The sequence below is a fragment of the Micromonospora sp. NPDC005252 genome, from assembly GCF_042872475.1.
GTDB lineage: Bacteria > Actinomycetota > Actinomycetes > Mycobacteriales > Micromonosporaceae > Micromonospora.
In genome coordinates this window covers 345,904-459,814 of sequence record NZ_JBIAKN010000002.1, presented here as the reverse complement: position 1 = coordinate 459,814, position 113,911 = coordinate 345,904, and the positions used below count along the sequence as shown (strand labels likewise).

Genomic DNA, 113,911 nt, shown 5'->3' with positions numbered 1-113,911 from the left:
CGGGATCGGCGGCGGTGACGAGGACGAGTCGACCGCCAAGCCCGAGCGTGCCCCCGCCGAGGAGGCCGGCACCCGGTCCCGCGAGCGCGTGCAGGCGTACCTCGACGCGATGACCGCCAAGGACGTCGCCGCCGGCCGCAGCCAGCTCTGCGAGCTGCTGCACGAAGGGTTCGACCTGGCCGCCACCGGCCCCAACGGCGACTTCGCCGACCACTTCGAGGTGCCCGAGGCGGCCATCACCGACGTCCGGTCCGGCCCGCGCGGCCAGGAGGTCAGCGTCTCGGTCTCGGTCACCGCCGGAAAGAGCAAGGTCACCCGCCCGCTGGTGTTCACCGTCACCCGCGACGGCGGCGACTGGTGCATCGCCGGGGAGGCGCCGGGCGGTAACCCCGCCGCCAGCCCGTCGCCAAACGGGGTCGGCGCCTCACCGGTGTCCTGACCGACCGACATCGGTGGGATTGATCTCCCATCTGCCGGAACCGTCCCCCTCGCCGCTCGGGTACGCCCACGGTCGCCGTACGCTTTCTCTCATGCGCCATGAGTGGCATCAGCTGAGCCATCCCGCGGTAGGCAGCCCGGGCTTGCAGACCAGCCGTCCGACAGTCGACTCCGCCGAGGACGCCGCCCTCGGTCTGGACCGCTGGCGGGAGCTGCCCCGCGAGCAGACCCCACCGTGGTCCGATCCGGCCGCCGTCGCCGAGGTCTGCAAGGTGCTCGACACCGTGCCGTCGGTCGTCGCGCCCTACGAGGTGGACCAGCTCCGGCAGAAGCTGGCCCTGGTCTGCGAGGGCAAGGCGTTCCTGCTCCAGGGCGGTGACTGCGCCGAGACCTTCGTCGACAACACCGAGAGCCACCTGCTGGCCAACGCCCGCACCCTGCTCCAGATGGCGATCGTGCTCACCTACGGCGCGTCGCTGCCGGTGGTCAAGGTCGCCCGGGTCGCCGGCCAGTACACCAAGCCCCGCTCGCTGCCCACCGACGCGCGTGGCCTGCCCGCCTACCGCGGCGACATGATCAACTCGCTGGAGGCCGACCCGGCCGCCCGCGTCGCCGACCCGCAGCGCATGATCCGGGCGTACGCCAACTCGGCCGCCGCGATGAACATGCTGCGGGCGTACCTCGCCGGTGGGCTCGCCGACCTGCACGCGGTGCACGACTGGAACAAGGGCTTCGTGAAGACCTCCCCGGCGGGGGAGCGCTACGAGGCGATCGCCCGGGAGATCGACCGGGCGCTGGCCTTCATCCGGGCCTGCGGGATGACCGACGACGAGGCGCTGCGGACCGTCACCCTCTACTGCTCCCACGAGGCCCTCGCCCTGGAGTACGACCGGGCGCTCACCCGGGTCTCCGACCGCCGGGCGTACGGGCTGTCCGGGCACTTCCTCTGGGTCGGCGAGCGCACCCGGCAGATCACCGGCGCGCACATCGACTTCATCTCCCGGATCGCCAACCCGATCGGCGTCAAGCTCGGCCCGACCACGTCCCCGGACGAGGCGATCGAGCTGTGCGAGAAGCTCAACCCGGACAACATCCCCGGCCGGCTCACCCTGATCAGCCGGATGGGCAACCACCGGGTCCGCGACGCCCTGCCGCCGATCGTGGCCAAGGTCACGGCCTCCGGCGCCAAGGTGGTCTGGCAGTGCGACCCGATGCACGGCAACACCCACGAGTCGTCCAACGGCTACAAGACCCGGCACTTCGACCGGATCGTCGACGAGGTGCTCGGCTACTTCGAGGTGCACCGTGGCCTGGACACCCACCCCGGCGGCCTGCACGTCGAGTTGACCGGTGAGGACGTCACCGAGTGTCTCGGCGGCGCCCAGGGAATCGAGGACCTCGACCTGCCCGACCGGTACGAGACCGCCTGCGATCCTCGGCTGAACACCCAGCAGTCGCTGGAGCTGGCCTTCCTCGTGGCGGAGATGCTGCGTGGCTGACGCGGGCCCCGCAGTCGACGGACGAAGGGATGATCATGGCTGACGCGTTCGTGGACCTGCGTTCCGACACGGTGACCCGGCCGACCGCCGGGATGCGGGAGGCGATGGCCGCCGCCGAGGTCGGTGACGACGTCTACGGCGAGGATCCCACCGTGAACGCGCTGGAGGCGGAGGTCGCCGCGCTGTTCGGGCACGAGGCGGCGCTCTTCGCCCCGAGTGGGTCGATGGCCAACCAGATCGCCCTGCAACTGCTGGTGTCGCCCGGCGACGAGCTGCTCTGCGACGCCGACGCGCACGTCGTCACGTACGAGATCGGCGCCGCGGCCGCGTACGGCGGGATCTCCTCGCGGACCTGGCCCGCTGTCGGCGCGGACATCGACCCGGAGCTGGTCGCCCGGATGATCCGTCCGGACGGCTACTTCGCCGTGCCCACCCGCGCGATCGCCGTCGAGCAGACCCACAACCGGGGCGGTGGCGGGGTTATCCCGCTGGCCACCCTGCGGGAGCTGCGCGGTGTCGCCGACGACGCGGGGGTGGCGCTGCACTGCGACGGCGCCCGGATCTGGCACGCGCACGTCGCCGACAGGGTGCCCCTGACCGAGTACGGCCGGCTCTTCGACACGCTGTCCGTCTGCCTCTCCAAGGGGCTCGGCGCGCCGGTCGGCTCGCTGGTGGTGGGCAGCGCGGAGAAGATCGAACGGGCCCGGCTGATCCGCAAGCGGATGGGCGGCGGCATGCGCCAGGCCGGCATCCTCGCCGCCGCCGGCCGGTACGCCCTCGCGCACCACGTCGACCGGCTGGCCGAGGACCACGCGAGGGCGGCCCGGCTCGCCGAGGCGGTCGCGCCGTTCGGGGTGCTCGCCACAGCGGTCCGCACCAACCTCGTCCCGCTGGACCTGACCAAGCACGCGCTGGACGCCCGCGCTCTGGCCGCCGCCGCACGCGCGGAGGGCGTACTGGTCTCGGTGCTCGGCCCCCGTACCGCCCGCCTGGTCACCCACCTGGGCGTCGACGACACCGCGATCGACCGAGCGGCCACCGCCCTGACCAAGGTCCTGGCCGCCTGACCCACCCCTTGTTGATCAAGAGCTTTGCGTCATCCGGAGACCGGATTCTGACGCAAAGCTCTTGATCACCCCGGGGGCGGGCCCGGAGGGCCCGGGGCCGGGTGGGGTGCGGGTGGGGGGTTAGGGGTTCAGGCGGTTGAGGGTTGCTATGTCGGCGGTGTGGCCGAGCTGCTTCTCGCTGGGGGTTTCCACCACCACGGGGACACCGGCGGTGGCCGGATGGGCCATCAGCTCCGCGAAGGCCGGCTCGCCGATGGTGCCCTTGCCGATGTTCTCGTGCCGGTCCCGGGTCGAGCCGCACAGATCCTTCGAGTCGTTGGCGTGCACCAGCCGCAACCGGTCGGGCCCCACGGTGGCCACCAGCGTGTCCAGGGTCGCGGTCATCCCGCCCTCGGCGGCCAGGTCGTGACCGGCGGCCCAGGCGTGGCAGGTGTCGAAGCAGACCCCGAGCATGGGATGCCGGTCCACCGTGTCGAGGTAGGGCCCGAGCTGCTCCACGCGGGAGGCGAGCGAGCGGCCGCCACCGGCGCTCGGCTCGACCAGCAGCATCGGCCCACCGGCCTCGGCGGCCCAGTCGAGCAGGGGCAGCAGCTCCCGACGGACCTGCCGCATCGCCGCCTCGGCGTACCCCTCGTCGACCGCGCTGCCGGCGTGGAACACCACCGCCCGCGCGCCGATCGCCACACCCCGGCGCAGCGCGTGCGCCAGCGTCTGCGCCGACTTCTCGACCGTGGCCGGCGTGGGTGAGCCCAGGTTGACCAGCAGCGAGGCGTGGATGAACGCGGGGATGCCCCGCTCGGCGCAGCCCTCGCGGAACAGCGCGTCCTGCGCCGGGTCACCCGGGGGCAGCGCCCAGCCTCGCGAGTTGGAGACGTACACCTGCACGGCCTCGGCGCCGGTCGCGTCGACGTACGGCAGGGCGGCCTTCGCCAACCCCCCGGAGGTCGGAGTGTGCGCGCCCACCGGCCGCGAACGAAGCCTCGGCATCAGAAACACGTGATGGTGACCGGGGTGCCCGGGGGCACCTGTGAATTCTCGCCCGGGGCCTGGATCCGGACCGTGGCGTTCGGGTTGAACGCGACGGTCACCGGGTAGCCCTGGCTCTCCAGCAACTGCTTAGCCTGCGAGCAGGGCAGGTCGATCACCCGGGGCACGACGACCAGCGGCGGACCCTTGCTGATCTCCAGCTTGACCTGGGTGCCCTTCTCCACGCCCGCGCCGTCGGCCGGACTCTGGCTGAGAATCTCGTCCTTGGGTTTGTCGGAGTCCTTGAAGGTCTCCACCGGCACCAGGCCAAGCCCGCTCAGGGTGGCCCGCGCATCGGTGAGGCTCTTGCCGACCAGGTTCGGCACCGACACCGGCGCCCGGCCTCGGCTCAGGATGAGGGTGATCTTCGTGCCCGGCTTGACCTCGGCCCCCACCTTCGGGGAGCTGTCCAGGACGACGCCGGCCGGCAGGGTGTCGTCGTAACGGGGGGTGCCCTTGGCCACCACCAGTTTGACGTTGACCAGATCGGCCTCGGCCAGCTCGTACTCCTTGCCGATCACGTCCGGTACCGGGAAGCGCTCCGGACCCAGCGAGAGGGTCAGGGTGATCGTGCCACCCTTGACGATCTTGCTGGCCGAGGCCGGGTCCTGCCCGAGCACGCTGTCCTTCGGAGCCTTCTCGTCGTAGCGCGGCTCCCCGTACGCCAGGGTCAGGCCGGCGCGTTCGGCCTGGGCCTGCGCGTCGGTCTTGCTCAGGCTGACCAGCTGCGGGGCGGACGTGTAGCGGCCGACACCGAACCACCAGCCGCCCAGCGCGGCCACCAGGCCCAGCGTCACCACCACGGCGGCGACGGCCAGCCGGCCCTGCGGATTGCCCAGCACCGTGGTGCGCAGCGCCGCGAGCCGGGCTCCCAGACCCTCCGACGGCTCCGGTGCGGCCCGCCGCCGGCCCGGCCCCTGACTGGCGCCCTCCGGCAGCCGGGCCCAGGTCGGCCGTTCGGCCGGGCGGACCGTGGCGACCATCATGGTCGGCTGGGAGACCGGCGGCTCGTCCGTCACCCGACGCAGCACGGCGGTGCTGGTGCTGTTGACGTCACCCAGGCGGTCCCGGGCGACCTGAACCTCGGCCAGCAGCGCGCCGGCGTCGGCGGGCCGGGCGGCGGGATCACGCCGGGTGGCCCGCTGGACCAGAGCGTCGAGGGCCGACGGCAGGCCGGGCACCAGCGTCGAGGGCGCGGGCACATCCCGGTCGACGTGCTGCCAGGCCACGTCCACCGGACGGTCCCCGTCGTACGGCACCCGGCCGGTGAGCATCTCGAACAGCACGATGCCGGCGGAGTAGACGTCGGTGCGCGGGTCGGCCCGACCCTCGGTGACCAACTCCGGGGCGACGTACGCCACGGTGGCCATCAGTTGGTTGCCCTGCTCCTCGTCGGCGCTGGCCTCGACCGCGCGGGCCAACCCGAAGTCGGCCACCTTGACGACGCTGTCCACCAGGTTGGCGACGCCGCCGGTGGGCGCCTCGGCGACCAGCACGTTCTCCGGTTTGACATCGCGGTGCACGAGGCCGGCCCGGTGCGCGGCGGCGATCGCGGCGAGCATCTGCTCGGCGATGGCCAGCACCTCGTCCGGGTTGAGCCGGCGTCGCTCAGCCAGCACGTCGCGCAGCGTACGGCCGCGGACGTACTCCATCACCAGATACGGCAGACCGGCGTGGGTGCCCTGGTCGTAGACCGCGACGACGTTCGGGTGGGTCAGCCGGGCGATGGTCTTCGCCTCGTCGGTGAACCGGGCCACGAAGTTGGCGATCCGGGCCCGTGCCTCGGGCGCCTGGGTCGGGTGAATGATCTTGACTGCGACGGTGCGCTCGAGGCGTTCGTCGGTGGCGGTGTACACGGTCGCCATGCCGCCACGGGCCACGCGACCGCGAATGCGGTAGCGCCCGTCGATCAGCGAGCCCAGCAACGTGTCGGCGACCTGTGTGTCCATCGGCAGGGAGTCTATGTGTCCAGGGGGTGGGAGTTGAACAGGATGCTACAGCCCGGAGTCGTCCCTGGTCCGTCCCGTCGTGATCGCCACCTCGGTGGTGGCCCTGATCCGCTGCTCACCGACGGTGCCCGTCGGCGGGCGCGGACTGGCCGTGCGGGGTGCCGGTGGCCCTCGCCGGCCGCGGCGTGGCAGGGTGATCGGGTGACCGAATCCGTACCCGACCAGGCCGTACCCGGCCCCGAGCTCGCCGGCCCCACTGACCCGGCGGGCTGGCTCGCCCTGCCCGACGTCGCCGAGCGGCTCGACGTGTCGATCAGCAAGGTGCACCAGATGATCCGCGACCGGGAGCTGTTGGCGGTCCGCCGCGACGGCATCCGCCGGATACCCGCGGAGCTGGTGGCCAACGAGACAGTTCTCAAGCACCTGCCCGGCGTGCTCAACCTGCTCGCCGACAACGGCTACGACGACGAGGCGGCGCTGCGCTGGCTCTACGAGCCGGACGACACGCTTCCCGGCGACACCCCGGCCGCGGCCCTCTCCGGCGACCAGGCCCGCGAGGTCAAGCGCCGAGCCCAGGCCCTGGGCTTCTAGACGACTCCCGGGCCTCCAGATTCACCGTCGATCATGAAGTTGTTGCCACGACACGCCGCGCGCGTGGGCAACAACTTCATGATCGACGCGCTCCGGGAGGGGGTGGGGGAGGGGGGACGGGGTTAGTCGGCTCGGCGGGTTGCCGCTATGGCCAGGTCTACCAGGGCCTGGCGGGCCTCGGTGTCCAGGTCGACGGCCGTCAGCGCGGCGAGCGCGGAGTCGGTGAGTGTGACGATCCGCTGCTCGGTGCGGGCCAGCGCCCCGCTCGCGTCGATCAGCTCGCGTAGCCGGGCCACGCCCCGCTCGTCCAGGCCCGGGTCGCCGAGCTGGCTGAGCAGCAGCTCCCGGCCCGCGTCGTCGGTGGCCTCCACGGCCGCCGCCACCAGATAGGTGCGCTTGCCCTCGCGCAGGTCGTCCCCGGCCGGCTTGCCGGTCTGCGCCGGGTCACCGAAGACCCCCAGCACATCGTCGCGGAGCTGGAACGCCTCGCCCAACGGCAACCCGTACGCCGAGTAGGTCGTCCGGATGTCCTCGCCCGCGTCGGCCAGCGCGGCGCCGAGCAGCAGCGGACGCTCGACGGTGTACTTCGCCGACTTGTACCGGGCGACCTTGCTGGCCCGTTCCACCGACGTGTCCCCGGTGACCTGGGTCAGCACGTCGAGGTACTGCCCGACGGTGACCTCGGTGCGCATCTCGTCGAAGACCGGCCGGGCCCGGGCCACCGCCCGCAGGTCCAGGCCGGCGGAGTGCAGCAGCTCGTCGGACCACACCAGGCAGAGGTCACCGAGCAGGATCGCGGCGGAGTCGCCGAACCCGTCCGGGTCGCCGCCCCAGCCGGCCGCCCGGTGCCGGGTCGCGAACCGCCGGTGCACCGCCGGCTCGCCGCGCCGGGTGTCGGAACGGTCCATCAGGTCGTCGTGGATCAGGGCGCTGGCCTGCACGAACTCCAGCGCCGCGAGGGCCGTGAGGACCTGGTCGCCGTCCACCCCGCCGGCTCCCCGGAACCCCCAGTACGCGAAGGCCGGGCGCAGGCGCTTGCCGCCACCGAGCACGAAGGCTTCGATCGCCTCCGCCACCGGGACGAGGGCCTCGTCCACCCGGGTCAACCGGGCCCGCTGGCCGGCCAGAAACTCGGTGAGCGCCCGGTCGACCCGCTCCCGCAGGCCGGCACGGTCGACGGGGGACACGGGAGCAGCGTGGGTCACGCCACGACGCTAGCGGGTCGTCCCGGCTCGCGCTCCACCGCCACGCGTACTGCCGCCGGTACGGCCCGGACCGGTCCGCCCGGCCGGCCGCGCACCGTCCGCGCCGGGTCGGCCCGACCCGCCGGCCGTGGGCGGGCAGGTTCGCCGGGTGCGCACGGCCGCCTCGGTGAGCACCGCCGCCGGTATGTCCAGCACGACGGCGAGCCAGCCGAGCCAGAACCCGCCGGGTACGCGTCGCTGCCGTTCCCACCGGGACACCTCGTGGCGGCTCAACGTCGGCACGCCCGCGGCGGCGCACAACTCGGCGGCGGTGCGCCGCTGGCTCCAACCCCGGGCCAGCCGATGCCGGACCAGGAGCGGCCCGAGTTGGGTGCGGTGCGGCGGTGGGGACGAGGTCACGGGTCCTCCCGGCGGACGTCGACGCGGTGACACCCCGCCCGCGCCACGGGCCGGGCACACCTCGGCTGGGTGACCCCCACGCGGGAACCGGGCCACCCCCGCCGCCCCTCCCGCGCTCCCCCTTCCTACCCCGGGGGTACGACGGCTTCCTTCGCCGAACGTGCCGCGCGTCGCCGGGCCGCACCGCCCCCGCGTCGGGCACTACCGGCTGCGGGCCCGGTCTGTCGGCTTAGGTGAGGTCAACCCAGTAGTCCAACTCCACCAGATCGGCACGCCTGACGATTCGCGCCACCTCGACCACGCGCTCACCGACATACGTCTGTCGAGTGATCACCACGACGTGAACTCCGCCAGGGATTTGCAGAGCCTCCACCTCATCCGGCGTCGGCATCCTCCATCCCGGCCGCTCACGGATGCCAGTGACGGTGTGCCCGAGGCTATAGAGCTGTGACGTGTTGCCGCCTGGCCAGGGCTCGTTCTCCGGGTCGGCTACCGGGGTGCCGGCGACCATGTCGAGCAGCAGCGACGAGACGGACAGCTGTTGCGGCACGCCGTGAGTACGGAACAGGAAATGGCGCTCCAATAGCATCGTCCCCTGCTCCACCCCGAACAGCTCGGCCATGGACTCGGTAGCCGGCACCTCGAAGAAGCTCTTATCGAGGCTGTAGGCAGACCATTCGACCTGCTGGTCAGCAGTGAAGGACGTCCCGAGCTCGCCGCTGCGAACCTGCTCCAGCTCTTTGCGGTACCTCTCGGAAGCGAGTCGACGCACGGGCATGATCGGACGGGCGTAGGTGCCTCGTCCAACCTCTGTCATCACCAAGCCCTCTGCCCGCAGCAGCGCCAAGGCTTCACGAACGGTTCCGCGCGCGACTGCGAACTCGGCCATCAAGGTCGATTCACTGGGCAGCAAGGAGCCGGGGGCGATCACGCCGGCCTCGATCCGGTGGCGTAGCTCGTCGGCGACCTGCCGGTAGCGGCGCGGCTGTGGGTGCGGGGTAGGCACGCCCGTCACCGTACTCCCGATCTTCCCGACCGCCTGTTCGCCATGACACGACATTACCTGTCTGGACAGGGTGCCTAGACAGGATTAGGGTTGCAGTGTGGTCGGCACGCTGAGTGATCTAGGGGTAGGCACTGCGTGTCGGCCACCCAAGGGGTCTCGGGAGGCAGCTCATGCGTCGATGGAAGTGGTTCCAACGTCCTAACGAATCGATCGACGTCGTCGAGCGCTCGGCCTATCAGCCCGTGGCCTGTGACCCTCCTACGCCGCCACGGAAGCAGGGAGATACCACCAGCGCACGGCCAGCCGCGAAGCGGCACAGCCAGCGAGACGACCGCCCTAATGCTTGAGGAGATCAGGCCGGAGCCACCGTTTCTCGTGATCATGGCCGGTTTCATAGTGGATCTGCACATCCGCAAGACGTGCCCACGCTGCCGGCAGGATGGCTGTCCAAAGCTCAGAGCCTGGACTCATTCTGAAGCTCTGGCGAGCAAGGAAGCAGCCGTGAAGGCCGGTGACGTTCTGCGGCTTGATCGGAAGGTCAGCGTTCAGTTCATGAGCCCGATAACCGTTCGGGTCATCAGAAGGCTTGACTGGGTTACCTACGACGGTTGGTGCTGGATCGACTGTTACCAGCTCGACAGCAGAGGTGATGCCATCGCCAGACGTTCGTTGTTCATCCGACCTGAGTTTGTGGAGTCCGCCGCAGACGGCCTGGCCGCGCCGCAGGGCCGGGATCGACCGACTCGCGTACGGCGGTGGGAAGCTCCTGGGTCCCGATGGCGTCGCCCGCTAGAGTCGGGTCGTGGCGCTCGGTCTTCCCTCGGTACTCCCCAATCCGCAGCCGGCGATCGGGGAGCTCATCCGTGACCGCCAGCCGACCTTCTCGTTCGAGTTCTTCCCGCCCAAGACCGAGGCGGGGGAGCGGCTGCTCTGGCAGGCGATCCGCGAGCTGGAGTCGTTGCGTCCGTCGTTCGTGTCGATCACCTACGGCGCGGGCGGTTCGACCAGGGACACCACCGTGGCGGTGACCGAGCGGATCGCCACCGACACCACCCTGCTGCCGATGGCCCACCTGACCGCGGTCAACCACTCCGTGGCCGAGCTGCGGCACGTGATCGGCCGGCTCGCCGGGGTCGGGGTGCGCAACGTGCTGGCCGTGCGCGGTGACCCGCCGGGCAACCCGGGCGGCGAGTGGGTCCGCCACCCCGAGGGCGTCGACTACGCCGAGGACCTGGTCCGGCTGGTGCGCGACTCCGGTGACTTCAGCGTCGGTGTGGCGGCCTTCCCGTACAAGCACCCCCGCTCGCCCGACGTGGCCAGCGACACCGCGCAGTTCGTCCGCAAGTGCCGGGCCGGCGCGGAGTTCGCGATCACGCAGATGTTCTTCGAGGCCGACGACTACCTGCGCCTGCGCGACCGGGTGGCCGCCGCCGGCTGCGACACCCCGATCCTGGCCGGGGTGATGCCGGTGACCCAGATCGGCACCATCGAGCGGTCCGTGCAGCTGTCCGGGGCGCCCTTCCCGCCGGCGCTGGCGGCGCGCTTCGAGCGGGTGGCCGACGACCCGGAGGCGTTGCGCCGGCTCGGCATCGAGCAGGCCAGCGACATGTGCCGTCGACTGCTGGACGAGGGCGTTCCGGGTGTCCACTTCATCACCCTCAACCGGTCCACCGCCACCCGAGAGGTCTGGCAGAACCTCAAGGCCGGCGCGCGGGTGTGAACACGGAGTCTGCGACACCTGATGCCCGGCACGACGGTTGATCCTCAGGTGGGCACACAGCTGAACTGGGACCAGTACGCCACGGCGTGGGCGCGGTTGCACGGCGGGTTCGACCCGCGGGTCGCCGCGCCGGTGGTGCGTGCCTGGCTGCGGTTCGCCTACCACGTCGGGTATGTGCTGGGTCGGCTGCGGGTCGGCCCCACCCCGGTCACCGTGGCGGGGGTGCTGCTCTGCTTCTGCGTACCGTTGCTGGCGACCCGGCCGGGCGACGGCCCGTTCCTCGGCGCGCTGTTCGTGCTGCTCGCCGCGGTGGCCGACAGCGTGGACGGTGCGGTGGCCGTCGCCACCGGCCGCACCACCCGGCTCGGCTACGTCTACGACTCGCTGGCCGACCGGCTCGGCGAGGTGGCGTGGCTGCTGGCGTTCTGGCTGGTCGGCGCGCCGGGCGCGCTTGTCGTCGCAGCCGGGGCGCTGTCCTGGCTGCACGAGTACGTCCGGGCCCGCGCGGTCTCCGCCGGGATGCGCGACATCGGCGCGGTGACCGTCGGCGAACGACCCACCCGGGTCTCGGTCGCGCTGGCGGGCCTGGTGGTCGCTGGGCTGGCCGGCCTGATCGAGCCGGAGCTGGCCGCCGGCACCATCACCATGGCGACCGCGGTGTGGGTGCTGCTGGCCGGCTTCGGGCTGGGGCAGCTGCTGTCCACCGTCCGCCGCGCGCTGCTCGACGCCGGCTGAGCGCCCCGTCGGGTCTCACCAGGCGGGGCCGATCTCGTCGGCGACGATCTGCGCGGAGAGGGTCACCATCGGCAGGCCACCGCCGGGGTGGCTGGAGCCGCCCACCAGCCACAGCCCGTGCGCCGGGCCCCGGTTGGCCGGGCGGAGCAGGCCACCGGCGGTGCCGTAGATCGCGCCGCCCGGCGCCCCGGTCGCCGCGTCCAGGTCGGCCGGGGTGCGCACCTCGCGGAACAGCAGCCGGTCCCGCACGTCGACGCCGCGCTCGGCCAGGACATCCAGGATCCGATCGGCGTACGCGTCGGCCAGCCCCGGGCGTCGCCAGTCGACCGCGCCACCGGCGGTGCCCTGCCGGGCGGCGTTGACCAGCACGAACCACGCCTCGTGCCCGGCGGGGCGGACCATCGGGTCGTCGGCCACGGTGACGAACACCGTCGGGTCGGCCGCCGGTCGGGCCCGGACGCCCCGCCCCGGATCGCCGAAGACCGCGTCGAACTCCGCGTCGTAGTCGCGCGGGAAGAAGACGTTGTGGTGCGCCAGGCCGGTGCTGCCGGAGACGCCGAGCAGCAGCACGAAACCGGCGAGGCTGCGATCGGTCAGGCCGGCCAGCCGGCGCGCGTGTGGCAGCAGGTCGCGGTAGACGGTGAGCGCGTCGACGTTGGCCACCACCACGTCGGCGGGCACCGGCGCGGTGACGCCGGCGAGGCGTACCCCGTGCACCCGGCCGCCCGCCGCGTCGATCCGGGTGACCGTGGTGCCGGTCTGCACCACCACGCCGAGGTCCAGGCAGCGGGTCAGCAGCGCGTCGGCGAGCGTGCCCAGCCCGCCGCGCAGGTACCACCCGCCGTAGGTCAGCTCGGCGTAGGGGACCGCGACCAGCGCCGCCGGGGCCCGCCGCGGGTCGGCGCCGGTGTAGGTGGCGTACCGGTCCAGCAGCATCCGCAGCCGCGGGTCGGACAGGTGCCGGCGGCCCAGCCCGCGCAGGGTGCGGCCCGGGGCGATGGCAGCCAGGTCACCGACGCGCCAGGCCAGCGACGCGAGGTCGCGGGGGGAGTCGACGGTACGGCGCAGGATGTCCCGCGAGGAGGCCTCCCACACCCGTGCGGCCCGGCGCCACAGCCGCTGCCAGTCGGCCGCCGCCCGGTCGCCGAGGGCGGCCCCGATCCGCGCGGCGAACTCCACCGGGTCGGTGCACGAATCCAGGGTCGGGCCGCCACCTGCGAAGACGTGCCGGACGATCGGGTCCAGCGGCGTCAGGTCCAGGTACTCGTCGAGCTTCGCCCCGGTCGCCTCGAACAGGTCGTGGAAGACCTCGGGCAGGGTGAGCAGGCTCGGCCCGGTGTCGAAGTGGAACATCCCGGCCGGGGTGTCGTGCGCGTACCGGCCGAGCTTGCCGCCGACCGTGTCGGCGGCCTCGAAGACGGTCACCTGGTGCCCGGTTGCGGCCAGCCGGGCGGCGGTGGCCAGGCCACCCACCCCGGCGCCGACGACCACGATCCGCGCCATGCCGCGCCCTCCTAGCTGACCGGGCGGCCCCGCCAGGTCAGGCGGCGTCGCTTTCGCAGATGGTACGACCGCAGCGTCAACCAACCGAGGACCACGACCGACACGGGGTGTGCGAGCGCGTCGGGCCACCACCGGCCGCCGGTCGCCCGGGCAGTGAGCACCCGCCCGGCCACCCCGAGCAGGTATGCGATGAGCGCAACCATTGACATCCGGGGAGCTGTCGAGGCGACCGCCAGCGCGACCAGCGGCGGGGCGGTGTAGAGCAGGAGCAGCAGCGTCACCACGGCGGCCGCCGCGCCGGGGTGCCCGAACGACGCCCACAGCGACTTCGAGTACCCGTCGCGCAGCTGCGGCCAGTCGTCGTACATCCGGCAGGTGGCCAGCCGGGAGCCGTCGGCCAGGGCGATCCGCCTCCCGGCGCGCTTGACGGCCCGGGCCAGCTCGACGTCCTCCAGGATCTTGTCGGCGACGGACGCGTGCCCGCCGGCGGCGGTGTAGCCGGCCCGGTCCAGCACCAGGAACTGCCCGCCCGCCGCGGCCAGCGACGGCCGCCGCGAGCGCTCCATGGCCCGCAGCGGCAGGAAGGTCAGCCACAACCACTGCAACAGCGGCTGCACGAGCCGGTCGGCCGCCGTCGCCACCACGATCCGGGGGTACGGCGACAGCAGCGTCGCGCGGGCGGCGCGCAGCTCGGTGACCGCCGCGGCCACGGCGTGCGGGGCGAGCACCACGTCGGCGTCGACGAAGACCAGCGCGGTGGCCGCCGGGTCGGCCCGGGTGGCCAACTGCCAGCAGGCGTGCGGCTTGCCCAGCCAGCCCGGCGGCGGGGCGACCCCGCTGAGCAGGGTGACCCGCGGGTCGTCGCCGACGACCGCGCGGACCACGTCGGCGGTGCCGTCGGTGGACCCGTCGTCGAGGACCACGATGCGCAGCGCCGGCACACCACGCTGGGCGAGCAGGGCGCGCAGGCAGGGCGTGACCCGGGTGGCCTCGTCGCGCAGCGGCAGCAGCACGGCCACCGGCTCGTCGACGTCATCCGGCCGGTCGGTGGGTCGGCGCAGCCATCGGGCGGCGTTGACCCAGGTGTGCCCGGTCAGCGCGGCGACGGCGAGCAGCAGGGCGACGAGGACGGTCATCGGGTCGCGTCGACGCCCGGGCGGTGCGGTTGGTGGTCGTCCCGGCGCGCGTGGTGGGGCCGGCGGGCGCGCAGCAGGGTCACCGCCAACGGCACGGCGGTGACCGCCATGCCTGCCGCGCCCCAGAGCGCCGACGCGGGCAGGTCCAGGAAGACCGCGTGGGCCAGGATGCTGGAGAAGTACGTCCACAGGTACAGCGCGAGCATCGGGTGGTCCCGCCGGTCGGTGTGCTCGGCGGCCGGACCGGCCAGCGGGCGCAGCGCGCTCATCAGCAGCACCGCGAAGAGCAGCCAGCCCAGGTAGTTGCTGACCGGGATGCCGGCCAGGCCGGGCAGCGCCGGGGTGGCGTCCCGCCAGACCCAGTAGCCCTCGGCGACCATCTGCGGGTCGAGGAAGAGGTCCCAGGCGGCCAGCCCCACCGCGGCCAGCGCGATCCGGCCCACCCACCGGCCGAGCGGCGTGCCGCTGCCGCCGGTCAGGCGGACCGCGGCCAGCCAGGCCGGCCAGGCCATCCAGGTCCAGGCCAGCGGGATGATCAACGGCACCCCGGCCAGCTTGGGGCCCAGCTCACCGGAGTAGTCGTAGCTGCCGAACGGCACACCGGTGGCCACCCCGATCGCCTCGATCGCGAACCCGCCGCCGGTGGCCACCGCGACCAGCGCCGCCGCCACCCGAGGGCCCCGGCTGAGCAGCGCGTGGCCGACCGAGAGCAGCCAGCCGAGCACGACCGTGGCCACGGTCAGCCCGGCCCGGGTGGCGCCGGTGGTCAGCGGGTAGCAGATCTGGGCGAGCACCAGGACGGCGAGCAGCGTCCAGGAGATCCGCCGGGTCATGACGCGGCGGGCTCGAGCGGCAGGTCTCGACCGAGTACGCCGAAGGGCCGCTCGTCACCGGGGAAGTGGAAGTCGCGCAGCACGTCGACGAAGCCGAACCGCCGGTACAGCCGCCAGGCCCGCGAGGTCTGCTCCTCGGCCTCCGGGGTGGACAGCAGTGTGGTGTCGCCCTCGGCCATCGTGAGCAGCGCCCGCAACTGCCCGGCGCCCAGCCCGTGCCCCTGCGCCGGCGGACGGACGTGCAGCTCGACCACCTCGAAGCAGTGGGTGAGCCAGCGCTTGCGGGTCGGGGCGTCCAGCGCCCGGTGCACCTGGTCGTGCCACCACTGGCCCGGACCGCCCAGATAGCCGTACCCGAAGCCGGCGAGGTGACCCTCGCTGGTCAGGCTGGCCACGGCCCGGAACCCGGGCCGGCGGACGTGGGTGGCGATGTAGCCGCGCCGGGCCTCCAGCAGGTCGGTGCGGTACCCCATCGCCTCGCCGTAGACGGCCACCACGTCGTCCAGCCGTCGGACGAGATCGTCCGGCGTCCAGCGCACCAACCTCATGCCCGTCCACCCTTCACTGTCGCCTGGTCGCCGTCGGCGACCCACCCGAGGACCGTCCGGTCGCCGACCACGTCACGTACCTCGAACCGGGCGAACAGCTCCTCGGCGTACCAGCCCGCGGTGGGGGTTCGCATGATCGCCGCCCGATGCTCCGGGTGACGGTACGCGAACGCCACCAGGTCCGTCGGGTCGCGCCACACGCTCACCGTGCCCTGCCATCCCAGCGGGGCCTCACCGACGCCGAACCGGGCCAGCAACCCGGGCGCGTCGCGCAGCGCGGCGGCCACCGGCGGGATCGCCCGCCAGAAGGTGGCCGCCCGGCGGGCCCGTAACCGGGCCCGGGTCAGCGCCAGCACCGGGCCGGTGACCCGGCCGCCCGGCGGCTCGCCGAACGGTCGCTGGCCGGACCACTCGCCCCGGCTGCTCAGCGGGCGCAGGTCGACCCGGGCCTGGGCGTGGGCGATCCGCGCCCAGGCGCGTCCGACCGGCGAGTCGTCGAAGCCGGCCGCCGCGGCGGGGGAGTCCCAGACGGTCAGCGCCGCCCACCGGGTCAGGTCGGCGTCACCCGGCCCGAAGCCGGTGCCGGTCCCCGTGCCCAGCAGCTTGCCGAACCGGACACCCGGCAGGGCCCGCAGTCGACGTGGGTCCACCGCCATCCGGGTCAGCGCCCGGGGCAGCGCGCCGCGGGAGGTCCGCCACACGTGCAGGGTGACCAGCTCCGGTACGGCGCTGCTGTGCCGGCCGGTTCGCTCGCGCGGCTCGCTCACGCCACCTCGGCCGGGACGCCGGCGGTGACGCGCAGCAGCTCGGCGTAGGTGGTCGGGAAGACCGCCTGCGGTACGCCGCCCGCGGCCCAGATCTGCGGGTACGCCGCCAGCGCGGTGTCCACCAGGGTGCGCAGCGCCTGCGGGTGCCCGAGCGGGGCTACCCCGCCGATCGGCTGCCCGGTGTGCTTCCGGACGAACTCCGGGGTGGCCCGGCGCAGCCGGGTGACTCCGATGGACGCGGCGAGGCCGGCGGTGTCGACCCGGTGCGCGCCGGAGGTGAGCACGAGCAGCGGCGCGTCGTCCGCGTCGAAGATCAGCGAGTTGGCGATCTGGCCGACCTCGACGCCGAGCGCCTCGGCCGCGGCTGCCGCGGTGTGCACCGCGTCGGGCAGCAGGCGGACCGTGCTGGGCTGGCCGGCGCCGTCGCGCGCACCGGCGACGTCGAGTGCGTCCTGCACCGCCCGTACGTTCGGGTGTGGCTGCATGGGGACATTCTTCCCGGTCCGCCGGCGCCGGTTCACTCCGGTGCGTACGGACGGCGAGCCTCGGCGCGTCACACGTTGCATTTTCGTCGGAGGGGAGGTGTACTGTCAGGAGCAGTTAGAACGAGTGTTCGATTGCCTCGAACGCCCGTTCCAACCAGCCGGAGCGCGGTGTTTCGCGGCGCCAGCTCCGGGCGGTGTGGCTTCGCGGGCCGCACCTGGGTTTCCGGGCAGTCGCGAGCCCGGTCCCGTCAGGCAGGAGCGTCGCTCGCCGCCCACGACCCCCGGGCGGCGGGCGACGAACCCGCCGGTACGCCGGCCGGGTGTGGTGTGGGGAAGCATCCACACCCGGCCGGCCACCCCCGGTGCGTCTTCCTCCGCACCACCCGACCTCGGCGTCTCGTCGGCGGCACCACTGCCCCGGCCGACGCCCCGGCCATGTGGAGGAGACAGTCCATGCCGACCAACCCGGCTCAGGCACCGACGGTGCCGGCGCACGTGCTGCCGCACCGCACCCCTGCCCAGCTCCTCACCCTGGCCCGCCGTGGGCTGGTCGAGGCCGGCCAGACCCGACCTGACGGCCTGCGCTATGCGGCCGCCCACCTGGCGGCGCTGCGTGCGGCGGCCGCCCTGCTCGCCGCCCGGGCCCGGCCCGCCCCGAGCCGGCGCAACCGGATCACCAGCGTCTGGGTCCTGCTCTGCGCCGTCGCCCCCGAGCTCGACGAGTGGGCCCGGTTCTTCGCCGCCGGGGCCGGCAAACGAGCCGCCGCCGAAGCCGGCATCCCCCGGGTGGTCAGCGCCCGGGAGGCAGACGATCTGCTCCGCGCCGCCGAACAGTTCGTCACGGTGGTGGAGACCGCGCTCGGCGTGGCACACCAACCGGCCCTGGACGGCCTCGCCGCCTGAGCCCGCCGTGACGCCGGCCGCTTGGAAGGGAAGCCGGGCGGCCGGCGTCACGGTGCGTCGGTCCTGATCTGTTCCACAGCAACGACGGGGGAGTTGGTCCAATGGCGGGCCGCATGGTGGTCGGTTCCGCCGCACTGGCCGATCTGGTACGCCCGGCGAGCGCACCCGATCCGGTCGGCGGCCACCGGGTGCTACCGGTGGCGCCCGAGCTGACCGGCCTGCTGCCCAACCGGGGCCTGCGCCGCGGCAGCACGATCGCGGTCGTCGCTGGTCAGCCCCGACGCAGTGGCGGCACCTCGCTGGTGCTGGCCCTGCTGGCCGAGGCGTCCCGGGCCGGTTCGTGGTGTGCCGTGGTCGGAGTGCCGACGTTCGGCGCGGGTGCGGCAGCTGAGCTGGGCATCGCCCTGGACCGGCTGGCCCTGGTGCCGAATCCCGGCCCCGAGTGGGCCACAGTGGTCGCCGCGTTGATCGACGGGGTGGACGTCGTGGTCACCGCCGTACCCGCCGCGGTCTCCGCCTCGGTCGCCACCCGGCTGGCCGCGCGGGCCCGGCAGCGCGGCAGCGTGCTCGTTCCGTACGGCCGGTGGGACGGCGCGGACGTGACGTTGCAGGTGGTCCGTGGGGTCTGGGAAGGGCTCGGCCAGGGCCGGGGGCGGCTGCGTCGCCGGGAGGTCACCGTCTCGGCGCGCGGGCGCGGAGCGGCCGCCCGCCCCAAGGAGATCAAGGTCTGGCTTCCCGGTGCCGAGCTCACCCGGGTCATTCCCCGGGCGGTGCGGTCGACCGTGGGCCGTCCGTCCGTGCCGCTCGCCCTGGTCGGGTCGGGGTGACCGGCTCGCCGATCCGGACCCTGCTGCTGTGGTGCCCGGACTGGCCGGTGCTCGCCGCCGAGATCGTCGACGGGGTGCCGGCCACCGGTCCGGTCGCCGTGTTGCACGCCAACCGGGTGGTCGCCTGCTCCGAGCGGGCCCGCGCCGAGGGCGTGCGCCGAGGGCTGCGCAAGCGGGAGGCGCAGGGCCGTTGCCCGCAGCTCACCGTCGTGGAGTACGACCCCGGCCGGGACGCCCGGGCGTTCGAGCCGGTGGTCGCCGCGCTGGAGGAACTGGTCGCCGGCGTCGAGGTGGTCCGCCCGGGCGCCTGCGCGGTCGCCGCCCGGGGCCCGAGTCGTTACCTCGGCGGTGAGGAGGCGGCCGCCGAGCGGCTCATCGAGCATGTCGCCCAGTCCTGTCTGGTGGAGAGCCAGGTGGGCATCGCCGACGGGGTGTTCGCCGCGGGGTTGGCCGCCCGCGCCGGCCGGGTGGTGGCGCCGGGCGGAACACCGGCGTTCCTGGCCGGGATGCCGGTCGAGGCGCTCGGTCGGTCCGCACTGGCCGATCTGCTGCGCCGGCTGGGGGTGCGGACCCTCGGCGACTTCGCCGCGCTACCGGCCGGTGACGTGCTGGCCCGGTTCGGGTTCGACGGCGCGCTGGCCCACCGGCTGGCCGCCGGCCGGGATCACCGCCCGCTCGCCGTCCGGCAGCCGCCGACCGACCTGACGGTGACCTCCGCGTACGACGAGCCGATCGACCGGGTCGACGCGGCGGCGTTCGCCGCCCGCGCGCTGGCCGAGCAGTTGCACGACCGGCTCGCCGGGCACGGGCTGGCCTGCACCCGGCTCGGCATCGAGGCGGTCACCGAGCACGGGCAGGAGCTGCACCGGGTGTGGCGGCACGACGGCCTGCTCACCGCCGCCGCCATCGCCGACCGGGTGCGCTGGCAGCTCGATGGCTGGCTCTCCGGCAGCAACGGCCGCGCCGGTGCCCGACCGGCCCGGCCGACGGCCGGCATCATCCGGCTGCGGCTGATCCCGGACGGGGTGATCGCCCAGGCCGGCCTGCAGACCGGCCTCTGGGGGGAGACGGGCGAGGAGCGGGAGAGGGCGCACCGGGCATTGAGTCGGGTGCAGGGCATCCTCGGCCCGGAAGCGGTGGTCACGGCGGTGCTCGGCGGTGGGCGTTCCCCGGCCGACCAGGTGCGCCTGGTGCCGTGGGGCGACGAACGGCTCCCCGCCCGGCCCGGCCCGCCGGCCGTTGCCGGCGCCGACCCGGCCCCCGGCGGTGACCGTGCCGGCGGTGACCGTGCCGGTGGTGCCGGTCGGCCTGCTGACCGCGGCGGGGGCGTTCCGCCGTGGCCGGGCCGGCTGCCGCCGCCCGCGCCCGCCGTGGTGCTGCCCAGCCCGCTCGCCGCGACCGTGCACGACGCCACCGGCGAGCCGGTGGTGATCAGCGCGCGGTTGGCGGTGAGCGCTGTTCCCGCCCGGCTGGTGGTCGGCGACGGCCGACCGGCGGAGATCGTGGGCTGGGCCGGGCCGTGGCCGGTGGACGAGCGCTGGTGGGCGCCGGCCGAGGCTCGCCGTCGGGCACGGTTCCAGGTCAGCCTCGCCGACGGCACCGCTCTGCTGCTCGCTGTGGAGTCCGGGCAGTGGCTGGTGGAGGCGATCTATGACTGAGTCAGGTTGGCCCATGACCGGCGTTGGCCGGGAGGCAGATGTCCTGATGAGCGGTATGACTGTGAGTCATAAATATGACTCACAGTCATACCGCTCACGGTGGCTGTTGCCGCTGGCGGGGTCGCGCACCGCCGGGCGGCTGGTCGGTCATGCCACCGCCGTCGGGCCGGCAGAAGCGGCCGGCGCGGTCCGAGCGGGCGGCGCGGTCCGAGCCGGCGGAGGGGCCGGATGAGCTTTCACAACCCGAAGATGCCCTGGTCGGAGCTGGAGCGGGTGCTCTCCGGCCGGGCCAGCGGCGGCTCCGGCGGCGGGCGGTCGCGCGAGGAGCGGCACCTGCACGTGGTGGACCCGCTCGCCGTGGACGCCGACGGTGGGGACTCCCCGGCCTGGAGTCGCCGGCGCGAGCAGTACCAGCCGCCGGAGCTGCCCCGCCCCGACGGTGTGGTGCCCTACGCGGAGCTGCACGCGCACACCAACTTCAGCTTCCTCGACGGCGCCAGCCATCCCGAGGAGTTGGCCGAGGAGGCGGCCCGGTTGGGGCTCACCGCGCTCGCCGTCACCGACCACGACGGCTTCTACGGGGTGGTCCGCTTCGCCGAGGCGGCCCGCACGCTGGGCCTGCCGACCATCTTCGGCGCGGAGCTGTCCCTCGGGCTGCCCGGCCCGCAGAACGGCGAACCCGACCCGCACGGCGCGCACCTGCTGGTGCTCGCGCACGGCCACGAGGGGTACGCCCGGCTGGCCACCACCATCGCCCGTGCCCAACTGCGCGGCGGGGAGAAGGGCCGCCCGATCTACGGGGACCTGGAGGAGGTCGCCGCCGAGCTGCGCGACCACGTGCTGGTGCTGACCGGCTGCCGCAAGGGGCACGTGCCGGGCGCGCTGCTCACCGAGGGAGTGGACGCGGCGGCCCGCGAACTGGACCGGCTGACCGCGCTGTTCGGCGCGGAGACGGTGGCGGTGGAGCTGACCGACCACGGGCATCCCGTCGACGCCGACCGCAACGACGCGCTCGCCGAGCTGGCCGCCGCGGCCGGGCTGCCGACGGTGGCCAGCAACAACGTGCACTACGCCAGCCCCGGTCGGCGTCGGCTGGCCACCACTGTCGCCGCCGTCCGAGCCCGGCGCAGCCTCGACGAGATCGACGGCTGGCTGCCCGCGGCGGCCACCGCCCACCTGCGCAGCGGCGCGGAGATGGCGGCCCGGTTCGCCGCGTACCCGGGCGCGGTGGCGCGGGCCGCCGAGTTCGGCGCCGAGCTGGCCTTCGACCTGCAACTGGTCGCGCCGCAACTGCCGGCGTACCCGGTGCCGCCGGGGCACACCGAGATGAGCTGGCTGCGCAAGCTGACCGCCGACGGGGCACACGAGCGCTACGGGCCGCCGCAGGCGCACCCGACGGCGTACGCGCAGCTCGACCACGAGCTGAACATGATCGAGGAGCTGGGCTTCCCCGGCTACTTCCTGGTGGTCTACGACATCGTCACGTTCTGCCGCGAGCAGGACATCTACTGCCAAGGTCGGGGCTCGGCGGCCAACTCGGCGGTCTGCTACGCGCTGCGCATCACCAACGTGGACGCCGTCCGGCACCGGCTGCTCTTCGAGCGGTTCCTCGCCCCGGAGCGGGACGGTCCGCCGGACATCGACGTGGACATCGAGTCCGACCGCCGGGAGGAGGTGATCCAGCACGTCTACACCCGCTACGGCCGGGAGCACGCCGCCCAGGTCGCCAACGTCATCTCCTACCGGCCCCGGTCGGCGGTACGGGACGTGGCCAAGGCGTTCGGCTTCTCACCCGGTCAGCAGGACGCCTGGAGCAAGCAGATCGACAGGTGGGGCTCGGTCGCCACGGTCGACGTCGAGGGCATCCCGGAGCAGGTGGTGGAGTACGCCAACGAGCTGCAGACGTTCCCCCGGCACCTGGGCATCCACTCCGGCGGCATGGTGATCTGCGACCGTCCGGTGATCGAGGTCTGCCCGGTGGAGTGGGGGCGGATGCCCGGCCGCAGCGTGCTCCAGTGGGACAAGGACGACTGTGCCGCCGTCGGCCTGGTGAAGTTCGACCTGCTCGGCCTCGGCATGCTCTCCGCGCTGCACTACGGCTACGACATGATCGGGTCCCGGCTCGACCTCGGCGACATGACGCTGGACGACCCCGAGGTCTACGACATGCTCTGCCGTGCCGACTCGGTCGGGGTGTTCCAGGTGGAGAGTCGCGCCCAGATGGCCACCCTGCCCCGACTCAAGCCCCGCGAGTTCTACGACCTGGTGGTCGAGGTGGCGCTGATCCGACCGGGTCCGATCCAGGGCGGTTCGGTGCACCCGTTCATCCGGCGCAAGAACGGTCAGGAGCCGGTGACCTTCGCCCACCCGTTGATGCGCAACGCGCTGGAGAAGACCCTGGGTGTGCCGCTGTTCCAGGAGCAGTTGATGCAGCTCGCCATCGACCTGGCCGGTTTCGACGCGGCCGAGGCCGACCAGCTGCGCCGGGCGATGGGCGCGAAACGCTCGGTCGAGCGGATGACCCGCATCGCCGACCGGCTCTACGCCGGGATGGCTGAGCGGGGCATCACCGGCGAGCTGGCCGACGACGTCTACCGCAAGCTCACCGCGTTCGCCAGCTACGGCTTCCCGGAGAGCCACGCGATGAGCTTCGCCTACCTGGTGTACGCCAGCTCGTGGCTCAAGCGCTACCACCCGGCGCCGTTCCTGGCGGCGCTGCTCAACGCCCAGCCGATGGGCTTCTACTCCCCGCAGACCCTGGTCGACGACGCCCGCCGGCACGGGGTGGAGGTCCGCCGCCCGGACATCAACGCCAGCGGGGCGCTGGCGGTGTTGGAGTCCACCCCGGACACCCGGTGGGGCAGCGGGCCGGGGGAGCCGCCGCACGCCTGGGGACTGGGCGGCCCGGCCGTCCGGCTCGGACTGTCCAGCGTGCGTACCCTCGGCGCCGAGGTGGCCGAGCGGATCGAGGCCGAGCGGGCGGCCGGCGGGGCGTACCGCGACATGCCGGATCTGGCCCGGCGGGTCGGTCTCACCGCCGCGCAGCTGGAGGCGCTGGCCACCGCGGACGCCTTCGCCTGTTTCGGGCTGACCCGGCGGGAGGCGCTCTGGGCCGCCGGCGCGGCGGCCCAGGACCGACCGGGCCGGCTGCCCGGCACGGTGACCGGCGCGGCGGCGCCCACGCTGCCCGGCATGGAGGCGGTGGACCGGCTGGTCGCCGACGTGTGGGCCACCGGGTTGTCGCCGGAGAGCCACCCGGCCCGGTTCATCCGGGGGCAGCTCGACGTGCTCGGCGCGGTGCCGATCGCCCGGCTCGGTCGGGTGGAGCCGGGCCAGCGGATCCGGGTCGGCGGCATCGTCACCCACCGGCAGCGCCCGGCGACCGCCGGCGGGGTGACCTTCCTCAACCTGGAGGACGAGACCGGGATGCTGAATGTCACCTGCTCACCGGGGCTGTGGCAGCGTTACCGGCGGGTGGCCCGCACCAGCGCCGCACTGGTGGTCCGGGGGCGACTGCAACGGCACGAGGGAGTGACCAACCTGGTCGCCGACCGGCTGGACGCGATCGAGCCGCCGGTCAGCCCCGCGTCCCGTGACTTCCGCTGATCCAGTGATCCACATTACGGTTTTCGGCGTCGCCGGGCGGGAGACTCGTCCTGAGCGGGCAGAGCGGCCCGTGATCCGTGAGGGGGAATGACAAGTGATGGGGAACCACACGTACACCGGCGGCGGAATCGCCAACGCCCGGCGGACCCGGCTGGGCTCCGGCTGGATGCCGTCGCACCTCACCGACCCCCGCGAGTACGAGGTGACCAACGGTCCGGTGGCCAACGAGCGCCGGTCCCGGGCCGAGGACGCGGTCGAGGGCACCGAGTCCTGACCACTAGGCTCGACCGGGTGGAGCAGACCCGAGGCCGGTTCGCCGGGCCGCCGCTGACCCCCCGTACCGCCGTGATCTGGTCGGTGCTCCGCGCCGAGCTGGACCGGCGCGGCGCCGCCGAGCTGACCGTGCTGGACGTGGGCGGCGGCACCGGCGGGTTCGCCGTCCCGCTGGCCCGCGCCGGGCACCGGGTCACAGTCGTCGACGCGAGCCCGGACGCGCTGGCCGCGCTGACCCGTCGGGCCGCCGAGGCCGGGGTCGCCGACCGGATCGTGGCCGTGCAGGGCGACGGCGACGCCCTGGCCGGGCTGGTCGAGCCGGCCAGCGTCGACCTGGTGCTCTGCCACGCCGTCCTGGAGGTCGTCGACGACCCCACTCCGGTGGTCGCCGCGCTGGCCAGCGCGTTGCGCCCCGGTGGCGCGGCGAGCGTCCTGGTCGCGGGGCGGGCCGCCGCCGTGCTGGGCCGCGCCATGAACGGCCATCTGGAGGTCGCGGCGGCGCTGGCCGCCGACCCGGCCGGCACCGCCGGGCCGCGCGACACGCTGCGCCGCCGCTACGACGCCCCCGGCGCCGCCGCGCTGCTCACCGCCGCCGGGCTGGCGGTCGAGGAGATCCACGGGGTACGCGTACTGGCCGACCTGCTGCCGGCCGCGGTCGCCGACGGGCAGTCCGCGGCCCTGGTCGAGCTGGAACTGGCGCTGGCCGCGCAGTCTCCGTACCGGGACCTGGCCGCCCAGCTGCACCTGTTCGCCCGCCGGCCGGCATGACCGTCGCGCCGGGCGGTGGGCCGCCGCCGCTGGCCGTCCTCGGCCCGGCGCACAGCGGGGACCGGCTCGCCGACGTGCTGCCCAGCGCGCTCGCCGTGCTGGGCGTGCCCGGGTCGACCGACCCGCTCGGGCTGGCCCCCGCCCTGGCCGGGGTACGCCGGATCGCCGTGCTGCTGGTCGACGGGCTCGGCTGGTACCAGGTGCCGACCGCCGCGCCGCACGCGCCGACCCTCGCCGGGCTGGCCGCGACGGTGGGTCGGCCGCTCATCGCCGGTTTCCCGTCCACCACCCCGACGAGCCTGGTGACGCTGGGCACCGGCGTCGCGCCCGGAGCGCACGGGGTGCTCGGCTTCACCGTGCGGGTGCCCGGCACCGACCGGGTGCTCACCCACACCGACTGGACCGCCGACCCGTCGCCGCTGCGCTGGCAGCCGGTGCCCACGCAGCTCCAACGGGCCCGCGCGGCCGGGGTGGCGGTGAGCGTGGTGAGCCGGCCGGAGTTCGGCGGCAGCGGGTTGACCCTGGCCGCCAACCGGGGCGGCGACTTCCGGGGCGCCGCCGGCGTCGACGAGGTGGCTGCCACCATGCTGGCCGCGTTGTCCGCCGGCCCGGGGCCGACCCTGGTCTCCGGCTACCACGCCGACCTGGACCGGCACGGGCACCTCAGCGGACTCGACTCCGCGCCCTGGCGGGTCGCCGCCGCCGAGGTGGACAACCTGCTCGCCCGGCTGGTCGACGGGTTGCCACCGGACGCCGCGCTGCTGGTGACCGCCGACCACGGGCAGCTCGACGTGCCCCTGACGCACCGCTTCGACCTGGACACCGATCCACGGCTGCGCGACGGGGTCCGGGTGGTCGCCGGCGAGGCCCGGGTGCGCTACCTGCACGTCGAGCCGGGCGCGGTCGACGACGTGGTGGCCGCCTGGTCGGCGGTGCTCGGCGACGCGGCGCGGGTGCGTACCCGGGCGGAGATGGTGGCCACCGGCTGGTTCGGGCCGGTGCCGGAGGAGCACCTGGAACGGATCGGCGACGTGGTGGTGACCTGCAACGACACGTACGCCGTCATGGCCAGCCGCACCGAGCGGCCGATGGCGTCGAAGTTGGTGGCGTACCACGGGGCGGACACCGCCGCCGAGCTGACCGTGCCGCTGCTGGTCGTGCGGGGCTGAGCGGCGCGCGGTCCGGCCGGTCGGCCGGTGGTGCTGTCGTACCCCCGGGTTAGCCTGCCGGGATGGGTCGCAGCCAATCGTTGCCCCGGGGCGACGATCCGCGCTTCGGGCCGGACGCCGACGACTCCGCCAGCCCGATCCTGCACGTCGACATGGACGCCTTCTTCGCCGCCGTCGAGGTGCGCCGTCGGCCCGAGCTGCGCGGCCGGCCGGTCGTCGTCGGCGGGGTGGGGCCGCGCGGCGTGGTCAGCTCGGCCAGCTACGAGGCCCGCCGGTACGGGGTCCGCAGCGCGATGCCGACCAGCCAGGCCCGCGCCCGCTGCCCCCACGCGGTCTACCTGCCCCCGGACTTCACCGCGTACACGGCCGCGTCCCGGGCGGTCATGCAGATCTTCCGGGACGTCACCCCGCTGGTCGAGCCGCTCTCCCTCGACGAGGCGTTCCTCGACGTGACCGGTGCCCGCAGACTGTTCGGCTCCCCGGCGACGATCGCCCGGCTGATCCGGCGCCGGGTCGTCGACGAGCAGGGGCTGACCTGCTCGGTCGGGGTGGCGCCCAGCAAGTTCGTGGCCAAGCTGGGCTCCACCCGGGCCAAACCCGACGGTCTGTTGGTCGTGCCTCCGGGGCAGGTCCTCGACTTCCTGCACCCGCTACCGGTGGACGCGCTGTGGGGCGTGGGGGAGCGGGCTGCCGAGACACTGCGCCGGCTCGGCCTGGCCACCGTCGGCGACCTCGCCGCGGCACCGCTGGGCATGCTCCGCCGGGCGGTGGGTGCGGCGTCCGCGGCGCACCTGCACGAGCTGGCCGCAGGGCGTGACCCGCGGCGGGTCACCCCCGAGCACGTCGACAAGTCGATCGGCGCCGAGGTGACCTTCGACGCGGACGTGGCCGACCCGGTGGAGATCCGCCGCGCCCTGCTGGCGCTCAGCGCGAAGGTCGGCGTCCGGTTGCGCGGTTCCGGCCAGGTCGGGCGCACGGTCACCCTCAAGGTGCGGCTGGCCGACTTTCGCACCGTCAACCGCTCCCGCACCCTCGGCGTGCCCACCGACACCGCCCGCGAGATGTTCGACACGGTCTGGGCGCTCTACACCGCACTGGACCCGGGCGAGCGGATCCGGCTCGTCGGTGTCCGGGTGGAAGGGCTCGCCCCGGCGCAGAGCGCTCCCCGGCAGCTCACCCTCGGCGCGCCCGAGCGCGGTTGGCGGGAGGCGGAAGCTGCCGCGGACGCCGCTGCTGCCCGATTCGGGCGGTCCGTCATAGGTCCGGCCAGTCTGATGGGGGACCGTGACGCCCATCGAAAGGAAAATCCGCCCCACCCGTAGGTCGTCCCGCTTTCCGACGCGCGACCCCCCTCGTAGACTTGCGGGTAAGCAGCCGGTTGGCTGCCACGGTCTGTCGGCCCGAGTGGGCCCGACCAACGTGACCGGGGAGGAGTGCCGTGCCGCTCTCGGAGCACGAGCAGCGGCTGTTCGAGCAGATCGAGCGGTCGCTTGCCGAGGACCCCAAATTCGCCTCGGCCGTGCGCGCCAGCGATCCGCGCTTCCACGCGCGGCGTCGCCTGCTCGTCGCTGCCGGCGTGATCATCGCTGGCTTGGCTCTACTGGTCTATGGCGCGGTGATCAAGACTCCACCGCTGGCGGTGGCGGGCTTTGTCGTCATGCTGGCGTCGGCCGCGTTCGCGGTGCAGTCGCACCGGCGGGCGCAGTCACCTGACCTGCACGTGGTGGGTGGCACGACGAGTCGTCGTCCCCGCGGTGGCCGGTCCGGTCGCCGCCGGTCGATCCTGGACCGGATGGAAGACAGGTGGCGGCAGCGCCCGGAGGGGCACCGCTGAGCCCGTCCCGCCGCTGAGGCGGGCCGTACACCGCGACGAGCGGGTCGCCGGGAACGCCCCGGCGACCACTGTCGTATCCGTGCGCCCCGCCACCCTCCCCGACTGCCCGCCGCTTCCCGCGCGCGCCCGCCGCTTCCCGCGCGTGCACGCCGCTCTCCGCGCGCGTCTTCGGTGGGCGCGAAGATCCAGGCCAGGTCGCCGATGTGGGCGTTTCCAGAGGCTCGGATCCGCCCACATCGCCGACCCGGAGTCGATCAAACATTCGGGGCGACGGCCGCCGGCCGTCGCCCCGAACGTGACAGACGTCGGTCAGCGGGCCGCTCGGTCGGCCAGCACCCGCCGCGGATTCCAGCGCAGCAGCCGGTAGCGGATCCGCCCGGTCAGCGCCACCAGGCGGCCGGAGGCGTCCGCCAGGGCGATCCGCCAGCGCAGCAGCACCGAGGGCGGCAGCACGGTGGCGACCAGTCGGGTCCGTCGATCCGCCCGGGTGGCGAGCGCGCTGCGGATCGCGCGTAGCGCCGGCGGTAGCGGTTCGCCGGTCAGCGGGTTCCGCGCGTACCGGGCCCGCTCCTCCGCCCGGCCGAGCAGACGCGCCGCTCCGACCGCCGCCGTGTCGTCGGCGAGGGCATCGCGGACCAGCCGGTCCGCGGTCGCCCGGGGCGTCTCGGTCTGGTCCACCCGGACCTTGAAGTCGACCATCGTGTCCAGCAGCTCCGCCCAGGCGGCGTGCGCGTCCGCGCGAGCGCGACCGGCGTCCGCCTCGACCACCATCACCGGCTTGCCGTCGGCCGACGGGGTGTCGTCCCCGGCGGCGGCGGTGGCCACCATGGCGTCGGCCCGGCCGGCCCGCCGCCGACGCAGCGCCAGTCGACGAAGCGCCGGCACCGCCAGCAGCGCCAACAGGGCCAGCACGCCCGCCGTCCACCATGGCCAGACCGGCGGCTGCTCGGCCGGCGTCTCACCGCCGAGGGAGAGCCCGGAGTCGGTGTCGCGGTCGGCGTTGTCCGGGCCGGCCGGCCCCGCCGACGAGTCCGGGCCGGTCGGGCTGTCCGTGGCGCCCGTCTCCGGACTGGACGGCTCGGGCGCGTCAGTGTCCGGAGCCCAGGCCGACCGGGTGGAGCCGGGCACGCCGTACGCCGGGGTGGCGTCGAACGGCACCCAGCCGATCCCGTCGAAGAAGACCTCGGTCCAGGCGTGCAGGTTGAGGTTGGTCAGCGTGTACGTGTCGCCGTCGCGCTTGCTGCCATTGGTGAACCCGAACGCGACCCGGGCCGGGATGCCGGCCGAACGGACCAGCCAGGCCATGGCGGCGGCGTACTGCTGGCAGTAGCCGACCTTGTTGGTGAGGAAGTTGACGATGTCCTGGCCGCTGCTGCCGCTCTCGGTGCTGAGCCGGTAGCTGAACCCGTTGTCCGCCGAGAAGTGCTGGTAGATCGCGAGCACGCGGTCGTAGTCGGTGCGCTTGCCCTGGGTCAACCCCTTGACCAGCTCCTCCACCTCGGGCACCGGCCCGGGGGTGGCGGTGAGCTGGCGGCGGACCGGATGGTCGGCGGGCAGCGGCCGAGCGGCCCGCAGCGCCGCCGGCGTGTACGTCGAGCGGACGTAGTCGAAGGAGTACTTGCGACCCCGGGAGTTCTCCCGGTTGGAGAAGACGACCTGCTGGCTGGGGTCGTACAGCCAGTTGCTGTTGAGGTCCTCGGTGCGCACCGGCTCGGCGTACACCGGCATGAGGGACATGCTGAGGCTCTTGGTGACCTCGACGGTCGCCTGGTAGCGGACCTGCTGCACTCCCTGGCCGGCCCGCTCGGTCGGGTCCGGCAGATCCCGGTTGGCCGGCCGGCCACTCGGGTTGCGGGCCTGGAAACCACTCGGGCGCAGCTCGTCGGCCACCGCGTAGCGCAGGTAGAACGGGTTCGGCTCGGAGGTGGTCACCTTCACCAGGTCGGCCACCTCGGACTGGTTGAGCTGGCCGGCGAGCGACGCGAACAGGTCGATCCGGCCGGACGAACCGCCCGCGCCCCGGCCGGTGCCGCTGCCGTTGCCCGTGCCACCGGAGAGCGTGTCGAGCAGCCCACTGGTCATGCCGGGCACCGCCAGTGGCAGCGCCACGGCCACCACCACGCCGACCACGGCGAGCCGACGGCCGGCGGAGGCCAGCGGCGACGCCTCCCACACGTCGACGTCACGACCGTCTCCGGTGAACCGCCGGCCGAACCGACGGACCCGGTCGACGTTGTCGGTGACCAGCAGCCACAGGTAACCGGCCGCGCCCACCACGAACGGCGCCGGGGGGACGCTGTCCACGTAGACGGCGACCGGCACCGAGTAGATCGCGAGCATCGGCAGCCCGGCCAGCGCGGGCCGGCGCAGCCCCACCGCCAGCACGTCCACGAGCACGGCCACCCCACCGACGCCGAGCACGGTGATGAACAGCAGCGGGTCCGTGTCCGGAACCTCGACGCCGTACGAGCGCATGTCCTGCGCCGAGCCGGCGAGCAGGTCGGCGAAGTGCTCGATCGTGGCCGGCGTGGGCAGGAAGGTCAGCAGCTCGCTGCCGCTGGGGAACAGCCAGGTCAGCGCGAGCAACAGGGCGGCCAGCATGCCGAGCACCTGACCCCACAGCGGTGCGCGGACGAGCCGCGTCAGCGCGGCGACCCCGGCCACCACGGCTACCGCGATCGCGCACTGGATCAGCCACGTCCAGGTCTGGAAGATGGCCGACAGCGGCGCGGCGGCGAGCAGTGTCGCGGCGGCCGCCACCGCGCCGGTGTTCCGGCTGGCGATCATGAGGGGAACCTTCCGTTCATCGCACGCCGCCGGCGACCGTCTCGGCCAGCGCGGCGCGCAGGGCGAAGCCCTGAGATCCTCGGCCGGCCTGCGGCCACAGCGCCGGCAGTCGACTGCCGTGGTCGACGCCGATCACCCGCCAGCCACTGCGCACCATGGCCAGCACCGCCGCGCCGTGCGCGTGCTCCGCCTCGGCGCGGGCCTTCTCCGGGAGGCTCAGCCAGGTGGAGCTGTCCAACAGGAAACCGGCGCACGTCGCGCCGTTGCCCCGCAGCCCGGCCAGCAACTCGGCCTCGGCGACGCTCACCATGCCGAACAGCCCGATGATCAGACCACCGTCGGCGCGCTGCCGAACCCGCTGCACCAGCCCGGTCACGTCGGCCCGCTGGTCCAGACGGACCTCGGCCAGGTGGTCGAGCAGCACACCGTCGCCGCCGCCCTCCGAGGCGTCCACGTCGACCCCCGAGCCGGTGACCAGGCGCAGCTTGTAGCCGGCCTGCCGCAGGTGCACGGCGATGCTGGCGGCGGCGGAGACCGCCCACTCGAAACTCGCCGTCGGGCCGTCGCCCCGGTGGCCGTACGCGCGGGTGTCCAGGACGACCGTGGCCCGACTCTCCCAGGGCTGCTCCTCCCGGCGCACCATCAGCTCGCCGGTGCGGGCGGTGGACTTCCAGTGCACCCGGCGCAGGTCGTCGCCCCGGCGGTACTCCCGGGTCGCCGCGTCGTCCTCGCCGTGCACCGCCACCGAACGCGCCCGGCTGTCGCCGCTGCCCGCGTACTCTCCGGGGAGCCGGACCGACGGCAGAGGCGTGACCTGCGGGATGACCGTCAGGTGGTCGGTGCTGGGAAACGCCCGGGTGAGCTCGCAGAGACCGAACGGGTCGGTCATCCGAACCACCAGCGGGCCCACGTCGTAACGGCCCCGCACGTCGGCACGGACCGTGTACGCCACGGAGCTGGCCTGGTGCGCGCCGAGCCGCTCCAGCACGACCCGTGGCCGACTGCCCAGCGCGTAGGGCAGCCGGTCCTCCAGTAACAGGGTGCCGGTGGGCAGCCGGGAGAGGTTCTGCAGGCGCAGCACCACCCGCGAGTTGGCCCCGACCGGGACCCGGTGCGGGTCCAGCGAGCGGTTGCAGGCCAGCTTGTAGCGGCTGCGACCCACGTAGGCGGCGGCCAGTAGCGGCAGGATGGCCAGCAGTACGGCCACCCGGAGCAGGTCCTTCTCGCCCAGGATGACGGCCGAGATCGCCGCCGCGATCGCGGCCGCGAGGAACGAGCGCCCGCGGGTGGTCAACCCGCGCAGCCCGGCACGCACGTCACGGCCTCCGCGGCTCGTAGGGCGCGCGACCGTTGCCGGTGGCGGGCCGGGTGTCGTAGGGGCTGCGTTGCCGGTCGTGCGGCAACGGCAGTCGGTGCACCAGCTCGGAGACGATCGCGTCGGTGGTGCGTCGGGCGAGCTGCGCGTCGGCCGTCGGGATGATCCGGTGCGCGAGCACCGGCACCGCCAGGACCTGCAGGTCGTCGGGGAGGACGTAGTCGCGGCCCTCCAGCGCGGCGACCGCCCGGGCCGTGCGCAGCAGTTGCAGGGTCGCCCGGGGGGACGCGCCGAGGCGCAGGTCGGGGGCCTCGCGGGTGGCGGTGACCAGGTCGATGGCGTACTGCTTGACGGCGTCCGCGACGTGCACCTGTCGGACGGTGGCGATGAGCTGCCGGACGATGTCCGCGTCGGAGACCGGCCGCAGCTCGTTCAGCGGGTCGGTGCCGCCGTGCCCGTCCAGCATGGCCAGTTCGGCGCCGGCGTCGGGGTAACCCATCGCGATCCGGGCGGTGAACCGGTCGCGCTGCGCCTCGGGCAGCGGGTACGTCCCCTCCATCTCGATCGGGTTCTGGGTGGCGATGACCATGAACGGGGTCTGTAGCTGGTAGGTCACGCCGTCGACGGTGACCTGCCGTTCCTCCATGCACTCCAGCAACGCCGACTGGGTCTTCGGCGACGCCCGGTTGATCTCGTCGCCGACGACCAGGTTGGCGAAGACGGCCCCCGGACGGAACTCGAAGTCGTGGGTCTCCTGGTTGTAGACGCTCACGCCGGTGACATCGCTGGGCAGCAGGTCGGGGGTGAACTGGATCCGGCGCACCGTGCAGTCGATGGACCGCGCCAGGGCCTTGGCCAGCTTGGTCTTGCCGACGCCGGGAACGTCTTCGATGAGGAGGTGACCCTCGGCGAGCAGAACGGCCAGGGCCAGCCGCACGGTGGCGGTCTTACCCTCGATGACCTGCTCGATGTTGGCCACGATGGCCTCGCTGGCGGCGCGGAACTCGTCGTGCGGCAACAGGCCGCCCACCTCGTCCCAGGTCTGTTGTGTCACGGGCCTCCTCCTCGTCGCCGTCACGGCAGCTCTGTAGAGAGCACCTGGACCCGCCGTTGGGTTCGCGACGTCGAGCCTCGTTTGCCGCAGGATTCTCACTGGCCTCTCAGGCTAACCATGTTTGTCGTTATCGCCGACCCCCGCAGGTAGTCCGCCGCTTACGCACGGATATTCGCCGAGTTGGGGGATCGACCGGACCGCGCCCGGCGGTTCCTCCGGTCCCGTCGGCGACGGGGTACACTGCCGGACATGGCCGGAGTCTTCCTGCTTCTTACCGGGCCGTGCTGATGCGCTGAACGCGCGACAGCACGGCGGCCCCTCCTGCGCGAGGGGCTTTTTTGTGCCCGCCGCCGGTCCGGCCCGGCGGTGCCGAGACGAAGCGAAGCGAAGCGAGGAGAAACGATGAGTGAGGCAGCCGCACCGGCGGGCGACATCCCCCCGTTCCGGTACACCGCGGCCCTGGCCGACGAGATCGAGACCCGTTGGCAGGACACCTGGGCGCGCGAGGGCACCTTCCACGCACCGAACCCGACCGGTCCGCTGGCCGATCCGGGCCACCCCCGGGCCGGGGCGGAGAAGCTGTACGTGCTGGACATGTTCCCGTACCCGTCCGGCGCCGGCCTGCACGTCGGCCACCCGCTGGGCTACATCGGCACCGACTGCTTCGCCCGCTACCAGCGGATGGCCGGGCGCAACGTGCTGCACGCGATGGGGTTCGACGCGTTCGGCCTGCCCGCCGAGCAGTACGCCGTGCAGACCGGCACCCACCCCCGGACCACCACTGTCGCGAACATCGAGCGGTACAAGTCGCAGCTGCGCCGCCTGGGGCTGGCGCACGACGAGCGCCGGTCGGTGGCGACCATCGACACCGACTTCTACCGCTGGACGCAGTGGATCTTCCTGCAGATCTTCAACTCCTGGTACGACCGCGACGCCGGCAGGGCCCGGCCGATCGCGGAGCTGATCGCCGAGTTCGAGGGCGGCAACCGCTCCACCCCGGACGGCCGGCCCTGGGCCGAGCTGAGCGTCGCCGAGCGCCGCCAGGTCGTCGACGACCACCGGCTGGCGTACGTCTCGCAGGCCCCGGTCAACTGGTGCCCCGGTCTGGGCACCGTGCTGGCCAACGAGGAGGTCACCGCCGACGGTCGCTCCGACCGGGGCAACTTCCCGGTCTTCAAGCGCAACCTGAAGCAGTGGATGATGCGGATCACCGCGTACGGTGACCGGCTGCTGGACGACCTGGACAGCCTGGACTGGCCCGAGCCGATCAAGCTGATGCAGCGCAACTGGATCGGTCGCTCCACCGGCGCGCACATCGACTTCCCCACCGCGCTGGAGCCGATCCGGGTGTTCACGACCCGCCCGGACACCGTCTTCGGGGCCACCTACATGGTGCTGGCGCCCGAGCACGAGCTGGTCGACACGCTGGCGCCGGCCAGTTGGCCCGACGGCACGAGGGACGCCTGGACCGGCGGGCACGCCAGCCCCTCCGAGGCCGTCGAGGCGTACCGCAAGGCGGCGGCGGCCAAGACCGACGTCGAGCGGCAGTCCGACAGCAAGGAGAAGACCGGCGTCTTCATCGGCGCGTACGCCACCAACCCGGTCACCGGCGGGCAGATCCCGATCTTCATCGCCGACTACGTGCTGGCCGGCTACGGCACCGGCGCGATCATGGCGGTGCCCGCGCAGGACGAGCGGGACTGGGCGTTCGCCGAGGTCTTCGAGCTGCCCATCGTGCGTACCGTGCAGCCGGCGGAGGGCTTCGACGGCAAGGCGTACACCGGGGACGGCCCGGCCATCAACAGCGCCGCGCCCGAGCGCGGCCTGGACCTGAACGGCCTGGGAGTCGCCGACGCCAAGGCGGCGATCATCTCCTGGCTGGAGGCGAACGGGCATGGCACCGGCGCGGTGACCTACCGGCTGCGCGACTGGCTGTTCTCCCGCCAGCGCTACTGGGGTGAGCCGTTCCCGATCGTCTACGACGAGACCGGCGCGGCCATCGCCCTGCCGGAGGAGATGCTGCCCGTCGAGCTGCCCGAGGTGGACGACTTCTCCCCGAAGACGTTCGACCCGAACGACGCCGACTCCAACCCGGAGACCCCGCTGTCGCGGCGGCGGGACTGGGTCGAGGTCGAGCTGGACCTGGGTGACGGGCCGAAGCGCTACACCCGGGAGACCAACGTGATGCCGCAGTGGGCCGGCTCCTGCTGGTACGAGCTGCGCTACCTGGACCCGACCAACAGCGAGCGGTTCGTCGACGCGGAGAACGAGCGGTACTGGATGGGCCCGCGCGCCGAGGGCGACTGCGGGGGCACCGACCTGTACGTCGGCGGCGCCGAGCACGCCGTGCTGCACCTGCTGTACGCGCGGTTCTGGCACAAGGTGCTGTTCGACCTGGGGCACGTCTCGTCGTTCGAGCCGTTCCGCAAGCTGTTCAACCAGGGCATGATCCAGGCGTACGCGTACACCGACTCGCGCGGCAGCTACGTGCAGGCCGAGGAGGTCGTCGAGCGCGACGGCGCCTACTACCTGGGCGACCTGACGGTCAACCGCGAGTACGGCAAGATGGGCAAGTCGCTGAAGAACGTGGTGACCCCCGACGACATGTGCGCCGCCTACGGCGCGGACACCTTCCGGGTGTACGAGATGTCGATGGGCCCGCTGGAGGTGTCCCGACCCTGGGAGACCCGGGCGGTGGTCGGCTCGTACCGGTTCCTGCAGCGGGTCTGGCGGGCCATCGTCGACGAGCAGACCGGCGCGCTGCGGATCACCGAGGCCCCGGCCGACGAAGCGACCCGTCGGCTGCTGCACAAGGTGATCGACGGGGTCCGCGGCGACATGGACGGCATCCGGTTCAACACCGCGATCGCCAAGCTGATCGAGCTGACCAACGGGCTGACCCGACTGTCGGCCACGCCGCGGGAGGTGGCCGAGCCGCTGGTGCTGATGGTGGCGCCGTTCGCCCCGCACGTGGCCGAGGAGCTGTGGCGCAAGCTGGGCCACGACACCTCGCTGACGTACGCGGACTTCCCGACCGCCGACCCGGCGCTGCTGGTGGCGGAGACGCTGACCTATCCGGTGCAGGTCAACGGCAAGGTCCGTGGCCGCATCGAGGTCCCCGCCGACGCCTCCGAGGAGACCGTCCGCGCGACGGCCCTGGACGCGGTGGCCGCCGCGCTGGCGGGCAAGGAACCCCGCAAGGTCATCGTGGTGAAGGGCCGGATGGTCTCCGTCGTCATGTGATGGTGGTCGGTCGTCATTACGTCCCGTACCGGCCGGCCGCTTGTCCACCGTGCCGGTACGGGATGCACTCAGCGGACGACGGCCGCCACCTCCGGCCGGCGACGGGGATGGCCGTGGCCCGCCGAGAGCTTGTCGCGCAACTGCGCGGCAGCTGGGTGCCGCATGTCGCTATGGATCTCGAAGGCACGCAGCCAGCAGTCGTGTGCGGCAGCCAGGTCGCCGAGGGCCTCGTGGTTGTCGCCCAGGTGGTGCAGCGTCTCCGCCTCGTTGTAGCGGTGTCCCAATTCTCGACTGAGCGCCAGTGACCGTCGAAAGCAGCGGGCTGCCCGGCGGTAGCGGCTGAGATGGTGATGGGCGTAGCCCAACGTGTCCCAACTGTTCGCCTCCCCGACCCCGTCACCGAGCCGGCGCTGCAGGACCAGCGCCCGCTGGCAGTAGCCGACCGCCTCCCGGTACGCGCCGAGCACGGCATGATCCCAGCCGATCGCATTGAGCGCCCGGGCTTCCCCCGCCTGGTGCCCGTCGGCCCGGAAGAGGGCCAGCGCCCGCTCGTCGTGGTGCAGCGCGGTCATCTGGTCACCCTCCTTCTCGTTGATCCAGCTGAGGGTCAGCAACGTCTGCGCCTGCCCGGTCCGGTCGCCGAGTTCCCGCAGCAGCGCCAGAGCCGACTCCAGGTGCTGACGGGCCAACCGGAGGCGGCCGGTCTCGGAGAAGGCCGCGACGACGTCGCGATGTGCCTGCGCCGCTGCGGCCCTGTCGCCGCAGCGTTCAGCCGCGGCCAGCGCGCGGTGCTGTACGGCGATCAGGTCCTCCCAGCAGCCACGACGGGACAGGAAGGTGGTCACCGCCCACGCCAACTGCCACACGTGCCGGTCGAAGCCGTGCCGAGCAGCCAGCTCGACCACCCGGATGAGCACGCCGTGCTCCTCGGCGAGCCAGGCCAAGGCCGAGGCGCCGTCCGCAGGCTCCTCCGGAGTCACGCCCGTCGTCAACGACGGCGGCGTGATCGGCTGCCGTAGCGGGGACAGTCGCGCGTCGGCCGTGCGGGCGCTGAGCAGATAGTGGTCGACGATCCGGCGCCGCGCCGCGTGGCCTACCTCCGGGGGCTCCGACGCGACCAGCTCCGCCGCGTACGCCCGGAGCAGATCGTGGCAGGTGTACCTGCCCGGTGCCCGCTCCATGACGAGTTGCGCACGGGCCAGTTCGGCGAGGACGGGGCGGACCTGCCGCTCGGGCAGTGCGGCGAGGCTTGCGGCGGCCCGCACCGAGATGTCCTGCCCGGGGTGCAGCCCGAGTAGGCGGAACAACCGCGCTGCCGCACCGCCGAGAGCCCGGTACGACCAGGAGAAGACCGACCGGAGGTCGGTGGCCGGATCGCCGGCCGCGAAGCCGTCGAGGCTGCCGCGGGACTCGGTCAGTTCCCGGGCCAGCACGGCGAGCGGGAACCGGGGATGAGTCGCCGCGCGGGCCGCCACGATCGCCAGGGCCAGCGGCAGCCGGTCACACCGTTCGATGATCCCTGCCACGGGCCCCGGCTCCGTCGCCACCCGGTCGCCACCCAGTCGGCTCGTCAGCAGATCGCGGGCTTCGGCGGCAGTGAGCAGGTCGAGGGTGACCGGTTGGGCGCCCTCGACGGTCACCAGGCCGGGTAGTTGCTGTCGACTGGTCACCACCACCGCGCACCCGGCGGCACCGGGCAGGAGTGGGCGCACCTGACCGGCGTCCCGGGCGTTGTCGAGCACGATCAGCATGCGGCGCTCCGACAGCAGCCTCCGGTAGTGGCCGGCCCGACTCTCCTCGCGCGCCGGCGTCTGCTCCGGTGGCACCCGCAAGGCGTCCAGGAAGAGTCGCACCGCCTCGTCCCCGGCGATCGCCGTACCGCCCGGATCGAAGCCGCGCAGGTTGACGTATAGGCATCCGTCCGGGAAATCCTCGGCGAGCAGGTGCGCCAAGCGGACGGCGAAGCTGGTCTTGCCCACGCCGGCCGCACCGGTCACGAGCAGGATCTGCTGCCGTTTCAGCGCCAGGCAGTGCCGCCGAGCCGCATCGAGCTCGGCGGCCCGGCCGACGAAGTGCGGCGGGTCCGGTGGCAGCAGGCTCGCCGGCGCCACCGGCGCGAGTCCGCCGACCACCGCCGCGGGTGCCGGGATCGGCAGCTCGTCGCGCCGCAGGATAGCGGCGTACAGACGGTGGAGTTGCGGTGCGTCCATGCCTCGTTCCCGCAGCAGGGCGATGCCCCGTCGGCAGACCTCGGCGGCCTCGTCCACCCGCTGCTCGGCGTAGAGGGCGAGCGTGAGCAGGTGGCGGACGCCCTCGTCGTACGGGTCGTCCAGAACCGCGCCGGTGAGCACGCCGACGGCTGCGGCGGGTCGCCCGAGCGCGATCAGCGCCTCGGCGTGACCGCGTCGGGCGGTGCGGCGCAACGCGTCGAGGCGGGCCACCTCGGGCAGGGCGAACGGCCGGTCGGCGACGTCAGCGAAGGCCGGCCCCCGCCAGTGGGCCAGTGCGGCGCCGAAGAGCTCGGCGGCGCGTGGGATCACCGCCGGGTCGCTGGCGTCGAGCAGCCGCCGCCCCTGCGTGGCCTGCTGTTCGAAAAGGCAGGCGTCCACACAGTCGGGGGGCAGATCCAGCCGGTACGCCAGGCCGGGGCCGGTGCCGACGGTGGCGACGATCGAGGCCTCCGCGGGCGCGGACCGGCCGGGCCCCAGGGCACGCCGCAGGTGCGAGACATGGCTGCGGAGCGTCGGCGCCGCGCCGTCGCCGGCGGTGGTACCCCAGAGGAGATCCACCAGGCGGCGGGCCAACACCGGGCGGCCGAGTTCGATGACGAGCACGGAGAGCAGCTCCACCTGCCGCGGGCCGAGCCGGATCACGGCGCCAGCCCGTTCGGCCTCCAGCGGACCGAGCACGGTGAGCCGCAGTTGCTCCATCCGAGACCCCCCGTGCTCGTCGCGGCCACCCCGACGCATTGTATCGATCCTGGCGGATTGAGCGCTGCACCCGACTTCCACTCCGCTTCCACCACGCGCCGGGAGAGTGTGCGCAACGGGGGGCGGCAAAGCGCCTCGACCGGGCGTCGACGAAGCGGCGTCCGGGCACGATGAGGAGGGCACATGAAGCAAGCCTGGCAGCGTGGCCTGCGAACCGTCGTAGCCACCGGCCTTGTCGGGACCGCCGCAGTGGTCCTGTCACCAACGGCCGCGTCCGCGGCCGCATGCCGCAGCGGCACGGCCAGCATCTCCGGAGCCGATCTGACGTACCAGATCTGCCCCGAGGCCTTTACCACCGGCCTCAGCTACTTTCTCGAAGACACGGCCAAGGACGGTCGCCGCGCCGAGGTGTGGATCAGGACACCGAGCACGTCGACTGCCGGCGTGAAGCTCGACGAGGCGACCGGAGGCGTCGGCGACTGGGCCGAGGACGAGTGGTACGGCCTCTTCAGCTCGGGCGTCTACCTCAAGGTCTGCACCAGTGACGGCAACACCAACCGCCGCTGCGGCGGCTGGCTCTGATCGCCGGACAGGAGACAACCGTGAAAGCACTCCGCATGGCCGTGGTGGCCGTGGTCGCCGCCACCTCCAGCATCTTCGTCGTGCCAGGAATTGCGCACGCCGCCGACACCCAACTGGGCATCGACGTCGGTAACATCGCCTGGGAACAGTTCACTTCGGAGAACACCGATGTGCAGTACCGCCTGAAGGAGCGCAGCGGCCAGGACTGCAACTTCTACACCGGCTTCTGGGCCGACCCGAACAACGATCGCTACGACAGCTCGGGGACCGGCACCTGCGGTCCGGTGAGCCCCGGGTACATGTACCGGAACGGGTCAAAGACCTGGGACGACGTGAGGTGGCGGGCCCGGGCGTGGTGCGCCGACTTCGCGAAGTTCGCGTTCTACTGGGGTGGTGCGAAGTACACCGGGCTCAACGCCGCCGCGTCGAGCTTCCGGACCTACGGCATCAACAACGGCACCTGGCACGGCCGGGGCAGCGGCTACGTCCCGCGCAAGGGTGACGCCGCGTCCTACGACTGGGGTGGCGACGGAGTCATCGACCACGTGGCCATCGTGACTTCGTACTACGACACCAGCACGGACGGCAATCACTACGTGGTCGGCGGCAACCAGTCGAACACGGTCTCCCACGTGTTGCACTCCAACTGGGAGTCAGCCGTCGTCGGCTACACGTCGCCGGTGCCGAAGTAGGATCCCGGTTCGCAACCGGCCCTGCGTCTCTCGCCGGGTCGGTTGCGTTCCGATGTGGCTGAGCACCTGCCGGCCGAGGGCGTCGACCCCCAGGTACCGAGGCGGGAGGTCCGCGCCGACCACGGCCAGGTGGTCCAGGAGCCGCCGACGAAGTCCAGGTTGGCAGGTGGCGTCCGACGCACCGTGTCGCCGATCCGGACCACGTCGCTGACGAAGCCCTCAGCCAGTCGCTGCTCGCCCGTCGGATCCGTCGGGTTGGGCACGGTCAGACCGACATCGACCGGCGGCGTCGTTCGCCGCGCCACCACTGGTGGACGAGCACGACGCTGGCGATCAGGCCGAGGCTGGCCGGGGCGGCGGCGTACCAGTTGATCTGGCCGGGTGAGCTGACGGCCGCGCCGATCGCGGCGTAGCCGAACGCGGTCGGCGCGGCGGCGATCACGCTGCCGGCCAGGAACGGCAGCATCCGGGCGCCGGTCGTGCCGTAGCCGTAGCTGACCAGGCCGAAGCCGGCGATCGGCAGCAGCCGGACGGTGACCACGCCGACCACGCTCTGCCGGGCGAACCACCCGTCGAGGCGGGCCAGTCGGCCCCGGACCCGATCGGCGACGAACTCCCGGCCGAGCAGCCGGCCGACCGTGAACCCGATCGCCGCCGCCACCAGCGCGGCGCCCAGGGCGTACGCTGCGCCCTCCAGGGGGCCGAAGATCGCGCCCGCGGCGAGCGTGATGAAGGTACGGGGAACCAGGGCGACCAGCAGCAGCGCCCCGCCGAGGATCGCCGCCACCGGCGCGAGGCCGCCCAACCGGTCGGCCAGTTCCGGCAGGTGCGCCGGATCCGGCCGGGGCACCAGGAGCAGCAGCAGCCCGCAGCCGCCGATCAGCAGCACGAGCAGGGCGAACCGGGCGGCCGACGGCTGCCGGAGCAGCCGCCGGACGGCTCGGATCATGCCCGGGCGGGGGCCACTGCGGCGCGGCGCTCGTTGCGCAGCCGGTCGGACCAGGTGTCGTCCAGCGGCGGCAGCTGGTGTGCCCCGGTGGCCCAGCGCAGCAGCAGGTCGGCCAGGGCCGGGTTGCGGGCCAGGGCCGGGCCGTGCGAGTAGGTGCCCAGCAGCTTGCCACGCCACGCGCCCTCGGTGGCGCCGTCGTTGCCGACCCCGGTGGTGACCCGGGCCAGCGGGGCGACCTCCGGACCGAGATGGGTGCGACCGCCGTGGTTCTCGAAACCGGTCAGCGGGGGCAGGCCCAGTCGGGGGTCGATCTCACCGGCCAGCTCGCCGACGGCCCGGCTCTCGCCCCGGTCGGACTGCAGGTCCAGCAGCTCCAGCCCGCGACACTGCACACCCTTGGCGAAGAAGGAGGTGCCGAGCAGCTGGTAACCGGCACACACGCCGAACACCACAGACCCCTGGGCGACCGCCCGGTGCAGACCGCCGTCGGCGATCAGCCGCTGGGCGCCCAACGCCTGCGGGCCGTCCTCGCCACCGCCGACCAGGTAGATGTCGGCGGTCGCGGGCAGCCGCTGGTCGGAGCGGACCTCCAGCACCTCGACCGGCATGCCGCGTTGGCGGGCCCGTCGGGCGAGGATCAGGGCGTTGCCCCGGTCGCCGTAGGTGGACAGCAGGTCGGGGTAGATCCAGACGATGCGCAGGCTCTCAGATGACACGGTCCAACTCCGCTCGGATGTCCTGGAACGCGGTGTAGTTCGCGATGACCTCCAGTCGCCCGGGCGGGACCGACCGGATCGCGTCGTCGAAGGTGCGCACGTGCTGGAACGGTACGTCGTTGACGTCCAGTCGGACCGCCAGGTCGTAGGCCCGGTCGCCGGTGATCAACACCTGCCGGCCGCGCAGCGGGGCGAAGTCGACGTCGTAGAGCCAGGAGGTGTCCAGACCGTCGGGGTCGCGCGCGTTGATGGAGAGCAGGGTCGGCGCGTCGTCGGCCATGTCGAAGGCCTCCAGCCAGCTGGCCGGGTTCTTGGCCAGCAGCAGCCGAATGTTGCGCCCGTCCTTGTCGACCTGCGCGTAACGGCCGGCCACCGAGGTGACGATGCCGAGGCGGGACACCGCGTCGACCGGGCGTACGCCGAATTCGGCCGCCACGGCCAGCGCGGTCGCCGCGTTGCCGAGGTTGACCTTGCCGGGCAGCTGGAGGGAGACCTTGTGCCAGGCGCCGGTGGGGTCGAGCACGCCCTCGTCCTCGACGACCCAGTTCGGCTCCGGTCGGCGCAGCGGGCAGCCGGTGCACCACCACTGGTCGCCCGAGCGCTGGATCGTGGAGCCGCACTCCGGGCAGACCCAGGAGTCGTCGTGCCAGCGCTGACCGGCACTGAACCAGGTCACGTGCGGCGGGTTGATGCCCCGGGCGGGGTCGCCCGGCGGGGTGGCGGCCCAGACCACCAGCGGGTCGTCGGCGTTGGCCACCACCCGTACGTCGGTGTGCCGGACCAGCGCCGCGCGCCAGAGCTGCGCCATCATGGCGACCTCCTTGGCCCGGTCCAGCTGATCGCGGGAGAGGTTCAGCAGCGCGACCACGTGCGGCTCGGTCGACTCCAGCACCTGGGCGAGGTAGTGCTCGTCGACCTCCAGCACCGCGTACGGGGTGCTGCCGGCCTTGGCCAGCGCCGAGGTGTGCCCGCTGGGCATGTTGGCGCCGAAGGAGTTGGTGGCGACCCGGCCGAGCACGCCGACCGCGGCGGCGGTCAACCGGGTGGTGGTCGTCTTGCCGTTGGTGCCGGAGACGAGCGCGATGGCGCGTCCGGCCGACAGGTGCGCCAGCAGCTCCGGGTCGATCTTCAGCCCGATCCATCCGCCGATCACCGATCCGTCGCCACGGCCGGCGGCCCGGGAGAGCGCCGCGGCGGTCCGTGACACGGAGCTGGCCACCTTGGCCCGTAGGGGCATTTTCGCGTCCGTCACGCGAGCGAGGTTACCGGACCGCCCGCTTCACCAGATCGCCGCCGACGGTGAACCGTTCGGCCGTGGCATCCGCGCGGGTGGGCGGTTCGCGCTCCACCGGACGGAGTCGATCTATGTCGGAAAGCGGACCACGCCGGGGGAGGGCTCCGGCCCTCCACTCCGCTCCACCCCGTGTGACGTGCGGTTTTGCGCGTGAATCGGCCGCGCCACGCGGGCGAATCTGGTTGCAGGTGGAGGGAAGTGGAGTAAGGTGGGGCCCAATGGTGAGGCCGGGAGGGCTCACCGGCCCGGGGGGTCAGCGGCGCCGCGAACGCCGCTCAAGGGCGAGGGGGTAGGGCCGGATGTTCCTCGGCACCCATACTCCGCGCCTGGACGACAAAGGCCGGTTGATCCTTCCGGCCAGGTTCCGGGATGAGCTGGCGGGGGGTGTCGTGGTCACCAAAGGGCAGGATCGTTGCCTCTATGTCTTTCCGACACCCGAGTTCCAGCGGATCGCGGAGCAGTTGCGCGCGCAGCCGATGACGCACAAGGCGGCCCGGGCCTACAGCCGGGTCTTCTTCGCCAGCGCGCACGACGAGGTGCCGGACAAGCAGGGCCGCGTGACGATTCCGGCACACCTTCGGGAGTACGCGGCACTCGACCGTGACCTGGTGGTCATCGGCGCGAGCACACGGGTGGAGATCTGGGACAAGGTCGCCTGGGAGACCTACCTCGCCGAGAGCGAAGACGACTTCGCCGACATCGAGGAGGGGGTGCTGCCCGGCGGTCTGTAGGGCGGAACGGCGCCCGACGTACTGCGAGATCTCCAGCCGCTTTCGAGTTCCTGGCACCCCTTCCCCGGTGCCAGGCGCACGATCCAGTCATCGGGCGAGCGTCCGGTGTCCGGCGGGAGCGGATGGGGATCTGGCGGTACGACGGCAGCGCCGTCGCCACGGCAGGCGCGCGAGAAGAACGGACGTTTCAACCAGTGGGGGTCGACATGGGGGAGTTGCGCGGCACGCACGTGCCGGTGCTGCTCGAGCGGTGTCTCGAGCTGCTGGCCCCCGCGCTGGGTCGAGGCGGCCGGACGGTGCACGTCGACGCGACGCTCGGCCTGGCCGGGCACGCGGAGGCGGTGTTGGAGGCACACCCGGAGACGGTCCTGATCGGGCTCGACCGGGACACCGAGGCGCTCGCTCACGCGCGGGTCCGGCTGGCGCGGTTCGCCGACCGGGTGCACCTGGAGCACGCCGTCTACGACGAGCTGCCCGAGGTGCTGGAGCGGCTGGGCTATCCGGGCATCGACGGGATCCTGTTCGACCTGGGTGTCTCGTCGCTGCAACTGGACGCGCCCGACCGCGGGTTCGCGTACGCGCAGGACGCGCCGCTGGACATGCGGATGGACCAGACGCGGGGGGTGACCGCCGAAGAGGTGGTCAACACGTACGCCCATCCGGATCTGGCCCGGGTGCTGCGGGTGTACGGCGAGGAGAAGTTCGCCGGCCGGATCGCCTCGGCGATCATCCGCGAGCGCGAGCGCGCCCGGATCACCTCGTCCGCGCGGCTGGCGGAGCTGGTCCGGGACTCCATTCCGGCACCAGCGCGACGAACGGGCGGACACCCGGCAAAGAGAACGTTTCAGGCTTTACGGATCGAGGTAAACAGAGAGCTGGCAGCGCTGGAGACGGCGCTGCCGTCCGCGCTCGACGCTCTGACCGTGGGCGGTCGCATGGTGGTCCTGTCCTACCACTCGCTGGAGGACCGGCTCACCAAGGCGGCGCTCGCGGACCGGGTCCGCAGTAAGGGCCCGATCGACCTCCCGGTTGAGCTGCCCGGGTCCGGTCCGACGTTCCGGCTGCTCAGCCGGGGCGCCGAACTGCCCGGGGAGGAGGAGGTCGCCGCGAACCCGCGCGCCGCTTCGGTGCGGTTGCGGGCAGCGGTTCGACTCGACCCGAACGCGACAGAACAGGCGCGGACCGACCGCGAACGGTCCCGCCGCAGGGTGAAGGGGATGCACCAACCGGGCACTGGGTCAGCCTGATCCGTGGGGGATCAGGGGCACCGGGACGGCAGAGGGACGGATGTAGAGGGGGAGGGGACATGAACATTGACAAGCGCGACCGCCGGGACGTCACCGGCGGCGGGCAGCGCGCACCGCGGTCGGGGGGCCGGACCGCGGCGGAGCGAGCCCCGCGCGTGGGGAACGGTACGCCACGCATCGATCGAGTCAACCGGCAGGGGGAGGCTCGCGCCCGGGGGGCGCGCGAGTTCCCGACCCAGGGCAGCGCCGCGCTGCGTCCGGCCGAGAAGGCCGGCGTCGCGGCGACCGCTCGCTCGCCTCGGCTGCGGGTGGCGCCGCCGCCGCCGGTGTCGGTGCCGCGTGCGCCGTTCGCGGCGCTGATCGTGGTGCTGGTGGTCGGCGGGGTGCTCGGCATCCTGGCGGTCAACACCAAGATCAATGAGAACGCGTTCCGGCTGGAGAAGCTGCAGCAGCAGCAGGCCCGACTGGACCTGGAGAAGCAGCAGCTGGACAAGCAGATCACCGAGTACGAGGCGCCGGGCAACCTGACCGCCGAGGCGCGTCGGCTGGGCCTGGTGGACGCCGGTGAGCCGGCGTACATCCGGATGCCGGACGGCAAGACCATCGGCGTGCCGAAGCCGGCGACCGGCCAGCCGTCGGTCACCAGCCAGGGCGCGGGAGGCTGACCAGTGCCACCGAGGTCGGACGAGCCGCGCCGGAACCCCCCGGGGTCCCGGCGCGGTTCTTCGCGTGCGGCCGGGCCCGCCGACGAGGAGTCGCGGGCCGGCGAGCCGGGCATCGGGGGCATCTCCGGCGCCCGCGCGTACACCCCGAGAGGCCGGACCGTCCGCGAGGGCACACCGGCGCGCGGCGGGGCCGCCGAGCAGCGGCGTACCCCGCGTAGCACCCGGTCCGGCGACCCGTTCCGGCCGGCGTTGCAGGTGCTCGACGGCGGCCGGGCCGCCGCCCGTTCGGGCCGGCGGGACGCTCCGGCGGCCGGCCGGGGCGGCGTCGTGCGGACCGTCGCGCCGCGCACCCCGCGCGGGCCGGCCGGCGACGAGCCGCCGCCGCGGCGCCGCACCACGCCGCGCGCGCCCGGCCGCGCCGACCGACCGGCGGCCCGCCGTCCGTCGCGCAAGCCGCCGCGCCCGCCGAAGCTCGCCGACCCGCGGCTGCGGCTGCGCCTGGGCACCGTGCTCACCCTGGCGCTCTTCGTCGTCATCGGGGTGCGGTTGATCTTCCTGCAGGCGGTCGACACCCCGGCCTACGCCGGTGGTGGCGTCGCCGACCGGACCCGCACGGTCGAGCTGCCCGCGCCGCGCGGCGCGATCTACGACTTCCGGGGCGAGCCGCTGGCCCACAGCGTCGAGGCGCGGTACGTGTTCGCCGACCCGACGCTGATCGAGGACCGGCCCGCCACCGCCAAGGCGCTCTCGCCGCTGCTCGGCATCCCGGTGTCCAAGCTCACCGACCTGATGAAGCCCCGCAAGCTGGAGAACGGCAACCCGTCGCGGTTCGAGTACCTGGCCCGGGGGGTGGAAATCCCGGCGGCCAAGCAGGTGCTGGCGTTGGAGCTGCCCGGCATCGGGGTGCACCGCGACGAGCGCCGGGAGGTGCCCGGCGACGACCTGGCGGCCAACCTGATCGGCTTCACCAGCCAGGACATGGTCGGGCTGGAGGGTCTGGAGGCCCGCTACGACGACCTGCTCGCCGGGCAGGACGGCAAGCGGGTGTACGAGGCCGGCCTCGGTGACCTCGCCGCGCCGATCCCCGGCGGCTACAGCAAGACGACCCCGGCCAAGCCGGGCAGTTCGCTGACCCTCACCATCGACCGGGACCTGCAGTTCCGCACCCAGCAGATCCTCAGCGCGGGGATGGCGGGGCAGCGGGGCGCGACCGCCGCCGCCGTGATCATCGACGTCGCCACCGGCGAGGTGCGGGCCCAGGCCAGCGACCCCACCTACAACGCCGCCAAGCCGGTGCCGAGCGATCCGGTCGCCCGCGAGGACGCCGCGACCAGCTTCGTGGTCGACCCCGGCTCGGTGCACAAGGCGATCACCTACGGCGCGGCGCTGCAGGAGGGGGTGATCACCCCGGACACGACGCTGCCCATCGCGAACAGCATCAAGAAGGGTGACACCTGGTTCTCCGACACCCACCCGGCCAACGGCCGGAAGATGAGCGTGCCCGGGATGCTGGCCTTCTCGTCGAACGTCGGCGCGATCACCGTCGCCGACCGGCTCGGCCCGGAGCGGCTGATCGACTACCAGAAGCGGTTCGGGCTGGGCAAGCCCACCGGCGAGGGCCTGCCCGGCGAGGCCAGCGGCCGGCTGCTGCCGGTCGACGAGTGGAGCGGGTCGTCGGCCGGGTCGGTGCCGATCGGGCACAGCGTCGACGCCACGCCCCTGCAGATGGCCGCCGCGTACGCCGCCATCGCCAACGACGGCACGTACGTGCAGCCGCACCTCGTGAAGGAGACGATCGGCCCGGACGGCAAGCGCACCCCCGCGCCGGCGCCGGTCACCCGCTCGGTGCTCAGCCCGCAGAACGCGGCGGCGCTGCGCACCATGCTGGAGGCGGTCACCACGGTCGAGGGCGCCACCGGCACCCTGGCGGCGGTCCCCGGCTACCGGGTCGCCGGCAAGACCGGCACCGGTTGGCGTCTGGTGGACGGCAAGAAGCAGCCCGGCGAGGTGTCCTCCTTCATCGGCATGGCCCCCGCCGAGAAGCCCCGGTACGTGATCGCGGTCTTCGTGTACGCGCCCGGTGGTGGGGGCGCGGCGATCGCCAACCCGGCGTTCCGCGACATGATGCAGTTCACGCTGCGTCACTACCGCGTGCCGCCGTCCCCGAGTGGTTCCGCACCCAAGTTCGTGGTCTATCCGCGCTGACCAGCGGAGGCGCGACATCATCGGTGAGTGCCGACGAACCACCGGGGCGGCTGTGCGGCCGGAACCGGGCGACCGGGTAGGGTCTGACGCCGTGCCCGGCAATCCACGTCCACGTACCGTGACCGGCGTCCGGCTCGGTGACCTCGCCGTCCGGCTCGCCGTCGACCTCCCGGCGGACGCCGCCGACGTGGTCGTCACCGGTGCCACCCACGCCAGCCAGGAAGTCCGCCCTGGCGACCTGTACGCGGCCCTGCCCGGCGCCCGCCGGCACGGCGCGGAGTTCGCCGTCGGCGCGGCCGAGGCCGGCGCGGTGGCCCTGTTGACCGACCCGGCCGGCGCCGAGCTGGCGGCGGCGAGCGGCCTGCCCGCCCTGGTGGTGCCCGACCCCCGCGCGGTGCTCGGCGAGCTGGCCTCGGCGGTGTACGGCGACCCGACGGCGGCGCTCACCGTGATCGGCGTGACCGGGACCGCCGGCAAGACCTCCACGGCGTACCTGGTCGAGTCGGGGTTGCGCGCCGCCGGGCACACCACCGGGCTGATCGGCACCGTGGAGACCCGGCTCGGCGATCTGGTGATCGACAGCGTGCGCACCACCCCGGAGGCGACCGACCTGCACGCGATGCTGGCCACCGCCCGGGAGCGCGGCGTCACCGCCGTGGTCATGGAGGTCTCCAGCCACGCCCTGGCCATGGGCCGGGTCGGCGGGGTGCGCTTCGCCGTCGGCGGGTACACGAACTTCGGCTCCGACCACCTGGACTTCCACGCCGACAGCGCCGACTACTTCGCCGCCAAGGCGCAGCTCTTCGACGGCCGGTGCGCGGTCGAGGTGCTCAACCACGACGATCCAGCGCTCAAGCCGCTCTACAAGCCGGCGACGGTCAGCTACTCGGCGGCCGGCGACCCGACCGCGACCTGGTGGGCCGACGGCGTCGACGGCGAGGGGTACGCGCAGCGGTTCACCGCGCACGGCCCGGACGGCGTGGCGCTGACCGCCGGGGTGGCGCTGCCCGGGCGGCACAACGTGGCCAACGCGCTGCTGGCGATCGCCGCCCTGGTGGGCGCCGGGGTGGAGCCGGCGACCGCGGCGGCGGGCGTGGCCGCCTGCGGTGGCGTGCCCGGCCGTCTGCAACTGGTCGACGTCGTCGGGCCGGTACGCGGGGTCGTCGACTACGCGCACAAGGCCGACGCGATCGTGGCCGCGCTGGCCGCGCTGCGCGAGCTGAGCGCCGGCCGGCTGATCTGTGTGATCGGCGCCGGCGGGGACCGCGACCGGGGCAAGCGCCCGGTGATGGGCGCCGCCGCGGCCGAGGGGGCCGACGTGGTGCTGGTGACCGACGACAACCCGCGCACCGAGGACCCGGCGGAGATCCGCGCCGAGGTGCTCGCCGGGGCGTACCGGGCGGGCACCGCCGCCCGGATCATCGAGGTGGCCGGTCGCCGGGACGCGATCGACGAGGCGGTCCGACTGGCCGAGCCGGGCGATGTGATCGCGCTGCTCGGCAAGGGCCATGAGCGGGGCCAGGAGGTGGCGGGCGAGATGTTCCCGTTCGACGACAGCACCGAGCTGGCCGACGCGCTGCGGGCCCGCTTCTCCGACCGGGCGGGTCAGCGGTGATCGCGCTGACCCTGGCCGAGGTGGCCGCGGCGGTCGACGGGCGGCTCGTGCACGCGGACCCGGCCGCCACCGTCAGCGGTTCGGTCGAGTTCGACTCGCGCAAGGTGGGGCCCGGTTCGCTCTTCGTGGCCTTCCCGGGGGAGAAGGTCGACGGGCACGACTACGCGGCGACGGCGCTGGCGGCCGGCGCGGTGGCGGTGCTCGGCACCCGCGAGGTGCCCGAGGTGCCGATGGTGCTGGTCGACGACGCGCTGACCGCGATGGGCCGGCTGGCCCGCGCGGCGGTGGCCCGGCTGCCCGAGCTGACCGTGATCGGTGTGACCGGCTCCTCGGGCAAGACCACCACGAAGGACCTGATCGGCCAGCTCACCGCCCGCCTCGGCGCCACGGTGGCCCCGCCCGGCTCGTTCAACAACGAGCTGGGCCACCCGTACACGGCTCTGCTGGCCGGGCCGGACACCCGCTACCTGGTGATGGAGAAGGGCGCTCGCGGCATCGGGCACGTGCGTTACCTGTGTGAGCTGGTGCCGCCCCGCATCTCGGTGGTGCTCAACGTCGGCACGTCGCACATCGGCGAGTTCGGCTCGCAGGACAACATCGCGCTGGCCAAGGGCGAGCTGGTCGAGGCGCTGCCGGCCGACGGCCTCGCCGTGCTGAACGCCGACGACCCCCGGGTGGACGCCATGGCGGGTCGCACCCGGGCCCGGGTGGTCCGCTACGGCGAGGCCCCGGACGCCGACCTGCGCGCCGAGGACGTCACGCTCGACGAGCGGGGGCATCCGTCGTACACCCTGGTCACGCCGGAGGGGCACGTGCCGGTGCGGCTCGCGTTGACCGGCCGTCACCAGGTCGGCAACACCCTCGCCGCCGCCGCGGTCGCCCGGGAGCTGGGCATGCCGCTGGCCGACCTGGGCACGGCCCTCGGCGAGCTGGGGCTGAAGTCCACCCGGCGGATGGACGTCTTCGACCGGCCCGACGGGGTGACGGTCATCGACGATTCGTACAACGCCAACCCGGCCTCGATGGCTGTCGCGCTCCGGGCGCTCGCCAGCCTCGGTCGGGGGCGGCGTACCGTCGCGGTGCTCGGTTACATGGCCGAGCTGGGCCCGTTCGAGCGCGACGGCCACGCCGAGGTCGGCCGTCTCGCGGCCGAGCTGGGTGTCGACCGGCTGCTCGTGGTGGGTGAGCCGGCCGCGCCGATCCACGAAGGCGCGACAGCGGTAGCGAACTGGGGAGGAGAGTCGGTGCTGCTCACCGATCAGGCGGCGGCCGTCGAGGTGCTGCGGGGCGAGCTACGGCCGGGCGACGTCGTCCTGGTCAAGGGCTCCCGGTACCGGACCTGGGAGGTGGCCGACGCCCTGCGCGCCGACGCCGCCGAGGAGGCCGGTCGATGAGGGCCATCATCGTCGCCATCGGGGTGGCCTTCGTCGTCTCGCTGTTCTGCACGCCGATCGCGATCAAGGTGTTCACCCGGCTCAAGGCCGGCCAGCCGATCCGGTCCGACGGCCCGGCCATGCACCAGGGCAAGAAGGGCACGCCCACGATGGGCGGCGTGGTCTTCATCCTGGCCACGGTGATCGCGTACGTGGCCGGGCACCTGGCCCTGACCACCCTGCCGGACGCGCAGATCGCCCAGGTGGAGCCGACCATCACGGCGCTGGTGCTGCTGGGGCTGATGGTGTTCTCCGGCGCGGTGGGCTTCCTCGACGACTTCCTCAAGGTGCGCAAGCGCAACAGCGCCGGCCTCAACAAGCGTGGCAAGTTGCTCGGCCAGATCCTGGTCGGCGCGGTCTTCGGGGTCATCGCGCTGTGGTTCCCGAGCACCATGACCGACGCGACGGGTAAGGCCACCAACACCCAGACCGTGGGCAGCACCACGCTGAGCTTCATCCGGGACATCGACTTCCTGGAGGTCAGCAAGGTCGGCGCGGTGATTATCTTCATCTTCGTGGTGATGGCCGCGACGAACGGCGTCAACCTCACCGACGGACTGGACGGTCTGGCCACCGGCGCCTCGGTGATGGTTCTCGCGGCGTACGCGCTTATCGCGTTCTGGCAGTACCGGCACTGGTGCGCCGACCCGAGCTACACCCAGCCGTACTGCTACGAGGTCCGTGACCCGTTGGAGATCGCGCTGATAGCCGGGGCCGCAGCCGGGGCCTGTGTGGGCTTCCTGTGGTGGAACACGTCCCCGGCGCGGATCTTCATGGGTGACACCGGGGCGCTGGGCCTGGGCGGCCTGATCGCCGGCATGGCGATGTCCACCCGGACCATCCTGCTGCTGCCGATCATCGGCGGGCTCTTCGTGATCATCACGATGTCCGTGGTGATCCAGATCATTTCCTTCCGGACCACCGGCAAACGCGTGTTCCGGATGTCGCCGCTGCAGCACCACTTCGAGTTGGCCGGCTGGAGCGAGGTCAACATCGTGGTCCGGTTCTGGATCATCGCCGGCATCGGTGTGGCCATCGCCCTGGGCCTGTTCTACAGCGAGTTCCTCGCCAACATGACCTGATCCACCCTGTTCACCCGCCTGCCTGCCTGCCCGGCCGGCCGGCCGGGCGGTGCGGTGTGCGCGTAGCCGGTCGGGTGGCAGGGTAGTCGAACTCTCCTTTGCTCTGCTTCAACGGACGCAACACTCGCGCGGCAAAAGTGTTGCGTGGGGTGAAGCAGAGCAAAGGGGTGAGGCGCCTTCCCTGGGGGGCGAAGCCCGACACGCCCGGTGCATCGTTGTGGGCCTGTCGGGCGTGCCGAACGGTGATGATGTCCGGGTGGGGGAGGAACCAGGCACCGAGGACAGGACAGCCGGTCGACCGCGACGGTCATCGGGCACGGCGCGTGCGGCGGAGGCCGGCCGCGCGGCCCGCGAGCCCGACCGCGCGGCCCGCCAGGCGGACGGCCCGGCGCGTCCGGCGGAAGGCGCAGCGCGTCCGGCGGAAGGCGCAGCGCGTGAGCCGGGCCGGGGAGCGCGTGAGCCGGGCGCCCCGGGACGTGCGGCGGGATCGACGGGGCGTGCGGCGGGATCGACGGGGCGTGAGCCGGAGGGCGGCGCTGCCGTCCCGCTGCGCGGATTCGACGCGGCCGGTGGGCTGGCCGCGCTGCGTGGCCTGCTGGACCGGCCGCTGGCGTCCTACTACCTGCTGCTGTCCTGCGCCGGCCTGCTGCTGCTGATCGGGCTGACCATGGTCTTCTCGGCGACCAGCGTGAAGGACTACGCCGAGGACGGCAACGCCTCGGCCTCGGTGACCAAGCAGGCGATCTTCGCGGTGATCGGCATCGGGGCGTTCTGGGCCTGCCAACGCCTGCCCGCCAGCACCTACCGGTCGCTGGGTCGGCCGTTGCTGATCACCTCGGTCGCGCTGCTGGTGGTGCTCAACCTGCTGGTCGGCTACGCCCGGCTCACCGGTCAGCGGTCGGCCGGGTTCGGGCCGGTCGAGGCGCGGCTGAACTGGCTGTTCGTCGGCGGGATCCAGCTACAACCGTCCGAGTTGGCCAAGTTCGCGATGGTGCTCTGGGGTGCGCACATCGTCGCCCGCAAGGGCGCCGCACTGGGGTGGTGGCGCGAGTTGGCCACCCCGCTCTTCCCGGTGGTCGGCCTGCTCTTCGTCCTGGTCGGCTACAACGACACGGGCACGATGCTCTGTCTGCTGGCCCTGGTGGTCGGCCTGCTCTGGGCCGCCGGGGTGCGGATGCGGGTCTTCGGCGCCCTGGCCACTGCCGGTCTGATCGGGATCGGCCTGCTGGTCGCGGTGGCCTCGCTGGGCGCCGGCTCCGGAGAGCGCGGCGCGGACAACTACCGGCTCGCCCGACTGGACATGTTCTTCAATCCACCGGACCCGGAGACCTGCAAACTCAACGACTGCCTCCAGTTCTACCAGGGGCGGCTGGCCATCGAGCACGGTGGCTGGTTCGGTGTCGGGCTGGGCAAGGGCAGCCTGAAGTGGGACTGGCTGCCCGAGGCGCACAACGACTTCATCTTCGCGATCATCGCCGAGGAGTTGGGCGTGATCGGCTGCGCGGTGGTGCTGAGCCTGTTCGCGGTGCTCGCGTACACCGGTCTGCGCATCGCCCGACGGGTCGACGACCCGTTCCGGCGGCTCGCGGCCGCCGCGGTGACCACCTGGCTGGTGAGCCAGGCGGTGATCAACATCGGTGGGGTGGTCGGGCTGCTGCCGATCACCGGCCTGCCGCTGCCGTTCATCTCCGACGGCGGAAGCGCCCTGGTCGTGACGTTGGCCGGCATCGGCATGCTGGCGTCCTTCGCCCGCGCCGAACCCGATGCGGCCAGAGCGCTGCATGCCCGTCCGCCGGCCCGGTGGGTCCGACTACTCTGGGCCCCGTTGCCGCCGCTTCCCGGCCGGCGTCGCCGACCGGCGCCGCCGCCGGCCGGCCGAGGGTCCGTGCCCCGGTCCCGCGAGCGGCGCCAGGACGACCAGGCCGCACCGCGCGGCGCCCGGCAGGGCCGGAGCCGCCAGGGTACGGCGAGCGAGAGGAGACGCTGATGGGTCCGCTGCGTTCGGTGGTGCTCGCGGGAGGTGGCACCGGGGGGCATATCTACCCGCTGCTCGCCTTCGCCGACTGCCTGCGCCGACACGACCCGGGCGTCCGGATCACCTGCCTCGGCACACCCAAGGGCATGGAGAACGAGCTGATCCCGCCGCAGGGTTACGACCTGCGGCAGATCCCGGCGTACCAGCTGCCCCGGTCGGTGAACATGAACCTGGTGCGTACGCCGGGCCGGATGTGGACCGCGGCCCGCGCCGCGGGCAAGGTGATCGACGAGGTACGCGCCGACGCGGTCGTCGGCTTCGGCGGGTACGTCTCGGTGCCGGCCTACCTGGCCGCGTGGCGCCGCGAACTGCCCATGGTGATCCACGAGGTGAACGTGCCGCCGGGCGTGGCCAACCGGCTGGGCATGAAGTTCACCAAGAACATCGCGGTCGGCTTCCCGCACCAGCCGAGCCAGGCCGAGTCGCTGCGCGACGCGACGGTGGTGGGGGTGCCGCTGCGCCGCAGCATCGCCTCGCTGGATCGGTACGCGCTGCGCAACGCCGCCCGCGCCCACTTCGGGCTCCGCCCCGACCTGCCGGTGCTCTTCGTCGCGGGCGGCTCGTCGGGCGCCCGCTCGATCAACCTGGCGGTCTCCGGCGCGGCCAAGGAGTTGGCCCGCAACGGTGTGCAGGTGCTGCACGTGATGGGGGCCCGCAACGAGCCGGTGCCGATCCCCACCGACCTGCCGGTGCCGTACGTGACGCTGCCGTACCTGTCCGAGATGGAGCTGGGCTACGCGGCGGCCGACCTCATGCTGGCCCGGGGCGGGGCGATGACCGTCGCCGAGGTGGCCGCGATCGGCCTGCCGACGATCTTCGTGCCGTACCCGCACAGCAACCAGGAGCAGAAGCGCAACGCGCTGCCCGTGGTGGAGGCTGGCGGCGGGCTGCTCGTCGACGACGGGGAGCTGACCCCGGACTGGCTGGAGCGCGCGGTGATCCCGCTGATCCGCGATCCGCAACGGCTCTACGCGATGGGCGCCGCGGCGTCGGCGTACGGGCGGCGCGACGGTGACGAGGCGCTGCGCTCGTTCGTCCTCGAGGCGGTGGCTCGGTGACCGCGCAGTTCACCCCGGCGGGCACGCTGACCGCCGAGGACCTGGGCGCCGTCCACCTGATCGGCGTGGGCGGGGTGGGCATGCTCGGCGTGGCCCGACTGCTGCTCACCCGGGGCATCCGGGTCTCCGGCAGCGACCTGCGCGAGTGGCCCTCGCTGGCGGGTCTGCGGGCGCTCGGCGGCACCATCTACCTCAGCCACGAGGCGACCAACCTCGACGGGGTGGACACCGTCGTCTACTCCTCGGCCATCCCGAAGGACCACCTGGAACTGGTCGAGGCCCGTCGACGCGGCCTGCGGGTGCTGCACCGCTCGGAGGCCCTGGCGGCGGCGATGACCGGTCGCCGGGCGGTGGCGGTCGCCGGCACCCACGGCAAGACCACCACCACCTCGATGGTGACCATGGTGCTCCAGCAGGCCGGGGTCGACCCGTCCTTCGTGATCGGCGGGGAGATCTCCGAGGTCGGCTCGGGCGCGCACCACGGCACCGGCGAGTACTTCGTGGTGGAGGCCGACGAGAGCGACCGCTCGTTCCTCATCTACCGCCCGTACGTTTCGATCATCACGAACGTCGAGCCGGACCACCTGAACACCTACGGCGACTACGCGACGCTGGAGGCGGCGTTCGTCGAGTTCGCCCGCCTCACCGATCCGAACGGGTTCATCATCACCTGCGCCGACGACCCGGGCGGTCGGCGGTTGGCGGCGACCCTGCGCGCCGAGGGGCGGCGGGTGTTCACCTACGGCGCGGCCGAGGACGCCGACCTGCGGCTGACCGAGATCGTCTCCTCCGCGCGGGGGGTGCGCTACCTGGCCGCGATCGACGGCCGGTCGCTGGGCGAGTTCCGGCTGCCGGTGCCGGGGCGGCACATGGGGCTCAACAGCGCCTCGGCGGTGCTGACCGCGTACCTGCTCAAGCTGCCGCTGGAGGCGGCGGAGGCGGCGCTGGCGGTCTTCCCCGGCGTGCGACGGCGCTTCGAGCGCAAGGGCGTCGCGGACGGCGTGCTGGTCTACGACGAGTACGCCTACCACCCCACGTCGATGACGCTGGCGATGCAGACGCTGCGCGAGGTGGCCGGCGACGGACGGTTGATCGTCGTCTTCCAGCCGTACCGGCTGTACCGCACCCGCGACAACCAGGCGGAGATCGCCGAGGCGCTGGCCATCGCCGACGAGGTGGTGCTGCTGGAGGTCTTCGGGCCGGGCGAGCTGCGCCAGCCCGGTGAGGGCTCGGCGGCGCTGATCGAGGCGGTGGCGCTGCCGGCCGAGCGGAAGGTGTTCGTCGACTCCTGGGATGCCGCGCCGGTCGAGGTGGTCCGCCGGGCCCGCCCGGGGGACGTGGTGGTGACCATGGGCGCTCCGCCGATCTCGCTGATGGGTGACGAGCTGCTGGCCGCCCTGGGCGCGCGTACCGCCGAGTCCGCGCCGGGGGCGACGGTCGACCCGGTGGCCACGACCCCGGCGATCGGCCAGCCGGTGCCCGGCGGGTCCACGGCCGGTGGCGACGGGGCGGCGCTCGGGGGCGCCGCCGCACCGGACGGCGCGGCCCCCACGGCCGGATGAGCCCCGGCCCCGCCCGAGGGCGGACCAGCGGCGCCGACGGCGGCGCCCCACGACGCGGTCCGGTCCGGCGTTGGCAGTTGGTCCGGGCCGGCAGCGACGCGGTGCCGGCGTCGACCCGCCGCTTCATGGCCCGGGCCCGGCAGCGCCGGATGCGGGCGGCGTTGCCGTGGGCGGTGGCCGCCGGGGTGCTGGCCCTGCTCGGGATGGTCGCCTGGACGGTCCTCGGTACCGGGCTGTTCGGGGTCCGCACGGTGACGGTCGAGGGCGCCAAGCTGGTCACGGACGTGCAGGTGCGCGACGCGGTGGGGGTGGCCGACGGGGTGCCACTGGCCCGGGTGGATCTGGCGGCCGCCGCGCGTCGGGTCGGCGCGTTGGCGCCGGTGGAGCGGGCCACGGTGTCGCGGGACTGGCCGGGCACGCTTGTGGTCCGGGTGACCGAGCGGACGGCGGTGGCGGTGGTGCCGCAGGCGGACACGTTCGCGCTTGTCGACCGCAGCGGCGTGGCGTTCCAGACGGTGGCCCGCCGCCCCGCCGGGCTGCCGCTGGTGCAGGTGGCCCGGCCCGCCGCCGACGACCCGGACACCCGGGCCGCGCTGGAGGTGCTCGGGGCGCTGACCCCGCAACTGCGGGCCGAGCTGGTGGAGCTGAGGGTGGAGGGGCTGGCCCGGATCAGCCTGCGGCTGCGCGGAGACCGCACGGTGGTCTGGGGCGACGCCACGCGGGGTACGGACAAGGCCCGGGTGGCCACCGCGCTGCTCGACGAGGACAGCAAGCGCATCGACGTGAGCGCGCCTGACGTGGTGACCTTCCGCTGACCGGTGAGCGTGCTCCGGACGTGACGAGTCGCGCTCCGGCGGCGACACGCCGGTCAGGTCCTTGGCTCATCGCGTGGTGGCGCTTACGTTGCCCCGAAGAGGTTCAGTGGTTGACATAACTGTAAGCCTCTAGTAGAGGGTGAGGGTTCACCCCTGACTCTCGCTGGTGACAGCTGTCGTCGGCCGCTGGTCTGGCCACGCCGTACCCGGTCGGCCGAAGCCAATCTCGAAGGAAAGGACCGGAGATGACACCTCCGCACAACTACCTGGCGGTCATCAAGGTCGTCGGCATCGGGGGCGGCGGCGTCAACGCCGTCAACCGGATGATCGAGGTTGGGCTCAAGGGCGTCGAGTTCATCGCGATCAACACCGATGCCCAGGCGCTGCTGATGAGTGACGCCGACGTCAAGCTCGACGTCGGCCGGGAGCTGACCCGTGGCCTGGGGGCCGGGGCCAACCCGGACGTCGGCAAGAACGCCGCGGAGGACCACCGCGACGAGATCGAAGAGGTGCTCAAGGGCGCCGACATGGTCTTCGTGACCTGCGGCGAGGGTGGCGGCACCGGCACCGGCGGCGCGCCCGTGGTGGCCAACATCGCCCGCAAGCTCGGCGCGCTGACCATCGGCGTGGTGACCCGCCCGTTCTCCTTCGAGGGCAAGCGCCGCCAGGTGCAGGCCGAGACGGGGATAGACGAACTCCGCAACCAGTGCGACACGCTCATCGTCATCCCGAACGACCGGCTGCTGGCGCTCGGTGACCGCAACATCAGCATGATGGACGCCTTCCGCACGGCCGACCAGGTGCTGCTCTCCGGTGTGCAGGGCATCACGGACCTGATCACCACCCCGGGTCTGATCAACCTGGACTTCGCCGACGTCAAGAGCGTGATGAGCGGCGCCGGCAGCGCGTTGATGGGCATCGGCAGCGCCCGCGGGGAGAACCGCGCGGTCGAGGCTGCCGAGGCGGCCATCTCCAGCCCGCTGCTGGAGCAGAGCATGGACGGCGCGCGCGGCGTGCTGCTCTCCATCGCCGGCGGCTCCGACCTGGGCCTGTTCGAGATCAACGACGCGGCCCAGCTGGTCACCGACGCGGCCCACCCGGACGCCAACATCATCTTCGGCGCGGTGATCGACGACGCGCTCGGCGACGAGGTGCGGGTGACTGTCATCGCGGCGGGCTTCGACGGTGGCACGCCGGCGTACAAGGCGGCCGAGCCGACCCGCAAGACCAACACCAACCAGCCGGCGCCGCAGAGCACCCCGGTGCCGCCGCCGGCCACCCTGCCGGCTCCGGCCCAGTCGCCGCGCCGGGTGCTCTTCGACGACGTGGACGTGCCCGACTTTCTCAAGAACGGTTCCTGAGCGCCGCCGATGACCGACAGTTCAGCCACGGTACGACCGGACCGCCGCGCCGAACTCGCGGCCGGCCTGGCCCAGGTGCGAGCCCGGATCGCCGACGCCTGCGCGGACGCGGGCCGGGACCACGCCGACGTCACGATGATCGCCGTGACCAAGACGTACCCGGCCGGGGACGTGCTGGCGTTGGCCGGGCTCGGGGTGACCGACATGGGGGAGAACCGCGACCAGGAGGCGGCCGGCAAGGCCGCCGAGGTGGCTGCGGCCGGCGTACGCCCCCGCTGGCACTTCATCGGGCAGTTGCAGCGCAACAAGGCCCGCTCGGTCGTCCGCTACGCCGACGTCGTGCACTCGGTGGACAGCGTGCGGCTGGCCCGCGCGCTGGGTAACGCGGCGGCGGAGCGGGAACGGCCGCTGGACGCCCTGGTGCAGGTGAGCATCGACGGCGACCCGGCGCGCGGCGGCGCGTTGCCCGACTCGGCCGATGAGGGCGCGGGGCTGGAGGCGGTCGCCGCGGCGGTGGCCGACGCGCCCGCGCTGCGGTTGGCCGGTCTGATGGCGGTGGCGCCGCTGGGGTGGTCGCCGGAGCGGGCCTTCGCCCGACTGGCCGAGGTGGCCGAGGCGTTTCGGACGCTCCATCCGGGAGCGACAGCGTTGTCGGCGGGAATGAGCGGCGACCTGGAAATCGCGATCCGATACGGCGCGACACATGTCCGCGTCGGTAGCGCGTTGCTCGGAATGCGTCCCACGCTGCGGTAGCCTGACCGCGAGACAGGCAAATTACATCAGTGTTGTTTCAGGGCGGCGGATCCTTGTGGGGGTCGTGACGCGCGACGCGAATCGCGCGCCAGGGGGATTGCCGTTCCGGTCCGATGGGCATGGTTGTCCACTCGCGACGGGCGACATGGCACGGGGGCGAGTGCCGCACGGCGGACGGAAGGGCGCGGGATGGGTGCACTGCGCAAGGCGGGGGTCTGGCTCGGTCTCGTCGAGGAAGACGACGAGCGGGCCTACGACGACGGTGGCTACGACAAGGGTGGCTACCGCGACTCGCGGTACCGGCAGAGCCGGTACGCCGAGGAGTTCGCCGACGAGGACGACGACGACACCGAGGAGCCACCGGCTCCCCGGCCGCGCTCCAGCGAGCGGGGCCGGCTCTCCGAGCGGTCCACCGGGCGTGGCGGCGAGTCCGACCGCGGTGACGGTGAGCGTCCGGAGCGGGCCGAGCGGTCCAGCGTACGGTCGATCACGCGGTCCTCGGCCGGCGACACGTCGGGCGCGCTGACGTACCACACGCGCGACAATCTGGCCCTCGCGCCGCAGGCCGCGACGCGGGAGCGCGTGGCCGTGCCCGAGGAGGAGCAGCGGTACCAGATCACCACGCTGCACCCGACCACGTACCGCGAGGCGCGCACCATCGGTGAGCACTTCCGCGACGGCGTACCAGTGATCATCAACCTCACCGAGATGGACGAGGCCGACGCCCGCCGTCTGGTTGACTTCGCAGCCGGTCTGGCGTTCGGGCTGCGCGGTACGATCGAGCGCGTGACCAATCGGGTGTTCCTGCTCTCACCGGCCAATGTCCAGGTCACCGCGGAGGACAAAGCCAAGATCGCTGAGGGCGGTTTTTTCAGCCTGAGTTGACCCCGCCCGACCCGAGGGACGTCGCTGACCGTGTTGTCGATCTTACTGCAAGTGTTGTACCTGGTCCTTTATGTCTTCCTGCTTCTTCTTCTGTCCCGGTTCGTGTTGAGCGCCGTTCTGCAGTACGGCCGGCGGTGGCAGCCGGGACGCGGCGCATCGGCAGGACTGGAATCCGTGTGGAGCGTCACTGATCCCCCTCTCAACGCGTTGAGGCGTGTGATCCCTCCGCTGCGAATTGGTACCGTGAGCATCGACCTGGCCTCCCTTGTGCTCCTGGTTATCCTGTTCGTGCTGATGGAGTTCGTGTTAGGGCCGTCGATCAGGGCATCTGCCTGATGACCGACGCGCTTTCGCGGCCGCAACTGACCCGAGGAGTTTCGATGCCGCTGACCCCGGCCGACGTCCACAACGTCGCCTTCAAAAAGCCGCCGATCGGCAAGCGGGGGTATGACGAGGAGGAGGTCGACGCCTTCCTGGACGAGGTGGAGCGCGAGCTCGCCCGTCTCATCGAGGAGAACAACGAGCTGCGCGCCCAGGTGGAGCGCGGCGGCCGTGGCGGTGCCCCCGCCGGCCCCGGCGGCGACGCCCGACTGGCGGCGGAGCTCAACGACGTCAAGGCCCAGCTGGACCGGGTGCAGCGCGACAAGGCGGCGGCCGAGCAGGCCGCCCGCGCGATGCAGGCCGAGCTGGAGCAGGTCCGTACCACCGGTGGCCCGGCCGTCGGCGCTGCCGCCGACGGTGAGCAGCAGGCGCTCCGCGTGCTGATGATGGCCCAGCGCACCGCCGACGACCACGTGTCCGACGCGCGCCGCGAGGCCGACCAGCTCCTGTCCGAGGCCCGGAGCAAGGCCGAGGAGGTGACCCGCGAGGCTCGCGCGAAGGCCGACGCCCTGGAGCGGGACGCCCGCCAGCGGCACCAGGAGGCCATGGGCGGCCTGGACGCCAAGCGCACGGCCCTGCAGAAGCACATCGAGGAGCTCAAGCAGTTCGAGCGCGAGTACCGCACCCGGCTCAAGGCCTACCTGGAGAGCCAGCTGCGGGACCTCGACGGTCGCGGCCAGGGCCTCGAAGCCGAGATGACCCGCTCCGAGGCAGGCCGGGTCGCCGGCGGCAACGGGCTGGCGGCGGCAGGTCTCGCCGGTTCGTACGGCGGCGGGCGCTCCGGCGCCCTCGAAGCCGGACGCTGAGCACCGGCCGGCGATCGCTGTCCGCAGATGGTGACGGTCGCCGGCCCTGCCTGGACGGTACGACGCGGCGGGGGTGAGCCGTGATAGTCGCGAGTCTTCTGCTCATCCTCGTCGCTGTGGTGCTGCTGGTGTTCGGTCTGGCCGGTGGCTCCAGCATTCTGTTGACCATTTCCATCGCGGCCAGTCTGCTGGCCGCCGTCGCGTTGGTGGTGGGCGCCCGCCAGGCAGCCGCCAACCGCGCGACGGCGGATCCCGGTCGGGCCGGTCCGCGGGACCGCGCGACATTCCGCAGGGCCAGCCAGGCCCAGCCGGGTTTCGCGTACGGTCCACCGCTGGCCGAGCCGGATGTGCCGGTCCAGCACGTACCTTCGACGGTCGGCAACGGCGGCACCGGGTGGCGGCAACCACCCGAGCCGCCGTCCGACCCCGACGCGGCCCCGCCCTTCGACGCGGCCCCGTCCTTCGACGCGGCCCCGTCCTTCGACGCGGCCCCGTCCTTCGACGCGGCCCCGTCCTTCGACGCGGCCCCGTCCTTCGACCCGGCCCCGTCCTTCGACGCGGCCCCGTCCTTCGACGCGGCCCCGTCCTTTGACGCGGCCCCGCCGTTCGAGCCCGAGGCGCCGCTCGTGACCCCGGCCGACGGGTCACGCTCCTCGCCCGTCAGCCCGGCATCGCCCTTCGTGGCCCGGGGCGACGAGGCGTACCCCGCCAACACGATGTCGGTCGACGCGCTGGCCGACGAGCCGGCCGAGCAGCCGATCACCCCGGCCGAGGCGGCCCGGGTCTCCCGGCTGCCCGACCCCGTCGTGGTGGTCGACGGGCGGCCCCGCTACCACCTGGCCGGGTGCCGACGCCTGGCCGGCCGGGTGCCCGAGACTCTTCCGGTCGCCGAGGCCGTCGAGCTGGGCTTCACGCCGTGTGCGACGTGTGCGCCGGCCACCGCCCTGCTCACCGACGCCCGGCCGATCTGAGAGCCGTGTCGGTGCCCCCGCAGGACGCGCTCACCGTCGCGGTACGGGTGAAGCCTGGCGCCTCCCGGAACACCGTCGGCGGCCGCTTCGACGGCACGTACGGGCCCGCCCTGGTGATCGCGGTCCACGCTCCGGCTGTGGACGGCCGGGCGACCGAGGCGGCCCGCCGCGCCCTCGCCGACGCGTTGGGGGTCCGGGCGGCCACGGTGTCGCTGCGCACCGGCGCGACCAGCCGGGACAAGCTGTTCGTCGTCGACCGGCCCGGCCCCGAGCTGACCGACGTGCTGCACCGACTGCGCGACGGATCCGCAGGGTGAGGACCGCCCGGGCTCGGCAACCGTGACGCCCGGGCTGGACATCGCGCTGCTGCTCGGCGCGGCCGTGCTGCTGGTGGCGGTCGGCGCCGTCCGGCTCTCCAGTCGCCTCGGGGTGCCCAGCCTGCTGTTCTACCTGGCGCTCGGCGTGGCCATCGGCGAGGCCGGGCTGGGTATCCGCTTCGACGACGTCGAGTTGACCCGGACCCTCGGCTTCTGCGCGCTCATCGTGATCATCGCCGAGGGTGGCCTGACCGCCCGGTGGAGCGCGCTGCGCCCGGTCCTCGGGTTGGCCTCCGCGCTCTCCACGGTCGGCGTGATCGTCAGCATCGTGGTGGTCGGCATCGCCGTACACCTGTTGTTGGGTCTGGACTGGCGGCTGGCGTTGCTCTACGGCGCGGTGCTCTCCTCCACCGACGCGGCAGCCGTGTTCGCCACCCTGCGACGGCTGCGGCTGCCACCGCGGCTGGTGGCCACACTGGAGGCCGAGTCGGGCATGAACGACGCCCCGGTGGTGCTGCTGGTGGTGCTGCTGTCGCACGCGGGCTGGTCGCATCCGTGGTGGTACGAGGTCGGCCTGGTCTGCTACGAGCTGGGCGTCGGCGCGGCGGTGGGCGTGGGCGCGGGCCTCGCCGGTACGTGGGCGCTGCGCCGGGCGGCGCTGCCGTCCGCCGGGCTGTACCCGATCGCGGCGGTGGGGATCACCGTCCTGGCGTACGCCGCCGGCGCCGTGCTGCACGCCTCGGGCTTCCTCGCCGTCTACGTGGCCGGAGTGCTGCTGGGCAACGCCCGGCTGTCGCACCGGCAGGCGATCCTCGGCTTCGCCGACGGGCTGGCGTGGGTCGCCCAGATCGGGCTGTTCGTGCTGCTCGGGTTGCTGGTCTCGCCGGGCCGGTTGGACGCGGCGGTGCTGCCGGCGGTGGTCGCCGGTCTGGCGCTGGTGCTGCTGGCCCGGCCGCTGTCGGTGGTCGTCTCGGCGTTGCCGTTCCGGCTTGGCCTGCGGGAGCAGGCGTTCCTGTCCTGGGCCGGGCTGCGCGGGGCGGTGCCGATCGTGCTGGCCACCATTCCGCTCTCGGAGCGGGTGCCGGGCGCGGAGCGCCTCTTCGACGCGGTCTTCGTGCTGGTGGTGATCTTCACGCTGGTGCAGACCAGCACGCTCGGTCCGTTCGCCCGCTGGCTGGGGACCACCGCGCCGGCCGAGGCCACCGAGATCCACGTGGAGACCGCGCCACTGGAGCGGATGCGGGCCGATCTGCTCCAACTTGAGGTGCCTCCGGGCTCACGGCTGGCCGGCGTGCACGTCGACGAGTTGCGATTGCCGCTGGGCGCCTCGGTGACCCTCGTGCTGCGCGACGGGGTGGGCTTCGTGCCCGGCCCGGACACCCGGCTGAAAACCGGCGACAGCCTGCTGATCGTCGCCACCGGTGGGGTGCGCGACGCCGCCGAACGGCGGCTGCGGGCGGTCAGCCGACGCGGTCGGCTGGCCCGATGGTTTGGCGAGTACGGGGATGAGGCGGTCGGTTGATCTGCTAGCGTTCCCTTTGCCCCGGTTAGGCAGGGCTCGGGGCTGTTGAGCGGTGCGACGGTGCGCCACGTTGTCGGACGCCTGTACGTTCCGTATTCTTGCCAACCTCCGGAGTGCGCGGCCATCGTCGCCGTGCGCCCCTTTTCGTACTTGGGGGACGCCTTCGTCGGCGCCCCTGACCAGGTGCCGCGACCGAGCGGCTCCGCGGCCGAGGAGCGACCCATGGCGAAGCCAGCCGACACCAGGACCGCCGGCCGCAAGCCGGTGGCCAAGGCCACCCGCAGCGCGGCGGAGACCGAGAAGATCCGGGCGGCGCTGGCGGCGCGGCGGGACGAGCTGCGCGCCGAGTACGATCAGACGCTGAGCGAGATCACCGAGCTGCAGCGCGATCGGTTGACGGACTCGGCCGGGGACGACCAGGCCGACACCGGGACCAAGACGTTCGAGCGGGAGCAGGAGATCTCTCTCGCCAACAGCATTCTGGAACGGATCACGCAGGTCGAGCGCGCCCTGGAGCGCCTCGACGAGGGTGGTTACGGCTGGTGCGAGCGGTGCGGCAACCCGATCCCGGTCGAGCGCCTCGCCGCCTTCCCGTCGGCCACCCTGTGTGTGACGTGCAAGCAGTTGGAGGAGCGGCGCTGACGCCCGGTCCCCGTCTGCGATGAGGCGGTGAGCGATCACCGCCGAGACACCTCGATGGGGAGCGCATGACCGCAGCACCGCCCGCCGACCCCGGCCGTACCGACCCGGGCGGCGGCAAGCCCCGGCCCCGGGCCGTCGCGATCCTCGCCGGGGTGGCCCTGGTGGCCCTGGTGGCCGACCTGCTGACCAAGCACCTCGCGCTGGCCGCGCTGAGCGACCGGGAGCCGGTCCGGGTGCTGGGTGGGCTGGTCTACCTGAGCCTGACCCGCAACAGCGGCGCCGCGTGGAGCATCGGTGCGAACTACACCTGGGTGTTCCCGCTGATCACCATCGGCGTGGTCGGCTGGATCGTCTGGATGGCGCTGCGGCTGCGTTCCCTGCCGTGGGCGATCTCCCTCGGCCTGGTGCTCGGTGGCGCGCTGGGCAACCTCATGGACCGGATCTTCCGGGCGCCCGCTCCGTTCCACGGTCACGTGGTCGACATGATCAGCGTCTTCGGGCCGTACGGCGAATATTTCCCGGTGTTCAACCTGGCCGACAGCTCGCTGGTCTGCGGTGTGCTGCTGGCCGTGCTGCTGGAGCTGACCGGTCGCCAGCGTGACGGGCGGCGGGCCGGCCGTGACGGCGCCCCCGCCGACGCGGACGCCACCGCCGACGCCGAGCAGAGGGAGCGGGCATGACCTCCGCGTTCGCCGCCGGTGGCGACCACCGTTCGCTGCCCGTGCCCGACGGCCTCGACGGCATGCGCCTGGACCAGGCGGTGTCCCGGCTGTTCGGCCTCTCCCGTACCGCAGCCGCCGCCCTGGTCGACGCGGGCGACGCCCTCGTCGACGGCGCTGCCCGGCCCAACTCCCACAAGGTCAAGGCCGGCTCCTGGCTGGAGGTCACGCTGCCCGCCCCGGTCGCCCCACCGACCGTGGTGCCGCAGGCGGTGCCCGGCCTGCGCGTCGTGTACGCCGACGACGACATCGTGGTGGTGGACAAGCCGGTGGGCGTGGCCGCGCATCCCAGCCCGGGGTGGACCGGCCCGACGGTGATCGGTGCCCTCGCCGCGATCGGGCACCGCATCTCCACCAGCGGCGCCGCCGAGCGGCAGGGCGTGGTGCACCGTCTCGACGTGGGCACCACGGGGATCATGGTGGTGGCCAAGAGCGAGCAGGCGTACACGGCGTTGAAGCGGGCCTTCAAGTACCGCGAGGTGGACAAGGGCTACCACGCGGTGGTGCAGGGGCACCTGGACCCGCTGCGGGGCACCGTGGACGCGCCGATCGACCGGCACCCCACCCACGACTACCGCTGGGCGGTGGTGTCCGGCGGCAAGCCGAGCATCACCCACTACGACACCCTTGAGGCGTTCCCGGCGGCCAGCCTGGTCGATGTGCGATTGGAGACCGGCCGGACGCACCAGATCCGGGTGCACTTCTCCACGCTGCGGCACCCCTGTGTCGGTGATCTCACCTACGGCGCCGATCCCACCCTCTCGGCCCGTCTCGGCCTGGCCCGACAGTGGCTGCACGCCCGCGAACTGAGCTTTTTGCACCCCCGTTCGGGGGACGAGGTCCGGTTCGTCAGCGACTACCCTGACGACCTGGAACGTGCGCTTGAGATCCTGCGTGACTGAGCGGCGACCACCCGACATCGATCCGACGAGGGGATCCCGCCTGTGCGCGCCGGCGACCTGCTGCGGCAGCTGGACCAACAGCTGCTGCCGCCGCTGACCCGGGCGGTGGCCCGTCTCGGTGACCGGTCGGGGCGGTCCGGGGTGCTCACCTGGGCCGCCGTGCTCTCCGCGGCGGCGGTCCTGGGCACCGCAGTGTGGGCCGCCGACGATGCTCCGGTGGGCGACCGGACGGTTGGCGAGGTGACCCGCGTCGGGGTGGCCGACGGCGACTGGGTCCCCGGCTACCTGCGTTCGGCCGCGGCCGATCTGGCCGCGCTGAGCCCGACGGCCCCGGCCACCGGGGACGGGACGTACGCCCTGGTGATGCTCGACGCGTACCTTCCGCCGCAGCGGCTGGCCGCGGTGCTCGGTGACGTGTCGGTGTCGACGGTCTTCGGCCGGGTGCCGCTGCCCGGCCGGCAGACCGAGATCGTCCGGATCCCCGCGTCGCGGGTGCCGGACGACGTGGTCGCTCAGATGGCGCAGGTGGCCGCCCGCAAGGACGGCGAGGCCGCCGACTACCGGGCCAGGGCCGCCGGGGTGCGTGGCGACGGCGCCGCCGAGCGCGAGCTGCGCCAGCGGTACGTCACCGGGGCGGACGTGGCGAGCGCCGAGGCGGCGGCGTACCGCACCGGCTGCGCCTGCGTCTACGCCGCGGTGGTGCGCGCGGCGCCGGAGGTGCTGCGGGGCGTGGCCTCCCGCCCGGACGTGCGGGCCGTCGATCCGGCGCCCGAGGTGTACCGACTCGACCGTACGGTCTTCACGCCGCCGCTGCCCGAGCAGCGCGACGTGGTCCGCCCGCCGGCCGACACCGGGCCGAGCCCCGAGCCGACGCCGCTGGCGAGTGGCGGGCCGACGTCGAGCACGCCGAGACCGCCGGTGCCGATGGGCGAATCGTCGGAACCCGCACCGCTCGTAACGATTCCGTCACCCGCGTCGCCCTCGGCCGAACCCACCGAGGCGGCCCCGCCGGGTGTCGCCACCTCCCCGGACGCGATCGACGAGGGGCTGCTGACGCCCTCCCCGTCGTGATCTGCGCCGGGTGGTGTGCGTGCTCAGGTGTGGTCCGAATAGGGTTTGGTTCGTAGCCTGTCAGACAGAGATCGATGGTGCTGGGAGGGCGGGCCGTGGAGGGCAGTGAGACCGGCTGGGGCCGGCCGGCCGAACCAGCGCCGAGGTGGCGGGCATTGCTGGACCGCGCCCGGCTGGGCGGTCGGGCCGCTGAGCAGCCCGAGCCCGAGCGCCGGGCCGACGAGGCGCCGCCGGACCCACTGCCGCGGCGCGCGGCCCCCAACGGCTACGCGGGGCGGGCGTCGGCCATCGGGCATCCGGCCGATCTGTCGTACGGCCAGGAGCCCGGTTACCGTGCCGAGGCGACCTACCGGGTCGATCCCGCCTACCGGGCCGAGCCGGGGTACCGGGCCGAGCCGGACTACCGTGCCGAGCCCGCGTACCGGGCCGAGCCGGACTATCGGGCGGAGCCCGCGTACCGGGCGGAGCCGGACTACCGTGCCGAGCCTGCGTACCGTGCCGAGCCGGACTATCGGGCGGAGCCCGCGTACCGGGCCGAGCCGGACTACCGCGCCGAGCCGACGTACCGGGCTGACCCCGGTTACCGGGCCGAGCCGACGTACCGTGCCGACCCGGGTCACCGGGCCGAGCCGACGTACCGCGCCGACCCGGGCTACCAGGCCGAGCCCGAGCCGCCGCCGCGCCGGGCCGAGCCCGAGTCGCGCTACGCCCTCCTGGACAACGGCTACCGGCCGGGCAACCCGGCGGGGGAGTCCCGCTACGCGCTGCTGGAAACCGGTTACCAGCCGGAGACCGGCTACCCGAGCGCCGCGCCGCCGGTGACCCCGCCGGTCCCGGCGGTCGCGCCACCACCGGTCGCGCCGCCGCCCGCCCCACCGGTCGCGCCGCCGGTCACTCCGCCGCCCGCCGCGCCGGTCACCCCGCCGCCGGGCTCGGCCATCGCCGAGCGCGGCTACCCCGCCCGAATCGAGTGGCGGCCGCAGGGCGTCGACCAGGAGCTGGAACGCGCCACCGGCGTGCTCCGCCGCGATCTGGGCACACCCCGCGTGTTCGCGTTCGCCAACCCCAAGGGCGGGGTGCACAAGACCACCGCAACGGTGCTCGCCGCCGCCACCATCGGCAGCGTCCGGGGGCGGGGCGTGCTGGCCTGGGACGACAACGAGCTGCGCGGCACCCTGGGGCTACGCGCCGGCAGCGCCCGCCACGCGCGCACCATCCGGCACCTGATCGGTGACCTGGCCCAGATCGAGATCCTGGAGGGCGCGACCCTGCTGGAGCGGCTGGACGACTACCTGCGGCACGCCTCCGACGGCTCGTACGACGTGCTGGCCGGCGAGGAGAGCCCGCGCTTCGCCCAGCGGCTCGACCAGTTCACCGTCAAGCGGGTGCTCGAGCTGCTGCGGCGTACGCATGACGTGGTCTGCGTGGACACGGGCAACAACGTGGAGAGCGCCAACTGGCGCACCGTGATGCAGGCCGCCGACCAACTGGTGGTGACCACCGTGCCCCGTGAGGACGCGGCGTTCAGCGCCGACTGGATGCTCGACCTGCTGCACGAGGAGGGCATGGGCGAGCTGGCCGACAACGCGGTCACCCTCATCTCCTGCCCCACCCCTGGCCGCTCGCCCCTGCAGGACGACCTGGAGCGGCACTTCGCCACGCGTACCCGCGCGGTGGCCGTCGTGCCGTACGACCCGGCGTTGGAGACCGGCTCGTCGATCGAGTACCACCAGCTCCAGCCGGAGACCCGGCAGGCGTGGCTGCGCGCCGCCGCGGCCATGGCGGAGCCGTTCGCCCGGTGAGCGGGTTCGCCGCCACCGGCGCCCCGGCCCGTCTCGGGGCCTGAGAGGATCATCGGGTGAGCCCGGACAACCCCGACCCTGAGCGGCACGTCGACGACGCCGACCGGCCCGCCGCACCCCCACCGTCGGGTGCGGCGCCCACGGGAAGCGAGTCGGCCGTGCCGCCACCAGCCGCGCCGCCGCCCGGGTTCGGCCCCGGGGAGGGTCCCGCCTCGACGGCGTACCGGAGCGAGCTGGAGCTGACCCTCGACGAGCCGCGCCGGCCGCTGCGGACGGTGGCGACGGTGCTCGGCGTCGTGCTCGCCCTGGCCGTGCTGGGCGGGGGGCTCGGGCTGCTCTGGGCCGTGCTCGCGCCGGACACCCCGGTGCTCAAGACCGCCGAGGGCGCGATCTACGCCGAGCCCCAGCCGGAGCAGCCGATCGCCGCGGACGGCTGGTTCAGCCTGCTCGGGCTGGCCTTCGGGGTGCTCGCGGCGCTGGCCCTGTGGTTCCTGCTGCGCCGGCAGCGCGGCCCGGTCGGGCTGCTCGGCGTGGTGCTGGGCACGCTGGCCGCCGCCCCGGTGGCCTGGCAGGTGGGGCGTCGGGTCGGGCTGGCGACCTTCGACCGGCTGCTGGACACCGCCCCGGCCGGGCAGGCGTTCACCAAACCCGCCGACCTGCGCGCCGGCGGAATCGACTGGCTCTTCGGCGTGTTGCCGGTGCCGCACGGCAATTTGCTGCTGCCCGCGTTCGGCGCCGCCGTCACGTACACCCTGCTGGCCGGTTGGTCGCGCTGGCCGGGCCTGCGGCCGGAGCCGGACCCGGCGGCCCTCAGTTGGGTGTCGGCGGGGACGCCAGCTCCGACAGCGGCACCGGAACCGCCCGCACCTGGCGCAGCAGAGCCGCCTCGCGGTTGAGCAGTCGCAGCTCGGCGCGGAGCCGGGCGGCGGTGTCGTCGATCGCGAGCAGCCGTTGCCGGTCGTCGACGGTCAGCGCGGCGGTGGCCGCCACCAGGTGGGAGAGCACCGTCGGATCCTCCGGCAGCTGCTCGGAGATCTCCTCCGGGTCGGGGCGGATCAGCCCCAGGTACTGCCGGAACACGGCGATCACCCGGGCGGCCAGCAGGTCGGCCACCTCGTCCGGCCCGGTGGCCTCGGGCAGCCATTCCACGGCAGCCGTCAGGTAGGGCGCGGACGTGTCGTCGACGTCGGCGATCCGGAAGCGACGGCGGCCGACCGTGACGATGTCGAAGCCGCCGTCGGCCAGCTCGGTGACCTGGCGCAGCTCGGCGGTGCAGCCCACCTCGTGCAGGGTGACGTCGCCGACACCGGTGCTCGCGCGGGTGCCGGGCCCGGCGGGCGCGACCTCCCAGCCGGCCTGGATGGCCACCACCCCGAACTCGCGGGACGCGCCCTCGGGCAGGTCGACAAGGTGCCGGACCAGGGCCCGGTAGCGCTCCTCGAAGATGTGCAGCGGCAGCACCAACCCGGGAAAGAGCACCGTTGCGAGCGGGAACACCGGCAGCCGTGCGGTCACGTGGTCGAGCCTAACCAATCGCGTCCGCGGCGGCGTGGCCCGGCTCACCGTCCCGCCGAGCGGGCGACTGGGGTGAGCTCCGGGCGGGCCGCCTAGACTCGCAAGGGTGCTGAATCGGATCGACCTGCGCGACGGTCTCGTGGACCCGCGCCGCCTGCTGCCCCGTGCCCAGCTCGACGTGTCGGTGGCCGTCGAGCGGATCAAGCCGCTCGTCGAGGCGGTACGAAAGCATGGGTACCCGGCGATCCGGGAGGCCAGTGAGCGGTTCGACGGCATCTCACCGGAGGTGCTGCGGGTGCCGGTGGAGGCGATCGCCGAGGCCGAGGGTGTGCTCGACCCGGCCGTGCGTGCCGCGCTGCTGGAGTCGATCGCCCGGGCCCGCAGGGTGCACGACGACCAGCGGCGCACCGACCACACGACCCGGGTGGTGCCCGGCGGCACGGTCACCGAGCGGTGGCTGCCGGTCGACCGGGTGGGCCTCTACGTCCCCGGCGGCCTGGCGATGTACCCGTCGACAGTGGTGATGAACGTGGTGCCGGCCCAGGCGGCCGGAGTGCGCTCCCTGGTGGTGGTCAGCCCGCCGCAGAAGGACAACGGCGGCCTGCCCGACCCCCGGGTGCTTGCCGCGTGCGCGCTGCTCGGCGTCGACGAGGTCTACGCCGTGGGCGGCGCCCAGGCGGTGGCGATGCTGGCGTACGGGTCCGCCGTCGACCCGGCGGGCGCGCTGCGGTGCGAGCCGGTCGACCTGGTCACCGGCCCGGGCAACATCTGGGTGACCGCCGCCAAGCGGCTGCTGCGGGGTGTCGTCGGCATCGACGCCGAGGCCGGCCCGACCGAGATCGCGATCCTGGCCGACGACAGCGCCGACCCGGCGCACGTCGCCGCCGACCTGATCAGTCAGGCCGAGCACGACCCGCTCGCGGCGAGCGTGCTGGTCACCCCGTCGGTGGCGCTCGTCGAGGCGGTCGAGCGGGAGCTGGCCCGGCAGGTGCCCGCCACCAAGCACGCCGAGCGGGTGACCACGGCGCTGACCGGCGAGCAGAGCGGCGTGGTCCTGGTCGACGACCTTGAGGCGGGGCTGCGGGTGGTCGACGCGTACGCGGCCGAGCACCTGGAGATCCAGACGGTCGACGCCCGGGAGTGGGCGCTGCGGGTGCGCAACGCCGGAGCGATCTTCGTGGGCGCCTGGTCGCCGGTGTCGCTCGGCGACTACTGCGCCGGCTCCAACCACGTGCTGCCCACCGGCGGCTGCGCCCGGCACTCGTCCGGGCTGTCGGTGCAGTCGTTCCTGCGCGGCGTGCACCTGATCGAGTACACCGAGGCCGCGCTGCGCGAGGTGGCCCCACACGTGGTCACCCTGGCGAACGTGGAGGACCTGCCGGCGCACGGCCAGGCCGTGCAGGCGCGCTTCCCGGGAGGGGTGGCGTGACCTCGCTCGATGATCTGCCGATCCGCGACGACCTGCGCGGGCTGTCGCCGTACGGGGCGCCGCAGCTCGACGTGGCGGTGCGGCTCAACACCAACGAGAACTCCTACCCGGTGCCGGAGCCGGTCGTCGACGCGATCGGCAAGGCGCTCGCGGCCGAGTTGCGCGACCTGAACCGCTATCCGGACCGGGACGCGGTGGCGCTGCGCGCCGACCTGGCCGAATATCTCGGGCACGGCCTGACCGTCGAGCACGTCTGGGCGGCCAACGGCTCGAACGAGATCCAGCAGCAGTTGTTGCAGGCGTTCGGTGGGCCGGGGCGCACCGCGATGGGTTTCGTGCCGGCGTACTCGATGCACCCGCTGCTGGCCCTCGGCACCGGCACCCGGTGGGTGCCCGCCGAGCGCGGCGTCGACTTCGGGCTGACGGCCGACGAGGCGGTGGCCCAGGTCCGCGAGCACCGGCCCGACGTGGTCTTCCTCTGCTCGCCGAACAACCCCACCGGCACCGCGCTGGACCCGGCGGTGGTCGCCGCGGTGCTCGACGTCGCGCCCGGCATGGTGGTCGTCGACGAGGCGTACGCCGAGTTCGCCCGGCCGGGCACGGTCAGCGCCCTCGCGGTGCTGCCCGGCCACCCGCGGCTCGTGGTCACCCGCACGATGAGCAAGGCGTTCGGCTTCGCCGGTGGCCGGCTGGGCTACCTGGCCGCCGACCCGGCGGTGGTGCGGGCGGTGCAGCTGGTCCGTCTGCCGTACCACCTGTCCGCGCTGACCCAGGCCGCCGCCCGCGCGGCGTTGGCCCACCGCGACGCCCTGCTGGGTACGGTGAGCGCGATCATGGCCCAGCGGGACCGGATCGTCGCGACGCTGCGCGAACGCGGCCTGCGGGTGGCCGACAGCGACGCCAACTTCGTGCTGTTCGAGTCCGGCGGCGACCAGGCCGCCGCCTGGCAGGCCCTGCTGGCGCAGGGTGTGCTGGTCCGCGACGTCGGCCTGCCCGGCTGGCTGCGGGTGACCGCCGGCACCCCCGCCGAGACCGACGCCTTCCTAGCTGCAATGGAGATTCAGCAATGAGCCGGACCGCCCGGGTGGAGCGGATCACCAAGGAGACCAAGGTCCTCGTCGAGATCGACCTCGACGGCACCGGCGCCGCCGAGATCAGCACCGGCGTGGGCTTCTACGACCACATGCTGAACCAGATCGCCCGCCACGGCGGCTACGACCTGACCGTGCGCACCGTGGGCGACCTGGAGATCGACGCCCACCACACGATGGAGGACACCGCGCTCGCGCTGGGCGCCGCGTTCGACCAGGCGCTGGGCGACAAGGCCGGCATCCGGCGGTACGGCTCGGCGACCGTCCCGATGGACGAGGTGCTGGTCCGGGCCGCGGTGGACCTGTCCGGCCGCCCGTACGTGGTGCACGACGAGCCGGTGCTGGCCCCGTACATCGGGCCGGTGTATCCGACCAGCATGACCCGGCACATCTGGGAGTCGTTCGGCCAGGCGGCCCGGATGACCCTGCACGTCGACGTGCTGCGGGCAGCCCGTCCGGGTGGGCACCCGGACGCGCACCACGTGGTGGAGGCCCAGTTCAAGGCGGTCTCCCGGGCGCTGCGCGAGGCCACCGCTATCGACCCGCGGGCGGCCGGCGCGATCCCGAGCACGAAGGGGGCGCTCTAATGGGTGCCGCGTTGCCGACGTTGCTGCTGATCCTGGCCGGGGTGCTGGTGGGCGGCGCGTGGTCGCTGCACCGGCAGGGCGCGCCGAGGGGCGCCGTGGTGATCACCGCGCTGCTCGCGCTGCTCGCCACGGCCGCCGGGGTGCTCCGGCTGATCCCGGAGTCGGGGTCGTGACCGCCGACGTGGTGGTGCTCGACTACGGCTCGGGCAACCTGCGCTCGGCGGAGCGGGCGCTGGCCGCGGCGGGCGCGTCCGTCCGGGTGACCGACGACCTCGCCGCGGCGGCCGCCGCGGACGGTCTGGTGGTGCCGGGTGTGGGCGCCTACGCGGCGTGCATGGCGGGTATCGAGGCGCTCGGCGCCGGGCCGGTGATCGCGGAGCGGGTGGCCGCGGGCCGGCCGGTGCTCGGCATCTGCGTGGGCATGCAGGTGCTCTTCGAGCACGGCGAGGAGCACGGGGTGGTGACCAAGGGCCTCGGGCTGCTGCCCGGCGGGGTGACCCGGTTGGCCGCGCACCGCCTGCCGCACATGGGCTGGAACACGGTTCGCGCGCCCCGCGGGTCGGTGCTGTTCGCCGGGTTGCCGACGCAGAGCCGGTTCTACTTCGTGCACTCGTACGCGATGGGTGACCCGGCGGCGTTGGCGGCCGCGGGGGCCGTGGTGACCACGGCCCACCACGACACCGACTTCGTGGCCGCGGTGGAGCGTGGGCCGCTGTCGGCGGCGCAGTTCCACCCGGAGAAGTCCGCCGACACCGGTGCCGCGTTGCTGCGCAACTGGCTCGCCACCCTGCCCGCCGGTGACTGAGCGCCGGCACCGCCCGGCGTCCGGCGGGCGGGCGTCGCGGTGAGCCGGGAGCGGGCTCGTCGGCGGGCCGAACGTGAGGCTGACCTGGCGCGGGAGCGGGCGGCCCGGCAGCGCCGGGTGGCGCGTCGGCAGCGCCGCCGCGCGGTCGTCCGACGGTTGACGCCGCAGTTGCGCCGGGGCCGCACGGGCCGGCTGGCTCGGCACACGCGGGGTGAGCGGGCGGCGATCGTGCTGCTCACCGGGGCGGCGATGATTCTGATCTGGACGTTCGTCGACGATCTGGCGTTGCGTGTCGCGCTGATCGTGCTGTTGCTGCTCGTACTCCCGGCGATCGTGGTGATCGCTCTGGACCGTCGTACCTGATCGAGGAGAAGACGTTGAGTCTCACCCTGTTACCCGCCGTGGATGTCGCCGACGGCCGGGCTGTCCGGCTCGTGCAGGGCGCCGCCGGCAGCGAGAGCGTCTACGGCGACCCGTTGGACGCGGCGCTGGCGTGGCAGCGCGACGGCGCGGAGTGGATCCACCTGGTCGACCTGGACGCGGCGTTCGGCCGGGGCACCAACGCGCACCTGCTCGCCGAGGTGGTGCGGCAGTTGGACGTGCAGGTGGAGTTGTCCGGCGGCATCCGTGACGACGAGTCGCTGCGCGCGGCGCTGGGCACCGGGGCGAGCCGGGTGAACATCGGCACCGCCGCGCTGGAGGACCCGGTGTGGTGCGACCGGGTCGTCGGGGAGTACGGCGACCGGGTCGCCATCGGGCTGGACGTACGCGGTCAGACCCTGTCCGCGCGGGGTTGGACCCGTGACGGCGGTGACCTGTACGAGGTGCTGGAGCGCCTGGACAAGGCGGGCGCCACGCGGTACGTGGTCACCGACATCACCAAGGACGGCACCATGCGCGGCCCGAACCTGGATCTGCTGCGCGAGGTGTGCGCGCGTACCGACCGGCCGGTGATCGCCTCGGGTGGCGTGTCCACCCTGGACGACCTGCGGGCGCTGGCCACGCTGGAGCCGCTGGGCGTGGAGGGCGTGATCGCCGGCAAGGCGCTGTACGCGGGCGCGTTCACGGTGGCCGAGGCGCTGCGCACGTTGGCCGAGGCGTGACGGTCACCCGGCTGGGCTCGGGAGGGCCGTGGGAGCAGAGCTACGGCTACTCCCGGGTGGTCCGGGCCGGTGACCTGGCCTGGACGGCTGGCTGTACGGCCACGGTCGACGGTCGGGTGGCGCACGTCGGGGACGCCGCCGCGCAGACGGCGCAGGCGTTGCGGATCGGGTTGGCGGCGCTCGCCGAGGTGGGCGTGCAGCCGGGTGACGTCGTCCGGACCCGGATGTACGTGACCGACCGGCTGCACGCCGACGAGGTGGGCCGGGCGCACAATGCGGTCTTCGGGGCGGTCCGCCCGGTGGCGACGCTGGTGGTGGTGGCGGGTCTGCTCGACCCGGAGCATCTGGTCGAGGTGGAGTTGGAGGCGTACGTCGGCGACCGCTGAGGTGCCGGTGGCCCTCGTCACGGCCGCGCTCCGGCCCGATAGGTTGTGCACAACTTAATTGCGGGCTACGGTTCACGGGTGACCGATGATCTGGTGCTGCGCCGGCAGGTGTGCTTCGCGCTCTACGCCGCGTCGCGCGCCCTCACCGACGTGTACCGGCCGATCCTCGACGAGTTCGGGCTGACCTATCCGCAGTACCTGGTGCTGCTGGTGCTCTGGGAACGCCCCGACGACGCGCCGACGGTGTCCGAGCTGGGCGCCGAGCTGCGGCTGGACTCCGGCACGCTCTCCCCGCTGCTCAAGCGGCTGGAGGGGGCGGGCCTGGTGGTGCGGCGGCGGTCGGCGCGCGACGAGCGGCGGGTCGAGGTGGGCCTCACCGAGCAGGGCCGGGCGCTGCGGGAGCAGCTCTGCGACGTCCCGCTGCGGATCGCGCAGGCCACCGGGCTGGGCATCGCCGAGCTTGTCGCGCTGCGCGACACCCTCACCCGGGTCACCGACACCATCCACCGACAGAAGGAGCAGTGACTCTCATGCAGGTTCTCTACACCGCGTCCGCGACCGCCACCGGCGATGGCCGGGACGGCCACGTCGAGACCTCCGACGGCACCCTCGCGTTCGACCTGGCGGTGCCGAAGGAGATGGGTGGCGCGGGTGGCGCCGCCAACCCCGAGCAGCTCTTCGCCGCCGGCTACGCGGCCTGCTTCCACAGCGCCCTGCGCGTGGTGGCCCGCCGCGCCAAGGCCGACGTGACCGGCTCCGTGGTCGCCGCCGAGGTCGGCATCGGCCCGAACGGCAGCGGTGGCTTCGGGCTCACCGTGCGGCTCGTCGTCGACCTGCCCGCCGTCGCCCGCGACGCCGCCGAGCAGCTCGTCGAGCAGGCCCACCAGGTCTGCCCGTACTCCAACGCGACCCGTGGCAACATCGAGGTCGCGTTGACTGTCCGCGAGACCCTGGCCGCCTGATGTCGCGGACCCGGACCCCACCCGCGGACGAGAGGACGACCACCCGATGACCAGCAACCGTGAGATCCACCTGGCCAGCCGCCCTGAGGGCTGGCCCACCGAGGACACCTTCCGGCTCGTCGAGACCGACGTCCCGAGGCCCGGACCGGGCCAGATCGTGGTCCGCAACCAGTTCATGTCCGTCGACCCGTACATGCGGGGACGGATGAACGACGTCAAGTCGTACGTGCCGCCGTTCGCCCTCGACGCCCCGCTCGACGGGGCCGCGATCGGCGAGGTGGTGGCCAGCGAGTCGGCCGACATCGCGGTCGGCGACACCGTGCTGCACGGGCTGGGCTGGCGGGAGTACGCGCTGCTCGACGCCACCGCCGCGCGCAGGGTCGACCCGAGCGTCGCCCCGGCCAGCGCGTACCTCAGCGTGCTCGGGATGACCGGCCTGACCGCGTACGCCGGTCTGCTGGAGGTCGCCGCGATGAAGCCCGGCGAGACGGTCTTCGTCTCGGCCGCGGCCGGCTCGGTCGGCAGCCTGGTGGGCCAGATCGCCAAGCTCAAGGGCGCCGGCCGGGTCATCGGCAGCGCCGGCTCGGCCGCCAAGGTCGAGCGGCTGCGGGCGCTGGGCTTCGACGCCGCGTTCGACTACCACGACGGGCCGGTCCGCGAATCGCTGCGGGCGGCCGCCCCGGACGGCGTCGACGTCTACTTCGACAACGTCGGCGGGGACCACCTGGAGGCGGCGATCTCGGCCATGAACCTGCACGGCCGGGCCGCCATCTGCGGCATGATCGCCCAGTACAACGACACCGAGCCGCCCGCCGCGCCCCGGAACCTGTCGCTGGTCATCGGCAAGCGGCTGACGCTGCGCGGCTTCCTGGTCCGCGACCACAACCACCTGCGGGACGCGTTCGTCCGCGACGTCGCGGGCTGGCTGCGCGAGGGCAAACTCTCCTACGACGAGACGGTCGTCGACGGCATCGAGAACGCCCCGGCGGCGTTCCTCGGCCTGCTGCGCGGCGAGAACCTGGGCAAGATGCTCGTCCGGGTGTGAGCACCCGCACGTGGCGCACGGCGGTCGGCCCGGTCGGGTCGGCCGTCGTGCCATGCGCGGAGGATAGGCTGGCGGCATGACGGTGGCGGTGCGCGTGATCCCCTGTCTCGACGTGGACGCCGGGCGCGTGGTCAAGGGGGTCAACTTCCTCGACCTGCGGGACGCCGGCGACCCGGTGGAGCTGGCCGCCGCGTACGACCGGGCCGGCGCCGACGAGCTGACCTTCCTCGACGTCACCGCGTCCTCCAACGACCGGGGCACCATGCTCGACGTGGTGCGCCGCACCGCCGAGTCGGTCTTCATCCCGCTGACGGTCGGGGGTGGGGTCCGGCAGGTCGGCGACGTCGACACGCTGCTGCGCGCGGGCGCGGACAAGGTCGGTGTGAACACCGCCGCCATCGCGCGGCCGGAGCTGATCGCCGAGATCGCCGACCGGTTCGGCCGGCAGGTGCTCGTGCTCTCCCTCGACGTACGCCGTGCCCCGGCCGGGGTGACGCCCAGCGGGTTCGAGGTCACCACCCACGGTGGCCGGCGCGGCACCGGCCTCGACGCGGTGCGCTGGGCGCGGCAGGTGGCCGAGCTGGGCGCGGGGGAGATCCTGCTCAACTCGATGGACGCCGACGGCACCAAGGCGGGCTTCGACCTGGAGCTGATCGGCGCGGTGCGGGCCGTGGTGGACGTGCCGGTCGTGGCCAGCGGTGGGGCCGGCGAGGTGGCGCACTTCCCGCCGGCGATCGGGGCCGGCGCCGACGCGGTCCTCGCCGCCAGCGTCTTCCACTTCGGCGAGCTGACGGTGGGCGAGGTCAAGGACGCCCTGCGCCGCAGCGGTCACCCCGTGCGCTAGCCACGCCGGGCCGTCGTCCGCGCCGCGCCCAGGTGGTACGCGTCGTGCGCGATCAGATTCGCGAACGCTCCCGCCCATACCCAGCACCGGGCGCGGGTGCCGCAGATCGGGCATCGCCCGTGTCGCTGCTCATGCTCGGCCAGAACCCGCCACCATCTGGCCAGTTGCTCCGGGCTTGGCGCACTCACCGGGCTCCATCCAGGTTCGCGCGGATCGCAGCGACCGACACCTGCGCCTCGAAGCACCACCCGCCGGCGCAGTCCGGTACGGGGCCAGCACACGTGTGCCCCCGCATCCGCACCAGTCCGCCGACCGGCTGCTGGTCCACGACCACCGTCCACACCAGTTCGTCGCGGTTGGTCGGGTTCGGGCTGATCTCCCACGCCAGCAGGTGCAGCAGGGTGCCCGCAGGCACCTGAAGGCTGTCGGTCATGCTCGGCTCCGAGGGCAAAGGGTGGACATCACCGGGAACGGCAGCCACAGTTCCCGTCGATCCCGCCGGAAGCTGCTGTGCCAGATGGGCTGACACGTCGAGCGTGGCCGATAAGCTGGGCCTACGGCAGGCGTGAGCGGTGTGCACACGCTCCTGCACACGCTGGGGGTCGGGAATGGACACCTTCGGGCAGCTACTCAGACGGCATCGCGAGAGCGCCGGGCTGTCCCTGCGGCAGCTCGGTTCGCTCATCCACTTCCAGTACAGCCACATCGCCCAGGTGGAGCGTGGTGGACGCCGTGCCACCGATGCGCTGGCCACGGCCTGCGATCGGGCCTTGGGCGCTGACGGCGCGCTCGTCGAGGCGTACCGGACCGGCCGTGCCGGCGCCACCGACATGCACAGACGCACCATGCTGCGCGCCATGACCGCCTTGGCTGCCGCCCCCGCCGTCGCGCCCCTGGCCGGGTTGGAAGCCCTCCGCCACGGCCTCGGCGACGCGGTGACGCCCGACCACGACGAGTGGGAGCAGATCGTGGCCGACTACGGCCACAGCTACTACCGGCAGGCCCGTCCCGCGCTGATGGCCCAACTGGGTGCCGACCTGACCGTGCTGCAACACCAACTCGCCGCCGACACTGGTACGCGCCGGCCTGGTCTTCTGCGAGCTGCCTCCCGCCTGTCCGTCATCGTCGCGTTGAGCCTTGTCGCGTCGGGGCAGACCGTGCTAGGTCGCCGCTGGTGGCGGACCGCCCATCGGGTTGCCGACGAATCCGGGGACACCGACACCCGGGTGTTGGTGCGGGCGTGGAATGTGGTGAACGGCTGCTACGACGGACGCCAACCGTCGGCGGTCGTCGCCCTGTCGGACGAGGCACTGCCTCTACTGGGGCGGCGGGCTACGTCGGCGGCGTGCGGGTTGCTCGCCGGCCGGTCCCAAGCCCTGTCGTTGGCCGGGCGGCATGCGGAGGCGGTGGCGACGGTGCGGCAACTCGCCGACCTTGCCCAGCAGCTACCAGCCGCGATCGTGGACGACGTGGAGTCGTTGTGGGGGTGGCCGGAGCATCGGCTTCACCACACCGAATCGTGGGTGTACACGCACGGTGGCCGTCTGGTCGACGCGGAGGCCGCGCAGGAGCGGGCCCTCGACCTGTACCCGGCGTCGCAGGCGCGGTTACGTGCGCAGGTGCAACTGCATCAGGCTGCCCGGCTGATCCGGGGCGGGCATGTTCCCGACGGGTTGCGGTACGCCGCCGACACCCTCGACGCGCTGCCGGTCGAGCTGCACAACCACATGCTGCGGTCGGTGGCCGCCCAGGTCACGGCTGCCGTACCCACAGTGGAGCGGTCGCGGCCCGCGTTCGCCGATCTCGCCGACCGGGTTCGGGCCTAGGCTCATCCGCTATGCCGGTGACGTACACCGTGCACACCGCCGAGTCGGCCGCGGCCGTGTTTCCGGCGCTGGCCCGCCTGTACGCGGTCGTCTACGCCGAGCCGCCCTACGCCGAGGGGCCGGAGCAGGTTGCCGCGTTCGCCGACGGGTTGCCCGACGAGTCGCGACGCCCAGGATTCACCCTCGTGGTCGCCGAGGAGGTGGGTGTGCTGGTGGGTGCGGCGTACGGGTGGACGATGCCCGCCGGCCGTTGGTGGATGCGCGCCGACACCAAGCCTTTCGCCGACCTCCGGACCGCCGACAAGTTCGCGGTGATGGAGTGGGTCGTGCATCCCGACCGGCGCGGTGCGGGCATCGGTGCGGAGCTCATCCGCCGGCTCCTCGACGGGCGGCCCGAACGGTGGGCGACCCTGGCGTCCAACCCGGCCGCACCCGCCCGTGCCATCTACCAGCGCGCGGGTTGGCAGCAGGTCGGCGGATCGGCGATGCCCGACGGCACACCCATGCACCTGCTCGTCCTGCCGTTGCCCGCTGCGCCGGTCCGGCGTCGCTGACCCCCGGCCCGGGTCCATCGGCGCGACGTTTCGCCCGCTTGGCAATCTTGGACAGTTTCCGTTAGCAGGTAACGGAAACTGTCCAAGATCTGCAATGGGTGTCAGTGGCCGCCGGAGTGGCCCTCGGGTGACCGGCGGGGGGTGGGGATCGACCGGACCGCGTACTCCTGCACGGCCGCCGCGTGCTCGGCCTCGTCCAGGACCCAGTCGGCGCGGCCGGGCGCGTGCCGGCGGCTCAGCACGCCCTGCACGGTGTCCACCATCGTCGCTACCCCGGCGCGCGGCCGGGTGCGCCAGAGCTGCTCACCCTCCGTGGTGATGCGGAACCAGCCGTCGGCGACGGTGACCAGACCCGCGCCGACCAGCCGCTGCACCGCGGCCTCCACCTCGTGCCGCTGCGGAATCGCCTGGTTGAGGTGATCGGCGGTGGACAGCACGTCGGTCAGGCGTACGCCCTCCGGCCGACGACTCGTCGCGGACCGTCGGTGCCGCCCGGCCCCGCTCGCGATCACCAACGACACGAAGATCCAGGCGTCGCTCCAGCGCCAACCGTTCTCCCCCATGCAGAGATGATGACGGCGAGCGCCGCGGAAGGGAACACCCACCCTCCAACGAGCCCGTTTCGACCATCGTGCGTGCCGGCCCGTGGACGGTCGGTGAGCGCTCAGGCGGCCGGGGCGGGAGCGGCGCCCGGCGGGTCGCCCGCGGTGGCGCCCGGCGGGTCGCCGGCGGTCGCGTCCAGCGCGGGCACCGCGACGAGCGGGATGAAGAACTGCGCCAGTGGGCCGATGGCCAGCGCGTACGCGATGGTGCCCACGCCGACCGTGCCGCCGAGCAGCCAGCCCAGCGCGAGCACGGTGACCTCGATGACCGTGCGCACCAGGCGGATCGAGCGCCCGGGTCGGCGGGCGACGAAGCCGGTCATCAGCCCGTCGCGTGGACCCGGACCCAACTGGGCGCCGAGGTAGAGCGCGGTGGCCGCGCCGTTGGCGACGATCCCGGTGATCAGCAGAGCGATGCGGGCGCCGAGGGGGCCGCCGGTGGGCAGCAGGGCCAGGGTGGCGTCCACCACCAGGCCGATCACCACCACGTTGCTGACCGTGCCGAGGCCGGGCCGCTGGCGCAGCGGGATCCACAGCAGCAGCACCAGGGCGCCGACGCCGATGGTGACCGTGCCGAAGGAGAGCCCGGTCCGCTCGGACAACCCCTGGTGGAAGACGTCCCACGGGTCGAGGCCCAGGTCGGAGCGGATCATCAGGGCCATGCTGACCCCGTAGAGGACGAGCCCTGCGTAGAGCTGGGTGAGCCGTCGCACCGGCCGCTGCCGCAGATTGCCAATCAGTGCCATGCATGCCACCCTAGGTGCCAATCCTCCCGGAGGAAGAGGCCAATATCCGAGGAGTGGCCATGACAGCTCAGGTGCGAGGCGTCCAATTGGCCCGGTTGCTGGGGCAGTGGCACGCCCTGCCGGGCCGTCGTCGCAGTCCCGACTACGCCGCCCTGGCCGGCGCGGTGCGCGGCCTGCTCGCCGACGCCCGGCTTCCGCTGGGCGTGCGCCTCCCGGCGGAACGCGAGCTGGCCGAGGCGCTGCGGATCAGCCGCACCACGGTCACCGCCGCGTACCGGGAGCTGCGCGAGACCGGGCATCTGGCCAGCCGCCGGGGCGCCGGCAGCTGGACGATGCTCCCCGGCAACCACCGGGTCGCCAGCACCGGGCTGTGGACCCCGCTGGACGACCGGGAGATGATCGACCTCGGCGTCGCCGCGTTGGCGGCCCCGCCGCAGCTGCTCGCCGCCGCGCGGGCCGCCGCCGAGGATCTGCCCCGCTACCTGGGCGGGGCCGGCTACCACCCGACCGGGATCGGCGAGCTGCGCGCGGCGGTGGCCGCCGGCTACACCGCGCGGGGGTTGCCCACCTCGGCCGACCAGATCATGGTCACCAGTGGCACCCAGCACGCCCTGGACCTGGTGCTGCGCCTCGCCCTGGCGCCCGGCGGGAGCGTGCTCGTCGAATCCCCGACCTACCCCAACGCGCTCGCCGCGCTGGCCAGCCGGCGGGCCCGGATCACGACACACGGGCTGTCCTCCGACGCCGGTGGCTGGGAACCCGACCTGCTGCTGGGCAGCCTGCGGCAGACCCGGCCCAAGCTGGCGTACCTGATTCCGGAGTTCCAGAACCCGACCGGGCACCTGATGCCGTCCGCGTTGCGCGAGCAGGTGGTCGCCGCCGCCCACGCCGTCGGCACCGACCTGATCGTCGACGAGTCCTTCGTGGACCTGCCGCTGGACGACACCGAGCTGCCCCCGCCCACGGCCACGTTCGACCGGCACTCCCGGGTGGTGAGCATCGGAGGAATGAGCAAGCCGTACTGGGGTGGCCTGCGCATCGGCTGGGTACGCGCCTCCGCGCCGCAGGTGCAGCGGCTGGCCGCCGTCCGGGTCGGTGTGGACATGTCCAGCCCGGTGCTCGACCAGTTGGTCGCGGTGCACCTGCTCAACGACGCGGCGGCCATCGTCGCCGCCCGCCGGGCCCAGCTCACCGCCCAGCGCGACGCGTTGCTGGCCGCGCTGGCGCACCGACTTCCGGACTGGCGGGTGACCGTGCCGCGCGGCGGCGTGACCCTCTGGGCCGAACTGGACGGCCCGGTCTCCAGCGCGCTCGCCCGCGCCGCCGAGGAGGTCGGTGTCCGGCTCGCGCCCGGCCCCCGGTTCGGTCTGGACGGCACCCTGGAACGCTTCCTGCGGCTGCCGTTCACCCTGCCGGCCGCCGACCTGGTGGAGGCCGTGGAGCGGATCGCCACGGTCCGCTACGACCTGGACCGGACCGGCCGGCAGCGATGGCGGGAGCCGTCCGTCATCGCCTGAGCCCGGCCGGCCCCCCGGTCGACGCGCCGGTGGCCCCACACCCGAGCGGGTGCGAGGCCACCGGCGGACCGTTTCTACAGCTCGGCGAGGGTGCCCGCGTACATCTTGTCGATCTCGGCGGCGAAGTTGCTCTCCACGCCACGGCGCTTGATCTTCAACGACGGGGTGATCTCGCCGTCCTCGATCGTCAGGTCGCGCGGCAGGATCGCCACCTTCTTGATCGTCTCCCAGCGGTTGAGCTTGGCGTTGAGCTGGGCGACGTACTCCTCGACCATCGCCTGCGCCTCCGGCGAGGCGACGATCTCGGCATAGTCGCGGCCCTCCAGCGGGCCGCCGGCCACCCAGCCCCGGATCGCGTCCGGGTCCAGCGTGACGAGCATCGTGCAGAAGTTGCGGGCCTGACCGACCACGACCGCCTGCGAGGTGTACGGGCAGATCGCCTTGAACATCCCCTCGATGTGCGACGGCGCGATGTACTTGCCGCCCGAGGTCTTGACCAGGTCCTTCTTGCGGTCGGTGATCCGCAGGTAGCCCTGCTCGTCCAGGCTGCCGATGTCACCGGTGCGGAAGAAGCCGTCCTCGGTGAACGCGGCAGCGGTCTCCTCCGGCAGGTTGTGGTAGCCGCGCATCACGGGCCGGCCACGGACCAGGATCTCGCCATCGGTGTCGATCCGGCACTCCAGGTCGCCCATCGCCTGCCCGACAGTGCCGATCCGCAGCCCGGAGGGCGGGTTCACGAAGTTGCCGGCGCTGGTCTCGGTGAGGCCGTAGCCCTCGGAGATCGGCAGGTTGGCGGCGGCGAAGAAGGTGGCGATCTCGGGGCTCAGCGGAGCGGCGCCGGAGACCAGCACCCGCATCCGGCCGCCCAGGCGGGCCTGGAGCTTGCTGAACACCAGCTTCTCGGCCAGCCCGTAGCGCAGCTTCAACCCGGCCGGCACCGGCTTGCCGGCCTGCTCCAGAGCGACCTTCTCCTTGCCGACCTGGACACCCCAGGCGAAGATCTTCGCCTTCGCGCCGCCGGCGCCCTGCGCGGTGGTCACCGCCCGGTTGTAGACCTTCTCGAAGACCCGGGGAGCGCCGCACATCAGGGTCGGCCGGATCACCGCGAGCAGGTCGACCAGCTTGTCCACCCGCCCGTCGACGTAGGTGGGCAGACCGACGTGGATCGCGCCGCAGAGCAACGTCTTGCCGAACGAGTGGGCCAGCGGCAGCCACAGGTACTGCAGGTCGTCGTCGCGCAGCAGCCCGACCTCGGCCTGCGCCACGGCCTCCCAGCACCAGCCGCCGTGCAGCAGCTCGACACCCTTGGGCTGGCCCGTGGTGCCGGAGGTGTAGATCAGCGTGGCCAGGTGATCCGGGCCGATGCCGGCCACCAGCATGTCGATCAGATCGGGCTCGGCGGCCAGCGCGCGGGTGCCCTGCTCCTCCAGGTCGGCCAGGGTGAGCTGGGGAACCGCGGCGTTCGGGTCCGGGGTGCCGTCGAAGAGCACCACGTGGGTCAGCGCCGGCAGGGCCGCTCCGGCGATCTTGGCGGCCTGCGTCGGGTTCTCCGCGAAGAGCACCCGCGAGGCGGAGTCAGCGATGATGAATGTCGCGTCCGCCGGCTCGGTGGTCGGGTAGACGGTGGTGGTCGCCCCGCCGGCGCACATGATGCCGAGGTCGGCGACCACCCAGTCGAGCCGGGTGTTGGCGAGGATAGCGACGGGATTCTCCTGGCCGACGCCGAGCGCGTGCAGGCCGGCGGCGACGGCCTTGGCGCGTTGGCCGACCTGCTCCCAGGTCAGCCAGTCGGGGCCCGAGTCGTCGGGGGTCGGGGACGCGAACGCGTGGCGGTCGGGGGTGGCCGCCACACGCTTGAGGAACATGTCCGGGATGGAACGGTACGGTACATCGAGAGCCATCGCTGTAGCCGCCTTCGGGGGTGGTGGCGTGACGGTCGTCACGTCATAGTGGTTACCGAAGAGTATTGCCTGGCACCGGGCATCGGCTAGTGCTGGTGATCGGCTGGCTGCCCTGGCCCGCCGGCCGACACACCCCGGATCAGGCGTAGCGGGCAGCCACGAGTGACCAGTCGTAGGTCGCCTGGACCCAGTTGCGCCGCGCGGCCAGCGGCGAACGCAACGCCTCGACACCGCTGGCCAGCAGCCTCTCCTCCGCCGCCAGGTACGCCGCCAACCCCCGGTTGAAACGGTCGGCGGCCGCCCATAACGCGTCCGCCTCGGCCAGGCCGCCCTCCTGGGCGATGACCGTCACCAGGTTGTGCGCGTCCGGGTCGGCCCGGCTCTCCTTGCCGTACGAGAAGAGGTCGTTGCACCAGCAGACCAGGTCCACCGCCAGCAGGTCCAGGGCGGCCAGCGCCGGTTCGGCACGCCGGGTCGGGCCGGGTGGCTGTTCCGACGCCAGGTCGGTCAGGGTGAGACAGGGGTGCACGCCGCCGATGTGCCGACGCAGTTGGACGTACTCCGTCAACCCCGGCACCCGCCGGCGTTCCCGGTTGGCGGCCTCCCAGAGCAGCGCCAGCAGATACTGGCGCACCTGGCTGACGAACCGCAGCAGCATCGGCGCCCGACCCTCGGCCCGGGTCCGGCGGCACAGATCATGCAGCGCGGCACCCAGCGGGCCGGCGTTTGGCGGCAGTGGCGCGAGCGGGTCGCCGCACCGGTCCAGCACGTCGAGCAGCGCGGCGATGACCGGCGCCAGCCGGCCCGGGTCGGCCCCGAGGCCGTCCTCGTCGCAGGCGTCGTCCATGACGAAGAGCCAGGAGATCAGGTCGGTGAGGAGCCGCAGCCCCTGCGCCGGCCCTTCCGGGCAGGCCCGGCCGGCCAGGCCGGCGGCGTCCGCCAGTTGTAGTCGATGAACCTGATGACCGGAATTGACCAAACCGAGAGCGCGCGCCCACTCGACGCTCTCGCTGGCCACCCGATCCGTGGACTTGTGGCGCCCCGCCGCGAAGGAGGGTTCCCGTAGCGCCGAGATCGCGAAGCTCCGCATCGTGTGCCCCCACATAGTGCCGCCCCGGCGCGGAACGGCGCGGTGAAGCGTACGGGAGGAGGTATCGGCGCGCATCGCTAGGACTGCGGCAGTTGTCCAGCGCCTAGGTGACCGATTAGGCGCAGAAAGTCACATGCCCAGGCTGGCGTTGCGGAGCTGCCGCGCGGACGTCGCCGAACCGTCCAGTTGAACCCGGGCCACCCGCTGCCGACCGGAGAGGAACAGAGCCAACTCGGCCGGCGCGCCCACCAGCCGCAGCCGCTCGCCACCACGGCCGACGGAGATTTCGCCGTGACCGGGCGCCTGCACGTAGAGGTCCGCCGGGAAGCGGCGCAGCGTCAGCCGGGCGAGCGGGGCGACCCGCTTCCACAGGGTGGCCTGCAAACCGCGGGACAGCTCGCGCGGCTGCCACCCCGGGACGGCCCGCCGCACGTCCTCGTGGTGGATGAAGAACTCCACCGTGTTGACCAGCTCGTCGGTCAGCGGGTTGCTGATCGGGCTCCACACCGGCGGCCGGCGCACCTGCGCCACCAGCTCAGGGTAGGGCCCGGCGGCGAGCCGTCGGCGGACCCGCTCGGCGTGCCCCCGCAGCGGCGCCAGCAGGATCCCGCCGGCCGCGTCCGGACGGCGCTCGCGCGACACCAGGTGCGCGGCGAGGTCACGGGTCGCCCAGCCCTCGTTGATCGTCGGCGCGTCGGGCCCGAGGGCCAGGAAAAGATCGGCCAGCGCCTCGCGCTCGGCTCGGGCGTACCGCGACATGGCCCGATCGTAGGCCCGCGGACGCGCCACCGCGCGCCGGCGGACGCCCGGCCGCACCCAGAGCCCGTACGTCCGGTACGTGACGGTCGACATATCCCGTCCGGGTCGGCGGTGCCGGCTCGCAGCGGTAAGGATGAGGGAGATAATTGTGGCTTACGGCGGGGGAGAGCGTGGCGAGCAGGACAAGTCGGGACGTGCTCGGCAGGGGGCTGGGGGTTCTGCGGCAGGCGATCCGGGAGCAGCCGCGGATCTTCGCGGTTGCCGTGATCGGCAGTGTGCTGTTCGGCTCGATGGTCATCGTCAGCGCGTACGTGGTGGGCGCGGTGGTCGGTGATGTGGTGGTGCCGGCCATCGCGCGGGGCGAGGTGGGCGTCGGCACCCTGGCGCTGGCGGCGGTCGCCCTGTTCGGGATCAGCGTGCTGCGGGTGGTGGGCATCTTCGGCCGCCGGCTCGGCGCGGGCTACATGCAGTACCGGCTCCAGGCCGCCTACCGCCGCCGGGTCACCCGCCGCTACCTGGACCTGCCGCTGTCGTGGCACCACCGCAACGCCACCGGCACGCTGCTCTCCAACGCCAACTCCGACGTGGAGGCGGCCTGGTATCCGATCGCTCCGCTGCCCTTCGCGGTGGGCACGCTGGTGATGCTGGTCGGCGCGATCGTCTCGCTGTTCGCCACCGACTGGGCCCTCGCCCTGGTCGGCCTCGCGGTCTTTCCCGCGCTGTTCGCGCTCAACGTGGTCTACTCGCGCCGGATGGCGCCCCGGCAGGCCCGGGCGCAGCGGTTGCGCGCCGAGGTCAGTGGCATCGCGCACGAGAGCTTCGACGGCGCGTTGGTGGTCAAGACGATGGGCCGCGAGGCGCAGGAGACGGCCCGGTTCGCCGGTCGCGCCGGCGAACTGCGCGACGCGTTGATCGCGGTCGGCCGGCTGCGGGGCGTCTTCGACCCGCTGCTGGAGACGCTGCCCAGCCTCGGCACCCTCGCGGTGCTGGTGGTCGGGGCGTTCCGCCTGCGCGAGGGCGCGATCAGCGTCACCGAGCTGGTCAGCGTCGCGTTCCTCTTCACCGTGCTGGCCTTCCCGGTGCGGGCCATCGGCTGGGTGCTGGCCGAGCTGCCGCGCAGCGTCGCCGGCTGGGACCGGGTGCGCCGGGTGCTCGACGCCACCGGCGAGATGCCGTACGGGCAGCACGTGCTCGACCCGGCCACCCCGGGGCCGGCCACGCTCACGTTCACCGACGTGCACTTCTCCTACCCGCCGGCCGAGGCGCACCAGCCCGGCGCGCAGGTGCTCGGCGAGGTCGGCTTCACCGTGCCGGCCGGCCGCACGGTCGCGCTGGTCGGGCCGACCGGCGCCGGCAAGTCCACCATCGCCTCGCTGGCCGTACGCCTGGTCGACCCGGACTCCGGCGTCGTCGAGCTGGACGGCGTGAATGTGCGCGACCTGACCGCCGCGTCGCTGGCCGGCACGGTCGCGCTGGTCGCGCAGGTGCCGTTCGTCTTCGACGACACCGTGCGGGCCAACGTCGCCCTGGACCGGGCGGGCATCGACGACGAGGACGTCTGGGCGGCGCTGCGCCTGGCCGAGGCGGACGGGTTCGTCGCCGCGCTGCCGGAGGGCCTGGACACGATGGTCGGCGAGCGGGGCACCTCGCTCTCCGGCGGCCAGCGGCAGCGGCTCACGCTGGCCCGCGCGCTGGCCGGGCGGCCACGCCTGCTGGTGCTCGACGACGCGACGAGCGCCGTGGATCCCCGTGTGGAGGCGGCCATCCTCGCCGGTCTGCGGGCGTCGGCGGGCGAGCCGGGAGTGCCGGCCGCGTCGATCCTGGTGGTGGCGTACCGCCGGGCGACCATCGCCCTCGCCGACGAGGTCGTCTACGTGGAGCAGGGCCGGGTGGTCGCCCGGGGCACGCACACCGAGCTGCTGGCCACCGTCGGAGGGTACGTGGACCTGGTCACCGCGTATGAGCAGGCGGAGGTCGACCGCGCGCAGGAGCGCGCGTACGACGACGAGGTGGCGCAGCTGCCGTCGGGCCTGGAGATCGAGGTGGACCGGTGAGCGCGAGGAGTGCAGCGCAGCGGAGCCCCGCAGTCGCGAACGAAAGGCAAGACCGGTGAGTACGACGGTGACGAATGACGAGCGGGACGCGCGGACGGAGACGACCTGGCAGACCCTGCGGCGGGGGTTGGCGCTCTCCCCGGAGCTGCGGACCGGCCTGGCCGCCACGCTGGGCCTGGCCCTTGTCTACATGGTGGGCCGGGTGGCCGTTCCGGTCGCGGTGCAGCAGGGCATCGACCGCGGCATCGTCGGTGGTCTGGACCTCGACGTCGTCTGGTCGGTGGTGGCGGTCACCGCGGCGATCCTCGTGGTCACCACGGCCTGCGGCTACCTGATGATGCGCCGGCTGTTCACGGTCAGCGAGACGGCGTTGGCGAACGTGCGGACGCGGGCGTTCCGGCACGTGCACGACCTGTCGATGTTGCACCAGCAGTCGGAGCGGCGTGGGTCGCTGGTCTCGCGGGTGACCAGCGACGTCGACCAGATCACCCAGTTCCTCCAGTGGGGTGGGGTGATCCTGCTGGTCAACCTGGGTCAGCTGGTGGTGACGACGGCCGTCATGCTGGCGTACTCCTGGCAGCTGACCCTGGTGGTGCTGGTGGCGTTCCTGCCGGCGGTGCTCGTCATCCGACAGTTGCAGCGTCGCCTCGGCGCGGCGTACGCGACGGTGCGTCAGCGCACCGGCACGCTGCTGGGCGCGGTCGGCGAGAGCGTCGTGGGCGCGCCGGTGATCCGGGCGTACGGCATCGCGGGGCGCACGGCCCGGCGGTTGGACGACGCCATCGACAATCAGCGCCTGGCGCAGCAGCGGGCGATCCGGATCAGCATCGTGGGCAGTTCGGTCGGCGAGCTCGCGGCCGGGTTGGCGCTGGCGGGCGTGGTGGTGCTCGGGGTGACGTTGGGAGTGGACGGCACGCTGTCGATCGGCCAGCTGACCGCCTTCCTCTTCCTGGTGACGCTGTTCATCCAGCCGGTGCAGATCGCCACCGAGGTGCTCAACGAGGCGCAGAACGCGATCGCGGGCTGGCGGCGGGTGCTGGACGTACTCGACGTGGCCCCGGACGTGGCGGACCCGGGGGAGCAGGGACGGGACCTGCCGGCTGGTCCGTTGGACATCCGGTTCGCCGGGGTGCGGTTCGCCTATCCGGGTGGCCCGCCGGTGCTGCACGACATCGATCTGGAGATCCCGGCGAAGAGCCGGGTGGCGGTGGTCGGCGAGACGGGCAGCGGCAAGACGACCTTCGCGAAGCTGCTCACCCGCCTGATGGACCCGTCGGCGGGAGCGGTGCTGCTGTCCGGGGTGCCGCTGGCGCAGGTGCGGTTCGACTCGCTGCGCTCCCGGGTGGTGATGGTGCCGCAGGACGGGTTCCTCTTCGACGCGACGGTGGGGGACAACGTCCGGTTCGCCCGGCCGGAGCTGACCGACGAGCAGCTCGGCGCCGCGTTCACGGAGTTGGGCCTGGCGGACTGGTTGGACGGTCTGCCCGCCGGCCTGGACACGCCCGTCGGGGAGCGTGGCGAGGCGTTGAGCGTCGGGGAGCGGCAGCTTGTCGCGCTGGCCCGGGCGTACGTGGCCGATCCGGACCTGCTGGTGCTGGACGAGGCGACCAGCGCGGTGGACCCGGCTACCGAGGTGCGGCTGCAACGCACCCTGGACGCCGTCACGCGGGGTCGCACGACGCTCGCCATCGCGCACCGGCTCTCCACCGCGCAGGCTGCCGACGAGGTGATCGTGGTGGACCGGGGTCGCATCGTGCAGCGCGGCCCGCACGATGAGCTGGTGCACGATGCCGACTCGGTCTACGGCCTGCTGTACGCCTCCTGGTTGGAGCAGACCCGGTAACGAAGTGCCAGGCTGCTGGACGCCGTGGAACGGGTGCTCTACGCTCCGGGTTAGGTAAGCCTAACCTCTTAAGGAGGTCGCGCCATGCGGCCCAGCCCCGCCGAGATCGTTCGTACCCTCGTCGCCGGTCGGCTGCCCGGTCTCGTCCACCTGGCCCGCCGGCCGGGCCCGCACCACGCCCGGCACGTGACCGATCCCGACGGCCGGGTGCTGCTGCTGGTGCCGGTGGCCAGCCACCTGGGCGCCGCGCTGCGGCCGGTGGCCGGTGGCGCCGACGTCGCAGTGGTTCTGGACGTCCTCGACCTGCCGCCCGCGGCCGGCGCTCCCGGGCTCGGGCGGGCCTGGGTTTCCGGCTGGGCCGCCGAACTGCACGACGAGGAGGCACGCCGAGCGGCGCTCGACTTCGCCGCGGTCGAGCCGACCGGCGACCTGCTCGACGTGGGCGTCCGGTTCCGGCTGTTCCGCTTCGAGGTGGCCGAGGTGCGCTGGGAGCGGGCCGGCGTCGTGCACCGGATCGACCCGGGGGAGTACGCCGAGGCCGAGCCGGACCCGGTGCACCCGTTCGAGGCGCTGCTGCTGGCCGACCTCGCCGAGCGCGACGCCGACCAGGTGACCGACTACCTGCGCCGGCAGCTCGGGTTGACCGAGCAGACCCCGGACGGGCCGCCGCGCGTGGTGCGCATCGACCGTTACGGCCTGGTGGTCGCCCTCGGGCGCCCCGGCGCGCGGCGGCGCGTCCGGCTGGCGTTCCCGTGCCCGCTGGCCGAGCCCGACGAGCTGAGCCGCCTCCTGCCGCCGCTGCGTCGCCCGGCCAACGCCCGCCCGCCCCGCTAAATGGCGGTCTAGGTCGGCAACTGCCCGGTGAGGTAGCGCTGAATGGTCGGGCCGATCATGGCGACCAGCGTCTCCCGGTCCGCCGAGGCGACCGGCTCCAGCCGTACCACGTGCCGCATCATGGCCAGCCCGATCAGCTGGGTGGCGACCAGCGAACCGCGCAACGGCAGCTGGGCCGGATCGACGTCGAGCTGGTCGAGGACCCGACGCAGCACCTGCGTGGTGATGAACTCGCGCAGCAGGCGGGCCGTCCACTCGTTGCTCACAGCGGAACGCATCAGCGCCACACCCGCACTGCCGGCCGGGGAGTCCCAGATGCCGAGGAACGCCCGCACCAGTCGCTCGCCGATGCCGTTCCGGTCGCCGGCGAGCACCGTCGGTAGCACCTCGCCGGGATCGACCGGGAACTGCATCGCGGCCAGGAAGAGCTGGTCCTTGCTGCCGAAGTAGTGGTGCACCAGCGCCGGGTCCACCCCGGCGGTGGCGGCGATGCCGCGGATCGAGGCGGCGTCGAAGCCGCGCTCGGCGAACGCCGCCCGCGCCGCGTCGAGGATCGCCTCCCGGGTGTCCGGGTTGCCGGGTCGCCGGCCGGTCCGCCGCGTCATCGCCGCCCTTCGTTCGTCCGCTGACGCCGCCGGTCGCCCGACGGCTGGCGGCAACCCGCGGGGCGCGGGTCGCCGCCGGTCGGTCAGCCGGTGCGCCGGCGCAGGGTCGCCGCCGCGAGCACCAGCGCCAGCACCACCGCGCCGAGCACCACGCCCACGTCCCGCCACATCGTGCCGGTCGGCTCGGCGTTGGCGCCGACCTCCTGCAACGCCTCGATGGCGTACGACAGGGGGAAGGCGTCACTGAGCGCCTGGAGCCAGCCGGCCATCTGGTCGCGGGCCACGAACAGCCCACAGAGCAGCAGTTGGGGGACCACCACGACCGGCAGAAACTGTACTGCCTGGAACTCGGTGCGGGCGAAGGCGCTGCACAGCAGGCCGAGGGCGACGCCGAGCACCGCGTCGAGCACCGCGATCCCGATCACCAGACCGCTGCTTCCGACGGTCCGGAGATCGAAGATCCAGTACGCCACACCGGCGGCGACCGCGGCCTGTACGGCGGCGGCCAGCCCGAACGCGATGCCGTACCCGAAGAGCAGGTCGAGCTTGCCCAGCGGGGTGGTGAGCAGCCGTTCCAGGGTGCCGGAGGTGCGTTCCCGCAGCATCGCGATGCTGGTGACGAGGAACATGATCACGAAGGGGAAGATGCCCAGCATCACCAGGGCGATCCGGTCGAACGTCGACGGCTGCCCCGGCGGGGTCGGCTGGTCGACGTACATGAAGTAGACCAGGGTGAGCAGGACGGCCGGCACCAGCACGAGCAGCGCGATGGTGCGCCGGTCGTGCCGGAGCTGACGCAGGATGCGGCCGGTGGTGGCCGCCAGGATCCGCGGGTTCACGATGCCTCCCGTCCGGCCGGCGCGTCCGTGGCGCCGGCCTTGATCAGTCGCAGGAACGCCTCGTCGAGGTCGTCCACGCCGGCGGCGGCGCGGATCGCGGCCGGGCTGTCGTCGGCGATCAGCCGCCCCTGGCGGATCAGCAGCAGCCGGTCGCAGCGGGCCGCCTCGTCCATCACGTGACTGGACACCAGCAGGGTGGTGCCGGCGGCGGCCATGGCGTGGAACCGGGCCCACAGGTCGGCCCGCAGCACCGGGTCCTGACCGACGGTCGGCTCGTCGAGGATGACCAGCTCCGGGTCGCCGACCAGGGCGCAGGCCAGCGAGGCGCGGCTGCGCTGACCACCGGAGAGGGTGGCGACCAGTTGACCGGCCGCCTCGGCCAGACCGACCGCGCTGACCGCCTCGTCGGCCTCGGCACGACCACGGCCGTACAGGGCCGCGAAGTACCGGGCGTTCTCCCGGACGGTCAGGTCGGCGTAGACGCTCGGCGCCTGGGTGAGGTAGCCCACCCGGTTGCGCAGCTCCGGGGCGCCCGCCGGCTGGCCCAGCACGGTGACCGTCCCCGCGCTGACCAGCTGCACGCCGACCACCGCCCTCATGAACGTGGTCTTGCCGCTGCCGCTGGGGCCCAGCAGGCCGGTGACGGCGCCGCGCGGAACGGCGCAGCTGATGCCGTCCAGCACCCGCCGTCCGCCCCGGTCGACCACCAGGTCGCGGACGGTTATCGCGTCGTCCATCACGCACCTCCGAGAAACTCATCGTCTGTTGAACTCAACGCTAGATGAGATAACTCCGTCCGCGCAACAGCCCGCTTCCCCGACACCGCCCGCCGTCGCGCCCAGCATCACAACGGGCAGTAGGCTTCGGACCGGACAGCAGGTCCGGCAACGGGCATTGCGTACTGATCGGGCGTACGGCACGATGACGCCGTGGGTCACGCTCCGTTACCGCACAGCGGATTTCTTGAGGACTGGGCCGCGCGGTTGCGGGACGCCGCTGAGCGGCCGGTCGTCGGCATCCTGCTGCGCGGCAGTCACGCCCGACGGGCCGCCACCGCGCACAGCGACGTCGACCTCGACGTGCTGGTCGGCGGCTCCCCGTATGCCGCCCGCCGCGCGTACCTGGCCGAGACCGCCGGCCGGGTCACCCACGTCTCGGTGGCCGCCCGCGACGTCCGCTCCTGGGTGCACCGGCTCGGCGAACCGGCCGACTGGGCGTTCGGGCTGCCGGTCACCGCGCCGGCCCGGCTGCTCTGGGCCGACCCGCACTGGCGGCCCCGGATCGACCTGCCGGTGCTCTGCCAGCCCGCCGGGCCACCCCGGCTGGAGGAGCTGATCGCCATGCTCGGCAAGGCCGCCGCCGCCCGGGCCGCCGCCGACCGCCTCGGGGTCCGGCTCGCCGTGGCGGACCTCGCCCGGCTCTGCCCGTCGGTGCTGCGCCCGGCGAATCCGTCGGTACGGGTGTCCTCCCGGCGGGCGGCGTTCGCGGCGGCCCTGGAGCTGCCGGTCGCCCCCGCCGGCTACCGCGACGACATGCTGCTCTGCCTCGGGCTGCGTCCGGGCGGCACCGGGCAGCTCTGGGCCGCCGCCGTACGGCTGGTCGCCGGGATCCTGCCGTTGATCCGCCCGTACGCCGGGGAGATCGCCGACACGGCCGGCGCCGACCTGGCCGACGCCCTGGTCGACGGCCGGCTGGACCGCTACGTGGCCCAGCTCGCCCGGCCCGGGGGCCACCCGCCGAACCCTCGGCGGGAGTCGTCGCCGGTGCCCGCGCCGCGTGCAGGACAATGGGTAACTGTGCCCGTACCTGACGCGCCGGTGACCGGCGTCCCCAGCGATCCGAGCGGCCCGGCGGCGTCGACGCCGGCCCGTCCGACCCGGCTCGACCCGGCCATCGCGGCCCGGCTGCGCCGCACCGCCGACGGTCTGGTCGCCGCCGTGGTGCGCGCCCACGACTCCGGCGAGGTGCTGATGGTCGCCTGGATGGACGACGAGGCGCTGCACCGCACCCTCACCACCGGCCGGGCCACCTACTGGTCGCGCAGCCGCCGGGAGTACTGGGTCAAGGGCGCCACCTCCGGCCACCACCAGTACGTGCGCTCCGTCGCGCTGGACTGCGACGGCGACGCGCTGCTGGTCAGCGTCGACCAGGTCGGCGCGGCCTGCCACACCGGGCACCGGACCTGCTTCTTCACCGAGCTGCCGGTGACGGGGGCCGGCACATGACCGACGGCGCGGTGAGCCCCGACCTGGCCACCTTCACCGACGTGGCTGCCCGCTGGCGCGTGGTGCCGGTCACCCGACGCCTGCTGGCCGACGCCGAGACCCCGGTGGGTGTCTACCGCAAGCTCGCCGGCGGGCCCGGCACGTTCCTGCTCGAGTCGGCCGAGCAGGGCGTCGGCTCGGCGGGCATGGCCTGGTCGCGGTACTCGTTCATCGGCGTGCGCAGCAGCGCCACCCTCATCGAGCGGGACGGGGTGGCGACCTGGCTCGGCCAGCCGCCCGCCGGGCTGCCCACCGACGGCGACCCGGTGCGGGTGCTGCGGGACACCGTCGCGGCGCTCGCCGGCCCGCTCGGGGACCCGTCCGACGGTCTGCCCCCGCTGACCGGGGGCATGGTCGGCTACCTCGGCTACGACCTCGTCCGCCGCTTCGAGCGGCTGCCCGAGCTGACCGAGAACGACCTGGGCGTGCCCGAGCTGGGCATGATGCTCGCCACCGACCTGGTGGTCCTCGACCACTACGACGGCTCGGCGATCCTGGTCGCCAACGCGGTGCTGCCGCCGCTGGACACCCCGGGCCGCGACGCGCAGGTCACCGCCGCGTACCACCACGCGGTGGGCCGCCTCGACGCGATGACCACGGCGCTGTCCCGACCCATCCCACCGATGATCTCCACGGTCGAGCGTCCACCGGCCGACGAGGTTCTCTGTCGTACGCCCGAGGGTGGCTACCTGAAGGCGGTGGAGGCCGCCAAGGAGGCGATCCGGGCGGGCGAGTGCTTCCAGATCGTGCTGTCCCAGCGCTTCGAGCGGGCGACGCACGCCGATCCGCTGGACGTCTACCGGGTGCTGCGCACCAGCAACCCCAGCCCGTACATGTACCTGCTGCGCTTCGACGGGTTCGACATCGTCGGCTCGTCGCCGGAGGCGCACCTGAAGGTCACCGCCGGTGCGGACGGGCGGCGCCGGGCGCTGCTGCATCCGATCGCGGGCACCCGGCCACGCGGTGCCACCGCGACGGCGGACGCCGGGCTCGCCGCCGAGCTGCTCGCCGACCCCAAGGAGCGTGCCGAGCACGTGATGCTCGTCGACCTGGGCCGCAACGACCTGGGCCGGGTCTGCGAGCCGGGCAGCGTCCAGGTGCCCGAGTTCGCGACCATCGAGCGGTACAGCCACGTGATGCACATCGTCTCCACCGTGACCGGCACTCTGCGTGACGACTGTTCCGCGTTCGACGCGCTCGCCGCGACCTTCCCGGCCGGGACGCTCTCCGGGGCGCCCAAGGTGCGGGCCATGGAGATCATCGAGGAGTTGGAGCCGGTCCGCCGCGGTCTCTACGGCGGCACGGTCGGCTACTTCGGCTTCGGTGGTGACCTGGACATGGCGATCGCCATCCGGACCGCGCTGATCCGTGCCGGCCGCGCCTACGTGCAGGCCGGCGCGGGGGTGGTCGCCGACTCGGATCCGGCCGCCGAGGAGCAGGAGACCCGCGACAAGGCTGCCGCCGTGCTGGCCGCGATCGCCGCGGCGGAAACGCTGAGGGCGGCCCGGTGAGCGCGAGGAGTGCAGCGCAGCGGAGCCCCGCAGTCGCGAACGAAAGGTTGGTCCGGTGAGCGCGGGGGGTCGGCGTCAGTTGACGTACGCCATGCTGCTCTGCCTGGCGGGCGCGGGCCTGGCGCTGTGGGCGGCGACCCGGGGCTGGTCGGTCGAGCTGACCGCGCGGCCGGCGCCGCTGCCGCCGGTTCGCGAGGCCCGCAGCGGGGCCGCCCTGCTGCCGTGGCTGCCGGCGCTGGCGCTGGTCACGCTGGCCGGCGGTGGCGCGGTGCTGGCCACCCGGGGTTGGGTGCGGCGGCTGCTGGGCGTGCTGCTGGGCGTTCTGGGCCTGGCGGTGGCGGCCGGTGGTGGTTACGGGTTGGTCGCCGATCTCGACGGCGTGGTGAGCCGGCAGTGGCCGGCGCTGTGCCTGCTCGGCGGTCTGCTCGCCGCCGTGGGCGGCGGGTGGACGGCGCTGCGGGGCGACGTGTGGCCGGCGATGGGCGCCCGGTACGAGCGGCCGACGCGGACCGTCACGGAGAGTGCGCCCACGACGGTCGCCCCACCGGGCCGGATGGCCGGGCGGCGGACCACCGAGGCGTGGGACGCGTTGGACCGGGGCGAGGACCCGACGGCCGGCTGATCAGCCGACCGGCTGACGCTCCCGCTGCGCGCGGGCGGAGACGGCGCGGGCGGCGGTCAGTTCGGCCACCAGGCGGTCCAGTTCGGCGCGTCGGTCGGCGCGGGCCCGGTCGGCGCAGACCGCCTCCCAGGCGTTGCCGCGTGCCGTGCGCATCCGGCCCTCGCCGACGACGGCCCGCTCCAGGGTGTGCACCACGCCGACGGCGAGTGACGCCACGGTCCGGGAGATGGTGGTCAGTCCGATGCTCGGGTTCGACTCGGCAATGCTCATTGGTCACCCCGCACGAGGAGTTGGCGACGGTCGGGCAGGCGCGTCATCGAGTCTGCCCGAGGACGATGCTGGCCGGCTGACGTTTCGCCGGGGTGACCGCCCGGTCAACTGTCCCGCCAGGCCCGCGATCTGGCACCGGCCGTTCGGCCTTGAGCTTGCTCACAGCATCGACCGGTGTCGTTGTCGTCGGGCGGCGAGCCGGAAGCGGTGGCATGATCGATGGGTCGGCCCGGTTCGACCGGGGCCGCCGGGCCCCCGTCGTATGACGGCGGTCGATACCGGAGGTGGCGCTGCGTGACATCCCGTTCACGGCAAGTCGGCCATTATGCCGCAGCCCTTTTCGTGAGCAGCGCCATACCCCCGGCTCCCGGCGTCGGTCGGCTGCCCCTAGCATCGGCCCATGACACCCGGAGAGGGGAGTCCGTTGGTGACTGCTGAGCATGCGCACGCGGAGGGGGACGAGGCCGGTCAGGCAGCGTCCGTAAGCGTGCTCGACGAGATCCTGGCTGGCGTGCGCGAGGACGTCGCCCGACGCCAGGAACAGGTTCCGTTGGAACGGATCCGTGAGCTGGCCGCGGCGGCGCCGCCGCCGCTGGACGCCTACGCTGCGTTGCGTAAGCCCGGCGTGGCGGTCATCGCCGAGGTCAAGCGCTCCTCGCCGTCGAAGGGCCGGCTGGCCGAGATCGCCGATCCGGCCGATCTCGCCGTCGACTACGCGGCGGGCGGGGCGCGGGCGATCAGCGTGCTGACCGAGGGGCGCTGGTTCGGTGGGTCGCTGGACGACCTGGCCGCCGTCCGGGCCGCGGTCACCGTGCCCGTGCTGCGCAAGGACTTCGTGGTCTCCAGCTACCAGGTGCACGAGGCGCGCGCGCACGGCGCCGACCTGGTCCTGCTGATCGTGGCCGCCCTTGAGCAGAACGTGCTGATGGGCCTGCTGGAGCGGATCGAGTCGCTGGGCATGACCGCGCTGGTCGAGGTCCACGACGAGGAGGAGGCCGACCGCGCCCTGGAGGCCGGTGCCCAGGTGATCGGGGTCAACGCCCGTGACCTGCGTACCCTTCAGGTGGATCGGTCGGTGTTCGAGCGGATCGCGCCGGGCCTGCCGAGTAGCGTCGTCAAGATCGCCGAGTCCGGCGTCCGCGGACCGCACGACCTGATCCGGTACGCCTCCGCGGGCGCGGACGCGGTTCTCGTCGGCGAGGGCCTGGTCACCCAGAAGAGCCCACGCGAGGCGGTGGCCGAACTGGTCAACGCCGGCAACCACCCGGCGACGCCCCGGCCGGTGCGCTGACCCGCGCCGGTGTGACGCCCCACCGAGAGGATTTCCGATGAGCGCCGATGCGCTGGCCCCGGCGGCCGGCTCGCAGCCCGACTCCGCCGGCCACTTCGGCCGCTTCGGCGGTCGGTTCGTGCCCGAGGCCCTGGTGGCCGCGCTGGACGAGCTCGACGGGGCGTGGCGTACGGCGATCGCGGACGAGTCCTTCCGGGCCGAGTTCGGGGCGCTGCTGCGCGACTACGCGGGCACGCCGTCGCTGCTCTACGAGGCCCGGCGGTTCTCCGCGAAGGTCGGCGCGCGGGTGCTGCTCAAGCGTGAGGACCTCAACCACACCGGCGCCCACAAGGTCCGCAACGTGCTCGGCCAGGCACTGCTCACCAAGCGGATGGGCAAGACCCGGGTGATCGCCGAGACCGGGGCGGGCCAGCACGGCGTCGCCACCGCGACCGCCGCCGCCCTGTTCGACCTGGAGTGCGTGGTCTACATGGGCGAGGTCGACACCGAGCGGCAGGCGCTCAACGTGGCCCGGATGCGGATGCTCGGCGCCACGGTCGTCCCGGTCACCACCGGCTCGCGCACGCTCAAGGACGCGATGAACGAGGCGATGCGCGACTGGGTGGCGAACGTTGACGAGACCCACTACCTGATCGGCACCGCCGCCGGGCCGCACCCGTTCCCGGCGATGGTCCGTGACTTCGTCCGGGGCATCGGTGACGAGGCCCGCCAGCAGTGCCTCGACCTGACCGGCGCGCTGCCGGACGCCGTCACCGCCTGCGTCGGCGGCGGCTCCAACGCGCTGGGCATCTTCCACGCCTTCGTTCCCGACGAGGACGTGCGGCTCTACGGCTTCGAGGCCGGCGGCGACGGGGTGACCACCAGTCGGCACGCCGCGAGCATCACCGGCGGGTCGGCGGGCGTGCTGCACGGCGCCCGCACGTACGTGCTCCAGGACGCCGACGGGCAGACGCTGGAGTCGCACTCGATCTCCGCGGGCCTGGACTACCCGGGCGTCGGGCCCGAGCACGCCTGGCTGCACGACACCGGCCGGGCCAGCTACCTGCCGGTCACCGACGCCGAGGCGATGGCCGCGTTCGAGCTGCTCTGCCGCACCGAGGGGATCATCCCGGCGATCGAGAGCGCGCACGCCCTCGCCGGCACCGTCACGCTGGCTCCGAAGCTGGCCGCCGAGCTGGGCCGGGAGCCCACCATCGTGGTCAACCTCTCCGGCCGGGGCGACAAGGACGTGCACACCGCCGGGGACTACTTCGGCATCCTCGACAAGGAGCACTGAGATGAGCCGCATCGGGGTGGCCTTCGACAAGGCCCGGGCCGACGGGCGGGCCGTGCTGGTCGGCTGCATGCCGGCCGGGTTCCCGACCGTCGAGGGCAGCATCGCGGCCATGACGGCGATGGTCGAGGCCGGCGTCGACGTCATCGAGGTGGAGATCCCGTACTCGGATCCGGTGATGGACGGCCCGGTCATCCAGAAGGCCAGCGACATCGCGCTGGCCGGCGGCGTCCGGACGTCCGACACGCTGCGCATCATCGAGGCGGTCGCGGCGACCGGCGCGCCAGTCGTCACGATGACCTACTGGAACCCCATCGAGCGGTACGGCGTGGACGTGTTCGCCCGCGACCTCGCCGCCGCCGGCGGCACCGGCCTGATCACGCCGGACCTCATCCCCGACGAGGCTGCCGAGTGGCTGGCCGCCTCGGACGCGCACGGCCTGGACCGCACCTTCCTGGTGTCGCCGTCGTCCACCGACGCCCGGGTGGCGATGACCGTGCACAACTGCCGGGGCTTCGTCTACGCCACCGCCGTGATGGGGGTGACCGGCGCTCGGGCGCGGACGTCCGACGCCGCCCCCACGTTGGTCTCGCGGGTTCGCGCGGTCACCGACCTGCCGGTCGGTGTCGGCCTGGGCGTGGGCACCGGAGCGCAGGCCAGCACCGTCGCCGGGTACGCCGACGGGGTGATCGTCGGCAGCGCGCTCGTCCGTTGTGTGCTCGACGCCTCCTCGGAGGCCGAGGGGCTGGCCGCGCTGCGCACCCTCAGCGCCGAACTCGCCGAGGGCGTCCGCAACCCCGCGCGCTGACCTCGGCCCCCGGGCCCGGACGCCGGCCCTTCGGGCCGCTGGGCGCTGCACCGCTGGTCCCGTTCGGCTGGCCGGTGGTTTCGTTCGGCCGGCCGGTGCGACGGACGGCATGAGCGCCGGGCCTGCCTTTCGCTGAAGAGACGTATACCTGTGAGTCATGTTCATGACTCACAGGTATACGTCTCTGCGGCGCGTGCGCTCCCCAGGGCGCGGGCATCAACGACCCGTGACCCCCGCTGGCCCGGGCCGCGGTGAGTGCGGCGTCCGGCAGTGAGGTTGCCGGCAGTGCGGAGTCAGGGCAGTAGGGACGGGTCCGCTGCCGGCTCGCCGCGTTGCTCCGGCGGCTGACCGGCCCCCGACCGCTCATCGCGATCCGCGATCGGCCGGGCCTGCGTGGCAGGTTGGCCCTCCCCGGTGGGGCGGCCCGGCGGCGTGGGGGTGACGGCGTCGAGCGCCCAGGAGACGCGGCGCAGGACGCCGGAGCGGCCGGCGAGCCCGTCGGTGACGGCCGCCCGGGTGAGCGGGGTGACGGCCTCGGGCAGCACCCCGGGGGCGTGCCAGGACAGCCGGCAGCCCGGCGGCGGGTCGGCACTCGGCCGGCCCTCGGCGACACGCGCGCGGAACACGTGCACCAGGATGTCCGGCAGCGGGCCGGCCCGCCCGGCTCGCGTGTGCGTCGTCGGGCCGTCGAGGTGGTAGACGCCCACCAGGTCGACCAGGTCGATCTCCCAGCCGGTCTCGGTGCGGATGTCGCGCAGCGCCGCCCGCACCGGGCTCTCCGCCGGGCGCAGCCGGCCGCCGGGCAACGCGTAACGGCGCTGGCCCCGGCCCTGGCGGCAGAGCAGCACCCGGCCGGCGGCGTCGGTGACGACCGCGGCGACCGCCCAGGTGAGCGCGCTCATGGACAAAGAGCGTACGGCGGCGCAAACCAGAAGTCATCGGGATCCGCGCACGGCGGCCCGGGGTGCCGCTGCGGGGGTGCGCAGCGGTAGCGTGTGCACCCGTGACCATCGCCTCGCTGTCCCCCCAGGCGGCCCTGCCCAGTCCCAGCACCGCGGTATGGCAGCTCGGGCCGGTCCCGATCCGGGCGTACGCGCTGTGCATCATCGCCGGCATCGTGCTGGCCTGCTGGGTGACCGAACGCCGTCTGCGTCAGCGCGGCGTCGCGCCCGGCGCGGTGCTCGACATCGCCGTGTGGGCGGTGCCGACCGGCATCATCGGCGCCCGGATCTACCACGTGATCACCTCTCCGGAGAAGTACTTCGGCGCCGGTGGCGAGCCGATGAAGGCGTTCGCCATCTGGGAGGGCGGTCTCGGCATCTGGGGCGCCGTCGCCGGTGGGGCCATCGGCGTGTGGATCGCCGCCCGCCAGCTGGGCATCCCGTTCAGCGTGGTGGCCGACGCGCTCGCGCCCGGGCTGCCGCTGGCCCAGGCCGTCGGGCGGCTCGGCAACTGGTTCAACAACGAGCTGTTCGGTGGCCGCACGACCCTGCCGTGGGGCCTGGAGATCCACCGGATGGACCCGGACAACCCGGGGCACGCGCTGCGGGACGACGCCGGGCAGCCGATCCTCGAACCCGGCCTCTACCACCCGACGTTCCTCTACGAGGCGCTGTGGAACCTGGGCGTGGTCGCGCTGGTCCTCATCCTGGACCGGCGGTTGCGGCTCGGGCGGGGCCGGGCGTTCGCGCTGTACGTGATGGGCTACACCGCCGGCCGGTTCTGGATCGAGCTGATGCGCACCGACGAGGCGAACCAGATCTTCGGCGTACGGCTCAACGTCTGGACGGCCGCCCTGGTCTTCCTCGGCGCGTTGATCTACTTCGTGCGGGTCCGCGGCCCCCGGGAGTACCTGATCCCGATCGGCCCGGCCGCCACGCCCACGCCGCCCACCACGTCCGACCTGTCCCAGGTCGACGTCTCCGAAGGCCAGACCGGCGCGCGCGCCGCTGCCCCGGAGGGTTACCGGGTGGTCAGCGAGGAGCAGTACGACACCTGGCGGAACACCGGCGTGGCGCCGCCGGAGGCGGCCGACGACGTACGCCCCGAGGGCGCCGAGCCGCTCGACGACGAGGCGACCGACGACGAGGCAGCCAGCGCCCGCGCCGACGGGCCGGCGGATGACCCGCGCGAGGCGCGCGACGAGGACCGGGCCGACGCCGCCGGCGTACGCCCCGCCGACCGGGACAGCTGAGCGGGGGCGGCACCGATGCGAAGCGCGGTGGTGGTCGGCGCCGGGGTCGGAGGCCTCGCGGTCGCCGGCGCGCTGGCCCGGTCCGGTTGGCAGGTCACCCTGCTGGACCGCGCCGAGCGGGTCCGCCCCGAGCCGACCGCCGTGGTGCTCTGGCCCAACGGCGTCCGCGCGTTGCAGGCCCTCGGCCTCGGTGCCGGTCTGGCCGCCATCGCCACCCCGCTGCCCGACGGTGGGGTCCGCCGCCCGGACGGGCACTGGCTGGTGCAACCCCGGCCGACGCCGGCCGACCGGATGCCGGTGGTGGTGCACCGGGAGGATCTGCACGACGCGTTGATCGCCGGCCTCGGTGACCGGGTCGAGCTGCGTACCGGGGTGACCGTGCGCCACGTTCGCGTCGAGCCGGGCGAACGCCCGGGTGTGAGCGACGGACGGCACACCATCGAGGCCGACCTGGTGGTCGCCGCGGACGGCACGGACAGCGTCATCCGTCGCCAACTGGCCCCCGAGTCCGGCGTGGTCAGCTCCGGCTGCGCGGCCTGGCGGGCTGTCATCCCCTGGTACCGGGCGCCCCGGCTGCCCGCCGACCAGCCGATCGCCGGCGAGGTTCTCGGCGCGGGCTACCGGTTCGTGGCCGCCTCGCTGGGCGAGCGTGGCTCCTCGGGCGGTTCCAGTCGGGGTGGCATCTACTGGGTGGCCACCGCCGCCGGCGCTCCCCGCCCCGAGCCGCCGGAGACCCAGCTCGCCCTCCTGCGCCGCTGGTATGCCGGCTGGCCGGCGCCGATCGCCGCGCTGCTCGACGCCACCGACCCGAGCGACCTGGTGCAGCAGGAGGTCCGTGAGCTGCGCCCGTTGCCCCGCGCCTACGGCTTCGGAGTCGGGCCGGGCGGGGTGGTGCTGCTCGGCGACGCGGCGCACGCCATGCCGCCGCACCTCGGCCAGGGCGCCTGCCTCGCCTTCGAGGACGCCGCGACGCTCGCCTCGCTGCTGCGCGAGGCCCGCCTGCCCGACGCCGTGCAGACGTACGACCGGGTGCGCCGTCCCCGGGCGGCGACAGTGGTCCGCCAGACCCGGCGCATGTCGGCGGTGCTCCAGACCCGGGGCCGGTTGGCGCTGCGCGCCCGCGACGCCGCGCTCGGCACCATCAACTCGCGGCTGCTCTCCAGCGCCGCCGCCTCCGCGGCGCAGTGGCGTCCGCCGGCCTGACCGCCCGCGTGGCTATGCGAAACCGCGTGGCTCTGGGAAACCGCGTGGCTCTGGGAAACCGCGCGGTTCAGGGGATCAGGGCGGCGGGTTCGGCGATGCAGGCGGTGCCGATGCGGCGGAAGCCGACCCGCAGGTAGACCCGTGCGATCTCCTCGCTGCCCGCGGAGAGGAAGACGAGGTCGGTGCCGGCGGCGAGCAGTTCGCGGGCGAGGGTGGCGGTCAGCGCGGCGCCCATGCCGCGACGGCGCGCGGCCGGCAGGGTGGCTACCCCGGCGATCTCCGCGACGTCGTCCACCCGCATCGCCATGCCGCTGGCCAGCGCGCCCTCGGTCGGCGTCCCGGCCAGCGCGGAGATCCGCCGGCCGTCGGCGATCCGGGCCCGCTCCTCATCCAGCGCGGCGAGCTCCAACTCGGTGACCGCCGCGTCGCGCTCGGCCGGCCCGGCCGGGCCGGCCGCGGTGCCGGCGGCGCCGAACGCCACGGCCGCCACCGCCCGCCGGGCGGCCACGTCGGCGGCGAAGTCGGGCGAGTCCGCCGCCAGCACCCGCACCGGTACGTCGGACAGCGTCGCCGGGTCGGGCAGCGCGGTCTCGTCGAGGACCATCAGCGGGGCCTCCAGCACGTTCAGCCCCGCCGAGCGGGCCACCGCCAGCAGCTCCGGGGTCGTCTCGTGCACCCACTCGAAGGCCTCCGGAAGGCCCAGCTCCCGCTGGCGCTCCCGCACCGAGCTCACGTCGGCCAGGGACGGCGCCTCGGTGGCGCCGATCCGGGGCCGGGCGTAGAACGGCCAACCGGCACCCTCGCGGACGAACAGCACCAACCCGCCGTGCTCCTCGGCGCCGGCGACGTCGCGGGGCACGGCGTCGTAGAAGCGTTCCAACCGGTCGAAGATGTCCTTGTGCACCGAATCCACCGCGCGAGACTACACGTCCCAGACTCTGGACGGTGTGATCAATCTTGAGTGGCCTTGTGCCCCCAGCCCTAACGTAGACTCAACAGACCCACGGGCCGACGTCGTCCCCACCATGATCCAACCTGAGTGACGACAGGAGGCCCGGTGGCTCAGCCGTACGCGGACATGACACAGCCGCACCCGCACAGCCCGCAGGCGTCCCCGACGCCCGGCCCCCATCCGCCCGCCCAGGGCCTCTACGACCCGGCGCAGGAGCACGACGCCTGCGGGGTGGCCTTCGTGGCGGACATGCACGGCCGACGGTCCCACGCGGTCGTCGCCAACGGGCTCGGTGCGCTCTGCCGCCTGGACCACCGGGGTGCCCGGGGCGCGGAGCCCAACACCGGCGACGGCGCGGGCATCATGATCCAGGTCCCGGACGCGTTCCTGCGCGCGGTCGCCGACGTCACGCTGCCACCGGCCGGCGAGTACGCCACGGGCCTGGTGTTCCTGCCCGACGACGACGCTGCCGAGGCCCGTGCCCGCCGGGTGGTCGAGAAGTACGCGCTGGTCGAGGGCGCGGACCTGCTCGGCTGGCGGGACGTGCCGATCGAGCCGCAGGGGCTCGGCGACACCGCCCTGGCGGCCATGCCCCGGGTGCGGCAGGTCTTCGTGGCCGCCCACCGCCTCACCGACTCGCCCGCCGGGCCGGCCGGTTCCGCCCTGAGCGGCATCGACCTGGACCGGGTGGCCTTCTGCCTGCGCAAGCAGGCCGAGCGGGAAACCGCCGAGCGGGGCGTGCCGGCGTACTTCCCGTCGCTGTCCAGCCGCACCATGGTCTACAAGGGCATGCTGACGCCCGACCAGCTGCCGGCGTTCTACCCCGACCTGCGTGACGAGCGGGTGGAGAGCGCGATCGCGCTGGTGCACTCCCGCTTCTCCACCAACACCTTCCCGTCCTGGCCGCTGGCGCACCCGTACCGGTTCATCGCCCACAACGGCGAGATCAACACGATCCGGGGCAACCGCAACTGGATGCAGGCCCGCGAGGCGCTCCTGCGCTCGCCGAACGTGCCGGGCAACATCCGGCGGGTCTTCCCGGTCTGCACCCCCGCCGCCTCCGACTCGGCGAACTTCGACGAGGTTCTGGAGCTGCTGCACCTGGCCGGGCGAAGCCTGCCGCACGCGGTCCTCATGATGATCCCCGAGGCCTGGGAGAACGACCCCGGGATGGATCCGGCCAAGCGTGCCTTCTACCGCTTTCACGCCAGCCTCATGGAGCCGTGGGACGGTCCGGCGTCGGTGGCCTTCACCGACGGCGAGATCGTCGGCGCGGTGCTGGACCGCAACGGGCTGCGCCCGGGGCGCTGGTGGCAGACCGACGACGGCCTCGTGGTGCTCGGCTCCGAGGCGGGCGTGCTCGACCTGGACCCCGCTCACGTGGTCGCGAAGGGGCGACTCCAGCCGGGCCGGATGTTCCTGGTCGACACCGTGGCCGGGCGGATCGTGCACGACGACGAGATCAAGTCCGAGTTGGCCGCCGCGCAGCCGTACGGCGAGTGGCTGCACGCCGGGCTGATCGAGCTGGACGACCTGCCGCCCCGTGAGCACACCGTCTACACCCACGACTCGGTGCGCCGCCGCCAGCAGACCTTCGGCTACACCGAGGAGGAGCTGAAGGTCCTGCTCGCGCCGATGGCGCGTACCGGCGCGGAGCCGCTGGGCTCGATGGGCACGGACACCCCGATCTCGCCGCTGTCCACCCGGCCGCGGCTGCTCTACGACTACTTCCACCAGCTCTTCGCCCAGGTCACCAACCCGCCGCTGGACGCCATCCGCGAGGAGCTGGTGACCAGCCTGGCGTCGACGATCGGGCCGGAGGGCAACCTGCTCGACCCGGGCGCGGCGAGCTGCCGGCAGATCGTGCTGCCGCACCCGATCATCGACAACGACGAGCTCGCGAAGATCCTCTCCATCGACGAGGACGGCGACCTGCCCGGCTTCAAGGCGGTGCGGGTCTCCGGGCTGTACCGCATCCGCGAGGGCGCCGCCGGGATCAAGGCGCGACTGATCGAGATCTGCCGGCACGTCTCCGAGGCCATCGAGGACGGCGTCCGCATCCTGGTGCTCTCCGACCGGGACTCCAACGCCGATCTCGCGCCGATCCCGTCGCTGCTGCTCACCGCCGCCGTGCACCAGCACCTGGTGCGGGAGCAGACGCGCACCCAGGCGGCGCTGATCGTGGAGTCCGGCGACTGCCGAGAGGTGCACCACGCGGCGGTGCTGATCGGGTACGGCGCGGCGGCGGTCAACCCGTACCTGGCGTTCGAGTCCGTGGAGGACATGATCACCACGGGCACGCTGGCCGGCGTGCAGCCCGCGGCCGCGGTGCGCAACTACGCCAAGGCGCTCGGCAAGGGCGTCCTGAAGATCATGTCGAAGATGGGTATCTCGACGGTCTCGTCGTACTGCGGTGCGCAGGTCTTCGAGGCGGTCGGGCTGGACACCCGGCTGGTCGACCGCTACTTCCGGGGCACCCCGAGCCGGATCGGCGGCGTCGGGCTGGCCGGTGTGCACGCCGAGGTGGCCGCCCGGCACGCGCTGGCCTGGCCGCCGGCCGGCACCGTCGGCTCCGACCGGCTGGAGGTCGGCGGCGAGTACCAGTGGCGCCGCGAGGGTGAGCTGCACCTGTTCAACCCGGAGACGGTCTTCCTGCTCCAGCACGCCACCCGCAGCCGTCAGTACGACGTCTTCCGCCAGTACACGGCCAAGGTCGACGCGCTCGCCGCGCAGGCCGGCTCGCTGCGCGGGCTGTTCACCCTGCGCACCGGGGTCCGCCCGGCGGTGCCGATCGAGGAGGTCGAGCCGGCCACCGAGATCGTCAAGCGGTTCGCCACGGGCGCCATGTCGTACGGCTCGATCTCGGCCGAGGCGCACGAGACGCTCGCCATCGCGATGAACCGCCTCGGCGGCAAGTCCAACACCGGCGAGGGCGGCGAGGACGTCGATCGGCTGCACGACCCGCTGCGGCGCTCCTCGGTCAAGCAGATCGCCAGCGGCCGGTTCGGTGTCACCAGCGAATACCTGGTCAACGCCGACGACCTGCAGATCAAGATGGCCCAGGGCGCGAAGCCCGGCGAGGGCGGCCAGCTGCCCGGCAACAAGGTCTGGCCGTGGATCGCCCGGACCCGGCACGCCACTCCCGGCGTCGGCCTGATCTCGCCGCCGCCGCACCACGACATCTACTCCATCGAGGACCTGGCCCAGCTCGTGCACGACCTGAAGTGCGTCAACCCGGCCGCCCGGGTGCACGTCAAGCTGGTCAGCGAGGTGGGTGTGGGCACGGTCGCCGCCGGTGTGGCCAAGCTCAAGGCCGACGTCATCCTGATCTCCGGCCACGACGGCGGCACGGGCGCGTCCCCGATGAACTCGCTCAAGCACGCCGGCACCCCGTGGGAGCTGGGGCTGGCCGAGGCGCAGCAGACGCTGCTGCTCAACAAGCTGCGCGACCGGGTCACCGTGCAGGTCGACGGCCAGCTCAAGACCGGCCGGGACGTGCTGATCGCGGCGCTGCTCGGCGCGGAGGAGTTCGGCTTCGCGACCGCGCCGCTGATCGTCTCGGGCTGCGTGATGATGCGGGTCTGTCACCTGGACACCTGCCCGGTCGGCATCGCCACCCAGAACCCGGTGCTGCGCGAGCGGTACACGGGCACGCCGGAGTTCGTGGAGAACTTCTTCCTGTTCCTCGCCGAGGAGGTCCGGGGGTACCTGGCCGAGCTGGGCTTCCGGTCCATCGAGGAGGCCATCGGGCAGACCGAACTGCTCGACGTGGCCCCGGCGGTGTCGCACTGGAAGGCCCACGGGCTCGACCTGGCACCCGTCCTGCACCTTCCGGAACTGCCCGCCGGCGCTGCCCGCCGCGGGGTGCGCGCCCAGGACCACGGCCTGGAGCACGCTCTGGACAACGAGCTGATCGCGCTCGCCCGGCCGGCGCTGTCCGAGGGCGCGCCGGTCCGCGTCGAGGTCGCGGTGCGCAACGAGCACCGCAGCGTCGGCGCGATGCTCGGCGGCGAGGTGACCCGCCGCTTCGGCGGGGGCGGCCTTCCGGACGACACCGTCGAGTTCGTGCTGCACGGCACCGCCGGGCAGTCGTTCGGCGCGTTCCTGCCGCGCGGGGTGACGCTGCGTCTGCACGGCGACGCCAACGACTACGTGGGCAAGGGCCTCTCCGGGGGCCGGCTCATCGTCCGTCCGGACGCCGCCGCGCCGTTCCTCGACCCCGACGCCGAGCCGGGGCAGCGCGCGGAGGATCAGATCATCGCCGGCAACACCATCCTGTACGGGGCCACGTCGGGCGAGGCCTTCCTGCGCGGCCGGGTGGGGGAGCGGTTCGCGGTCCGCAACTCCGGCGCGGTCGCCGTCGTCGAGGGCGTCGGCGACCACGGCTGCGAGTACATGACCGGCGGCACGGTGGTGGTGCTCGGCGCGACCGGCCGCAACTTCGCCGCCGGCATGTCCGGCGGGACGGCGTTCGTGCACCTGTTGGAGACCGCGCGGGTCAACACGGAACTGGTCGACCTGGCGCCGCTGGGCGAGCAGGAGCAGACGCTGCTGCACGAACTGGTGCAGCGGCACGTGGCCGAGACCGGGTCGGCGGTCGCCGAGGAGCTGCTCAAGCGCTGGCCGGAGGCGGTGTCCGAGTTCACCGCGGTGGTACCCCGCGACTACCGCCGGGTGCTGGAGATCATGCGGGCCGCCGAAGCAGCCGGCCGCGACGTCGACGACGCGGTCATGACAGAACTGACCGCGCCCGCTGTGCCGGCGATGCCGGTGCCGCCCGCCCCGCGGGTGGCTGCCCAGGAGGTGGCACGTGCCTGACCCGAACGGTTTCCTGCGCTACGACCGGCGGCTGCCGGCCCGCCGCCCGGTGCCGGTGCGGATCAGCGACTGGCGGGAGGTGTACCCGCCGGCCGGCGAGGAACTCATCCGCGAGCAGGCCACGCGATGCATGGACTGCGGCATCCCGTTCTGCCACGACGGCTGCCCGCTGGGCAATCGCATCCCGGACTGGAACGACCTGGTCCGCACCGGCAACTGGGACGCCGCGGTGGAGTCGCTGCACGCCACCAACAACTTCCCGGAGTTCACCGGCCGGCTCTGCCCGGCGCCCTGCGAGGCGGCCTGCGTGCTGGGTATCGCCGGCGGCCAGCCGGTCACCATCAAGCAGGTCGAGGTGGAGATCGCCGACGCGGCCGCGGCGCGCGGGTTCATCCCGCGCCCGGTGCCGGCGCCGTCGGGCCGGTCGGTCGCCGTGGTCGGTTCCGGGCCCGCAGGCCTGGCCGCCGCCCAGCAACTGGCCCGCGCCGGTCACGCCGTGACGGTGTACGAGCGCGACGACGCGATCGGCGGCCTCCTCCGGTACGGCATCCCCGACTTCAAGTTGGAGAAGCGGCACATCGACGCCCGGTTGGCGCAGCTCGCCGCCGAGGGGGTGCGCTTTCGCACCGGCGTGAACGTCGGCGTCGACGTCACCGCCGAGCAGTTGCGCGCCGAGCACGACGCGGTGCTGCTGGCCTGCGGGGCCTTGCAGGGCCGGGACACCCCGGAGACCCCGGGGCGGGCGCTGCGGGGCGTACACCAGGCGATGGCGCACCTGGTCGCGGCGAATCGCGCGGTCGCCACGGCGGCCGGCGGCGGGCCTGGCGTGGCGGTCACCGGCGAGGGTCGGGCGGCCCGCGCGGTGCTGCCGGACGGCACCCCGATCGACGCGGCCGGCAAGCACGTGGTGATCATCGGTGGCGGGGACACGGCGGCCGACTGCCTCGGCGTCGCCCACCGGCAGGGCGCCGCCGGCGTACACCAGCTCGACCTGTACCCGCAGCCGCCGCACGAGCGCGACGAGGCCCGGGACCCGTGGCCGACCTGGCCGTGGATCCTGCGCAGCTACCCGGCGCACGAGGAGGGTGGCGAGCGGGTCTTCGCCGTGGCGGTGCAGGAGTTCGTGGACGACGGCACCGGTCAGGTGCGCGCGGTGCGGATCGCCGAGGTGACCGTCGAGAAGCGCGACGGCCGGCGGATGGTCACCGTCGTCCCGGGCTCCGAGCGGGAGTTGCCGGCGGACCTGGTGCTGTTGGCGATCGGTTTCGAGGGCACCGAGCAGCAGCCGCTGCTGGAGCAGTTCGGGGTGACCCGCAACGCGCGGGGGGCGATCGACGCCCGCGACGACTGGCAGACCGCAGCCGACGGCGTGTTCGTCGCCGGTGACATGCACCGGGGCGCCTCGCTGATCGTGTGGGCCATCGCCGAGGGGCGCGCGGCGGCCGCCGCGATCCACGGTTACCTGGGTGGTGCCGGTGCGCTGCCGGCGCCGGTCGGCCCGGCCGCGCAGCCGCTCGCCGTTCGCTGACTCGCCGTTCGGTGACTCGCCGTTCGCTGAGGAGTTCCCGGAGCCGTGCGGGCCGGGGGGGGGGGGGCCGGCCCCCCCCCCCCCCCCCCCCGGGGCCCCGGCCCCCCCCGCCCCGGGCCCCCCCCCCCCCCCCAAAAAGAAAAAACCGGCCGA

The 113,911-nt window shown here is 73.4% G+C and carries 102 protein-coding genes and 1 pseudogene (1 of these 103 cut by a window edge); 72 read left to right on the top strand and 31 right to left on the bottom strand.

What is annotated here, in order from left to right:
• The 3 genes from ACFYPH_RS07870 to ACFYPH_RS07860 all read left to right on the top strand — a co-directional run.
• A protein-coding gene (locus tag ACFYPH_RS07870) for a nuclear transport factor 2 family protein (protein ID WP_355066888.1) crosses the window boundary here: on the top strand, positions 1–439 show its 3' portion. The gene continues 74 nt to the left of window position 1, outside the view; only the last 439 of its 513 coding nucleotides appear in the window; its start codon lies off the left edge, out of view; its stop codon occupies positions 437–439.
• A 91-nt stretch (positions 440–530) separates the two neighbouring features.
• Complete coding sequence (locus ACFYPH_RS07865; RefSeq protein WP_354858250.1) at positions 531–1,937, top strand: class II 3-deoxy-7-phosphoheptulonate synthase; 1,407 nt, start codon at positions 531–533, stop codon at positions 1,935–1,937.
• A gap of 35 nt (positions 1,938–1,972) precedes the next feature.
• The gene (locus ACFYPH_RS07860) at positions 1,973–3,004 is read left to right on the top strand and encodes a threonine aldolase family protein (protein ID WP_387180048.1); all 1,032 of its coding nucleotides are present in this window, start codon (positions 1,973–1,975) and stop codon (positions 3,002–3,004) included.
• A gap of 120 nt (positions 3,005–3,124) precedes the next feature.
• On the opposite strand, the gene ACFYPH_RS07855 is transcribed toward ACFYPH_RS07860, so the two are convergent.
• Both ACFYPH_RS07855 and pknB read right to left on the bottom strand, forming a co-directional pair.
• Positions 3,125–3,991 carry a deoxyribonuclease IV gene (locus ACFYPH_RS07855; protein WP_355066886.1) on the bottom strand — a complete coding sequence of 289 codons (867 nt, stop codon included), beginning with the start codon at positions 3,989–3,991 and terminating at the stop codon, positions 3,125–3,127.
• Positions 3,991–5,979, bottom strand: a complete 1,989-nt coding sequence (pknB, locus tag ACFYPH_RS07850) for a Stk1 family PASTA domain-containing Ser/Thr kinase (protein WP_387180045.1) — start codon at positions 5,977–5,979, stop codon at positions 3,991–3,993. Before pknB ends, ACFYPH_RS07855 begins: the two co-directional genes overlap by 1 nt.
• A gap of 201 nt (positions 5,980–6,180) precedes the next feature.
• Here pknB and ACFYPH_RS07845 point away from each other — a divergent pair, with 201 nt between their 5' ends.
• Positions 6,181–6,570, top strand: coding sequence for an Rv2175c family DNA-binding protein (locus tag ACFYPH_RS07845; RefSeq protein WP_355066885.1), 390 nt, complete (start codon positions 6,181–6,183; stop codon positions 6,568–6,570).
• A 122-nt stretch (positions 6,571–6,692) separates the two neighbouring features.
• Here ACFYPH_RS07845 and ACFYPH_RS07840 read toward each other — a convergent pair whose 3' ends face one another.
• From ACFYPH_RS07840 to ACFYPH_RS07830, 3 genes are all read right to left on the bottom strand, one after another.
• A complete protein-coding gene (locus tag ACFYPH_RS07840; protein ID WP_354862758.1) occupies positions 6,693–7,775 on the bottom strand; it encodes a polyprenyl synthetase family protein in 1,083 nt (360 codons plus the stop codon).
• Between the two features lie 9 nt (positions 7,776–7,784).
• Positions 7,785–8,174, bottom strand: a complete 390-nt coding sequence (locus ACFYPH_RS07835; protein ID WP_354862760.1) for a helix-turn-helix transcriptional regulator — start codon at positions 8,172–8,174, stop codon at positions 7,785–7,787.
• A 229-nt stretch (positions 8,175–8,403) separates the two neighbouring features.
• Positions 8,404–9,180, bottom strand: a complete 777-nt coding sequence (locus tag ACFYPH_RS07830) for a GntR family transcriptional regulator (RefSeq protein WP_355066884.1) — start codon at positions 9,178–9,180, stop codon at positions 8,404–8,406.
• Between the two features lie 802 nt (positions 9,181–9,982).
• Between ACFYPH_RS07830 and metF the strand changes: the two genes are divergently transcribed.
• Both metF and ACFYPH_RS07820 read left to right on the top strand, forming a co-directional pair.
• Positions 9,983–10,900, top strand: a complete 918-nt coding sequence (metF, locus tag ACFYPH_RS07825; protein WP_355066883.1) for a methylenetetrahydrofolate reductase [NAD(P)H] — start codon at positions 9,983–9,985, stop codon at positions 10,898–10,900.
• A 21-nt stretch (positions 10,901–10,921) separates the two neighbouring features.
• Positions 10,922–11,635 (top strand): CDP-alcohol phosphatidyltransferase family protein, encoded by a 714-nt coding sequence (locus ACFYPH_RS07820; protein WP_355066882.1) that lies wholly within the window; start codon positions 10,922–10,924, stop codon positions 11,633–11,635.
• Positions 11,636–11,650: 15 nt separating this feature from the next.
• Here ACFYPH_RS07820 and ACFYPH_RS07815 read toward each other — a convergent pair whose 3' ends face one another.
• Genes ACFYPH_RS07815 through ACFYPH_RS07790 form a run of 6 tightly spaced genes read right to left on the bottom strand, consistent with a single transcriptional unit; the run spans position 11,651 to position 16,907 of the window.
• Positions 11,651–13,138 (bottom strand): phytoene desaturase family protein, encoded by a 1,488-nt coding sequence (locus tag ACFYPH_RS07815; protein ID WP_354862768.1) that lies wholly within the window; start codon positions 13,136–13,138, stop codon positions 11,651–11,653.
• A gap of 11 nt (positions 13,139–13,149) precedes the next feature.
• On the bottom strand, positions 13,150–14,274 hold the full coding sequence (locus ACFYPH_RS07810) for a glycosyltransferase family 2 protein (RefSeq protein WP_354862770.1): 1,125 nt from the start codon (positions 14,272–14,274) through the stop codon (positions 13,150–13,152).
• Positions 14,271–15,107 carry a carotenoid biosynthesis protein gene (locus ACFYPH_RS07805; RefSeq protein WP_354862772.1) on the bottom strand — a complete coding sequence of 279 codons (837 nt, stop codon included), beginning with the start codon at positions 15,105–15,107 and terminating at the stop codon, positions 14,271–14,273. Before ACFYPH_RS07805 ends, ACFYPH_RS07810 begins: the two co-directional genes overlap by 4 nt.
• Positions 15,104–15,655 carry a GNAT family N-acetyltransferase gene (locus tag ACFYPH_RS07800; protein WP_354862773.1) on the bottom strand — a complete coding sequence of 184 codons (552 nt, stop codon included), beginning with the start codon at positions 15,653–15,655 and terminating at the stop codon, positions 15,104–15,106. Before ACFYPH_RS07800 ends, ACFYPH_RS07805 begins: the two co-directional genes overlap by 4 nt.
• The gene (locus ACFYPH_RS07795; protein WP_355066881.1) at positions 15,652–16,422 is read right to left on the bottom strand and encodes a monooxygenase; all 771 of its coding nucleotides are present in this window, start codon (positions 16,420–16,422) and stop codon (positions 15,652–15,654) included. Before ACFYPH_RS07795 ends, ACFYPH_RS07800 begins: the two co-directional genes overlap by 4 nt.
• On the bottom strand, positions 16,419–16,907 hold the full coding sequence (locus ACFYPH_RS07790; RefSeq protein WP_354862371.1) for a YbaK/EbsC family protein: 489 nt from the start codon (positions 16,905–16,907) through the stop codon (positions 16,419–16,421). Before ACFYPH_RS07790 ends, ACFYPH_RS07795 begins: the two co-directional genes overlap by 4 nt.
• A 453-nt stretch (positions 16,908–17,360) precedes the next feature.
• Between ACFYPH_RS07790 and ACFYPH_RS07785 the strand changes: the two genes are divergently transcribed.
• The 9 genes from ACFYPH_RS07785 (at position 17,361) to ACFYPH_RS07745 (ending at position 27,945) form a co-directional block, all read left to right on the top strand.
• Positions 17,361–17,810: an SAV_6107 family HEPN domain-containing protein gene (locus ACFYPH_RS07785; protein ID WP_354862373.1), complete on the top strand. Its 450-nt coding sequence runs from the start codon at positions 17,361–17,363 to the stop codon at positions 17,808–17,810.
• 101 nt (positions 17,811–17,911) lie between these two features.
• A complete protein-coding gene (locus ACFYPH_RS07780) occupies positions 17,912–18,637 on the top strand; it encodes a hypothetical protein (RefSeq protein ID WP_355066880.1) in 726 nt (241 codons plus the stop codon).
• The gene (locus tag ACFYPH_RS07775) at positions 18,634–20,295 is read left to right on the top strand and encodes a DNA polymerase Y family protein (RefSeq protein WP_355066879.1); all 1,662 of its coding nucleotides are present in this window, start codon (positions 18,634–18,636) and stop codon (positions 20,293–20,295) included. The genes ACFYPH_RS07780 and ACFYPH_RS07775 overlap by 4 nt, the downstream gene beginning before the upstream one ends.
• Before the next feature lie 228 nt (positions 20,296–20,523).
• On the top strand, positions 20,524–23,901 hold the full coding sequence (locus tag ACFYPH_RS07770) for an error-prone DNA polymerase (RefSeq protein WP_355066878.1): 3,378 nt from the start codon (positions 20,524–20,526) through the stop codon (positions 23,899–23,901).
• A 97-nt stretch (positions 23,902–23,998) separates the two neighbouring features.
• Positions 23,999–24,175: a hypothetical protein gene (locus ACFYPH_RS07765; protein WP_354862384.1), complete on the top strand. Its 177-nt coding sequence runs from the start codon at positions 23,999–24,001 to the stop codon at positions 24,173–24,175.
• Positions 24,172–24,942, top strand: coding sequence for a methyltransferase domain-containing protein (locus ACFYPH_RS07760; RefSeq protein WP_354862385.1), 771 nt, complete (start codon positions 24,172–24,174; stop codon positions 24,940–24,942). The genes ACFYPH_RS07765 and ACFYPH_RS07760 overlap by 4 nt, the downstream gene beginning before the upstream one ends.
• Entirely contained in the window at positions 24,939–26,111 is a 1,173-nt protein-coding gene (locus tag ACFYPH_RS07755) for a nucleotide pyrophosphatase/phosphodiesterase family protein (RefSeq protein ID WP_354862380.1), read from the top strand. The genes ACFYPH_RS07760 and ACFYPH_RS07755 overlap by 4 nt, the downstream gene beginning before the upstream one ends.
• A gap of 62 nt (positions 26,112–26,173) precedes the next feature.
• Complete coding sequence (locus tag ACFYPH_RS07750) at positions 26,174–27,433, top strand: DNA polymerase IV (protein ID WP_354862382.1); 1,260 nt, start codon at positions 26,174–26,176, stop codon at positions 27,431–27,433.
• Positions 27,434–27,549: 116 nt separating this feature from the next.
• Complete coding sequence (locus ACFYPH_RS07745) at positions 27,550–27,945, top strand: DUF3040 domain-containing protein (protein ID WP_234590673.1); 396 nt, start codon at positions 27,550–27,552, stop codon at positions 27,943–27,945.
• Between the two features lie 309 nt (positions 27,946–28,254).
• Here ACFYPH_RS07745 and ACFYPH_RS07740 read toward each other — a convergent pair whose 3' ends face one another.
• From ACFYPH_RS07740 to ACFYPH_RS07730, 3 genes are read right to left on the bottom strand one after another with little or no spacing between them, the layout of a single operon-like run.
• Positions 28,255–30,732: a transglutaminaseTgpA domain-containing protein gene (locus tag ACFYPH_RS07740; RefSeq protein WP_387180035.1), complete on the bottom strand. Its 2,478-nt coding sequence runs from the start codon at positions 30,730–30,732 to the stop codon at positions 28,255–28,257.
• A gap of 16 nt (positions 30,733–30,748) precedes the next feature.
• Positions 30,749–32,047, bottom strand: a complete 1,299-nt coding sequence (locus ACFYPH_RS07735) for a DUF58 domain-containing protein (RefSeq protein ID WP_387180032.1) — start codon at positions 32,045–32,047, stop codon at positions 30,749–30,751.
• Between the two features lies 1 nt (position 32,048).
• The gene (locus ACFYPH_RS07730) at positions 32,049–33,101 is read right to left on the bottom strand and encodes an AAA family ATPase (protein WP_387180028.1); all 1,053 of its coding nucleotides are present in this window, start codon (positions 33,099–33,101) and stop codon (positions 32,049–32,051) included.
• Positions 33,102–33,503: 402 nt separating this feature from the next.
• On the opposite strand from ACFYPH_RS07730, the gene leuS reads away from it, so the two are divergent.
• Entirely contained in the window at positions 33,504–36,344 is a 2,841-nt protein-coding gene (leuS, locus tag ACFYPH_RS07725) for a leucine--tRNA ligase (protein WP_387180026.1), read from the top strand.
• A gap of 68 nt (positions 36,345–36,412) precedes the next feature.
• On the opposite strand, the gene ACFYPH_RS07720 is transcribed toward leuS, so the two are convergent.
• The gene (locus ACFYPH_RS07720; RefSeq protein ID WP_354856123.1) at positions 36,413–39,274 is read right to left on the bottom strand and encodes a BTAD domain-containing putative transcriptional regulator; all 2,862 of its coding nucleotides are present in this window, start codon (positions 39,272–39,274) and stop codon (positions 36,413–36,415) included.
• A gap of 183 nt (positions 39,275–39,457) precedes the next feature.
• On the opposite strand from ACFYPH_RS07720, the gene ACFYPH_RS07715 reads away from it, so the two are divergent.
• Complete coding sequence (locus ACFYPH_RS07715) at positions 39,458–39,856, top strand: hypothetical protein (RefSeq protein ID WP_387180022.1); 399 nt, start codon at positions 39,458–39,460, stop codon at positions 39,854–39,856.
• 20 nt (positions 39,857–39,876) lie between these two features.
• Positions 39,877–40,548, top strand: coding sequence for a CHAP domain-containing protein (locus ACFYPH_RS07710; protein WP_354856125.1), 672 nt, complete (start codon positions 39,877–39,879; stop codon positions 40,546–40,548).
• 265 nt (positions 40,549–40,813) lie between these two features.
• On the opposite strand, the gene ACFYPH_RS07705 is transcribed toward ACFYPH_RS07710, so the two are convergent.
• From ACFYPH_RS07705 to ACFYPH_RS07695, 3 genes are read right to left on the bottom strand one after another with little or no spacing between them, the layout of a single operon-like run.
• Positions 40,814–41,497 (bottom strand): VTT domain-containing protein, encoded by a 684-nt coding sequence (locus ACFYPH_RS07705; RefSeq protein ID WP_354856126.1) that lies wholly within the window; start codon positions 41,495–41,497, stop codon positions 40,814–40,816.
• Complete coding sequence (locus ACFYPH_RS07700) at positions 41,494–42,213, bottom strand: glutamine amidotransferase (RefSeq protein WP_354856127.1); 720 nt, start codon at positions 42,211–42,213, stop codon at positions 41,494–41,496. The genes ACFYPH_RS07705 and ACFYPH_RS07700 overlap by 4 nt, the downstream gene beginning before the upstream one ends.
• Positions 42,203–43,450 carry a MurT ligase domain-containing protein gene (locus tag ACFYPH_RS07695; protein ID WP_354856178.1) on the bottom strand — a complete coding sequence of 416 codons (1,248 nt, stop codon included), beginning with the start codon at positions 43,448–43,450 and terminating at the stop codon, positions 42,203–42,205. The genes ACFYPH_RS07700 and ACFYPH_RS07695 overlap by 11 nt, the downstream gene beginning before the upstream one ends.
• 356 nt (positions 43,451–43,806) lie before the next feature.
• Between ACFYPH_RS07695 and mraZ the strand changes: the two genes are divergently transcribed.
• The 25 genes from mraZ to ACFYPH_RS07570 all read left to right on the top strand — a co-directional run bounded on the left by mraZ (position 43,807) and on the right by ACFYPH_RS07570 (position 70,983).
• Complete coding sequence (mraZ, locus tag ACFYPH_RS07690; protein WP_355066874.1) at positions 43,807–44,238, top strand: division/cell wall cluster transcriptional repressor MraZ; 432 nt, start codon at positions 43,807–43,809, stop codon at positions 44,236–44,238.
• A 206-nt stretch (positions 44,239–44,444) separates the two neighbouring features.
• Entirely contained in the window at positions 44,445–45,485 is a 1,041-nt protein-coding gene (gene rsmH / locus ACFYPH_RS07685; protein ID WP_355066914.1) for a 16S rRNA (cytosine(1402)-N(4))-methyltransferase RsmH, read from the top strand.
• 59 nt (positions 45,486–45,544) lie between these two features.
• Positions 45,545–46,150, top strand: coding sequence for a hypothetical protein (locus tag ACFYPH_RS07680; protein WP_354856129.1), 606 nt, complete (start codon positions 45,545–45,547; stop codon positions 46,148–46,150).
• A 3-nt stretch (positions 46,151–46,153) separates the two neighbouring features.
• Positions 46,154–48,355 carry a penicillin-binding transpeptidase domain-containing protein gene (locus tag ACFYPH_RS07675; protein ID WP_387180018.1) on the top strand — a complete coding sequence of 734 codons (2,202 nt, stop codon included), beginning with the start codon at positions 46,154–46,156 and terminating at the stop codon, positions 48,353–48,355.
• A 52-nt stretch (positions 48,356–48,407) separates the two neighbouring features.
• Positions 48,408–49,970 (top strand): UDP-N-acetylmuramoyl-L-alanyl-D-glutamate--2,6-diaminopimelate ligase, encoded by a 1,563-nt coding sequence (locus tag ACFYPH_RS07670; RefSeq protein ID WP_354856131.1) that lies wholly within the window; start codon positions 48,408–48,410, stop codon positions 49,968–49,970.
• Positions 49,967–51,364 (top strand): UDP-N-acetylmuramoyl-tripeptide--D-alanyl-D-alanine ligase, encoded by a 1,398-nt coding sequence (murF, locus tag ACFYPH_RS07665; RefSeq protein ID WP_387180015.1) that lies wholly within the window; start codon positions 49,967–49,969, stop codon positions 51,362–51,364. The genes ACFYPH_RS07670 and murF overlap by 4 nt, the downstream gene beginning before the upstream one ends.
• A complete protein-coding gene (mraY, locus tag ACFYPH_RS07660; protein WP_354856133.1) occupies positions 51,361–52,485 on the top strand; it encodes a phospho-N-acetylmuramoyl-pentapeptide-transferase in 1,125 nt (374 codons plus the stop codon). Before murF ends, mraY begins: the two co-directional genes overlap by 4 nt.
• Before the next feature lie 574 nt (positions 52,486–53,059).
• On the top strand, positions 53,060–54,472 hold the full coding sequence (locus ACFYPH_RS07655; RefSeq protein ID WP_387180539.1) for an FtsW/RodA/SpoVE family cell cycle protein: 1,413 nt from the start codon (positions 53,060–53,062) through the stop codon (positions 54,470–54,472).
• Positions 54,472–55,578, top strand: coding sequence for an undecaprenyldiphospho-muramoylpentapeptide beta-N-acetylglucosaminyltransferase (murG, locus tag ACFYPH_RS07650; RefSeq protein ID WP_354856134.1), 1,107 nt, complete (start codon positions 54,472–54,474; stop codon positions 55,576–55,578). The genes ACFYPH_RS07655 and murG overlap by 1 nt, the downstream gene beginning before the upstream one ends.
• The gene (gene murC, locus ACFYPH_RS07645; RefSeq protein ID WP_387180012.1) at positions 55,575–57,140 is read left to right on the top strand and encodes a UDP-N-acetylmuramate--L-alanine ligase; all 1,566 of its coding nucleotides are present in this window, start codon (positions 55,575–55,577) and stop codon (positions 57,138–57,140) included. Before murG ends, murC begins: the two co-directional genes overlap by 4 nt.
• Positions 57,137–57,955: a cell division protein FtsQ/DivIB gene (locus ACFYPH_RS07640; protein ID WP_387180010.1), complete on the top strand. Its 819-nt coding sequence runs from the start codon at positions 57,137–57,139 to the stop codon at positions 57,953–57,955. Before murC ends, ACFYPH_RS07640 begins: the two co-directional genes overlap by 4 nt.
• A gap of 245 nt (positions 57,956–58,200) precedes the next feature.
• Complete coding sequence (gene ftsZ, locus ACFYPH_RS07635; protein WP_234588050.1) at positions 58,201–59,316, top strand: cell division protein FtsZ; 1,116 nt, start codon at positions 58,201–58,203, stop codon at positions 59,314–59,316.
• Between the two features lie 9 nt (positions 59,317–59,325).
• Positions 59,326–60,069, top strand: coding sequence for a YggS family pyridoxal phosphate-dependent enzyme (locus ACFYPH_RS07630; protein ID WP_354856137.1), 744 nt, complete (start codon positions 59,326–59,328; stop codon positions 60,067–60,069).
• 189 nt (positions 60,070–60,258) lie between these two features.
• Positions 60,259–60,954, top strand: a complete 696-nt coding sequence (locus ACFYPH_RS07625) for a cell division protein SepF (protein WP_354856138.1) — start codon at positions 60,259–60,261, stop codon at positions 60,952–60,954.
• Positions 60,955–60,984: 30 nt separating this feature from the next.
• On the top strand, positions 60,985–61,290 hold the full coding sequence (locus ACFYPH_RS07620; RefSeq protein WP_088949372.1) for a YggT family protein: 306 nt from the start codon (positions 60,985–60,987) through the stop codon (positions 61,288–61,290).
• 44 nt (positions 61,291–61,334) lie between these two features.
• Positions 61,335–62,141 (top strand): DivIVA domain-containing protein, encoded by an 807-nt coding sequence (locus tag ACFYPH_RS07615; RefSeq protein WP_355067225.1) that lies wholly within the window; start codon positions 61,335–61,337, stop codon positions 62,139–62,141.
• A gap of 80 nt (positions 62,142–62,221) precedes the next feature.
• Positions 62,222–63,112: a hypothetical protein gene (locus ACFYPH_RS07610; protein ID WP_387180573.1), complete on the top strand. Its 891-nt coding sequence runs from the start codon at positions 62,222–62,224 to the stop codon at positions 63,110–63,112.
• A 5-nt stretch (positions 63,113–63,117) separates the two neighbouring features.
• Positions 63,118–63,429, top strand: coding sequence for a DUF167 domain-containing protein (locus ACFYPH_RS07605; RefSeq protein ID WP_355067223.1), 312 nt, complete (start codon positions 63,118–63,120; stop codon positions 63,427–63,429).
• A 22-nt stretch (positions 63,430–63,451) separates the two neighbouring features.
• On the top strand, positions 63,452–64,951 hold the full coding sequence (locus ACFYPH_RS07600) for a potassium/proton antiporter (protein WP_387180005.1): 1,500 nt from the start codon (positions 63,452–63,454) through the stop codon (positions 64,949–64,951).
• Between the two features lie 222 nt (positions 64,952–65,173).
• On the top strand, positions 65,174–65,593 hold the full coding sequence (locus ACFYPH_RS07595; protein WP_007463005.1) for a TraR/DksA C4-type zinc finger protein: 420 nt from the start codon (positions 65,174–65,176) through the stop codon (positions 65,591–65,593).
• A 65-nt stretch (positions 65,594–65,658) separates the two neighbouring features.
• On the top strand, positions 65,659–66,273 hold the full coding sequence (gene lspA / locus ACFYPH_RS07590) for a signal peptidase II (RefSeq protein ID WP_354856142.1): 615 nt from the start codon (positions 65,659–65,661) through the stop codon (positions 66,271–66,273).
• On the top strand, positions 66,270–67,214 hold the full coding sequence (locus tag ACFYPH_RS07585; RefSeq protein WP_354856143.1) for an RluA family pseudouridine synthase: 945 nt from the start codon (positions 66,270–66,272) through the stop codon (positions 67,212–67,214). Before lspA ends, ACFYPH_RS07585 begins: the two co-directional genes overlap by 4 nt.
• Before the next feature lie 42 nt (positions 67,215–67,256).
• Positions 67,257–68,285, top strand: coding sequence for a hypothetical protein (locus tag ACFYPH_RS07580; RefSeq protein ID WP_355067222.1), 1,029 nt, complete (start codon positions 67,257–67,259; stop codon positions 68,283–68,285).
• 95 nt (positions 68,286–68,380) lie between these two features.
• The gene (locus tag ACFYPH_RS07575; RefSeq protein WP_387180000.1) at positions 68,381–70,087 is read left to right on the top strand and encodes an AAA family ATPase; all 1,707 of its coding nucleotides are present in this window, start codon (positions 68,381–68,383) and stop codon (positions 70,085–70,087) included.
• Positions 70,088–70,143: 56 nt separating this feature from the next.
• Entirely contained in the window at positions 70,144–70,983 is an 840-nt protein-coding gene (locus ACFYPH_RS07570; RefSeq protein WP_355067220.1) for a DUF2567 domain-containing protein, read from the top strand.
• Here ACFYPH_RS07570 and ACFYPH_RS07565 read toward each other — a convergent pair.
• Positions 70,898–71,602 (bottom strand): LON peptidase substrate-binding domain-containing protein, encoded by a 705-nt coding sequence (locus ACFYPH_RS07565; RefSeq protein ID WP_354856147.1) that lies wholly within the window; start codon positions 71,600–71,602, stop codon positions 70,898–70,900. The two genes, ACFYPH_RS07570 and ACFYPH_RS07565, sit on opposite strands and share 86 nt — an antisense overlap.
• 106 nt (positions 71,603–71,708) lie before the next feature.
• Between ACFYPH_RS07565 and hisD the strand changes: the two genes are divergently transcribed.
• From hisD to hisF, 12 genes are all read left to right on the top strand, one after another.
• Positions 71,709–73,031, top strand: a complete 1,323-nt coding sequence (gene hisD / locus ACFYPH_RS07560; protein ID WP_387179997.1) for a histidinol dehydrogenase — start codon at positions 71,709–71,711, stop codon at positions 73,029–73,031.
• A complete protein-coding gene (locus ACFYPH_RS07555; RefSeq protein WP_355067218.1) occupies positions 73,028–74,101 on the top strand; it encodes a histidinol-phosphate transaminase in 1,074 nt (357 codons plus the stop codon). The genes hisD and ACFYPH_RS07555 overlap by 4 nt, the downstream gene beginning before the upstream one ends.
• Complete coding sequence (gene hisB / locus ACFYPH_RS07550; RefSeq protein ID WP_355067217.1) at positions 74,098–74,709, top strand: imidazoleglycerol-phosphate dehydratase HisB; 612 nt, start codon at positions 74,098–74,100, stop codon at positions 74,707–74,709. The genes ACFYPH_RS07555 and hisB overlap by 4 nt, the downstream gene beginning before the upstream one ends.
• On the top strand, positions 74,709–74,882 hold the full coding sequence (locus ACFYPH_RS07545) for a hypothetical protein (protein ID WP_354856150.1): 174 nt from the start codon (positions 74,709–74,711) through the stop codon (positions 74,880–74,882). The genes hisB and ACFYPH_RS07545 overlap by 1 nt, the downstream gene beginning before the upstream one ends.
• The gene (gene hisH, locus ACFYPH_RS07540) at positions 74,879–75,514 is read left to right on the top strand and encodes an imidazole glycerol phosphate synthase subunit HisH (protein ID WP_354856151.1); all 636 of its coding nucleotides are present in this window, start codon (positions 74,879–74,881) and stop codon (positions 75,512–75,514) included. The genes ACFYPH_RS07545 and hisH overlap by 4 nt, the downstream gene beginning before the upstream one ends.
• A gap of 39 nt (positions 75,515–75,553) precedes the next feature.
• Complete coding sequence (locus ACFYPH_RS07535; protein WP_354856152.1) at positions 75,554–75,877, top strand: hypothetical protein; 324 nt, start codon at positions 75,554–75,556, stop codon at positions 75,875–75,877.
• 14 nt (positions 75,878–75,891) lie between these two features.
• On the top strand, positions 75,892–76,617 hold the full coding sequence (priA, locus tag ACFYPH_RS07530) for a bifunctional 1-(5-phosphoribosyl)-5-((5-phosphoribosylamino)methylideneamino)imidazole-4-carboxamide isomerase/phosphoribosylanthranilate isomerase PriA (RefSeq protein ID WP_234588027.1): 726 nt from the start codon (positions 75,892–75,894) through the stop codon (positions 76,615–76,617).
• On the top strand, positions 76,614–77,003 hold the full coding sequence (locus ACFYPH_RS07525) for a RidA family protein (RefSeq protein ID WP_354856154.1): 390 nt from the start codon (positions 76,614–76,616) through the stop codon (positions 77,001–77,003). Before priA ends, ACFYPH_RS07525 begins: the two co-directional genes overlap by 4 nt.
• A gap of 78 nt (positions 77,004–77,081) precedes the next feature.
• Complete coding sequence (locus ACFYPH_RS07520) at positions 77,082–77,528, top strand: MarR family transcriptional regulator (protein WP_355067215.1); 447 nt, start codon at positions 77,082–77,084, stop codon at positions 77,526–77,528.
• A 5-nt stretch (positions 77,529–77,533) separates the two neighbouring features.
• Positions 77,534–77,965 (top strand): organic hydroperoxide resistance protein, encoded by a 432-nt coding sequence (locus tag ACFYPH_RS07515; protein ID WP_355134855.1) that lies wholly within the window; start codon positions 77,534–77,536, stop codon positions 77,963–77,965.
• Between the two features lie 46 nt (positions 77,966–78,011).
• The gene (locus ACFYPH_RS07510; protein WP_354856157.1) at positions 78,012–79,010 is read left to right on the top strand and encodes an NADP-dependent oxidoreductase; all 999 of its coding nucleotides are present in this window, start codon (positions 78,012–78,014) and stop codon (positions 79,008–79,010) included.
• A 76-nt stretch (positions 79,011–79,086) separates the two neighbouring features.
• Complete coding sequence (gene hisF / locus ACFYPH_RS07505) at positions 79,087–79,854, top strand: imidazole glycerol phosphate synthase subunit HisF (RefSeq protein WP_354856158.1); 768 nt, start codon at positions 79,087–79,089, stop codon at positions 79,852–79,854.
• A 184-nt stretch (positions 79,855–80,038) separates the two neighbouring features.
• Here hisF and ACFYPH_RS07500 read toward each other — a convergent pair whose 3' ends face one another.
• Positions 80,039–80,287 (bottom strand): hypothetical protein, encoded by a 249-nt coding sequence (locus tag ACFYPH_RS07500; protein WP_387179989.1) that lies wholly within the window; start codon positions 80,285–80,287, stop codon positions 80,039–80,041.
• A gap of 175 nt (positions 80,288–80,462) precedes the next feature.
• Here ACFYPH_RS07500 and ACFYPH_RS07495 point away from each other — a divergent pair, with 175 nt between their 5' ends.
• Together ACFYPH_RS07495 and ACFYPH_RS07490 are read left to right on the top strand one after the other, a co-directional pair.
• Positions 80,463–81,680 (top strand): multiprotein-bridging factor 1 family protein, encoded by a 1,218-nt coding sequence (locus ACFYPH_RS07495; protein ID WP_387179987.1) that lies wholly within the window; start codon positions 80,463–80,465, stop codon positions 81,678–81,680.
• Between the two features lie 11 nt (positions 81,681–81,691).
• Positions 81,692–82,234, top strand: a complete 543-nt coding sequence (locus ACFYPH_RS07490) for a GNAT family N-acetyltransferase (protein WP_354856161.1) — start codon at positions 81,692–81,694, stop codon at positions 82,232–82,234.
• Between the two features lie 101 nt (positions 82,235–82,335).
• Here the strand turns inward: ACFYPH_RS07490 and ACFYPH_RS07485 are convergent, their stop codons facing one another.
• Together ACFYPH_RS07485 and ACFYPH_RS07480 are read right to left on the bottom strand one after the other, a co-directional pair.
• On the bottom strand, positions 82,336–82,797 hold the full coding sequence (locus ACFYPH_RS07485; RefSeq protein WP_387179984.1) for a hypothetical protein: 462 nt from the start codon (positions 82,795–82,797) through the stop codon (positions 82,336–82,338).
• Between the two features lie 101 nt (positions 82,798–82,898).
• A complete protein-coding gene (locus ACFYPH_RS07480) occupies positions 82,899–83,582 on the bottom strand; it encodes a hypothetical protein (protein ID WP_354856163.1) in 684 nt (227 codons plus the stop codon).
• A 59-nt stretch (positions 83,583–83,641) separates the two neighbouring features.
• On the opposite strand from ACFYPH_RS07480, the gene ACFYPH_RS07475 reads away from it, so the two are divergent.
• Complete coding sequence (locus ACFYPH_RS07475) at positions 83,642–85,099, top strand: PLP-dependent aminotransferase family protein (RefSeq protein ID WP_354856164.1); 1,458 nt, start codon at positions 83,642–83,644, stop codon at positions 85,097–85,099.
• A gap of 74 nt (positions 85,100–85,173) precedes the next feature.
• On the opposite strand, the gene ACFYPH_RS07470 is transcribed toward ACFYPH_RS07475, so the two are convergent.
• From ACFYPH_RS07470 to ACFYPH_RS07460, 3 genes are all read right to left on the bottom strand, one after another.
• Positions 85,174–87,000, bottom strand: coding sequence for a long-chain fatty acid--CoA ligase (locus ACFYPH_RS07470; RefSeq protein WP_354856165.1), 1,827 nt, complete (start codon positions 86,998–87,000; stop codon positions 85,174–85,176).
• A gap of 139 nt (positions 87,001–87,139) precedes the next feature.
• Positions 87,140–88,090: a terpene synthase gene (locus ACFYPH_RS07465; protein WP_355067211.1), complete on the bottom strand. Its 951-nt coding sequence runs from the start codon at positions 88,088–88,090 to the stop codon at positions 87,140–87,142.
• Between the two features lie 129 nt (positions 88,091–88,219).
• Complete coding sequence (locus tag ACFYPH_RS07460) at positions 88,220–88,849, bottom strand: TIGR03085 family metal-binding protein (protein ID WP_387179980.1); 630 nt, start codon at positions 88,847–88,849, stop codon at positions 88,220–88,222.
• 170 nt (positions 88,850–89,019) lie between these two features.
• On the opposite strand from ACFYPH_RS07460, the gene ACFYPH_RS07455 reads away from it, so the two are divergent.
• The 3 genes from ACFYPH_RS07455 to ACFYPH_RS07445 all read left to right on the top strand — a co-directional run bounded on the left by ACFYPH_RS07455 (position 89,020) and on the right by ACFYPH_RS07445 (position 93,580).
• The gene (locus ACFYPH_RS07455) at positions 89,020–90,903 is read left to right on the top strand and encodes an ABC transporter ATP-binding protein (protein ID WP_355067209.1); all 1,884 of its coding nucleotides are present in this window, start codon (positions 89,020–89,022) and stop codon (positions 90,901–90,903) included.
• A 55-nt stretch (positions 90,904–90,958) separates the two neighbouring features.
• The gene (locus ACFYPH_RS07450) at positions 90,959–92,746 is read left to right on the top strand and encodes an ABC transporter ATP-binding protein (protein WP_387179976.1); all 1,788 of its coding nucleotides are present in this window, start codon (positions 90,959–90,961) and stop codon (positions 92,744–92,746) included.
• Between the two features lie 84 nt (positions 92,747–92,830).
• Entirely contained in the window at positions 92,831–93,580 is a 750-nt protein-coding gene (locus ACFYPH_RS07445) for a DUF2470 domain-containing protein (protein ID WP_387179973.1), read from the top strand.
• Between the two features lie 8 nt (positions 93,581–93,588).
• On the opposite strand, the gene ACFYPH_RS07440 is transcribed toward ACFYPH_RS07445, so the two are convergent.
• The 3 genes from ACFYPH_RS07440 to ACFYPH_RS07430 form a co-directional block, all read right to left on the bottom strand.
• The gene (locus tag ACFYPH_RS07440; RefSeq protein WP_354856170.1) at positions 93,589–94,185 is read right to left on the bottom strand and encodes a TetR family transcriptional regulator; all 597 of its coding nucleotides are present in this window, start codon (positions 94,183–94,185) and stop codon (positions 93,589–93,591) included.
• An 83-nt stretch (positions 94,186–94,268) separates the two neighbouring features.
• Complete coding sequence (locus tag ACFYPH_RS07435) at positions 94,269–95,024, bottom strand: ABC transporter permease (protein WP_354856171.1); 756 nt, start codon at positions 95,022–95,024, stop codon at positions 94,269–94,271.
• Positions 95,021–95,761 carry an ABC transporter ATP-binding protein gene (locus ACFYPH_RS07430; RefSeq protein WP_354856172.1) on the bottom strand — a complete coding sequence of 247 codons (741 nt, stop codon included), beginning with the start codon at positions 95,759–95,761 and terminating at the stop codon, positions 95,021–95,023. The genes ACFYPH_RS07435 and ACFYPH_RS07430 overlap by 4 nt, the downstream gene beginning before the upstream one ends.
• 192 nt (positions 95,762–95,953) lie before the next feature.
• Between ACFYPH_RS07430 and ACFYPH_RS07425 the strand changes: the two are divergent.
• The 4 genes and pseudogenes from ACFYPH_RS07425 to ACFYPH_RS07410 all read left to right on the top strand — a co-directional run.
• Positions 95,954–96,640: pseudogene (locus tag ACFYPH_RS07425) on the top strand (phosphoribosyl-AMP cyclohydrolase); the annotation flags it as partial.
• Positions 96,641–96,820: 180 nt separating this feature from the next.
• Positions 96,821–97,249 carry a phosphoribosyl-AMP cyclohydrolase gene (gene hisI, locus ACFYPH_RS07420; protein WP_355067229.1) on the top strand — a complete coding sequence of 143 codons (429 nt, stop codon included), beginning with the start codon at positions 96,821–96,823 and terminating at the stop codon, positions 97,247–97,249.
• The gene (locus ACFYPH_RS07415; protein WP_363939483.1) at positions 97,246–98,799 is read left to right on the top strand and encodes an anthranilate synthase component I; all 1,554 of its coding nucleotides are present in this window, start codon (positions 97,246–97,248) and stop codon (positions 98,797–98,799) included. Before hisI ends, ACFYPH_RS07415 begins: the two co-directional genes overlap by 4 nt.
• Positions 98,800–98,854: 55 nt before the next feature.
• Positions 98,855–99,421 (top strand): Trp biosynthesis-associated membrane protein, encoded by a 567-nt coding sequence (locus ACFYPH_RS07410; RefSeq protein ID WP_387179968.1) that lies wholly within the window; start codon positions 98,855–98,857, stop codon positions 99,419–99,421.
• On the opposite strand, the gene ACFYPH_RS07405 is transcribed toward ACFYPH_RS07410, so the two are convergent.
• Positions 99,422–99,691, bottom strand: a complete 270-nt coding sequence (locus ACFYPH_RS07405) for a hypothetical protein (protein WP_387179965.1) — start codon at positions 99,689–99,691, stop codon at positions 99,422–99,424.
• A 487-nt stretch (positions 99,692–100,178) separates the two neighbouring features.
• Here ACFYPH_RS07405 and trpC point away from each other — a divergent pair, with 487 nt between their 5' ends.
• Genes trpC through trpA form a run of 3 tightly spaced genes read left to right on the top strand, consistent with a single transcriptional unit; the run spans position 100,179 to position 103,063 of the window.
• On the top strand, positions 100,179–100,982 hold the full coding sequence (gene trpC / locus ACFYPH_RS07400) for an indole-3-glycerol phosphate synthase TrpC (protein ID WP_039906616.1): 804 nt from the start codon (positions 100,179–100,181) through the stop codon (positions 100,980–100,982).
• A gap of 37 nt (positions 100,983–101,019) precedes the next feature.
• Positions 101,020–102,258 carry a tryptophan synthase subunit beta gene (trpB, locus tag ACFYPH_RS07395; protein WP_355067205.1) on the top strand — a complete coding sequence of 413 codons (1,239 nt, stop codon included), beginning with the start codon at positions 101,020–101,022 and terminating at the stop codon, positions 102,256–102,258.
• Position 102,259: 1 nt separating this feature from the next.
• Positions 102,260–103,063 carry a tryptophan synthase subunit alpha gene (gene trpA, locus ACFYPH_RS07390; RefSeq protein WP_387179962.1) on the top strand — a complete coding sequence of 268 codons (804 nt, stop codon included), beginning with the start codon at positions 102,260–102,262 and terminating at the stop codon, positions 103,061–103,063.
• A gap of 293 nt (positions 103,064–103,356) precedes the next feature.
• On the opposite strand, the gene ACFYPH_RS07385 is transcribed toward trpA, so the two are convergent.
• The gene (locus ACFYPH_RS07385) at positions 103,357–103,965 is read right to left on the bottom strand and encodes an NUDIX hydrolase (protein WP_387179959.1); all 609 of its coding nucleotides are present in this window, start codon (positions 103,963–103,965) and stop codon (positions 103,357–103,359) included.
• Positions 103,966–104,066: 101 nt separating this feature from the next.
• On the opposite strand from ACFYPH_RS07385, the gene lgt reads away from it, so the two are divergent.
• Both lgt and ACFYPH_RS07375 read left to right on the top strand, forming a co-directional pair.
• Positions 104,067–105,257: a prolipoprotein diacylglyceryl transferase gene (gene lgt / locus ACFYPH_RS07380; protein WP_355067202.1), complete on the top strand. Its 1,191-nt coding sequence runs from the start codon at positions 104,067–104,069 to the stop codon at positions 105,255–105,257.
• A gap of 15 nt (positions 105,258–105,272) precedes the next feature.
• Positions 105,273–106,460: an FAD-dependent monooxygenase gene (locus tag ACFYPH_RS07375; protein WP_234587996.1), complete on the top strand. Its 1,188-nt coding sequence runs from the start codon at positions 105,273–105,275 to the stop codon at positions 106,458–106,460.
• A gap of 67 nt (positions 106,461–106,527) precedes the next feature.
• On the opposite strand, the gene ACFYPH_RS07370 is transcribed toward ACFYPH_RS07375, so the two are convergent.
• Positions 106,528–107,364, bottom strand: a complete 837-nt coding sequence (locus tag ACFYPH_RS07370) for a GNAT family N-acetyltransferase (protein ID WP_387180535.1) — start codon at positions 107,362–107,364, stop codon at positions 106,528–106,530.
• A 174-nt stretch (positions 107,365–107,538) separates the two neighbouring features.
• On the opposite strand from ACFYPH_RS07370, the gene gltB reads away from it, so the two are divergent.
• Both gltB and ACFYPH_RS07360 read left to right on the top strand, forming a co-directional pair.
• On the top strand, positions 107,539–112,230 hold the full coding sequence (gltB, locus tag ACFYPH_RS07365) for a glutamate synthase large subunit (RefSeq protein WP_387180532.1): 4,692 nt from the start codon (positions 107,539–107,541) through the stop codon (positions 112,228–112,230).
• Entirely contained in the window at positions 112,223–113,758 is a 1,536-nt protein-coding gene (locus ACFYPH_RS07360) for a glutamate synthase subunit beta (protein ID WP_387179956.1), read from the top strand. Before gltB ends, ACFYPH_RS07360 begins: the two co-directional genes overlap by 8 nt.
• The last annotated feature ends 153 nt before the right edge of the window (positions 113,759–113,911 follow it).

Coding starts and splice junctions, on each gene's coding strand:
- ACFYPH_RS07865 (WP_354858250.1), top strand. CDS start 531: ATGCGCCATGAGTGGCATCAGCTGAGCCATCCCGCGGTAGGCAGCCCG.
- ACFYPH_RS07860 (WP_387180048.1), top strand. CDS start 1,973: ATGGCTGACGCGTTCGTGGACCTGCGTTCCGACACGGTGACCCGGCCG.
- ACFYPH_RS07855 (WP_355066886.1), bottom strand. CDS start 3,991: ATGCCGAGGCTTCGTTCGCGGCCGGTGGGCGCGCACACTCCGACCTCC.
- pknB (WP_387180045.1), bottom strand. CDS start 5,979: ATGGACACACAGGTCGCCGACACGTTGCTGGGCTCGCTGATCGACGGG.
- ACFYPH_RS07820 (WP_355066882.1), top strand. CDS start 10,922: ATGCCCGGCACGACGGTTGATCCTCAGGTGGGCACACAGCTGAACTGG.
- ACFYPH_RS07815 (WP_354862768.1), bottom strand. CDS start 13,138: ATGGCGCGGATCGTGGTCGTCGGCGCCGGGGTGGGTGGCCTGGCCACC.
- ACFYPH_RS07810 (WP_354862770.1), bottom strand. CDS start 14,274: ATGACCGTCCTCGTCGCCCTGCTGCTCGCCGTCGCCGCGCTGACCGGG.
- ACFYPH_RS07805 (WP_354862772.1), bottom strand. CDS start 15,107: ATGACCCGGCGGATCTCCTGGACGCTGCTCGCCGTCCTGGTGCTCGCC.
- ACFYPH_RS07800 (WP_354862773.1), bottom strand. CDS start 15,655: ATGAGGTTGGTGCGCTGGACGCCGGACGATCTCGTCCGACGGCTGGAC.
- ACFYPH_RS07790 (WP_354862371.1), bottom strand. CDS start 16,907: ATGCAGCCACACCCGAACGTACGGGCGGTGCAGGACGCACTCGACGTC.
- ACFYPH_RS07785 (WP_354862373.1), top strand. CDS start 17,361: ATGCCGACCAACCCGGCTCAGGCACCGACGGTGCCGGCGCACGTGCTG.
- ACFYPH_RS07780 (WP_355066880.1), top strand. CDS start 17,912: ATGGCGGGCCGCATGGTGGTCGGTTCCGCCGCACTGGCCGATCTGGTA.
- ACFYPH_RS07770 (WP_355066878.1), top strand. CDS start 20,524: ATGAGCTTTCACAACCCGAAGATGCCCTGGTCGGAGCTGGAGCGGGTG.
- ACFYPH_RS07765 (WP_354862384.1), top strand. CDS start 23,999: ATGGGGAACCACACGTACACCGGCGGCGGAATCGCCAACGCCCGGCGG.
- ACFYPH_RS07755 (WP_354862380.1), top strand. CDS start 24,939: ATGACCGTCGCGCCGGGCGGTGGGCCGCCGCCGCTGGCCGTCCTCGGC.
- ACFYPH_RS07750 (WP_354862382.1), top strand. CDS start 26,174: ATGGGTCGCAGCCAATCGTTGCCCCGGGGCGACGATCCGCGCTTCGGG.
- ACFYPH_RS07740 (WP_387180035.1), bottom strand. CDS start 30,732: ATGATCGCCAGCCGGAACACCGGCGCGGTGGCGGCCGCCGCGACACTG.
- leuS (WP_387180026.1), top strand. CDS start 33,504: ATGAGTGAGGCAGCCGCACCGGCGGGCGACATCCCCCCGTTCCGGTAC.
- ACFYPH_RS07720 (WP_354856123.1), bottom strand. CDS start 39,274: ATGGAGCAACTGCGGCTCACCGTGCTCGGTCCGCTGGAGGCCGAACGG.
- ACFYPH_RS07715 (WP_387180022.1), top strand. CDS start 39,458: ATGAAGCAAGCCTGGCAGCGTGGCCTGCGAACCGTCGTAGCCACCGGC.
- ACFYPH_RS07705 (WP_354856126.1), bottom strand. CDS start 41,497: ATGATCCGAGCCGTCCGGCGGCTGCTCCGGCAGCCGTCGGCCGCCCGG.
- ACFYPH_RS07695 (WP_354856178.1), bottom strand. CDS start 43,450: ATGCCCCTACGGGCCAAGGTGGCCAGCTCCGTGTCACGGACCGCCGCG.
- mraZ (WP_355066874.1), top strand. CDS start 43,807: ATGTTCCTCGGCACCCATACTCCGCGCCTGGACGACAAAGGCCGGTTG.
- rsmH (WP_355066914.1), top strand. CDS start 44,445: ATGGGGGAGTTGCGCGGCACGCACGTGCCGGTGCTGCTCGAGCGGTGT.
- ACFYPH_RS07680 (WP_354856129.1), top strand. CDS start 45,545: ATGAACATTGACAAGCGCGACCGCCGGGACGTCACCGGCGGCGGGCAG.
- mraY (WP_354856133.1), top strand. CDS start 51,361: ATGAGGGCCATCATCGTCGCCATCGGGGTGGCCTTCGTCGTCTCGCTG.
- murG (WP_354856134.1), top strand. CDS start 54,472: ATGGGTCCGCTGCGTTCGGTGGTGCTCGCGGGAGGTGGCACCGGGGGG.
- ACFYPH_RS07640 (WP_387180010.1), top strand. CDS start 57,137: ATGAGCCCCGGCCCCGCCCGAGGGCGGACCAGCGGCGCCGACGGCGGC.
- ftsZ (WP_234588050.1), top strand. CDS start 58,201: ATGACACCTCCGCACAACTACCTGGCGGTCATCAAGGTCGTCGGCATC.
- ACFYPH_RS07630 (WP_354856137.1), top strand. CDS start 59,326: ATGACCGACAGTTCAGCCACGGTACGACCGGACCGCCGCGCCGAACTC.
- ACFYPH_RS07625 (WP_354856138.1), top strand. CDS start 60,259: ATGGGTGCACTGCGCAAGGCGGGGGTCTGGCTCGGTCTCGTCGAGGAA.
- ACFYPH_RS07615 (WP_355067225.1), top strand. CDS start 61,335: ATGCCGCTGACCCCGGCCGACGTCCACAACGTCGCCTTCAAAAAGCCG.
- ACFYPH_RS07595 (WP_007463005.1), top strand. CDS start 65,174: ATGGCGAAGCCAGCCGACACCAGGACCGCCGGCCGCAAGCCGGTGGCC.
- lspA (WP_354856142.1), top strand. CDS start 65,659: ATGACCGCAGCACCGCCCGCCGACCCCGGCCGTACCGACCCGGGCGGC.
- ACFYPH_RS07585 (WP_354856143.1), top strand. CDS start 66,270: ATGACCTCCGCGTTCGCCGCCGGTGGCGACCACCGTTCGCTGCCCGTG.
- hisB (WP_355067217.1), top strand. CDS start 74,098: ATGAGCCGGACCGCCCGGGTGGAGCGGATCACCAAGGAGACCAAGGTC.
- ACFYPH_RS07545 (WP_354856150.1), top strand. CDS start 74,709: ATGGGTGCCGCGTTGCCGACGTTGCTGCTGATCCTGGCCGGGGTGCTG.
- ACFYPH_RS07515 (WP_355134855.1), top strand. CDS start 77,534: ATGCAGGTTCTCTACACCGCGTCCGCGACCGCCACCGGCGATGGCCGG.
- ACFYPH_RS07510 (WP_354856157.1), top strand. CDS start 78,012: ATGACCAGCAACCGTGAGATCCACCTGGCCAGCCGCCCTGAGGGCTGG.
- hisF (WP_354856158.1), top strand. CDS start 79,087: ATGACGGTGGCGGTGCGCGTGATCCCCTGTCTCGACGTGGACGCCGGG.
- ACFYPH_RS07500 (WP_387179989.1), bottom strand. CDS start 80,287: ATGACCGACAGCCTTCAGGTGCCTGCGGGCACCCTGCTGCACCTGCTG.
- ACFYPH_RS07495 (WP_387179987.1), top strand. CDS start 80,463: ATGGACACCTTCGGGCAGCTACTCAGACGGCATCGCGAGAGCGCCGGG.
- ACFYPH_RS07490 (WP_354856161.1), top strand. CDS start 81,692: ATGCCGGTGACGTACACCGTGCACACCGCCGAGTCGGCCGCGGCCGTG.
- ACFYPH_RS07485 (WP_387179984.1), bottom strand. CDS start 82,797: ATGGGGGAGAACGGTTGGCGCTGGAGCGACGCCTGGATCTTCGTGTCG.
- ACFYPH_RS07480 (WP_354856163.1), bottom strand. CDS start 83,582: ATGGCACTGATTGGCAATCTGCGGCAGCGGCCGGTGCGACGGCTCACC.
- ACFYPH_RS07475 (WP_354856164.1), top strand. CDS start 83,642: ATGACAGCTCAGGTGCGAGGCGTCCAATTGGCCCGGTTGCTGGGGCAG.
- ACFYPH_RS07470 (WP_354856165.1), bottom strand. CDS start 87,000: ATGGCTCTCGATGTACCGTACCGTTCCATCCCGGACATGTTCCTCAAG.
- ACFYPH_RS07465 (WP_355067211.1), bottom strand. CDS start 88,090: ATGCGGAGCTTCGCGATCTCGGCGCTACGGGAACCCTCCTTCGCGGCG.
- ACFYPH_RS07460 (WP_387179980.1), bottom strand. CDS start 88,849: ATGTCGCGGTACGCCCGAGCCGAGCGCGAGGCGCTGGCCGATCTTTTC.
- ACFYPH_RS07445 (WP_387179973.1), top strand. CDS start 92,831: ATGCGGCCCAGCCCCGCCGAGATCGTTCGTACCCTCGTCGCCGGTCGG.
- ACFYPH_RS07440 (WP_354856170.1), bottom strand. CDS start 94,185: ATGACGCGGCGGACCGGCCGGCGACCCGGCAACCCGGACACCCGGGAG.
- ACFYPH_RS07430 (WP_354856172.1), bottom strand. CDS start 95,761: ATGGACGACGCGATAACCGTCCGCGACCTGGTGGTCGACCGGGGCGGA.
- ACFYPH_RS07415 (WP_363939483.1), top strand. CDS start 97,246: ATGACCGACGGCGCGGTGAGCCCCGACCTGGCCACCTTCACCGACGTG.
- ACFYPH_RS07405 (WP_387179965.1), bottom strand. CDS start 99,691: ATGAGCATTGCCGAGTCGAACCCGAGCATCGGACTGACCACCATCTCC.
- trpB (WP_355067205.1), top strand. CDS start 101,020: ATGAGCGCCGATGCGCTGGCCCCGGCGGCCGGCTCGCAGCCCGACTCC.
- trpA (WP_387179962.1), top strand. CDS start 102,260: ATGAGCCGCATCGGGGTGGCCTTCGACAAGGCCCGGGCCGACGGGCGG.
- ACFYPH_RS07385 (WP_387179959.1), bottom strand. CDS start 103,965: ATGAGCGCGCTCACCTGGGCGGTCGCCGCGGTCGTCACCGACGCCGCC.
- ACFYPH_RS07375 (WP_234587996.1), top strand. CDS start 105,273: ATGCGAAGCGCGGTGGTGGTCGGCGCCGGGGTCGGAGGCCTCGCGGTC.
- gltB (WP_387180532.1), top strand. CDS start 107,539: ATGACACAGCCGCACCCGCACAGCCCGCAGGCGTCCCCGACGCCCGGC.